At 41.3% G+C, this 115,343-nt stretch carries 88 protein-coding genes, 1 tRNA gene and 1 pseudogene (1 of these 90 only partly in view); 61 read left to right on the top strand and 29 right to left on the bottom strand.

Features of this window, described 5'->3' with window-relative positions:
• The 6 genes from IUZ65_RS10625 to nadA all read left to right on the top strand — a co-directional run.
• Positions 1 to 10 carry the final stretch of an ExbD/TolR family protein gene (locus IUZ65_RS10625; protein ID WP_195703701.1) on the top strand. Its footprint begins 434 nt before the window's first position, so 10 of the gene's 444 nt are visible here — the last part of the coding sequence; the start codon falls outside the window, past its left edge; its stop codon occupies positions 8 to 10.
• Between the two features lie 12 nt (positions 11 to 22).
• On the top strand, positions 23 to 1,078 hold the full coding sequence (gene tolA / locus IUZ65_RS10620; RefSeq protein ID WP_195703700.1) for a cell envelope integrity protein TolA: 1,056 nt from the start codon (positions 23 to 25) through the stop codon (positions 1,076 to 1,078).
• Between the two features lie 73 nt (positions 1,079 to 1,151).
• Complete coding sequence (tolB, locus tag IUZ65_RS10615) at positions 1,152 to 2,450, top strand: Tol-Pal system beta propeller repeat protein TolB (RefSeq protein ID WP_443083738.1); 1,299 nt, start codon at positions 1,152 to 1,154, stop codon at positions 2,448 to 2,450.
• 34 nt (positions 2,451 to 2,484) lie between these two features.
• Positions 2,485 to 3,006, top strand: a complete 522-nt coding sequence (gene pal / locus IUZ65_RS10610) for a peptidoglycan-associated lipoprotein Pal (RefSeq protein ID WP_195703698.1) — start codon at positions 2,485 to 2,487, stop codon at positions 3,004 to 3,006.
• A 15-nt stretch (positions 3,007 to 3,021) separates the two neighbouring features.
• Positions 3,022 to 3,789 (top strand): tol-pal system protein YbgF, encoded by a 768-nt coding sequence (gene ybgF / locus IUZ65_RS10605; protein WP_195703697.1) that lies wholly within the window; start codon positions 3,022 to 3,024, stop codon positions 3,787 to 3,789.
• A 207-nt stretch (positions 3,790 to 3,996) separates the two neighbouring features.
• Complete coding sequence (gene nadA / locus IUZ65_RS10600) at positions 3,997 to 5,043, top strand: quinolinate synthase NadA (protein WP_195703696.1); 1,047 nt, start codon at positions 3,997 to 3,999, stop codon at positions 5,041 to 5,043.
• A 286-nt stretch (positions 5,044 to 5,329) separates the two neighbouring features.
• Here nadA and IUZ65_RS10595 read toward each other — a convergent pair whose 3' ends face one another.
• The gene (locus tag IUZ65_RS10595) at positions 5,330 to 5,899 is read right to left on the bottom strand and encodes a UPF0149 family protein (RefSeq protein ID WP_195703695.1); all 570 of its coding nucleotides are present in this window, start codon (positions 5,897 to 5,899) and stop codon (positions 5,330 to 5,332) included.
• Positions 5,900 to 6,219: 320 nt separating this feature from the next.
• Here IUZ65_RS10595 and IUZ65_RS10590 point away from each other — a divergent pair, with 320 nt between their 5' ends.
• Both IUZ65_RS10590 and IUZ65_RS10585 read left to right on the top strand, forming a co-directional pair.
• The gene (locus tag IUZ65_RS10590) at positions 6,220 to 6,669 is read left to right on the top strand and encodes an L-alanine exporter AlaE (RefSeq protein ID WP_195703694.1); all 450 of its coding nucleotides are present in this window, start codon (positions 6,220 to 6,222) and stop codon (positions 6,667 to 6,669) included.
• A 202-nt stretch (positions 6,670 to 6,871) separates the two neighbouring features.
• On the top strand, positions 6,872 to 7,639 hold the full coding sequence (locus tag IUZ65_RS10585; protein ID WP_195703693.1) for a DeoR/GlpR family transcriptional regulator: 768 nt from the start codon (positions 6,872 to 6,874) through the stop codon (positions 7,637 to 7,639).
• A 134-nt stretch (positions 7,640 to 7,773) separates the two neighbouring features.
• Here the strand turns inward: IUZ65_RS10585 and glpT are convergent, their stop codons facing one another.
• On the bottom strand, positions 7,774 to 9,153 hold the full coding sequence (glpT, locus tag IUZ65_RS10580; RefSeq protein WP_195703692.1) for a glycerol-3-phosphate transporter: 1,380 nt from the start codon (positions 9,151 to 9,153) through the stop codon (positions 7,774 to 7,776).
• A 316-nt stretch (positions 9,154 to 9,469) separates the two neighbouring features.
• Between glpT and glpA the strand changes: the two genes are divergently transcribed.
• Genes glpA through glpC form a run of 3 tightly spaced genes read left to right on the top strand, consistent with a single transcriptional unit; the run spans position 9,470 to position 13,664 of the window.
• Entirely contained in the window at positions 9,470 to 11,116 is a 1,647-nt protein-coding gene (glpA, locus tag IUZ65_RS10575) for an anaerobic glycerol-3-phosphate dehydrogenase subunit A (protein ID WP_195703691.1), read from the top strand.
• The gene (gene glpB, locus IUZ65_RS10570) at positions 11,116 to 12,444 is read left to right on the top strand and encodes a glycerol-3-phosphate dehydrogenase subunit GlpB (RefSeq protein ID WP_195703690.1); all 1,329 of its coding nucleotides are present in this window, start codon (positions 11,116 to 11,118) and stop codon (positions 12,442 to 12,444) included. Before glpA ends, glpB begins: the two co-directional genes overlap by 1 nt.
• The gene (glpC, locus tag IUZ65_RS10565) at positions 12,438 to 13,664 is read left to right on the top strand and encodes an anaerobic glycerol-3-phosphate dehydrogenase subunit GlpC (RefSeq protein WP_195703689.1); all 1,227 of its coding nucleotides are present in this window, start codon (positions 12,438 to 12,440) and stop codon (positions 13,662 to 13,664) included. Before glpB ends, glpC begins: the two co-directional genes overlap by 7 nt.
• 82 nt (positions 13,665 to 13,746) lie before the next feature.
• Here glpC and IUZ65_RS10560 read toward each other — a convergent pair whose 3' ends face one another.
• Entirely contained in the window at positions 13,747 to 13,959 is a 213-nt protein-coding gene (locus tag IUZ65_RS10560) for an acetyltransferase (RefSeq protein ID WP_195703688.1), read from the bottom strand.
• Positions 13,960 to 14,092: 133 nt separating this feature from the next.
• Between IUZ65_RS10560 and IUZ65_RS10555 the strand changes: the two genes are divergently transcribed.
• The gene (locus tag IUZ65_RS10555) at positions 14,093 to 15,151 is read left to right on the top strand and encodes a cysteine synthase A (RefSeq protein ID WP_195703687.1); all 1,059 of its coding nucleotides are present in this window, start codon (positions 14,093 to 14,095) and stop codon (positions 15,149 to 15,151) included.
• Between the two features lie 6 nt (positions 15,152 to 15,157).
• Here IUZ65_RS10555 and IUZ65_RS10550 read toward each other — a convergent pair whose 3' ends face one another.
• The 5 genes from IUZ65_RS10550 to IUZ65_RS10530 form a co-directional block, all read right to left on the bottom strand.
• Positions 15,158 to 15,949: a slipin family protein gene (locus IUZ65_RS10550; RefSeq protein WP_195703686.1), complete on the bottom strand. Its 792-nt coding sequence runs from the start codon at positions 15,947 to 15,949 to the stop codon at positions 15,158 to 15,160.
• Positions 15,946 to 17,304, bottom strand: a complete 1,359-nt coding sequence (locus IUZ65_RS10545; protein ID WP_195703685.1) for an NfeD family protein — start codon at positions 17,302 to 17,304, stop codon at positions 15,946 to 15,948. Before IUZ65_RS10545 ends, IUZ65_RS10550 begins: the two co-directional genes overlap by 4 nt.
• A gap of 92 nt (positions 17,305 to 17,396) precedes the next feature.
• Positions 17,397 to 18,254, bottom strand: a complete 858-nt coding sequence (locus tag IUZ65_RS10540) for a hypothetical protein (protein WP_195703684.1) — start codon at positions 18,252 to 18,254, stop codon at positions 17,397 to 17,399.
• Entirely contained in the window at positions 18,254 to 19,126 is an 873-nt protein-coding gene (locus IUZ65_RS10535; RefSeq protein WP_195703683.1) for an ABC transporter ATP-binding protein, read from the bottom strand. Before IUZ65_RS10535 ends, IUZ65_RS10540 begins: the two co-directional genes overlap by 1 nt.
• The gene (locus tag IUZ65_RS10530) at positions 19,123 to 19,512 is read right to left on the bottom strand and encodes a GntR family transcriptional regulator (protein WP_195705085.1); all 390 of its coding nucleotides are present in this window, start codon (positions 19,510 to 19,512) and stop codon (positions 19,123 to 19,125) included. The genes IUZ65_RS10535 and IUZ65_RS10530 overlap by 4 nt, the downstream gene beginning before the upstream one ends.
• 430 nt (positions 19,513 to 19,942) lie before the next feature.
• On the opposite strand from IUZ65_RS10530, the gene IUZ65_RS10525 reads away from it, so the two are divergent.
• A complete protein-coding gene (locus IUZ65_RS10525) occupies positions 19,943 to 20,104 on the top strand; it encodes a hypothetical protein (RefSeq protein ID WP_195703682.1) in 162 nt (53 codons plus the stop codon).
• Positions 20,105 to 20,646: 542 nt separating this feature from the next.
• Positions 20,647 to 20,808, top strand: coding sequence for a hypothetical protein (locus IUZ65_RS10520; RefSeq protein WP_195703681.1), 162 nt, complete (start codon positions 20,647 to 20,649; stop codon positions 20,806 to 20,808).
• Positions 20,809 to 21,383: 575 nt separating this feature from the next.
• Here the strand turns inward: IUZ65_RS10520 and fbpC are convergent.
• From fbpC to IUZ65_RS10490, 6 genes are all read right to left on the bottom strand, one after another.
• A complete protein-coding gene (gene fbpC, locus IUZ65_RS10515; protein WP_195703680.1) occupies positions 21,384 to 22,442 on the bottom strand; it encodes a ferric ABC transporter ATP-binding protein in 1,059 nt (352 codons plus the stop codon).
• Between the two features lie 18 nt (positions 22,443 to 22,460).
• The gene (locus tag IUZ65_RS10510) at positions 22,461 to 24,560 is read right to left on the bottom strand and encodes an ABC transporter permease (RefSeq protein ID WP_195703679.1); all 2,100 of its coding nucleotides are present in this window, start codon (positions 24,558 to 24,560) and stop codon (positions 22,461 to 22,463) included.
• 116 nt (positions 24,561 to 24,676) lie between these two features.
• Complete coding sequence (locus IUZ65_RS10505; RefSeq protein WP_195703678.1) at positions 24,677 to 25,714, bottom strand: ABC transporter substrate-binding protein; 1,038 nt, start codon at positions 25,712 to 25,714, stop codon at positions 24,677 to 24,679.
• Positions 25,715 to 26,018: 304 nt separating this feature from the next.
• Positions 26,019 to 27,350 carry an MFS transporter family glucose-6-phosphate receptor UhpC gene (uhpC, locus tag IUZ65_RS10500; RefSeq protein WP_195703677.1) on the bottom strand — a complete coding sequence of 444 codons (1,332 nt, stop codon included), beginning with the start codon at positions 27,348 to 27,350 and terminating at the stop codon, positions 26,019 to 26,021.
• A gap of 36 nt (positions 27,351 to 27,386) precedes the next feature.
• Positions 27,387 to 28,970: a signal transduction histidine-protein kinase/phosphatase UhpB gene (gene uhpB, locus IUZ65_RS10495; RefSeq protein ID WP_195703676.1), complete on the bottom strand. Its 1,584-nt coding sequence runs from the start codon at positions 28,968 to 28,970 to the stop codon at positions 27,387 to 27,389.
• Entirely contained in the window at positions 28,967 to 29,596 is a 630-nt protein-coding gene (locus IUZ65_RS10490; RefSeq protein WP_195703675.1) for a response regulator, read from the bottom strand. Before IUZ65_RS10490 ends, uhpB begins: the two co-directional genes overlap by 4 nt.
• Positions 29,597 to 29,927: 331 nt before the next feature.
• Here IUZ65_RS10490 and IUZ65_RS10485 point away from each other — a divergent pair.
• The 3 genes from IUZ65_RS10485 (at position 29,928) to IUZ65_RS10475 (ending at position 32,270) form a co-directional block, all read left to right on the top strand.
• Positions 29,928 to 30,015: transfer RNA gene (locus tag IUZ65_RS10485), tRNA-Ser, on the top strand.
• A 329-nt stretch (positions 30,016 to 30,344) separates the two neighbouring features.
• Entirely contained in the window at positions 30,345 to 31,583 is a 1,239-nt protein-coding gene (locus tag IUZ65_RS10480) for a tyrosine-type recombinase/integrase (RefSeq protein WP_195703674.1), read from the top strand.
• Positions 31,584 to 31,895: 312 nt separating this feature from the next.
• Positions 31,896 to 32,270, top strand: a complete 375-nt coding sequence (locus tag IUZ65_RS10475) for a hypothetical protein (RefSeq protein WP_195703673.1) — start codon at positions 31,896 to 31,898, stop codon at positions 32,268 to 32,270.
• Between the two features lie 135 nt (positions 32,271 to 32,405).
• Here the strand turns inward: IUZ65_RS10475 and IUZ65_RS10470 are convergent, their stop codons facing one another.
• The 4 genes from IUZ65_RS10470 to radC form a co-directional block, all read right to left on the bottom strand.
• The gene (locus IUZ65_RS10470; RefSeq protein ID WP_195703672.1) at positions 32,406 to 33,377 is read right to left on the bottom strand and encodes a hypothetical protein; all 972 of its coding nucleotides are present in this window, start codon (positions 33,375 to 33,377) and stop codon (positions 32,406 to 32,408) included.
• Between the two features lie 888 nt (positions 33,378 to 34,265).
• Positions 34,266 to 34,727, bottom strand: coding sequence for a DUF2787 domain-containing protein (locus IUZ65_RS10465; protein ID WP_229638040.1), 462 nt, complete (start codon positions 34,725 to 34,727; stop codon positions 34,266 to 34,268).
• A 15-nt stretch (positions 34,728 to 34,742) separates the two neighbouring features.
• Entirely contained in the window at positions 34,743 to 35,192 is a 450-nt protein-coding gene (locus IUZ65_RS10460; protein ID WP_195703671.1) for a DUF2787 family protein, read from the bottom strand.
• Positions 35,189 to 35,653, bottom strand: coding sequence for a RadC family protein (gene radC / locus IUZ65_RS10455; RefSeq protein ID WP_195703670.1), 465 nt, complete (start codon positions 35,651 to 35,653; stop codon positions 35,189 to 35,191). Before radC ends, IUZ65_RS10460 begins: the two co-directional genes overlap by 4 nt.
• Positions 35,654 to 35,865: 212 nt before the next feature.
• Here radC and IUZ65_RS10450 point away from each other — a divergent pair, with 212 nt between their 5' ends.
• The 16 genes from IUZ65_RS10450 (at position 35,866) to IUZ65_RS10375 (ending at position 60,573) form a co-directional block, all read left to right on the top strand.
• Complete coding sequence (locus tag IUZ65_RS10450) at positions 35,866 to 36,069, top strand: helix-turn-helix transcriptional regulator (RefSeq protein WP_195703669.1); 204 nt, start codon at positions 35,866 to 35,868, stop codon at positions 36,067 to 36,069.
• 44 nt (positions 36,070 to 36,113) lie between these two features.
• Positions 36,114 to 36,302, top strand: coding sequence for a helix-turn-helix transcriptional regulator (locus IUZ65_RS10445; RefSeq protein ID WP_195703668.1), 189 nt, complete (start codon positions 36,114 to 36,116; stop codon positions 36,300 to 36,302).
• Between the two features lie 88 nt (positions 36,303 to 36,390).
• Positions 36,391 to 36,630: a helix-turn-helix transcriptional regulator gene (locus IUZ65_RS10440; protein WP_195703667.1), complete on the top strand. Its 240-nt coding sequence runs from the start codon at positions 36,391 to 36,393 to the stop codon at positions 36,628 to 36,630.
• Between the two features lie 167 nt (positions 36,631 to 36,797).
• Positions 36,798 to 38,912: an ATP-dependent DNA helicase gene (locus tag IUZ65_RS10435; protein ID WP_195703666.1), complete on the top strand. Its 2,115-nt coding sequence runs from the start codon at positions 36,798 to 36,800 to the stop codon at positions 38,910 to 38,912.
• A gap of 215 nt (positions 38,913 to 39,127) precedes the next feature.
• Positions 39,128 to 40,069, top strand: a complete 942-nt coding sequence (locus IUZ65_RS10430; RefSeq protein WP_195703665.1) for a hypothetical protein — start codon at positions 39,128 to 39,130, stop codon at positions 40,067 to 40,069.
• Positions 40,070 to 40,205: 136 nt separating this feature from the next.
• Complete coding sequence (gene csm6, locus IUZ65_RS10425) at positions 40,206 to 41,321, top strand: CRISPR-associated ring nuclease Csm6 (protein WP_195703664.1); 1,116 nt, start codon at positions 40,206 to 40,208, stop codon at positions 41,319 to 41,321.
• A 157-nt stretch (positions 41,322 to 41,478) separates the two neighbouring features.
• Positions 41,479 to 42,159: a vWA domain-containing protein gene (locus tag IUZ65_RS10420; protein ID WP_195703663.1), complete on the top strand. Its 681-nt coding sequence runs from the start codon at positions 41,479 to 41,481 to the stop codon at positions 42,157 to 42,159.
• 28 nt (positions 42,160 to 42,187) lie between these two features.
• On the top strand, positions 42,188 to 45,187 hold the full coding sequence (locus IUZ65_RS10415; RefSeq protein ID WP_195703662.1) for an ATP-binding protein: 3,000 nt from the start codon (positions 42,188 to 42,190) through the stop codon (positions 45,185 to 45,187).
• Positions 45,187 to 45,858, top strand: coding sequence for a hypothetical protein (locus IUZ65_RS10410; protein ID WP_195703661.1), 672 nt, complete (start codon positions 45,187 to 45,189; stop codon positions 45,856 to 45,858). Before IUZ65_RS10415 ends, IUZ65_RS10410 begins: the two co-directional genes overlap by 1 nt.
• Before the next feature lie 18 nt (positions 45,859 to 45,876).
• On the top strand, positions 45,877 to 46,470 hold the full coding sequence (locus IUZ65_RS10405) for a hypothetical protein (RefSeq protein WP_195703660.1): 594 nt from the start codon (positions 45,877 to 45,879) through the stop codon (positions 46,468 to 46,470).
• A gap of 11 nt (positions 46,471 to 46,481) precedes the next feature.
• Entirely contained in the window at positions 46,482 to 48,041 is a 1,560-nt protein-coding gene (locus tag IUZ65_RS10400; RefSeq protein WP_195703659.1) for a protein kinase domain-containing protein, read from the top strand.
• Positions 48,038 to 51,403, top strand: a complete 3,366-nt coding sequence (locus IUZ65_RS10395) for a DEAD/DEAH box helicase (RefSeq protein WP_195703658.1) — start codon at positions 48,038 to 48,040, stop codon at positions 51,401 to 51,403. Before IUZ65_RS10400 ends, IUZ65_RS10395 begins: the two co-directional genes overlap by 4 nt.
• A 98-nt stretch (positions 51,404 to 51,501) precedes the next feature.
• Complete coding sequence (locus IUZ65_RS10390) at positions 51,502 to 53,535, top strand: hypothetical protein (protein ID WP_195703657.1); 2,034 nt, start codon at positions 51,502 to 51,504, stop codon at positions 53,533 to 53,535.
• On the top strand, positions 53,525 to 56,083 hold the full coding sequence (locus IUZ65_RS10385) for a chromosome partitioning protein ParA (protein WP_195703656.1): 2,559 nt from the start codon (positions 53,525 to 53,527) through the stop codon (positions 56,081 to 56,083). Before IUZ65_RS10390 ends, IUZ65_RS10385 begins: the two co-directional genes overlap by 11 nt.
• Positions 56,076 to 59,855, top strand: coding sequence for a DUF2357 domain-containing protein (locus IUZ65_RS10380; protein ID WP_195703655.1), 3,780 nt, complete (start codon positions 56,076 to 56,078; stop codon positions 59,853 to 59,855). The genes IUZ65_RS10385 and IUZ65_RS10380 overlap by 8 nt, the downstream gene beginning before the upstream one ends.
• Positions 59,812 to 60,573, top strand: coding sequence for a PP2C family serine/threonine-protein phosphatase (locus IUZ65_RS10375; RefSeq protein WP_195703654.1), 762 nt, complete (start codon positions 59,812 to 59,814; stop codon positions 60,571 to 60,573). Before IUZ65_RS10380 ends, IUZ65_RS10375 begins: the two co-directional genes overlap by 44 nt.
• Before the next feature lie 75 nt (positions 60,574 to 60,648).
• On the opposite strand, the gene IUZ65_RS10370 is transcribed toward IUZ65_RS10375, so the two are convergent.
• Positions 60,649 to 61,302, bottom strand: coding sequence for a HEPN domain-containing protein (locus tag IUZ65_RS10370; protein WP_195703653.1), 654 nt, complete (start codon positions 61,300 to 61,302; stop codon positions 60,649 to 60,651).
• 101 nt (positions 61,303 to 61,403) lie between these two features.
• Positions 61,404 to 62,264 carry a helix-turn-helix transcriptional regulator gene (locus tag IUZ65_RS10365; RefSeq protein ID WP_195703652.1) on the bottom strand — a complete coding sequence of 287 codons (861 nt, stop codon included), beginning with the start codon at positions 62,262 to 62,264 and terminating at the stop codon, positions 61,404 to 61,406.
• Positions 62,265 to 62,401: 137 nt separating this feature from the next.
• Between IUZ65_RS10365 and IUZ65_RS10360 the strand changes: the two genes are divergently transcribed.
• From IUZ65_RS10360 to IUZ65_RS10250, 23 genes are all read left to right on the top strand, one after another.
• Positions 62,402 to 64,441, top strand: coding sequence for a hypothetical protein (locus IUZ65_RS10360; RefSeq protein WP_195703651.1), 2,040 nt, complete (start codon positions 62,402 to 62,404; stop codon positions 64,439 to 64,441).
• A complete protein-coding gene (locus tag IUZ65_RS10355) occupies positions 64,434 to 65,270 on the top strand; it encodes an HNH endonuclease (RefSeq protein ID WP_195703650.1) in 837 nt (278 codons plus the stop codon). The genes IUZ65_RS10360 and IUZ65_RS10355 overlap by 8 nt, the downstream gene beginning before the upstream one ends.
• Positions 65,267 to 65,668 carry a (deoxy)nucleoside triphosphate pyrophosphohydrolase gene (locus tag IUZ65_RS10350; protein ID WP_195703649.1) on the top strand — a complete coding sequence of 134 codons (402 nt, stop codon included), beginning with the start codon at positions 65,267 to 65,269 and terminating at the stop codon, positions 65,666 to 65,668. Before IUZ65_RS10355 ends, IUZ65_RS10350 begins: the two co-directional genes overlap by 4 nt.
• A 12-nt stretch (positions 65,669 to 65,680) precedes the next feature.
• On the top strand, positions 65,681 to 67,582 hold the full coding sequence (locus tag IUZ65_RS10345; protein ID WP_195703648.1) for a DNA/RNA helicase domain-containing protein: 1,902 nt from the start codon (positions 65,681 to 65,683) through the stop codon (positions 67,580 to 67,582).
• 47 nt (positions 67,583 to 67,629) lie between these two features.
• On the top strand, positions 67,630 to 68,883 hold the full coding sequence (locus tag IUZ65_RS10340) for a DUF6361 family protein (RefSeq protein ID WP_195703647.1): 1,254 nt from the start codon (positions 67,630 to 67,632) through the stop codon (positions 68,881 to 68,883).
• Entirely contained in the window at positions 68,867 to 70,690 is a 1,824-nt protein-coding gene (locus tag IUZ65_RS10335; protein WP_195703646.1) for a phospholipase D family protein, read from the top strand. The genes IUZ65_RS10340 and IUZ65_RS10335 overlap by 17 nt, the downstream gene beginning before the upstream one ends.
• 41 nt (positions 70,691 to 70,731) lie before the next feature.
• Positions 70,732 to 73,974 (top strand): C-terminal helicase domain-containing protein, encoded by a 3,243-nt coding sequence (locus IUZ65_RS10330; protein ID WP_195703645.1) that lies wholly within the window; start codon positions 70,732 to 70,734, stop codon positions 73,972 to 73,974.
• A gap of 152 nt (positions 73,975 to 74,126) precedes the next feature.
• Entirely contained in the window at positions 74,127 to 74,303 is a 177-nt protein-coding gene (gene mads1 / locus IUZ65_RS10325; protein ID WP_009842282.1) for a methylation-associated defense system helix-turn-helix domain-containing protein MAD1, read from the top strand.
• Positions 74,300 to 75,799: a type I restriction-modification system subunit M gene (locus tag IUZ65_RS10320; RefSeq protein ID WP_195703644.1), complete on the top strand. Its 1,500-nt coding sequence runs from the start codon at positions 74,300 to 74,302 to the stop codon at positions 75,797 to 75,799. The genes mads1 and IUZ65_RS10320 overlap by 4 nt, the downstream gene beginning before the upstream one ends.
• The gene (locus IUZ65_RS10315) at positions 75,796 to 76,674 is read left to right on the top strand and encodes a hypothetical protein (RefSeq protein ID WP_195703643.1); all 879 of its coding nucleotides are present in this window, start codon (positions 75,796 to 75,798) and stop codon (positions 76,672 to 76,674) included. The genes IUZ65_RS10320 and IUZ65_RS10315 overlap by 4 nt, the downstream gene beginning before the upstream one ends.
• Complete coding sequence (locus IUZ65_RS10310) at positions 76,671 to 78,155, top strand: type I restriction-modification system subunit M (protein WP_195703642.1); 1,485 nt, start codon at positions 76,671 to 76,673, stop codon at positions 78,153 to 78,155. The genes IUZ65_RS10315 and IUZ65_RS10310 overlap by 4 nt, the downstream gene beginning before the upstream one ends.
• Complete coding sequence (locus IUZ65_RS10305; RefSeq protein ID WP_195703641.1) at positions 78,148 to 79,290, top strand: restriction endonuclease subunit S; 1,143 nt, start codon at positions 78,148 to 78,150, stop codon at positions 79,288 to 79,290. Before IUZ65_RS10310 ends, IUZ65_RS10305 begins: the two co-directional genes overlap by 8 nt.
• Positions 79,291 to 79,300: 10 nt before the next feature.
• On the top strand, positions 79,301 to 82,363 hold the full coding sequence (locus tag IUZ65_RS10300) for a type I restriction endonuclease subunit R (RefSeq protein ID WP_195703640.1): 3,063 nt from the start codon (positions 79,301 to 79,303) through the stop codon (positions 82,361 to 82,363).
• A gap of 28 nt (positions 82,364 to 82,391) precedes the next feature.
• Entirely contained in the window at positions 82,392 to 84,122 is a 1,731-nt protein-coding gene (locus IUZ65_RS10295) for an AAA family ATPase (protein ID WP_195703639.1), read from the top strand.
• A complete protein-coding gene (locus tag IUZ65_RS10290) occupies positions 84,122 to 86,026 on the top strand; it encodes an N-6 DNA methylase (protein WP_195703638.1) in 1,905 nt (634 codons plus the stop codon). Before IUZ65_RS10295 ends, IUZ65_RS10290 begins: the two co-directional genes overlap by 1 nt.
• Before the next feature lie 837 nt (positions 86,027 to 86,863).
• The gene (locus IUZ65_RS10285; protein ID WP_195703637.1) at positions 86,864 to 88,780 is read left to right on the top strand and encodes a fibronectin type III domain-containing protein; all 1,917 of its coding nucleotides are present in this window, start codon (positions 86,864 to 86,866) and stop codon (positions 88,778 to 88,780) included.
• Positions 88,781 to 89,322: 542 nt separating this feature from the next.
• Positions 89,323 to 90,378, top strand: coding sequence for an ABC transporter ATP-binding protein (locus IUZ65_RS10280; RefSeq protein ID WP_195703636.1), 1,056 nt, complete (start codon positions 89,323 to 89,325; stop codon positions 90,376 to 90,378).
• A 42-nt stretch (positions 90,379 to 90,420) separates the two neighbouring features.
• Positions 90,421 to 91,698 carry an ABC transporter substrate-binding protein gene (locus IUZ65_RS10275; protein ID WP_231363584.1) on the top strand — a complete coding sequence of 426 codons (1,278 nt, stop codon included), beginning with the start codon at positions 90,421 to 90,423 and terminating at the stop codon, positions 91,696 to 91,698.
• 26 nt (positions 91,699 to 91,724) lie between these two features.
• A complete protein-coding gene (locus IUZ65_RS10270; RefSeq protein WP_195703635.1) occupies positions 91,725 to 92,597 on the top strand; it encodes a carbohydrate ABC transporter permease in 873 nt (290 codons plus the stop codon).
• Positions 92,594 to 93,406, top strand: coding sequence for a carbohydrate ABC transporter permease (locus tag IUZ65_RS10265; RefSeq protein WP_195703634.1), 813 nt, complete (start codon positions 92,594 to 92,596; stop codon positions 93,404 to 93,406). Before IUZ65_RS10270 ends, IUZ65_RS10265 begins: the two co-directional genes overlap by 4 nt.
• A 14-nt stretch (positions 93,407 to 93,420) precedes the next feature.
• On the top strand, positions 93,421 to 94,218 hold the full coding sequence (locus tag IUZ65_RS10260; RefSeq protein WP_195703633.1) for a metallophosphoesterase family protein: 798 nt from the start codon (positions 93,421 to 93,423) through the stop codon (positions 94,216 to 94,218).
• Positions 94,219 to 94,476: 258 nt separating this feature from the next.
• The gene (locus IUZ65_RS10255; RefSeq protein ID WP_195703632.1) at positions 94,477 to 95,262 is read left to right on the top strand and encodes a DeoR/GlpR family DNA-binding transcription regulator; all 786 of its coding nucleotides are present in this window, start codon (positions 94,477 to 94,479) and stop codon (positions 95,260 to 95,262) included.
• 838 nt (positions 95,263 to 96,100) lie between these two features.
• Positions 96,101 to 97,117: an AraC family transcriptional regulator gene (locus tag IUZ65_RS10250; RefSeq protein WP_195703631.1), complete on the top strand. Its 1,017-nt coding sequence runs from the start codon at positions 96,101 to 96,103 to the stop codon at positions 97,115 to 97,117.
• Here IUZ65_RS10250 and IUZ65_RS10245 read toward each other — a convergent pair.
• Positions 97,104 to 97,373, bottom strand: a complete 270-nt coding sequence (locus tag IUZ65_RS10245; protein ID WP_195703630.1) for a hypothetical protein — start codon at positions 97,371 to 97,373, stop codon at positions 97,104 to 97,106. The two genes, IUZ65_RS10250 and IUZ65_RS10245, sit on opposite strands and share 14 nt — an antisense overlap.
• A gap of 471 nt (positions 97,374 to 97,844) precedes the next feature.
• On the opposite strand from IUZ65_RS10245, the gene IUZ65_RS10240 reads away from it, so the two are divergent.
• A complete protein-coding gene (locus tag IUZ65_RS10240; protein ID WP_195703629.1) occupies positions 97,845 to 98,381 on the top strand; it encodes an EamA family transporter in 537 nt (178 codons plus the stop codon).
• A gap of 135 nt (positions 98,382 to 98,516) precedes the next feature.
• Positions 98,517 to 99,341, top strand: coding sequence for a DUF2797 domain-containing protein (locus tag IUZ65_RS10235; protein ID WP_195703628.1), 825 nt, complete (start codon positions 98,517 to 98,519; stop codon positions 99,339 to 99,341).
• Positions 99,342 to 99,402: 61 nt separating this feature from the next.
• Here the strand turns inward: IUZ65_RS10235 and IUZ65_RS10230 are convergent.
• The 3 genes and pseudogenes from IUZ65_RS10230 to IUZ65_RS10220 all read right to left on the bottom strand — a co-directional run.
• Positions 99,403 to 100,001: pseudogene (locus IUZ65_RS10230) on the bottom strand (IS3 family transposase); the annotation flags it as partial.
• A 132-nt stretch (positions 100,002 to 100,133) separates the two neighbouring features.
• On the bottom strand, positions 100,134 to 101,288 hold the full coding sequence (fabV, locus tag IUZ65_RS10225; protein ID WP_195703627.1) for an enoyl-ACP reductase FabV: 1,155 nt from the start codon (positions 101,286 to 101,288) through the stop codon (positions 100,134 to 100,136).
• A gap of 155 nt (positions 101,289 to 101,443) precedes the next feature.
• The gene (locus tag IUZ65_RS10220; protein WP_195703626.1) at positions 101,444 to 102,463 is read right to left on the bottom strand and encodes a helix-turn-helix transcriptional regulator; all 1,020 of its coding nucleotides are present in this window, start codon (positions 102,461 to 102,463) and stop codon (positions 101,444 to 101,446) included.
• Positions 102,464 to 102,814: 351 nt separating this feature from the next.
• Between IUZ65_RS10220 and IUZ65_RS10215 the strand changes: the two genes are divergently transcribed.
• Genes IUZ65_RS10215 through fadA form a run of 3 tightly spaced genes read left to right on the top strand, consistent with a single transcriptional unit; the run spans position 102,815 to position 107,478 of the window.
• Positions 102,815 to 104,128 carry an acetyl-CoA hydrolase/transferase family protein gene (locus tag IUZ65_RS10215; protein ID WP_195703625.1) on the top strand — a complete coding sequence of 438 codons (1,314 nt, stop codon included), beginning with the start codon at positions 102,815 to 102,817 and terminating at the stop codon, positions 104,126 to 104,128.
• 27 nt (positions 104,129 to 104,155) lie between these two features.
• Positions 104,156 to 106,300 (top strand): fatty acid oxidation complex subunit alpha FadB, encoded by a 2,145-nt coding sequence (gene fadB, locus IUZ65_RS10210; protein ID WP_195703624.1) that lies wholly within the window; start codon positions 104,156 to 104,158, stop codon positions 106,298 to 106,300.
• Positions 106,301 to 106,314: 14 nt separating this feature from the next.
• Positions 106,315 to 107,478, top strand: coding sequence for an acetyl-CoA C-acyltransferase FadA (gene fadA / locus IUZ65_RS10205; protein WP_195703623.1), 1,164 nt, complete (start codon positions 106,315 to 106,317; stop codon positions 107,476 to 107,478).
• A gap of 514 nt (positions 107,479 to 107,992) precedes the next feature.
• Here the strand turns inward: fadA and IUZ65_RS10200 are convergent.
• The 5 genes from IUZ65_RS10200 to IUZ65_RS10180 form a co-directional block, all read right to left on the bottom strand.
• On the bottom strand, positions 107,993 to 108,505 hold the full coding sequence (locus IUZ65_RS10200; protein WP_195703622.1) for a hypothetical protein: 513 nt from the start codon (positions 108,503 to 108,505) through the stop codon (positions 107,993 to 107,995).
• A gap of 127 nt (positions 108,506 to 108,632) precedes the next feature.
• The gene (locus IUZ65_RS10195; RefSeq protein WP_195703621.1) at positions 108,633 to 109,424 is read right to left on the bottom strand and encodes an enoyl-CoA hydratase/isomerase family protein; all 792 of its coding nucleotides are present in this window, start codon (positions 109,422 to 109,424) and stop codon (positions 108,633 to 108,635) included.
• Positions 109,425 to 109,452: 28 nt separating this feature from the next.
• Positions 109,453 to 111,429 (bottom strand): oxidoreductase, encoded by a 1,977-nt coding sequence (locus IUZ65_RS10190; RefSeq protein WP_195703620.1) that lies wholly within the window; start codon positions 111,427 to 111,429, stop codon positions 109,453 to 109,455.
• A 195-nt stretch (positions 111,430 to 111,624) separates the two neighbouring features.
• Positions 111,625 to 112,911 carry a hypothetical protein gene (locus tag IUZ65_RS10185; RefSeq protein ID WP_195703619.1) on the bottom strand — a complete coding sequence of 429 codons (1,287 nt, stop codon included), beginning with the start codon at positions 112,909 to 112,911 and terminating at the stop codon, positions 111,625 to 111,627.
• Between the two features lie 848 nt (positions 112,912 to 113,759).
• Complete coding sequence (locus IUZ65_RS10180; RefSeq protein WP_195703618.1) at positions 113,760 to 115,220, bottom strand: DUF3360 family protein; 1,461 nt, start codon at positions 115,218 to 115,220, stop codon at positions 113,760 to 113,762.
• Between the last annotated feature and the right edge of the window lie 123 nt (positions 115,221 to 115,343).

The raw sequence follows: 115,343 nt of genomic DNA, 5'->3' as shown, positions 1-115,343 counted from the left end.
CAAGGAATAGCGTTAGCTGTAGATGAAAAATAACAAGAACCTAACATCGGCAATCATTATCTCTATTACCCTGCACCTATTATTGGTGGCAGCGTTGCTTTGGGGGACAGATTTTAATATGTCTAAACCAAGGCCGACAGGGAATCTGATTCATGCGGTCGTTATCGACCCTGCGATGGTACAAAAGCAGGCCAAAGAGATAAGAGAGAAACGTAAATCTGCAGCGAACACAGAACAAGAACGCCTGGATAAACTACGCAAGCAGAGTGAACAGTTAGAAAAAAACCGTAAAGTTGAAGAAGCGAGAATTCGTAAACTCAAAGAAGATAAAGCAAAAGCCGATAAAGCGACCCGCACAGCAGAAAAAAATAGAAAAGTCGCCCAAGAAAAGGTTCGAGTAGAAGAAGAAAAAATTCGAGAGCAAAAACGGTTAACGGCGAACGCAGAAGCTGAGCGTATTAAGAAACAAGAGCAGGTCAAAAAAGTAGAAAAAGAACGCGCAGCGAAAGAGACGGCAATAGCCGCTGCGGAAGTTGAACGGTTAAGCCAAGAAAAAGCCGCGAAGGAAGCCCAAGACAACGCTCGGAAACAAATAGAGCTAGCAGAGAAAGCGGAAAAGCAGCGAGTGGCAAGCGAGAAAGCGGCAGCAGAAGCAAAAGAGAAAGCCAAGAAAGAGCAGGAACGACTAAAACAGTTGGAAAGAGAACGTAAAGAACAAGAAGCGGCTTTGGGTGACATATTTGCTGGCCTAGAAGAAGAGGCCGCTCAAAATAGCTCGGCAAAACAACAATTTGTAGCGTCAGAAACCGAAAGATACGCTGCAATATATACGCAACTTATTCAAAGTAAGCTGCTCGTGGAGGACTCCTACAGGGGAAAGTCTTGTAAAGTTAACTTAAAGCTAATACCTGCAGGTAATAGTGCTATTTTGAGTAGTGTAAAGGTGCTCAGTGGTGATGCGCGTTTATGTGCGGCATCGAAAAGCGCCGTTACGCAAGTAGGCACGTTTCCGTTGCCAGCAGATAAAGATGTGGCAAGTAAACTTCGTGATATTAACTTAACCGTTGCTCCAGAGTAGTAAGAAAAAGGGAAGTGTTTTGATTAAAAAACTTATCACAGGATTACTAATATTAGTTGCAAGTTTGAGCCCTATGGCCAACGCCGCACTGGAATTAGTAATAACAGAAGGTATCGATTCGGCTAGACCCATTGGTATCGTACCTTTTAAGTGGGAAGGCACAACTAAGCTTCCACATGATGTATCAAAAGTGATCGCTTCGGATCTACAACGCAGTGGCAAATTTAGCCCCGTGCCTGTAAATAAAATGCCACAAACACCCTATGAAGACAGCGAAATCAAGTTTGAAGAGTGGACAAACTTGGGTGTCGATTCATTACTAACGGGCTCTATTACTCAGAATGCGGCTGGTGACTATGTAGTGAGATATCAATTAGTCGATGTTATTCGAGGTCAATTGACGAAAGGGCAAAGTAAAACACTTAGTGCCGATGGCGAACTGGTACTTTCTAAAGACCATATTTTATTTAATAAGCGAGCAACGGTACCGGGTGAACGTCTAAGAGAATACGCACACCGTATTTCTGACCTTGTTTATGAGCAGTTAACCGGTGAAAAAGGGGCGTTTGTCACGCGTATTGCTTATGTTGTTATCAATGAAAAAGACCAGTATCAGTATCAACTAAGAATTGCCGATTACGACGGCTTTAACGAACGACTCGTATTGCGCTCTAAGCAGCCGCTTATGTCGCCATCTTGGTCGCCAGATGGACGCCAACTTGCTTACGTTAGTTTTCAAAATAACCAAGCAGAAATATTTTTAATGGACATCTATACGGGCAAAAGGGAAAAACTAACGTCATTCCCACGCCACAATGGCGCTCCAAAATTCTCCCCTGATGGAAAAACGTTATCGATTGTGCTGTCAAAAACTGGCAGCCTTCAAGTCTATACACTTGATCTTGCAACACGGAAGTTACGCCAAATAACGCGGGGTAGATCAAATAATACGGAACCGTTTTGGTATCCTGACGGACAATCGTTAATATTTACATCGGATCGGGGTGGTAAACCTCAGATTTATCGAGTAAATTTGGTAAACGGCACGACTAACCGTTTAACTTGGCAGGGTAGCCAGAACTTGGGTGGGCAGATTACTCCTGATGGAAGATTCTTAATTATGGTGAATCGATCCAATTCAGGTTTTAATATTGCAAAACAAGATCTGGAGACAGGAGCCGTTCAAGTGTTAACTAATACACTCTTGGACGAATCTCCAAGTATTGCCCCAAATGGTAGTATGGTCATTTATAGCTCTATTTATAGAAAGAAAAATGTACTCTCTATGGTTTCTATAGATGGTCGATTTAAAGCTAGGTTACCGGCAACAAATGGGCGTGTTAGAGCTCCCGCCTGGTCACCGTTTTTGTAGCAACGAAGTTTTGACAAACAAAGGAATATAAAAGATGCAACTTAATAAGGTTTTTAAAGGGCTCTTAATTGCGCTACCTATTCTAGCAGTAACAGCTTGTAGCTCAAGCGACGAAGCTGCTGATGCCGCTTCTCAACAAACGAACAACCAAGAGCAGACAACAACTGTTGCTACTCCGGTTGATCAAAATGCTCAACTTTCAGAGCAAGAAATGAAAGAGCAAGCTCTTCGCGAAAACAGCACAGTTTATTTTGCGTTTGATAATGCAACCGTTTCTGGTAATTACGAAGAAATGCTAGCAGCACACGCGGCATTCTTAAGCAAAGACCCTGCAATTAAAGTAACTGTAGAAGGTCACGCTGACGAACGTGGTACTCCGGAGTACAACATCGCTCTTGGTGAATACCGTGCAGAAGCCGTTTCAAAATATCTTCAAGCTCTAGGTGTTCAATCTGACCAAATCTCTATCATGAGCTACGGTGAGGAAAAACCTCTAGTTCTAGGTCAATCTGAAGATGCCTATGCGAAGAACCGTCGTGCGGTTATCGTATACTAATCGAGGATAGACCTCATGTTCAGTAACTTTAAGCGAGTTGTTTCGCTTGCGTTGCTGGCCAGTGCAGCGAACTTTGTGTTCGCTGCACCAGCTCCAGTATCTGATGTAAGCAACGCATCTTCTTCCGTTAGCTCCATGCCTGAAACCGATGTTCAGCGACTTGAACGTTTGTTGAATAATCGATCTCGAGTGCAACTGCAAATGCAGCAGCAAATCGACGATATGGCACGGGAACTTAGCGAAATGAGAGGGATGGTCGAACGAAATAGCTATGATATGAAGCAGATGTTAGAACGTCAGCGAGAATTATTTATCGAGTTGGACCGTTTGAGAAATGATAAACAGCAACCTGTTGATAATGTAACCCCTGCGACTAGTGGCGGTACAGAAGCCAACGGTGGCGTGTATGCTGCCAATGTGAACGAAGAAGCCGCCTATAAAAAAGCTGTTTACCTCGTCCAAGTGGATAAAGATTACACGGGTGCACTAGCGGCATTTGCTAAGTTTCAAAAAGATTTCCCTAATTCGTCTTACGCAGCCAACTCTCATTACTGGGTTGGGCAATTGAATTACGCTCTAAAAAAAGATGTTGATGCAGCAAAAAGTTTTGCTTCTGTCGTCTCTTACGAAAAATCAAACAAGCGTGCGGATTCACTTGTAAAGCTTGGTGATATTGCAGCCCGCAACGGCAAACCCGCGGTAGCCAATAAATATTATCAACAAGCGATTGATGGATACCCAGGTTCAGCCTCCGCTAAGATGGCTAAATCAAAACTTAAATAAAAAAATAGACCATTTGATGGTCTATTTTTTAGATCTCATCTAGACCTCGTATTTTTTCACTAGTATTCCTGTTTACTCTATCGAGTATCTCTATATGACTAATCATTTAGTCGTAGTGGTAATAGCAATTGTTCAACAGTGGTAGAAAATGAGTCCCCATCAGGTGTACAATGATCGGATTCACTGACGTTGCATAGAGCAAAAGCAATGAGCCACATATTAGATCTAATTGAAACCACCGTTTATCCATTTCCACCAAAACCAACGCCATTGACCGATGAGCAAAAGAAAACGCATCTTGAAAGTATAAAACGTCTGCTGAAAGAGAAAGACGCGGTATTAATTGCCCATTATTATACTGACCCAGAGATTCAGGCTCTCGCGGAAGAGACCGGAGGGTTTGTTGGCGATTCTTTAGAGATGGCAAAATTTGGTAATCGCCACTCGGCGAGCACGTTAATTATTGCTGGTGTTCGTTTTATGGGTGAGTCTGCTAAAATACTCACCCCAGAAAAAACCATCTTAATGCCAACCTTAGAAGCAGAATGTTCCTTAGATTTGGGCTGTCCGGCAGATAAATTCACAGAATTTTGCGATGCTCATCCAGATCATACGGTTGTGGTTTACGCCAATACGTCGGCAGCGGTTAAAGCGCGCGCAGATTGGGTTGTTACCTCAAGTATTGCCTTAGAAATCGTCGAACATCTCGATGATGAAGACGCAAAAATCATCTGGGGGCCTGATCGTCATTTAGGATCTTATATTGCCAATAAAACAGGTGCGGAGATGCTTCTGTGGCAAGGAGAATGCGTTGTACATGACGAGTTTTCTGCTAAAGCTCTAAAGGAGATGAAAGCCGTTTATCCAGAAGCTGCTATTTTAGTGCATCCTGAATCTCCAGCATCGGTTGTTGAGTTGGCTGACGCAGTCGGTTCTACCAGTCAACTTATTAAGTCAGCAAAAGAACTACCGAATAAGCAACTCATTGTTGCAACAGATAAAGGTATCTTCTTTAAAATGCAGCAGTTAGTTCCTGAGAAGGAGTTGATGGAAGCCCCAACCGCCGGAGCAGGCGCGACATGTCGAAGTTGTGCTCACTGTCCTTGGATGGCCATGAATGGTTTAGCCGCGATAGAAAGTGCCTTAACGGGGTCGTCAGACAAGCATGAAATCTTTGTAGATGAGCAGATTCGTGTTAAGTCACTCATACCTTTGAATCGCATGCTGGATTTTGCCGAGCAGCTACAAAGCTAATCTAGGGTTGAATACGGATCAGTAGGTATTGCTTTCGCAAAAACTATCGTCATCCCCATGAAAACCTACGTCATCCTCATGAAACCTATCGTCATCCTCATGAAACCAACGTCATCCCCATGAAAATGGGGATCTAATATCACCAAGATTCCCGTTTCCACGGGAATGACGAAGTATTTAGCATTATACGAACGTGGAGAATCGATGTATTTTGTCGACCTTTTGAATAAAAAAAATGTCCGTTTCACGGAAATTTAGGAGCGATGGCAATAATGCTCGGTCTCGGTTATTGCGACTCTGCGAGTTCCACACCGCGCTGAGTCAAGCCACACAGCATGACCGGAATGGCATTATAGATCTCTTCAAATTGCTCTAATCCCTCTACGCCATGTTCTTTTAACGTCTCAATGGCCGTTTCTGGGTCGTAAAGAAGACTTAAAGAGAGTAGCACCCCCCCAAGCAGTGCATTGTCTTCGCTATGCTCAGGCATTAAGGTTTCCCAATCATCTCTGGCGAGTTGCCATCCCTGAAGCGCCCCCTCTGTAAACGCGCGCGCCTCTTCAGAAATAATCTCCTTTTCGTCAAGCGTATAACCCGCTGGCCATTGCCATGTGCCGTCGAGTAGAGCAGGGCGAGTTGTGTTCCAAAGTGCGATCAGCAAATCAGCGTACTGCTCAAATTGGACGCCATCGGTAAATGGCGCGACTTCTTCTCCGCCCCATAGGAATGGAATCCACTCTGTTGGGTCAAGCACATTGGGCGCGGCAGCCATAGCCGTTATGAAACCATAGGTTTGTGCTTCACCGAGGAGTTTGCCTTCAAGTTCAGGTTGTTGAAGTAATTCTTTTAGTGTCACGGTATTTTCTCAGAAAAATTTGATGGGCTATACTAACACAGCTCCGAATCTCTCTTCACCATCCCTACCTGCGTATGGTTATTCTTTGTACCTTATTTTCTTGATTGACTAAAAAAAGCGCGATCTGTATCACGCTAGAGGATCATGCTAATTTTTTTTAAAAAAATAGTACAATATTCAAAACAATATTTTAAAAACAGTATATAAATTCAGTTAAGATCTGTTCTAATAGCACGATAAGCTGGATTGTTAGCCATAAGCCAGTGTTAAGTTAATGTTATTTATTATTTTGGCAGTGTATTGTTTTGTAGAGGAAGAAAATGAAATCACGTGGTCCTTTTTGCCTTAGGAACGTAGCAGCAGACACCTTTGCTATGGTGGTGTTTTGTTTCGTCTCAGGAATGATGATTGAAATTTTTGTGTCTGGAATGTCTTTTGAAACATCGCTGGCTTCGCGTCTGGTGTCGATACCCGTGAATATCGCGATAGCGCTTCCGTATGGTATTTTCCGTGACTGGGTGTTGAAGCAAGGCGCGAGGCTATCGTTGTCCTCTTTTATGAAAAATAGTTCTGATCTCATCGCGTTTGTTGCATTTCAATCTCCTGTCTATGTTGGCATTTTACTTTTCGTTGGTGCTTCGACAGACCAGATTATCACTGCGGTATCCACCAATGCCGTAATATCATGTGGTATGGGGGTTCTTTACGGCTATTTTCTTGATATATGCCGTAAGTGGTTCCGTGTGCCAGGGTATGTATCTCAGGCTTAGGTTCTTCATTCCTAGCATTTGTAGGTGATTACCTCTGCGTTATCAATTTTGAGGTCGAGCCGCTACCTTTAGAGCCTGTGTCTTACATGAATTCCCGACAATTCGCTGCAAAATAGCCTCTAAAAATCAACGGACCCTAGGGTTATTGGTTATTTTTACTTATACTAGCGGACGTTATATTCAATTAAGAAAAGGAACGGACGTGAAAGCAGAACAGCGGCACCAAGAGATTATTCGATTGGTTGAATCGAATGGAGAAGTCAACACAGACGAACTTGTCGAACGGTTTAGTGTTAGCCCTCAAACGATTCGCAGAGATCTGAATGAGCTTGCGGAACTCAATAATCTTCGCCGGACCCACGGTGGCGCGACCAACCTTTCTAGCTCTGAGAACTCCAGCTATAGCAATCGTAAAGTCATGCATCCGCGACAAAAAGAGCTGATAGCGGCAACGATGGCAAAGCACATCCCCAATGGATCAACGTTATTTATTGATATCGGTACGACTCCAGAAGCCTTTGCAAGGGCTTTGACCGTAGGACATAGCGATCTTCGTATTGTGACCAACAATATTAATGTGGCGATGATACTAATGGAACGCCCTGATTTTAAGGTGATTCTTGCCGGTGGTGAGGTGCGGAATATCGATGGTGGCGTAACAGGTGAAGCGACGTTAGATTTTATTTCACAGTTCAGACTTGATTTCGGTGTGCTTGGTATAAGTGGGATCGATAACGATGGGTCGTTGCTCGACTTTGACTATCATGAGGTTCGAGTTAAGAAAGCTATAATAGAAAATAGCCGTCAAACACTATTGGGCGTTGACCATTCCAAATTTGGACGCAATGCCATGGTAAAACTTGGTAATTTGAGTGAGATAGATTTAGTGGTCACTGATCAATTACCACCAGAACCATTAGCTTCACTCCTTGCCGAGAGTGAAACACAAATAGAGGTCGTTACCTTATAGCGGTGCCTCGACTGGGTCCAACCCATCAAACAAATAGAAGGGCCACAATAGTGAACTATTGTGGCCCTTTTAGATCGTAAGTAATGTTTTGTATTGGAACCTAATTACACATCTAATATGTTATCGGACAGACCTTATGCAGACGCTTCTGCGGCTTCCAATTTTTCTTTCTCTTCTTTTTCTTTGTGGAATTTCTTCTCACCAAAGTACGCGTATGCTAAGCAAACGATAGATAAGCCACAAGATACAGTAAGCAAGGTGAAGCCACCATCCCAACCAAAGTGGTCAACGGTATAACCTAGAACCGCATTTGCCGCAACAGCACCACCAAGGTAACCGAATAGACCGGTGAGACCTGCTGCAGTACCCGCCGCCTTTTTAGGCGCAAGTTCAAGTGCGTATAAACCGATCAACATTACCGGGCCATAAATTAGGAAACCGATAGCAACAAGAGCCGCCATGTCGATGCCTGGGTTACCTGGAGGGTTGAACCAGTAAACAAACACTGCAATGGTCACAAGAAGCATGAATAAGATACCTGCCGGAGCACGACGTCCCTTAAACATTTTGTCAGAAATCCAACCACACAAAAGTGTTCCTGGAATACCAGCCCACTCGTACAAGAAGTACGCCCAAGATGATTTATCGACACTAAATCCTTTTGCTTCTGAAAGATAGGTAGGAGCCCAGTCAAGAACACCATAACGGATCATATAAACAAAGGCGTTCGCGATAGCAATAGACCAAAGAAGTTTGTTGTTTAATACATACTTAAAGAAAATTTCTTTTGCCGTCATTTCTTTTTCGTTTGATTCATCGTAGCTATCTGGATAGTCATCCTTAAATTCTTCAATTGGGGGTAAGCCACAAGACTGAGGAGTATCGCGCATGGTAAACCATACAAAGACAGCAACAAGAGAAGCGAAGAAGGCCGGAACATAAAAAGCGGTATGCCAATCGTCGTTAAATAGCCACAAGCCCAATATGAACAAAGGACCAATTAAACCACCACCGACATTGTGGGCTACATTCCATACAGAAACTAAGCTTCCACGTTCTTTGCGAGACCACCAATGCACCATTGTTCGGCCACAAGCTGGCCAACCCATACCCTGAAACCAACCGTTCAAGAATAGGAGAACAAACATTGCGGTAACACTGCTTGTTGCCCATGGCATAAAGCCAAAGCAGAACATAACAGCGGCGGACATGAGCAGGCCGAAACTCAAGAAATACCTCGGGTTGGATCGGTCTGAAACGTTACCCATTAGGAATTTGGACAACCCGTATGCAATGGAAACAGCAGATAATGCCACACCCAATTGTCCACGGGTAAACCCTTGTTCGATCAAAAATGGCATTGCAAGGCTAAAGTTTTTTCGTACAAGGTAGTACCCAGCGTAACCAAAGAAGATACCCATAAACAGCTGCCATCTATATCGGTTATAGCTGGCACCTATCTGGTCGTCAGGTAGACGCTCTATATGTGTTTTAGGTTTAAATATACCAAACATTATTATTTACCTATATTTTGAGTTATTAGACTTAAACGAACGTGAAATGTTCGAACGAGCAGATTATGGACAAATACAAAATAAAAGATGAGAGGTAGATTCACTTTATTTAATTCGCGCTTAAAAATAATAAAACTCTAGATACTAGTTCAATTCTTAGTGTTAAAGACTAGTTTATCTATGATTAAAGTTATTAAAATCGTTACGGAAATATTACAAGGATAATAGTTGCAATGTTCACTCCTCTTTCATTAGAATGTAAACGAAAATAAAAAATGTTCGTTTTAACCATTGTTAACTTAATTTTGAGCGCGTTATGAATTCATATGTTCGATTTGAAACAGAAGTCGTTATCATCGGCGGAGGAGCAACAGGCACGGGCATAATGCGGGACTGTGCTTTACGCGGAATAAATTGCATATTATTAGAGAAAGACGATATCGCATCCGGTACCACAGGTAGAAACCATGGATTACTTCATTCTGGAGCACGATATGCGGTAACAGATCCTCATTCTGCAAAAGAGTGTATCCAGGAAAATCGAATCCTAAAGTCAATCGCCCGACACTGTGTAGAGGATACGAGTGGTCTTTTCATCACCCTCCCAGAAGATGATATTGATTTTCAGCAAACATTCATACGTGCTTGTAGTGAAGCAGGAATAGAAACAGAGCAGTTAACCACCAAAAAAGCGCTTCAGTTGGAGCCGCACGCCAACCCTAAAATGTTGGGCGCAGTAAAAGTGCCAGACGGCACACTTGACCCCTTCCGATTATGTGCCTCCAATGTCTTGGATGCTAAAGAACATGGCGCTCAATTGTTCACTCACACCACGGTGACATCGTTGATTATTGAGGGCGACAGAGTTGTCGGTGTACGCTGCTTTAATTCGCAAAAACATGTTGCGTATGAAGTGTATGCAAACGAAGTCGTCAACGCGGCTGGCATATGGGGGCAGAACATATGCGAATACGCTGATCTTGGGATAAAGATGTTTCCGGCGAAAGGCTCGCTGCTTATCCTGGATTACAGGATTAACAATTTGGTCATTAACCGTTGTCGAAAGCCGTCAGACGCCGATATTTTGGTGCCCGGAGATACTATTTCCTTAATTGGAACAACGTCGGAACGTATTGATTATGACCAAATTGATAACCTTTCAATTAGGCCAGATGAAATAGACAGGCTTTTAGTTGAAGGCACAAAGCTTGCGCCTATCATGCAAAATACCCGTGTGTTAAGAGCTTACGCTGGCGTTCGTCCATTGGTTTCTCTAGACGGTGACGAGTCTGGACGGAATATCAGTCGTGGTATCGTGTTATTAGATCACGCAGAAAAAGACGGCTTAAACGGTTTTACTACCATCACTGGTGGCAAATTAATGACCTATCGCTTAATGGCCGAGCAAGTCACCGATGTCGTGGCGAAAAAATTAGGCAATACTAATGCCTGTATTACGGGGACTCGCCCGCTACCTGGTTCTAATACCACACCAAAACCAATCAAGCGTAGTGCCAGCATTGCAAAACCAGTTTATGAGTCAGCGGTTTATCGTCACGGTGAAAGGGCTCACGCGTTTTTAAAGCCAGACAGTAAAAGCCAAGCCGTAATTTGTGAATGTGAAATGGTCACCGTTAGCGAAGTGGAATATGCAATTAAAGAGCTTGATTGTAAGAATATAGAAGATCTACGCCGTCGCACCCGTTTAGGTATGGGACCATGTCAAGGTGAGCTATGTACCTACCGAGCGGCTGGACTATTTAATGAGTTTGGCGGTCTTAATGGCGTCGATAGTAGTCAACTATTGGTCGATTTTATGGAAGAGCGTTGGAAAGGAACAAAACCAATATTGTGGGGGGACGCATTGCGAGAAGCCGAATTCAGCTACTGGATCTATGAAGGTTTACTCGGCGCATCGGAGTTGACGTCTACTCACAACCCAGTTAAATCGGGAGAGTCATAATGAATTATGATGTCATCGTAATCGGTGGAGGAATGGCAGGGTACACCTCGGCTATTCATTGTTTAGAACAAGGGTTGAAAACCGCGCTGGTGAATAACGGCCGAAGTGCATTGCATTTTTCATCTGGTTCGGTGGATTTACTCTCTGCTACGCCATCGGGCATCCCTGTACGTTTTCCTTATCCAGCAATAGCCAGTTTTCCATCAGAATACCCAGAACACCCTTATGCAAAAATAGGACAAGAACACGTCTCTGGTGCCGTTGATTGGTTTACCGAGATGATGAACCGTGCAGGCGTATTGCTTAACCAAACAGAAAACAATGAAAATCATCAACGTATTACCACGTTGGGAACCTTAAAAAGCACCTTTCTTTCTCAACAATTCGTCGAACAGATTGGTTTTAATCGGTCTCAAAATAGCTTCGATCGAATTGTATTGGTGGCGATTGAGTCGTTTCGTGATTTTCAGACTCAGGTTGTTGCAGACAACCTGCTTTCGACCCCAATGTTTAGTCGCACGCCTATTGTTCAATTACCCGTCGATGTATCGAACCACCTTAAAGGGGAGGTGTCGATAAACAACTATAGGTCGACAGATTTTGCCAAGCTGCTTAACAACGAAGCAAGCTTCAACGATTTCGCTAATCAGATAACGGCAGGCGCGACCGACCGAGATCTCGTTATTATGCCGTCCATATTTGGCGCAATGCAAGGCGTGGAACTATTACAGAAATTGAAAGCGCGCACGGGCCTTACGTTTCATGAAGTAGCGACGATGCCGCCGTCATTAATGGGAATTCGACTAGAAGAAACACTGGAAAGACATTTTGTCAAACTGGGTGGCGTGCAATTAAAAGGAGACAGCGTTGTTCGAGGCGAGTTCTCACAATCAGACCGTGGTTTTCAGTTAGAAAAAGTGTGGACAAGAAACTTACGCGATTACGCACTAACCGCAGAGGCATTTATTTTGGCCAGTGGCAGCTTTTTCAGTAATGGATTACAAGCCCAGCGAAATCGAATAATTGAACCAGTGTTTGGATTGGAAATTTGCAGCACAGGTTCAAGGGCAGACTGGCACAGCGACACCTTTTTCTCACCAAGTTCTCATGAGTTCGTCTCTTTTGGCGTAGAAACCGATCGCCATTTTCGACCTAGAATGACGAACGGTACCGTTGAGAACTTGTATTGTTGTGGGTCAATTTTGGCACATTACAATCCGATATTAGAAGGATCCGGTGGTGGGGTGGCGATTGCCTCAGCACATGCTGTCTCTAATCAAATTATCCACAATCATAACCAAGCTAAACTGGAGGAAGCGACATGTTAGAAGTAGCGAATGACACCAGTTTTGATCAGTGTATTAAATGTACCGTTTGTACGGTGTACTGCCCGGTAGCAAAGGCTAACCCGTTGTTTCCTGGCCCCAAACAAGCCGGGCCCGACGGGGAACGGTTACGACTTAAAGATCCTCAATATTTTGATGACGTACTTAAGTATTGCACCAACTGTAAACGTTGCGAAACTGCCTGTCCTTCAAATGTGCGAATAGGCGATATCATTGCCGTTGCCAGAGGGAAGTATGGAAAACTGTCAGCCAGCCCTAAAACAGTGAGAGATTTTGTTTTAAGTCATACCGACCTATTTGGTTCAATAGCCACCCCTTTTGCTCCTCTTGTTAACGCCGCAACAAGCATGCCCATCGTTAAGAAAGTGATGCACAAAACGGTTGGCGTACATGACCACAAATCACTTCCAAAATATTCTCATGGCACTTTTCGTCGTTGGTATAAAAAGCAGTGCCCTGACCAATCATCATTTAAGCGTGGCGTCAGCTTTTTTCATGGTTGTTATGTCAACTACAATCATCCACAGTTGGGCAAAGATCTGATCACTGTTTTGAATGCGATGGATATTGGGCTTCATCTGCTCGACGATGAAAAATGTTGCGGTGTACCTTTGATTGCCAATGGCTTCCATAAAAAGGCACAGAAGAATGCCCAATTTAACGTTAAGCAGCTAGAAAACTCAGTAGAAACGTATCAACGAGACATTGTTTCTACTTCATCTACCTGCGCATTTACACTTCAAAATGAGTATCCCCATGTATTGGGTGTAAACAATGAACGAGTGGTAGACCGCATACAGTTTATTACGCGCTATTTATTGAAGGAATTTATGAATGGGAATACCCCAAAAATGAATCCTATAAATAAGAAGGTGGTTTATCACACTCCGTGTCACCTCGAACGCAGTGGAAATACAATATTCACGATTGAACTACTTAGGGCGATACCGGGTTTAGAACTGATCGTATTGAACAGTGAATGTTGTGGTTCTGCTGGTACCTATGGGTTTAAAGAAGAAAACTACGAGGCATCTATGGAGATAGGCAGTGGGCTGTTTAACCAGATAGCCACTGCGGATGCCGATCTCGCTATCACTGATTGTGAAACCTGCAAATGGCAGATAGAAGAAAATACGGACTTAGAGTGTATTCACCCGGTGTCGTTAATTGCCCAAGCGATAAAAGATGTATCGCTATCTTGATCTAGAAACGCCAAATTCACTTGCGTCCTATTGGAACGGTGAATAAATACCAAGCCTCTGAATCAGTGGCTTGGTATGATGCTTATTTTGTTGCTCGGTAATTGGGGTCAGTCCAGCAGCGAGGCAGTTCCTCACCAGACATAAATACCAAATCAGACTTTTTAAAAAGTTCGGGGTCTTGCTCTTCCTGACCCGCTTGATACTGACCGACGACATTTTCGTGAAACAAACTCGTCAGATCTTTCGTTTCGACGATATCTATTAAATCGCCGCTGGCTCTTTCCTTCAAAAACATGTCATGCCCTCCTTTGAAAGCTATCACCTTTAAGTATATTACCCAAAGTGAGAATGTGTTCTATTATTATTTACCTTGACTAAATAAACCGTAGATCTACGCTTATAATGAGTAAAATTAAAATGGAACCATTATGTCAATTGCCTCAATAGCAAATAGTGTTAGCGAACTGATTGGTAATACTGATCTTGTCAGAATTAATAGCCTTTCGGATATATCAGGTTGTGAGATTCTTTTAAAATGCGAACAACAGAACCCGGGAGGTTCAATTAAAGACAGAGCCGCGCTGCAATTGGTTAAGGATGCGGTTGAATCGGGGAAGTTAACACCGGGAATGACCATTGTTGAAGGGACGGCGGGCAATACGGGGATTGGTTTAGCACTGGTGGCTAAATCTCTTGGTTACTCTATGTTGGTGGTGATGCCCAAAGGACAGGCACAAGAAAAAGAACGGATGATTAAGTTGTATGGTGCCGATCTGTTGTTGGTTGATCCTTGTCCATTCTCGGATCCAAACCATTTTTATCACACAGCAAAGCGATTAGGCGATAAACATGAGGATTATTGGTGGGCCGATCAGTTTGAGAACCTAAGCAATTACCGAGCGCATTACCTAAATACAGGGCCTGAAATATGGCGTCAAACGGCAGGGAAAATAGATGCGTTAGTGTCTGTGGTTGGAACAGGTGGAACGTTAGCCGGAAATTCTCATTACCTATCTGAACACAACCCAAATTTGAAGACATGGTTAGTCGACCCAGACGGTTCCGGTATCTACTCCTTTCTGAAAGATGGCCAGTATACATCGAAGGGCAGCTCATTCACTGAAGGTATAGGGATCATGAGAACGGTAGAAAACTTTAGACAAGCAAAAATTAACCACGCTATCACCTTACCCGATCAAGACCTTGTCACCATTTCTCGTTTAGTGAGTCAACATGACGGAATTCTATTAGGCAGTAGCTCCGCACTCAATGTCGCCGGCGCGCTCTACGCGGCCGCTAAAATGGGAGCGGGTAAGACAATCGTTACTTTTTGCTGTGACCTTGCCGAACGGTCATATTCAAAGTTATTTAACGAGGATTTTTTAAGTGAAAAGAAAATCGAGTTAAATAACGAGAATTTGCACGAGATATTTACGCGGTATCGCGAGCACGACTTGAATCATATCGTTAATGTCGCACAACCTTAGCGCGTGTTATTTCTTATCTTTATCCGACGAATTGCCTTTCTTAAACAAGCTGTCCATAAGGTCCATTGGCATTGGGAACAATATGGTGGAGTTTTTCTCACTCGCAATCTCGGTTAACGTTTGTAAATAACGTAACAAAATAGCGTTGGGCTCGGCGGCGAGTTTAGTTGCTGCTTCGACCAATTTTTCAGACGCTTCCATTTCGCCAGACGCATGAATCACTTTTGCCCGCCGGGTTCTTTCGGCTTCGGCTTGTCTTGCGATAGCTCGTACCATGGTTTCATTTATATCGACATGCTTAATTTCAACATTCGATACTTTTATTCCCCAGCCATCTGTTCTTGCATCCAGTATGGCTTGGATATCGGTATTGAGCATCTCTCGATTCGCCAACATTTCATCCAGTTCATGCTGACCTAATACCGATCTCAAGGTGGTTTGAGCGAGTTGAGAGGTCGCCTGCAAGAAATCTTCCACGTTGATAATGGCTTTTTGTGGGTCGACGACTCGAAAGTAGAGTACCGCGTTGACCCGGACAGATACGTTGTCCCTGCTGATGACATCTTGACTAGGGACATCCATCACAACGGTTCTTAGATCAACCCGTACAATTTGTTGAATGATCGGGATGACGATAATCAACCCTGGTCCTTTTACCTTTTCAAATCGACCCAGAAAGAAAATAACGCCTCTTTCGTACTCCCGAAGCACATGAAATAAGTTAAAAGCAATGAAAGCAATTAAAACAACAATAACTGCGGGGATTATCAATCCACTACTGAGTAAAGATTCCATCATTTTTTCACCCTCCTTTGATCTTTTGTCACCAACAAAGTCAGACCATCTACGGCATTTATCGTGACTGTGTCACCTTTATGTAGCGGGTTGTCGGATTGGGCGGCCCATCGTTCGCCTCCGAATTGGACAAAGCCGTTACCATCAAAATTATCTTCTATCTCCACCTGGCTTCCAATCATAGATTCTAGGCCACTCACTACTTTTTTAGTTCTAAGTTTCCACAGTCGTTGCAGCACAAACAAGATAAGAATGGCGGTAGTAAATGCAATGCTGAAGATTAATTTTAATGAAATTTTAAGGTGCGGAACGTCACTATCAATAAGGAATATCGAGCCAAGAGTAAAGGCAATAATCCCACCAAAACCTAACAGGCCAAAGCTCGGTATTAACGATTCGGCGATCATCAGAGCGATACCAACCAGCATGAGGCCCATACCAACATAGTTAACCGGCAACATCTGAAATGCATACAGTGCTATCAGCAATGAGATAGCACCAGTAATCCCCGCAATACCAAATCCGGGGCTATAAAACTCTAGTAATATCCCATAAATACCAATGAGCATTAATATATAAGCGACGTTAGGATTAGTGATAGTGGAAAGAAACTGATTTCGCCAGTCCGGTTTTCTCTCTTCTAAAGTCGCTCCGGTCAAGTTCATAGTTTGTTGTTGTTTATTGACTTCTATCGTTTGGCCATCTAACCGTGTGATCAATGACGCCGGGCTATCGGCAATCAGATTTATGACATTAAGTTCAAGCGCTTCTGTCGAGGAAAGCGTGGCGGCTTCTCTGACGGCTTTCTCTGCCCATTCAACGTTTCGGCCTCTTAGCTGCGCTAATGAGCGTATGTAAGCGATTGAATCGTTAAGTACTTTTTTCTCCATCGCCGTTGGTTCACTCGGTTTGTCATCCGTTTCCTTCTTTCCCGTTGGCGCGCCGCCCATCATTACCGGAGTAGCGGCACCAAGTGTCGTTGCAGAAGACATGGCGGCGATATGGCAGGCATAAAGGATATAGGTCCCTGCACTTGCTGCGCGAGCACCAGACGGATAAACAAGACATAAAACAGGAATGTTCGACGAAAGGATTTGTTGGTTGATATCTCTTAAACTCGATACCAGCCCACCGGGGGTATCGATGACAATAATGACAGCAGGATACTGGGATTGATGATTGGCGCGGCGAATTTCACTTGTGACATATTCGCTTACAGCGGGACCGATAGCTCCACTGATTGTTATAACAGGAATTGTCTTTGCCAACACATCATTTGATTCAACAGTGTCAGCAAAAGACAAGTACGTAAACCCCAATAAACAACTCAAGGCTACTCTAATCACCCAACGACACATTTGACTTTTCCACAAAGAGAGTCACTAAAAGTGTAGTTCAACTATGGTTAAGTTGTAAATGTGATGACACAAATAGGGCGATAAGCTCGCGTTTATCGTTGGGAAAAAAGGCCTCTTAAAGACACTTCATTGGTTTTACTCAAAGATAAACTGGCGGCTAATGCCACCGCACCAAGTACGTAATAAATCGTGAGATGTACGACGCCAGCATTCAAAAAGCCAGACAATGGCTCAGGCGTAAATATCATACCAGGCATCGCTAGAATGGCGTTGAAAAACGAGCTGACGCCATAAAATCCAAGAACGTACACGGACAGAAAATTGACCGCGAAACCAACCAAGCCCATTACTAATAACGGTGAACTAACAAGCTGAGATGTCATTAGCGCCATTGTGGCGAGCGGTAAGAGTGCCAATGCGACTAGTGTCATCCGAGCAAGGAAACTTAACCAATTAAAAAGTACATTGAAGATGGATTCTTGGCTGACCAATACGGCCAGTTGATTATCCGTGGCGATATTGAGTAACCACAATAGCAGGTTTGCATTGAGCACCAATACAGAGCAGATAAGCGGGATAACTAATAACCCAAAACCCAGTTTTACGACGTGAGTCATTAGGTGAGAGACAGGCATACTACGCCAAAACATAGCGCTGCCTTCTTGACGCTCTTTTCGCAGAGTTTTTGGTAGATAAAGCGTTGAAAGAAGTACCGAAATAATCCAAACCGAAGAAGCAATACCTAGGTTCAGGTTAGACGAAAAATCAACCAGCATATTGCTTGATTGTCCGCCAAATTGGACCTGATATGAGAGATTACCTTGTAAGTCAGAATTGGTCAGTAGTCCAACAAAAATCAATACAGTACAAATTAAAATAAAGAAAGGGACACGAGTCACCAATTTATGCTCAATTAATTCTTTTTCCAGCATATAGATACTTGAATGCATTACGCTGTCTCCCTTTGTAGAGCAATAAATATGTCGGCAAGGCTAGCACGATGAACGTCACCTAACCCGCTGACTTCTGGTAATCGGTCGCTTTTTAGCAACCACTTAACTGAACCTAATCCGATTTGGTGACTTAAAGGGTTTAGGGTAGAGATTTTATCGCTATGAATGTTGGCTGCATCAAGAATAAAGTAGGCCTCGCTGATGTTATCCATACTGTCTTGGAGCACTTTTTTGCCTTTCTTCAGGACAAGCACATCAGTCAGTAGATGTTCTATTTCTGATACCTCGTGGCTGGCAATAATCAGTGTGCGTTCACCATCGTGAAACCATTCTAAGAGATGACGATAGAAGGTATCTCGGTAAAGAAGATCCAAGCCCAATGTTGGTTCATCCAAGATAAGGACGCTGGTGTTAGTGGCAATAACCACCGCCAGATGCAATTGCACCTTCATCCCTTTAGAGAGACTTTCTATTTTGCTTGATAGCTCAATATTGGTATTCGATAGCGTCAGTTTGGCTTTTTCAATATCAAAACTTGGGTGGACACCGGATGTGTACTTAAGCAGTTGAGCGACACTCATCCAGCCTGGAAGTACATTTACATCAGAGATATAAGACAAGTGTTCCATCAACTTCGCATGTTGGTTGATAGGTTGGCAGTCGTTTATAGTGATCTCACCTTTGTAGCGGTGTGCACCTAATAGGGCATTGATTAGCGTCGATTTTCCTGCGCCATTGTGACCAAGTAACCCCAATACTTGCCCCGCACAAAGCTCGAAACTGATATCGTGCAATGCGTCTTGTTGACCATCGCTTTTTGACTGATGGTAGTTTTTAGAAACGTGTTTAACACTGACTAAAGGTTTCATTTTTCACCTGTTGTATCTTGTTGTAATTTTTGAATACGTTGTAGCTGTTGAACAAACTCGTCGAGCGGCATGTCTATCTGCTGTAATGTTTGTGCAATTAGGGGCATTTGGCGTGTCATAAAATCAGATTTCTGTTTATTCTGTAGCATCTTCAAGGCGCCTTTTGCTACAAACATGCCTTGGCCTCGTTTCTTCTCAACTAAGCCGTCATCAACTAAAAGCTGATAGCCCTTCATAACAGTTAAGTGGTTAATCTTTAGCTCTGCAGCGACTGTCCTCACTGACGGCAGCGGTTGCTCTTCTAGCCAGACCCCTTGCAAAATCTGCTCGGTAATCTGTTCACTTAACTGACGAAAAATAGGCTGATTATCTTGCCAATCGGTCATCATTACCTCTACGTATGATTTTGGTTGGTGCTATATATGTGTATAACACTATACTTCCGAAAAATAATTGCAAGTATTTTGAGGTTTTTATTTGTGAATAATTATTGGGATACTGAAAAACCAGTAATTTATGTACCGGTCAGTACTCGTCGTTCCCGTGAAAACGGGAATCTGCGTATTCGTTATGAATTCAGAGCCAGATATTAGATCCCCATTTTCGTGGAATACTGTTCGGTTAATGCTAAATACTTCGTCATTCCCGTGAAAACGGGAATCTTGGTATTCGTTATGAATTCAGAGCCAGATATTAGATCCCTATTTTCGTGGAATACTGTTCGGTTAATACTAAATACTTCGTCATTCCCGTGAAAACGGGAATCTTGGTGATATTAGATCCCCATTTTCATGGGGATGACGAGCGGGAGTGAGGATGATAAATGGCAGGGAGGATGATGAATCAAAGTGGGGGATTGCGAAAGTGGGGGGTGACAAAGGCAGTAAGGAAACACTCGTTGAGACTAAGGCAAATTTCCGTCATTCCCGTGACAACGGGAATCTGCGTATTCGTTATGAATTCAGAGCCAGATATTAGATCCCCATTTTCGTGGAATACTGTTCGGTTAATGCTAAATACTTCGTTATTCCCGTGAAAACGGGAATCTTGGTGATATTAGATCCCCATTTCCATGGGGATGACGAGCGGGAGTGAGGATGATAAATAGCAGGGAGGGTGATAAATAGCAGTGAGGATGATGAATCAAAGTGGGGGAATGCGAAAGTGGGGGGTGACAAAGGTAGTAAGGAAACACTCGTTGAGACTAAGGCAAATTTCCGTCGTTCCCGTGACAACGGGAATCTGCGTATTCGTTATGAATTCAGAGCCAGATATTAGATCCCCATTTTCGTGGAATACTGTGCGGTTAATGCTAAATACTTCGTCATTCCCGTGACAACGGGAATCTGCGTATTCGTTATGAATTCAGAGCCAGATATTAGATCCCCATTTTCGTGGAATACTGTGCGGTTAATGCTAAATACCTCGTCATTCCCGTGAAAACGGGAATCTTGGTGATATTAGATCCCCATTTCCATGGGGATGACGAGCGGGAGTGAGGGTGATAAATGGGAGTGAGGATGATAAATGGCAGGGAGGATGATGAATCAAAGTGGGGGAATGCGAAAGTGGGGGGTGACAAAGGTAATAAGGAAACACTCGTTGAGACTAAGGCAAATTTCCGTCATTCCCGTGACAACGGGAATCTGCGTATTCGTTATGAATTCAGAGCCAGATATTAGATCCCCATTTTCGTGGAATACTGTTCGGTTAATGCTAAATACTTCGTCATTCCCGTGAAAACGGGAATCTTGGTGATATTAGATCCCCATTTCCATGGGGATGACGAGCGGGAGTGAGGATGATAAATAGCAGGGAGGGTGATAAATAGCAGTGAGGATGATGAATCAAAGTGGGGGAATGCGAAAGTGGGGGGTGACAAAGGTAGTAAGGAAACACTCGTTGAGACTAAGGCAAATTTCCGTCGTTCCCGTGACAACGGGAATCTGCGTATTCGTTATGAATTCAGAGCCAGATATTAGATCCCCATTTTCGTGGAATACTGTGCGGTTAATGCTAAATACTTCGTCATTCCCGTGACAACGGGAATCTGCGTATTCGTTATGAATTCAGAGCCAGATATTAGATCCCTATTTTCGTGGAATACTGTTCGGTTAATGCTAAATACTTCGTCATTCCCGTGAAAACGGGAATCTTGGTGATATTAGATCCCCATTTTCATGGGGATGACGAGCGGGAGGGTATTGACCGCCCACTTTCGTGGGGATGACGAAAGTGGGGAAGTCGCTATCTTAAGTTACTTTGCTTCAGCAGGTAACAAGAAAATGCCTGTTGGATTAATGGTTAAGTAAGCGTGGTCCGAAATCTCAGGGTCAAATTGCGAGGAGTTTAGTTGCAACAATAACTCCTGACCATGCCAGTTAACGGCAACTTCGTACATGGAACCCATATAAACGATGCCTTTAACCTGACACTGTTGGCAAACGTCGCCTTCTCCAGCCAGTAATATAGCCTCTGGTCTAACGCCGATTTGATAGTTCCCTTCAGGAAATCCATCAATAACGTCTTTGTCAGCACCAATTTTATAGCCATTGATATTGAGAAGATCACCGTTGTAAGAACCATCAAAGATATTGGCATCGCCCATAAAGTTCGCCATAAACATAGAAGCAGGTGAACGATACAGTTGATCCGGTGAACCTTCCTGCATGATTTCACCATCGTTCATTACGATAACCGTGTCGGATACCGCGAATGCTTCCGCCTGGTCGTGGGTTACATACAAAGACGTAATGTTAAAACGCTGTTGAAGTTCACGAATGGTTTCACGCATGCTGCGACGTAAGTTGGCATCCAAGTTACTCAAAGGCTCATCAAAAAGAAGCACTTTTGGTTTTAATACCAAAGCACGAGCTAGGGCAACACGTTGCTGCTGACCACCAGAGATCTGGTCGACAAAGCGGCTTCCCATGTCATCTAGACCAACCAGTTTTAAGGCTTCATCAACACGTTGTTTGATTTCCTTGGCTGGCAACCTAATCATTTTCAAACCATAAGCGACGTTCTCGTGAAGAGACATATGCGGAAATAACGCATAGGATTGAAACACCATACAGATATCACGATGCTGGATAGACGTGTTCGTCACGTCCTCACCATCGATAAAGATCTGACCGCTGGTTGGTTTCTCTAGACCAGCAACTAAACGCAATACGGTTGTTTTACCACAACCAGATGGGCCGAGTAGAGTAACCAGAGTGCCTTTTTCGATTTCTAGATCAAGGTTGCCAATTACCGTATTGTCTCCAAAGCGCTTACATACATTTTTTAGCACTACAAAGCTATTTTCTTTCATTTTTAAATTCTCCAAAACTTATTCTTGGTTCTTGGCTTTTGAACGGGAAATTCGGGCTTCGCCCACGAAATAATCAAAGGTCAGTATGATAGACAACATGACAAAGATAAGCAGCGAACCATAGGCAATCGCGATGCCGTATTCACCATCTTCTACGCGGTTCAAGATGTAAGATGTCGCAACGCGTGTTTCAGGTGTAACAAGGAAGATGATGGCACTAACGGTTGTCATGGCTCTTACAAAACTGTAAATCAATGATGATAAGATTGCAGGGCGCAGCAACGGAATCAATATATAGATGATCGTTTTGAATGAGTTGGCGCGTAAGCTTAGTGATGCCTCATCCAGCGATTTATCTAACTGACCCAAACCAGCCACACCAGCACGAATACCCACAGGCACATTTCGCATTACCATGGAGATGACCACAATAGCGGCGGTTCCCGTTAGGTAGATTGGTGCATCGTTAAATGCGAGGATGTAAGAAACACCCGCAACCGTTCCTGGAACTGCAAAACAGAGCATTGTTGCAAATTCAATGACCTTCTTGCCACGGAAATCCTGACGTACAACGATATAAGCGATAAGCAAACCAAAGGTCGCGGTAATCGGCGCCGCAATACCAGCGTATGTCATGGTACTGATTAACGAAGGCCATGCGCCTTCACCAAAGCCCATACCAAATAGATTGATATAGTTGTCTAGTGTTAAGGAGTAATCGATTCCCCAGTTAACGGTAAAGCTACCAAATACGATACTTCCGTAAAGCAGTACATTAAATATCATCCAACCATACAACGTAACCGAGACGAAGGTACGTAGGCTGTTCGGTAGTGGCTGAACGTCACCGCGATAAGATTTACCCGATATCGTTACGTAAGAACGCTTGCCGATCCACATGTACTGAATTACGAATATAGCCAGTGAGAAGATAAGCAGAACAGCACCTAAGGTACTTGCCGAGGCATAATCTAACTGAGCGCCCGCAATATAGAAATAGATCTGCGTCGCGAGTACGTCGAAACTACCGCCAAGTACAAGCGGGTTACTGAAGTCAGCGAGTGACTGTACAAAGATGATCAAAAATGAGTTGGCTAAAGCTGGCTTAAGCAAAGGTAAAACGATGCCGAAGAATGTCTGATAGCGATTAGCACGAAGTGTGTATGAAGCCTCTTCTAAAGATGGATGTAGCGATTTCATTGCACCATCTAAAATCATAAAGGACATTGGCGCGAATGCAAGAACCTGAGCCATCCAAATACCGGTAAAACCATACAACCAATTGGTATTTTGGAAGCCAAACCAGTCCACCATCAATTCGGTGACATAGCCTGAACGGCCAAGCATTAAGGTTACCCCTAAGCCAACAACAAATGGTGGTGTAACGATCGGTAGAATCGAGAATATTCGGGTAATAAAGGCGGATTTTTCTGCTATACGAGTGGAGTAGATAGCGAAAATCAAACCAAAGAAGGTGGCCGTAATACCAACGGAAGAACCTAGGAATAAGGAGTTAAGAATGATTTGAACGATCTGCTTTTGCGACAGAATTTCAATAAATTGCCACGCGACAAAGTTGCCCATGTCGTCTTGAAACATCGGCACAAAGATAGCGATACTCGGGAAGAGAATAAACGCAGAGATCAAGCCAATGATGGAGACTAAAGAGCCGATTACAAAAGAATCGCCCCCCATAAACTCTAAGCGAGCCATGGCGAGTGTCATTACACTGCCTAGTGCAGCAAAAAGGAAGATGGTGGAGTAACCCAAACCGTGTCCGGTGACCGCAGAAGAAGTGATGATAAATAGGATACAAAATAACGAGTAACCAATATCGAACTTATGGCGGGTTAGGTGGTATTTATTTAAAGCGTGTTTAGGGCGAATTAGAAGCACTAAGGGCAGGCTAAACCAAAGCCATGCAATGTTTCTGCTGCTCCATCCCATGGCTTCAAAAAATTCATCTGAAGTAGAGTCGAGTACCCCATAATCAAGCGAAAATGTAGGTAAAAGCACGAAAGCGGCGACGATAGACAATATCCAATAGAAGATGTAGTCACGGTGCGGCTTCTCTTCAAAGTGATTTTTCAAGTCTGACTCTGCTGCTAATTGAGACATGATATTTCCAACCGAAAATTAGTGAATAAGAGACCTAAGGGCTGATATTTTCAGCCCTTATAAATAAAATTTTAGAGAGTTGAGCAACGCGGATGCGCTGCTCATACTAGGACAGCTTATTCGCCCATTTTAACGACGTTTACCCACTTCTTGATTAGGCGTTTACGTGTATCAGATGCGCCATAAGTGTTCATATCGTAGTTGATAAGATCCAGTTTCTTAGGGTCAAGCGCATAAGGAGATTGTTCTGCGTCAACATTCGTTAAGATTTGGAAAGACTTACCTTTTTGCCATGCAAGTTGCTGGCCTTCTTTAGATAGTACCCAGTCGATGAATAATTTGGCGTTCTCTTCGTTACGAGCGCCTTTAATCATACTCACACCACCAATTTCATAACCCGTACCCTCACAAGGAGAGATAAGCTCTAAAGGTGCGCCTTGCGATTGCTCTAGAGAGTAATCGTGAAGGAAGCCGATACCAATAGCGATTTCGCCACGAGCTGAGTTACGAGAAGGTGTTACACCAGATTTGGTATATTGAGAGATGTTTTTGTCTAAGCTTTTGAAGTATTCAAAAGCTTTATCTTCACCCCAAAGCTGGATAAAAGTGGCGAGTGCAGTATAAGCAGTACCAGAACTTTGTGGATCAGCAATCTGAATTTCATCTTTGTATTCTGGTTTAGTCAAATCTTCCCAACAGCGTGGAATCTCTAAACCTTTTTCAGCTAAACGCTTGGTGTTTACACCGAAACCTAAAATACCCATATAAACGGCAGAAGAGTAGTTACCTTTGCGTTTTGCTGGGTCTTTAAATTCTGGAATGATGTTCTCAAGTTCAGCGGATTTATACGGAGTAAGTAGATCCATTTCACCTGCTTGAGATTGAGGATCCAACGTACCGCCGTACCATACGTCTGCTCTTGGGTTTTTACGTTCTGCTTGAATTTTGGCAAGGGTACTACCCGAACCATTTCGAACGAAAGACGTTTTTACATCATGCTTTTCAGAGAATGCTTTGGTTTCGGCTTCACACATTGCGTTTGTCGCACTGCAGTAAATAACCAAACGACCTTCAGCCATAACTTGCGGGGCAGCAAGTGCAGTAGAACCTAAGATACAAGCGGCTAAGAGATGGCGTTTAATATTACCTTTCATCTTTGTTTCCTCTTTTATTGTATTCACTCAGCAACGAAAGCGTTTGCTTTGTTAACCGAGCGTCAGTCACTTCTTTGTGACAACTTTTATTATGTAGAGACCCGAAATAATGAATGGGGCTACATATTATGTAGGTGTACGACTTGTGCCTAGGCGATGATACGTTGCCAAATGCACAACTCTTTTTGGGTACACTGCAATACTAAAAAAAGAACAAACAAATAGAGTGAGACAGGTTTTTAGCCAACTAGGAATTTTTCCTAGTTTTAGGCTGCTTATGTGAGTATTGAGACGGGGTTCACAGTTAAACGCTATTGGTTTCAACGGTTCTCTGTTGTGCCCGTAAGAATGGAATCAACAACATACCGACAGCGGCGGCCGCAAATGTGACCACCGTAAAGAACCCTTCCCACTGAAATTGTTCAATAACGATGGAAAGTGGATACCCCGCCAGCGCGGCACCTAGGTAACCGAACAGACCAACAAAGCCCGTTGCTGTCCCGGCTAGGCTTTTGTGAGAGCACTCGGCGGCGGCCATACCAATCATCATCTGTGGGCCAAAGATAAAGAACCCGATAGAGAACAAGCAACCAGAGAGAACATAGATATTATTGATAGGGGTTAGCCATAACGCGGCAACCGAGATAAAAATGCCTAAGGCGAATATGAGGTTCATCGGTGCACGGTTGCCGTGGAAAAATTTATCGGAGCCCCAACCACCGAGCAATGACCCTAAAAAACCACCGACTTCAAACATGGAAACGGCCGTATTGGCAGTGAGTAAATCAACGTGATGCCGTTCGACCAAATATAAACTGCCCCAGTCATTGACCGCAATTCTGACGATGTAAACCAATAGATAAGAGCTACATAGCAACCAGATGTACTTATTACCCAACACGTAGGTTTTAATAATGGTTTTAAACGGTAGATTTTTTCCTTCTTCTTCCTGTTGCTTTTCTAGTGGGTCATCGCGCCAGTCTCCGACCGTAGGCAAACCGAGGGTGGTGGGTTTGTCTTGCATGCGAAAAGATAGGATTAACCCCACTACAATGGCGATGATTCCGGGCACAATAAACCCATAGCGCCAGCCCCAAGTGATGGCAATAAAACCTATTAAAATTGGCAGCAATGCGCCACTTACGTTGATGCAGGTATTCCACAGAGACCACCAGAACCCCCTTTCGGAGCGGGAGTACCATGTTGTCAGTAGCTTAGCGCATGCGGGCCAGCCCCAGCTTTGGAAAAATGCATTGAGCATCCATAAGATAACCATTACCGTGAGTGATGAACTCAAGCCAAATAAAATATTGATCACACCAGAGGCTATCAAGCCGAAACCCATAAAATAACGAGGATTTGATTGGTCACTGATCATCCCTGACAAGAATTTGGATGTACCGTAGGTGATGTAATAGACAGTGGCAATCATACCGATATCCGAAGGCTCCCAACCTAGATCGGTGAGCATTACGGGCATGCTGAAATTCAAACTCTTACGCGTAAAATAAAAAACACCGTACCCAACATACATGGACAGCATCAAATGCAATCGCCAATACTTGTAAGTAGAATCGATAGTCCGTTTATCTGTTATCAGCGTTGCGGGTTGTTTTTGAGACAACATGCCAAACATGAAGTGAATCCTTGAGTGTTGAAATGGGTAATGAGTTTATGATGTTGGTTCATTCTGTTTCTTTGTGGGTAGATTAACCAATACCCGAGTACCGAGTTCTCCGTCGATAGTTAAGCTTCCGCCAAGCGCGGTGACACGTTCTTGTAGCCCTTTTAAGCCCGTCCCTTTCGTTCGCCAGTTCGCAGGTAAGCCAATGCCGTTATCTCTATATTCCATGCTAAATAGAGAGCCAGGTAAAAAAGTGAGGTTCACTTCTGTCGCTTGAGAGTGTTTGGTTGCGTTGTTAATGAGCTCTTGCACAATGCGATAGATAGTCACGGAGGTGACCTCGTCCAGTTGTTCAGTATCAAACCCAATATTTAATCTAAAATCGACGCTGCGTTCCGAGAACTTCATTTCATTGGCGAGTTGTTGCAGCGCACTTTCTAATCCGAGTTCATCGAGTATGTGTGGTCTCAATTGAGACAGCAAATGACGGGTCGCACTGTGGACCTTAAAAGCCAGATCGTTGATCGCCGTGGCAATCTGTCTTGTGTTGTCTTCTTTCGCCGTTCTATTTGCAAGGGTTGCTTGTATTTGAATCGCAGTAATGTTCTGGCCTATTTCGTCATGCAGCTCACGCGCAACCGACTTGCGAATATCCTCTTCTACATGCACCAATTGGCGAGCAAGCTCTTGTTTTACTGATAACTCATGAGCGAGTTCGTGGATGACCCTTTTGAGTTTCTCGGATAGAAGATATTGGCGACTAATGGCAATACCCAACCCTAAGCCAACGAGTGCCTGAGTGGTCAAAAAAAGCTGCATCTCTTCGTATGTGGCAAATGATCCCATCACTTTTTTCGCCATGGTAAGCAAGATACTGTTCATCACCGCCGCAAGCACGCCACCCTGCCATCCGTATCGGTAAGCCATAAAGATATTTGGCAGTAGAACAATGATTAAGAGCAGCGACGCCATCTGTTGTTTAAAGCTGAGCTCAGCGATAAGGCCGATGCAGAAAAACAGAGACATCCACAAAAAGGCCGACGGCCTTAATGTGACTTCTTTGTGGATAAGAGTGGGGGAAAGCGGAACCCAAACTTTTCGGTTTAAATAGTCGTGCAACAGATAAAAGAACGGCGCAAGAATAATACCACCGGTTAGAGATGCAATGGTGGTGCTGTAAATGAGGTTAAGAGAGAGACCCAGAGGTTTGCTCAGCAGTAGAATTGCGCAGGCCTGTAAAAATGCATTGATGATGATGACAACTAATAAACCAAGCAGTTGCTGCCAATAGGTTTCTAATCGTTTCCACCAGGCTTGAATAGGGCGTATTAGTGCACCACTTATAAAGGGCGCAAGGAGCAATAAAAAGTCGGATTGATTGAGCTCTAATACTTGAACAATTCCAACGGTAATACATAACTCGCTGAATAGAATAACCCACCAATACTTGACAGGCATTATTAACAGTACTGCCAGCCTTAAGCCAACGGGCAGAAAAAGCCCCGCAGTATGGATATCTGTTACCAGATAGCCACTAATACTCCACAAGCAGAACCACGTAACGCTATAGATTACGAAGGTAAATATGCTGGTAAATGTGTGGCTACCAATGTGTTCTATTGAACTCTTCATTCTGGCAAGAGTTTATTTCTAATCGCAAATCGGATTAGGTCAACGTTATTAGAGAGAGAGAGCTTGCTTAGAATGTTCGCACGATGAACATGCACCGTTTTATGGCTTAGGGAAAGATCGAATGCGACCTCTTTGACATCTCTTCCTTGTATAAGGTGTTCAAAGATCTCTTTTTCTCGCTTGGTCAGTTCATTCAGTGCGGAGGATGGAGCACCAGCGTTGCTCAGGTTGAACAGTGCATCAGCACACAGATAGCGATCGCCATTAGAGACGGTACGGATAGCGGTAACCAGTTCCCCTGGTCCGCAACGCTTAGATAGGTAACCTAATGCACCGGCATCAATTGCTTTGCTTACAAACGAGGCGGAGTCATAGATGCTCAGCACAATCGCTTTGAGTTCAGGGTTAATGTGTTTTAAACGGGCAAGCAGAGACAAGCCACTTTCATCAGGCATAGAGATATCAATTACCGCAACATCTAAATGCGCGATTAAAGGTAAGGCAGTAAATGCCTCTTTGGCTGAGCTATATTCGCCAACAACAGTGATGTCCGATTCGACACTCAACAACTGGGTAAAGCCTGATCGCACCATGACATGATCATCAACTAGGGCAACAGATATCATAATTATCATCCTTTTATTATTGCGGATACTCGCAAAAGCAATCAACATGATCAAAATTGATGGCGTGAGGTGTGATGGAGTCGATGATTAATTATAGAACTTGTCGCAATAGGATCATAAATTTCGTCATTGAGGTGTTAGCTTGGAATCATTTAAGTAAATGAATCGGTAATTTTGCTGAATATCCCGAGTTTGGCCTAAATAGAGGTAATTAAAGGTTGTTTTATAGGCAATTGGCGCGATAGGCGCTATTTTTAGTGTTTTTCCTCTTGACCAAACCTCTAAGAATCATTAAATTAGCGCCTCGTTGTTAACGCAGCGACACAAATTCGGTGAGTTGTCCGAGTGGCTGAAGGAGCTCGCCTGGAAAGCGTGTATACGGCAACGTATCGAGAGTTCGAATCTCTCACTCACCGCCACATTGATGAATCAAGACGTCCTAGGACGTCTTTTTTTATGCCTGTAATTTAGTTAAATCAATAAGTTAGCGTCTCATCTCGTGTCATATCGTCTCATAACATCCGGTGATTTGGGGTATGACAGAGTGTATGATTTAATCAAACCCGGATTGGGAGATATACACTAAATCGGGTTGCAACGTCATATATCTGCGCATCAAGAAATTGTCGATACTTTCCCTTTTAAAAACAAATTAACTCAATAAAAACATGCGGTTATAATTGTAAGTGTATAGCGAGAAAACTGCATCTTTTTGAGCCATTTAAATTGTCCTACACGGGGTGAAAATATGTCACATTTACTGCACAAACTAACTGCCAAAGAAGTTAAAGAATCTAAGGGTAAAGAGAAGCCTTATCGTATTAATGATGGTGGTGGACTTTATCTGCAGGTTAAGCCAAACAAACTCAAATACTGGGAGTTTCGATACAAGAATAGAATAACTGGAAAAACCACAATGCTGGGCTTAGGAAGTTTAGATATTCTGACGCTAAAAAATGCTCGTGACAAAGCTCATGATATGCGCGTGCTTATTAATGAGGGAATTGACCCTAAACAAAATCGAATTGATAAAAAAGCTAAACGCAAAGAAGAGTTATCTAATACATTTATGGTTGTGGCGGAGGGTTGGATTAAAACAAAAAATAAGCTAAAGCCAAAAACGGTTCATGACAATTGGCGAAAGCTAGAGCTCTATGCATTTCCAAAATTTGGCGATATACCAGTCGCTAGTTTAACTCCGATGGTTGTTCAGAGCGCGTTACGACCTCTTGCCGTTAATGGCAAGCTGGAAACGGTTAAGCGTACAATCCAACTGGTTAATGAAGTAATGAACTACGCGATTAACAGTGGGTTGTTACAACATAACGTGCTTGCCGGTGTAAGTAAGACATTTGAGTCTCCAGAAGTTAAACACATGGCAGCTTTGAAACCTCATGAAATAACAGAGCTGCTACAGACCGTTGCGACAGCCAACATGCAATTAGCAACGAAATGTCTGATTGAATGGCAGCTACATACAATGACTCGACCAAGTGAAGCTGCGGGCGCGCGCTGGGATGAAATTGATCTAGAGAATAATCTATGGATCATTCCTGAAACACGAATGAAGATGAAGCGTGAGCATCGAATACCGCTAACACCTCAAACTATTGCAATTCTAGATCGGATACGCCCATTTAGTGAAAACCGAGTACATATCTTCCCGTCTATACGTTTTCCTAAGCGTTCTATTGATGCTGAGACTATCAACAAGGCATTGGGCCGTATTGGCTTTAGATCTAGAACGACAGCACATGGGATGCGATCTCTGGCCAGTACTACACTCAATGAAAAAGGATTTGATCCGGATATCATTGAAGCCGCACTGGCTCACCAGGATCGAAATGCAATCCGTGCAGCTTATAACCGAACAGATTACCTGGAACGGAGACGTAAAATGATGGAGTGGTGGAGTAACTATATTTGTGAGGCCGCAGTTGGATCATTGTCGGTGACCGGTAAAGTTCATATGAGGGCTGTGGGGTAATCTATACGAGCTGATCTATTCAATACTTATTGTTCGACGAAGCTGTATTATTGTTCTAAACAATTTTGGGTTCGTTCAGTTTTCGTCTGAACTTTACTACCAACACCTAAAGGTTGGCTTTTGATAGTACGGGCTGATACGGCCGATGTATATGCCTCCAAAAGTGACGAATACGGTCACAGTTTTGCAAGGTTGGAAATTCAATAGTCTTTTAGACTTTTGCCTTGAAGAAACTGTGAAGTGACTATTTTTAATATTGGGTTTATATGGTTATGATTGCTTAACCAATTGGTTAGCATGGAATCAAGAAAAATGATAAAATTATCAGTGGCTAAGAACATCAATGACGGATTGATAATCTCAACTGACGGAGCGATTAAGTTTGAACCAGAGTCATCTTTAACCATAGGTGCTCAAGCCTATTCTGCTGAATATGATAACAGTTTTGGCCCAAGCTTCATTGTTGTTTTTGGTATTGCAAACCAAGCAAAGACTTTGGCTTGTGCTGCTTATGTATGTTCGCGCTACAACATAAACCTTGTCATAGAGGCGGAAAATAATTTCCAAATCCATACTAATACGAGTACTAATGAAATTAACGTGTGCTTTCCTCTCTCAAGGGATCAAGTAATGGAATTACATCAGCGCTATCTGGATGCTTATAAAACACTATCCCAGTGTGGTTGAGTGAGTTGGATTAAATTTGCCAGTTTCCGCAACTTAAGATGGCACGAACGGAGATCCGTAACCTTCCTATGGATGCTAGTTGTTTATTAGGCCATGAAAGTTTACGTAATTACAGGTGGCCATTGATGAACGATGCTACTTCTTAGGCCAACGATCTATACTTGTAACATTTGGTGGCATTGGCTGCATATATGCTCGGTTTTTATCCTCCTCCATGATTAGCCATTCAATGAACTTGTTTTTGCTCACCCCCTTTAACTTAGCTAAATTGCTCAGCTTATCTTTAACATCTTTGTCCATTAGCATGTTATAAGACAATTTGCCTTCGATACTGTCGCGATATTTTTTTTGACTCCAAGCTTTTCGCATGTTTTGGTACATGAGTTTTTTCTGATCTGGGTGATCCGGTTTCCAAGCGTCATACAAACTAAGCCCAGCTAAGTACATTTCATGTGTATTCTCCGGTTTACTTATACCCCAACCAGATGCTGGAGAGTCGTTCATATAGTCAAAAAACCATTCGCTTTGAATTTTATTTTTGGGATCTAACCATTTAAAACGCTCTAGTGCTACACGATTGCTCCATTCGTTTTTCAAATCTAAGATCATGAAAATTTTTAAACTGATATAGTGATTCCATTGTTTGAAAAATTGGTAAATCGTATCGTACCTCTCTTTAGTGGAGTTGAGCTCTGTAGGAAAACCAAGTTTTTGATAAGAATATGGTTCAACGTATGAGTTGCTCCTTTTGCGAATAGGGTTGTTAGTTTCCTTACCAAAGTCAATTTCATACGTCTGTAAATAACGCCAAACCCAGTAAACTAACCTTTCGTCTTCTTTGTTAATCCATAATAGTAGCTCTTTGTTATAGTCTTTATTTTTGTACGCCAAAGAGAGTAATTTCACCAACTCAAGCTTCTGATATTCTGATTTGGTCACTTCGATAGATAGATGTTTATTCAAATTATATAACTTAGCATTCATTTTCTTCGGTGGTTCGATAATCGTAGTTAAACCAATTTCTAGAACGATTTTGTCGTAATAGAAGTTGACTTCATTTGGATCTGAAGAGTTAAAATATGTCTTTTCAATAGATATTTTTACCATAATATGTAGATTATCACGTAGTATATAAAGATACTTTCAGTATGATTTTTATAAGCGTTTTAGTCTATTTATTGATCGTATATATGTGATGTAAGTATGAAGTTTAGCTTAACTTAAACAATACATAACAACTCGATAAATTGAATGATGGAGCTGAAATTTGGGGAAATTATGAGTTGAGTTTTTTAATTTACTGCAGTTTCTGAAACATAAAAATAAAACATCGAAATTAAAATTCTAATTATTTAGACAAAAACAGATTATGACTAATTAATACCAGAGCAGTCTCTTCATGTGAGTAGTTTAAAAGCTCAAAAAATATGGCTTTGGTATTATGAATAAAAATTCATTTGAAATATCTTTGGTAGTCCTTTCTGCATAAGTCTGCAAGATGGAATGAGCTTCTAAAACTCAACGGGGTGAAAATAGTGTTAGGGTTGAGAAACTATCTAGGTACGATGAATTAATTGTTAGTCACAATATGTTGAAGCATCCAATCGATTAAGTATAGAAGCCTAAGTATTTGGTCAGCATCGACGGTCGTGTTTTTTTTACAGAAATTATACCTATATATATGAGAGCGCTAATCGTGAATTAGTGCTTCGGCCTCAGTGAACTTCGGTTTCCTGAGGTCAAGGAAGTCAGAAATCAGAAAAAAAAGTCCTGGGGTGTTTTTATAAAGAGTGGAGTACGAAGTACGACACCCTTATTTTTTCTTTTCCAATCCAATTAAAGAGTCACCAAGACTGTCATATACTCTATGCAGATAAAAAAGAATACGATTAACTCTCTGGTGCACTGAGCACCAGTTATGTTTTTCATACTCTATGGGTAAAGCCCCCTTAAGGGCTTTTTAACGATAATATATATCTGCAGAGTTTTTGGCTGTCAGTTGAAGGTTATCTCTATATCGTCATATACATCCATATCTAGGTAAGCTAGAAAGTTCTCTTGCCACATCTCAAACAGCTCTGTGATACCTGGGCTTTTAATGTCCATCCACCCCATACCTGTGGCAAATACCATTGCGTTACCAATGTCGAAGTCTATATCACGTTCTAGTTCTGGGTACCCCAATCCAAAGTACGCAAAATCGGTGATGTATAAAATAATCCACTGGCTATTGCTACCTTTTATTATTGATATCTCGACGGGATGGTATCCACCCGTTTCAGCACTGTAGCTTTTATCTTTGAAATTGAGGGTAATGGTTGAACTGTTGATGTTTGCTTGATGCCTTACTATCTGGCTCTGTATCGCATTGTGAAGCTTATTAGAAATGGGCAATACACATGGTTGAAATATCATGGACGGAGCTTTCTCCATAGCTTGTATAGTGTTGTGAGTCATAGTTAATTCCTTAGGTTATGCGGGTTGATTATTTATGCTGACGAGGGTGGCACTGAGCTCATTAAACGCTTTATTGTTGATTTGTTTGAGCAGAGCTACTTCCCAGGAATTCCAGAGTTGAGTTACTTTCGGTTGGTGCAGGTCGCACTGGTTATGTATATCCGGCTGAAAGAACCAGCCACGAAGGAAGTTAAAATACAGTTCAACATCAACTTGTGTCGCGTGTTCATCGGGATAGGCAAAGCTGGCAACAAAGACAATAGTCCAATCATTGCTCTGTCTCTCCAATTGGATCTCTACAGGTCTAAAGCCTTTTTTGGTTTGGTAGTACTCTGAGCGTCGAAAGTTGATAGCAATACGCTTAGCATTGGCGGGTATATCGAGTTTGCTGACTATCTGATTTAAACACCGGTATAACTCTATGCTTGGTGTGGTCCTAGGGTGCCGTTTAAGTTTTCTGGTCATATCAGCCCCCTCTCTGCAAAAGAGACGGTGGTCTCACCCACAACTAAATGGTCCAGTACTCTAATATCCACCAGCGCTAAGGCTTCTGTGAGCCTCTCAGTGATCCGTTTGTCACTTGATGAAGGCTCGGATACTCCAGATGGATGATTGTGAGCGAGGATGACTGCTGCAGCGTTTCGCTCCAGTGCTAGCTTGACCACTTCCCTTGGGTAGATACTTGCCGCGTCTATAGTGCCGTAAAACAGATCTTTAACTTCAATGAGACGGTTCTGGTTGTCCAGCAGCATGACAGTGAACACTTCTCTTTCTTGACCCCCAATCTTGTAGGTAAGGAAATCTTTTACTGCTTGCGGGTTGCTATAGGTGTCCCCTCTTAGATATTTGTCCGCGAGTATATCGGCAGCTTTTTCTAGAATGATCTTGGCGCACACTGGTAATGCGTTTTTGTAATCTTCGTGCATTTTTATTTCCTCTAGTATCGGTTATGCACTTCGATGATATGTATGTAGAAAAAATTGGAATCGATAGACAGAGTCACTATTTAGATTTTTTTTAACTGAGTTTCGATTGGTTTGATCGATTACTAGCTCAATAGGACGTTACTGGATCTTATCGGTAAAAAATTACGGCGCGCCTTCTTATGTGAACGATATGACCATAAGGGGTAGTTCAAATGAAAAACAGACTCATCAGAATGGACGAAGTGATATTCCTGACGAGCTTATCGCGACCCACTATTTACCGGTATATGAAGGCTAAGTTATTTCCGCCAAGTATGAACTTAGGTGGTGGTGCTATAGCTTGGCGAGAAAGTGACATAAATGACTGGATGGTTGCTCTTGTTGCAAGCAGAGATAGCCGAGAGGAGCACAAGTAGACAGATATCAAATAAAGATAGTTAAGATACGAAAGAGGAGTTGCATGAAAATACTAAGGTTAAAAGACGTAACAGAGAAAACAGGTCTAAGCCGCTCAACAATTTATTATCTAGTCAGTCAGAAACAGTTTCCGAGCAGTATACCTTTAGGCGCACGGTCAGTTGGTTGGCTTGAGAGCGAAATTAACGAATGGCTTCAAGAAGGTATAGAAATAAGAAGGAGCAGACGATGATACAACAAATGGTGCTGTTCTAAACAAGGTTGCCATTCATGAGCAGTACTACATCAATAACACTCCCCATCTGCACATGGAGAACAACATGAGATTTATTCGGCTATCTGAAGTAAAAACGAAGACGGGCTTAAGCCGTTCAACCATATACGAGTACATCAGTCTAGGCATGTTTCCTAAAAACATAAAGGTAGGACCAAGAGCGGTGGTCTGGGTGGATAGTGAGATTGAATCTTGGTCAAAACAAAGATTCGCTGTACGTCAACAAACTAAACAACCAGAAAGCGTGCTTCAGACTCAGCAACTTCTATTGCAGGTGTTTAAGTAGCTCGCTGACACCTATATCTCGACTACACATTCAATCAATTACATATATCCCATAGGCCATTTATCTTACCTCTAACTATGCATTGCAGATTCGGTATGCGTTGTCGTATCGGAAACGTCATAGCGAGATGTGGGTCTATGGAGAAACTAAAATTATAAGGATCTAAAATGACTGAGAATTTTAATTTTCTTGAACAACAGTACCCACAACTGGCGTATTACGCACAGCAAGCAGAGAAGTATGTTCACGATGACCCTCAATCAGCGCTACTAAAACTCAGCTGCTATTGTGAGGCGTTTGTTGGGGAGATATACAAAGAACTACAGCTGCCTTGTATACGTGGACGAAGTCTATTTGACAAATTGAGTTCGGAACTGTTCATCCAGGTTGTAGGACAAGAGGTTAGTCAAAAGCTGCAAGCAATCCGAATGAAGGGTAACGTCGCTATCTATCACGATGGAGTAACTCCCGAGATGGGTTTGTGGTTAATCAAAGAAGCTTACCTGCTAGGTCAATGGTTATACAAATCTCAAAATGGCGGATTAAACACACCATATCCAAATTTTAAGATACCTGCAAAGCGGATATATACCGAGTCGTGTATTAAGTCTGACGAGGAAATGATGGAACAGCTAGATGTATTTAAAGGTGAATTGGACGAGCTCATCTTTGAAGAAAACGAAGCGCTGTTAGAGATAGCACGTGCCAACTTAGATATGGAACATGAGAAGATTCGGTCATTTCAAGAGCGAGCATTATTGGTTGCTGAATCTATCGATTTCGAGAAACAGGTAACATTGAACAATATGTCACTCCTTGATTCTTTCGCAGAGTATGAATTGACTGATGGTCAGCAAGAAGGAGTAGAGGAACTGGAAGAGTTTCTTTCGAATGATGACAGTCGAGTGTTTCAACTAAAGGGTTATGCAGGGACTGGTAAAACTTTCATTACTAAGGGCGTTACCGATTACTTACGATCTACTGGACGAACTTTTATATTAGCGGCTCCGACTGGAAAAGCTGCCAAGGTAATTTCGACCAAGACTAGATACCCAGCTTACACTCTCCATAAGGCAATTTACGCCTTTAAACAACTATCTGAACGCCAGAGTGAAGATAATGGTGACGAGTCAGAATCTTATAAGATATTTGCGAATGTTGCTGAGAATAAGCTACCCGACGATACTGTGTATATTGTTGATGAAGCATCAATGATCTCTAACGCCTCGATCGGAAATGATAGTTTCTTTCGCTGTGGTTCCAGCAAGCTACTCAATGACTTTATACAATTTGTAGACATCGGCGATGACGACAGTCGAAAAAAAATTATTTTCATCGGTGATAACGCACAATTGCCCCCGGTTGGTATGAGCTACTCTCCTGCATTATCACCGGAATACTTACTGACTGAGTATGGTCTAGAAACTGACGGCTATGAGTTAACAGAGGTTGTTAGGCAAAAGGCAGATAGCAGCGTTATGCAGAACGCGAGTGAGTTGCGTAAGGCGCTAAATAACAACTCAAGTTTTCAGTTTAATTGGGATGCAGATTCGTCAGATATAGAAGAAGTTTGTAATACTGACTTTCTACCGAAGTATTTAGCTTCGTGCAATGGATACATCAACGATAAGTCCATTGTAGTTACAGGTTCCAATCGGGAGGCTCTGGAGTATAACAAGCACATTAGAGAGCGTTTTTTTCCAGGAAAAAGTTGTATCTCTGCAGGTGATAGGGTCATCGCAGTATCCAATAGTGATAGGTATGGTTTTTATATCTCTAATGGTGAGTTTGGTCGAGTGACACGGGTGTTGGGGGGGCCGGAAGTTCGAACCGTTACTGTCTATTCAAAAAGTGAAGAGCGACAAATAGAAGTTGAACTTCGTTTCCGAGGGGTAGAAATAGAATTTAAGGACTTTGATGGAAGGGCTCGTTCTTTCAGCGCAAATATCCTTGAAGGCTTACTGTATTCTGAACGGCCACAACTTACTCCTGATGAGAATAGGGCTCTGTATAAGGATTTTTGTGAGCGACACGCGCATTTGCGATCCAATAGCTCCGGTTTTCATGAAGCACTAAGAGAGGACCCGTATTTTAACGCGCTAAGGGTTAAGTTTGGTTACGCAATCACTTGTCATAAAGCACAAGGTAGCGAATGGGAACACGTATTTGTAAAATTCAAGTCACAGCCTAACATACCATCGAAAGACTACTTACGTTGGCTCTACACCGCAATCACTCGTACAACTAAGCGATTATATTTACTGGATTCATCGTGGAAATAACTGGGTGTTCTCCGAAAATAAGAGTCTGGCATTAGAATGAGCAATAAATCGAATTCGTGGAAGATGTATTCTTACTTTACTTGCGGGTTCTTTTTTGCCTCATGATTATACTAGATAGCATATGAATTAGACTATTTCGTAACCTTACAATCCACCATTAAAAAACAATCCCATTAATATATCTCTTAACAAACAAGATAAAGAAGAGACGTGATATGTGTAAGCAAAATAGTTATAGCAAATACCAAAAGCGAGTCATTAAATTTCTGAATGAACTTTTGGGCACAGAAATACCTTTCTCTTACGAGAAAACTCAAACCAACCATTTAAAAGTGTTGATTAATGGAGTTGGTAAGCCTCTGTTTACGGGCTCTACTCCTTCTGACTGCAAGTCTTTGAATAATTTCATAGCTGAAGTAAAACGTGAACTTCGCTCAGTAACGTCAGAAGTGGTTCAACTGGAAGAGAGCATTCAACCTACTTTACCTACAGTTGTGAAACAGTCGCATGACAAACTTATAAATAGTTGCGTTAAATCTCTTCGCACTCGCATTTCTGTTCTTAAGAGCCAAGAAAAAGCGAAAATTCTAAAGGCTGGGACTGTTGGTGGTTTGAAGGCACTTCGCACTGACACCATCAAACACTCAATAAAGGCTGCTCTTCAGTCTCGTAAACAAGGATGTTATCTGACCCCTAATGAGCTTAAAAAACTAGAAGAAGTAGTTAAGAATCATTTGGATTTCATGATGCCAACAACAGCTTATTACGCCACACTTTTGGAAAGTAGAAATGTTTCAGAGCTAGAGGTAAAGCAGAAAAAAGTAAGTAATCACAATCCTAAGAACAACACAAAAGTTGTAAATTTGAAAGAACCTGCTTCTGAACTTGCTCAGAATGATGATGTATTGATTAATCCCGCTGCAGTATTAGGTTCGCAAGGTAATAACTCTGCCAAGGACTTGATGAGTATGAAACAAAATGATCGGATTTTAGTCTTGCAAACGTTGAGTAAGGAGCAGAGTGACGAGCTGATAAACGATATTTATCAGGCTGTAGAGTGTAACCAGGAACGTGAAATTGAAGCTACAGTAGAAATGATTCGTGAGAAGCAGCTGCCTTTGGATGTGCTTATTAAACGTCTGCAATCAGCTGCTTAGTTGTAGGTTGCTCAAGTATTAGTCAGTGAAGCGTGCAAAAAGTGCGCTTGCTAACGTTTTTTCGTTAAGTGACAAGTTTTATATCGGTATCGGCGTATATTGAGCTGATAACTATAGAATAAAAAGTCTAATTAAAATGAAAAACGTCTTGGTTGCAGTCACGGGGGCTAGTCCGCAAGTGTTAACAGAAACACTGTACGCTTTGCATTCCCAGGGGAAATCATTTCCCGAAAAAGTGTATGTGATTACTACCCTTAACTCCAAACAAACGCTAGTAGATGGGCTATTTAATCAAGGTCACTGGCAAAGGTTAATTGAGGAGTACCAGTTACCAGATATCACTTTTGATGAAGAACACATTTGGTTGATATCTGATAGTAATGGTAATCAGTTAGATGATGCGAAAGGAGAAGAAGATCAGGCTGTAATGGCTGACTTTATAACCCGAAAGATTGCAGAGTTGACAGCAGACTCGGCAATCGCCATTCATGCATCTATTGCTGGTGGGCGTAAGACAATGGCTTTCTACATGGGGTATGCAATGTCCCTTTACGGTAGAGAGCAAGACTCCCTTAGTCATGTATTTGTAAATGATGAGTTTGAGTTCGTTAAAGATTTTTATTTTCCAACCCTAAGAGACAACTGGATTGAAGGTAAAAAGCCTGATTCTAATCTGAATACAAAGGATGCGATCGTAACATTAGCTGAAATTCCGTTCGTTCGCATGCGCAAACAGCTCAATAACGAGTTGCTTACCCAATTTGAAGAAGCATCATTCTCTAAAACTGTAGCTAGAATGAATGCGGCTCATCAGCCTTTAAAGGTCCAAATATCATACAAAGCCAGGACGCTAAGTACGTTAGGTGTTGATATTAAACTCTCTGGTAAACTATTGGCGATGTACTTGTTTATGCTTTCTCAGCCGGATAGAAAGGTAAAAATAAGTACAGCATTTCTGAAAAACAGTGATTACTCAATAGAATACCTAACACATTTTCATCAGCTGAAAGGTGATGTCAGAGTCTATAGCACATTTGGTCTTGAGGATGATGTGGACTGGGAGCAGAAACACTTTGTTCATTTGTTGCCCATGAACACTCAGTTTATTCAACCTGTTCTTAGCCAGCTACACAAGCAATTGGCAAAACAATTGCCAAGTGATGTAGTTGAAAGGCTGAAGGTACATTCTGATGGTGTAAAGGGTGGTAGTACTTATTCTATTGATCCCAGTATCGACTTTTCTATCGAATAATTTACCAATAGCGGCTGTGTACAATATACACAGCCGCTATTGGTGTTTATGTTTCTTTTCATAAGCTTACGATTAACCTGAAACCAGCCATTTCGCTATTCTTAACACATACAAGAATTAGTTAGTTGATTCACAAATTAAAGAAAGGAGTTACAACATGGTTTTTGACCCGAGCAAGTTTGTTGCACCAACAGCGAAGCCAATTCCAGTAGTATTGCTATTGGATGTAAGCGGCAGTATGAGTGGCGACCGCATTGACCAACTAAATTTGGCAGTTCGAGAGATGATTTCTAGCTTTTCTTCTTCAGAAACATCAGAAATTGAAATCCAGCTTTCTGCGATTACATTCGGTGCAGATGTAAAACTGCATACGCAATATACATCAGCAACTGATATTGAGTGGCAGGACCTATCGGTAAGTGGGATGACTCCTATGGGGACTGCACTAAAGATGGCTAAAGCTATGATTGAGGACAAAGACGTAACTCCTTCTCGTGCGTATCGCCCGACTATTGTCCTTGTGTCAGATGGAGGACCAAATGATGAATGGGAGGGTCCATTGAATGAATTTGTCAATAATGGCCGTTCGTCAAAGTGTGATCGAATGGCGGTTGCCATCGGAGAGGGGGCGGACCGCTCTGTTTTAAATCGCTTTATTGAGGGTTGTGAATATCCGCTATTTACTCCGGATAATGCCTCAGATATTAGAAATAGCTTCCGCTATATCACCATGTCAGTTACAGCTCGTAGTAAGTCACAGAACCCGAATAAAGTCGCCAACGTTTCGGCTCAAGCTGTGCAGAAGACGCCTGAATATGAAGATGATGAGCTGTTCTAAAATCTGTTGACAATTAACAGGAAATGATATGAACCAAGATTTGATCACACCAGTACAAACTGCAGAGTTACTGAAAGCATTGGATAATGTTGCTACTCCAGTGAAAGTGGCTAAGAAATTAGTAGTATCCAGCAACTTGGCTGAGAATGAATATCAGTTTTATAAGTTAGATAGCCTTACTCACTTTTCTGAGGAGCCTCGGAGGGAAGCCCTCGAAAATGTCTACAGTAGTATTCGTTTTTCTGGAGCCAGCCTTGTATACCTTTTACATGGTAGTTCTACTGGCGTTGATCTTTATCTTGGTATCGCTCGGAGCCACCAGCACAACGCTCCGGCTTTAAGTGTAAAAAATATAGCGGACTCCATTCTTAAGCCGGTTTTTGAAGGAAACTTTAGAGGTAGCAAACTTCATCAAGTTGAAGAGAAGCATGAGTTACTGAGTAAACTTGAAAGATTTAAGCATGTTGGTGTTTTGCAGGGGGCCGTTGGTAACCAGGAGCAGGGCGAAAACAATTTTTTCCAAGGTATGGACAGGCTCGTTGATGTGATGCTCGGTCAAGAATTTTGCCTTGCTATAACTGCATCAGCGATGACGCATGAGCAACTGCTAGAGCTGGAACAGATCGTTCATCAAGGTTATGCACTATTTGCTCCTCTTTCTAAGATGTCATATCAACAAGGAAAAAATAGTGGAGAAGGTAGGAGTCTTGGTAAGAGTACTACGGCGTCTAAAGGTCGTAACTACTCAAAAAATACCGGTGAAAGTGATTCAGAAACGTCAGGTACAAGTAAGGCTACAAGCTCTGGAGATGTATCGGATACAGGGTCTGAAGGTAAGTCCAAGTCGACTAATAGTGGTGAATCCTGGGGTAGTAATTCATCCGAAAGTAAGGGATTAAATAAAGGTGTATCAGTTAACTCTGGTGAGAGCCAGACAGTTTCAACGGAGATACACAACCGAAAAGCGCAGCAATGGCTGACATATATTGATGAGGTCTTATTACCAAGAATTGACTACGGGCGCAGTCGAGGTGGATTTATCTCAGGGATCTCGTTGTTTGCCACCAGCCACCATTCGCTATTAACCCTAAGTAATACGGCTATGTCAGTTTTTTCAGGTAACTCTGGGAACTGTTACCCTTTACACTTTATGTCGGTTAGTGAATACCCTTCCATTGTTAATGAGCTAAGAAACCTACAAATACCAACAATTGAACTGAATAACCGGCAGAAGGAGCCAAATGGATATCTTTTTCATCACCTAAAGTCCCGTCTGGTTGAAGGAGATAAAGTTATCATGGGAACGTATTGTTCTCCTCGTGAACTGTCCCTTATCGCTGGATTGCCTCAGAAAGAAGTGGCAGGTATAGCTTTAAATGAAGAAGTGAACTTCGGCTTGAACCCACCTCAAGTTGATGAAGGTAACAAACTAGTTTTAGGGGAACTTGTTCAAGACGGCAGAAGTATTCCTAATAATGATGTAAGTCTAAATATTTCAGAGCTCAACAAGCATATGTTTGTTGCCGGTGTTACGGGAAGTGGTAAAACGACAACTTGTCATCATCTACTCAGAGAAGCCAAGCTTCCTTTTTTAGTAATAGAGCCGGCGAAGACTGAATACCGAACATTGATGGATGAGTTTGATGATCTTCTGATTTTTACACCGGGACGAGATGAGCTTGGTGCATTCAGGTTGAATCCACTTGAATTAATGCCTGGTGAATCAATTTCGGCTCGAGTTGATATTCTGAAGGCCAGTTTTGCTGCTTCTTTCGATATGGAGGCGGCCATACCACAAGTTCTAGAAGCTGCAATCTATCGCTGCTACGAAAAAATGGGTTGGAATTTGACTACTTCCCGGCATCCAGAGTTCCCAGACCCTTTTGCTGAAAATGTCTATCCATTCCCAATCATGCAGGACTTGTTGGAAGCTAGTAAGGAAGTTGTTGAAGAGCAAGGCTTTGATGCAAGATTGCGGGATGATTATATAGGCTCCATCAAAGCCCGCTTGCAGGGTTTGTTGGTTGGCTCTAAGAAGCAAATATTCAATACCCTGCGTTCTATCGATTTTGCGGCACTATTAAAACGAAGAGTGGTTATTGAGCTTGAAGAGATCCGCAATGGAGCAGAGAAGTCTCTGATTATGGCTTTTATCATGACCAATATGGTTCAAGCCTTGAAGAATGAGCATAGGGTAAACCCCGACTTTAGGCACTTGACTCTTATTGAGGAAGCTCATCGCTTGCTTGCTCATCCAGATCCTTCAGAAAGCAATAATAAAAAGCAGGCAGTGGAAATGTTTGCTGACATGCTGGCTGAAATCAGAAAGTACGGAGAGGGATTGATAATTGTTGATCAGATACCGAGCAAGCTAACGCCGGAAGTGTTGAAGAGCACAAATACAAAGATAGTTCATAAGTTGTTTGCCCAAGACGATAAGGATGCAATTGGTAACACAATAGCTCTTGAAAAAGATCAGAAGACGTATCTTTCAAGGTTGGATGTAGGGCATTGCGTTGTGTTTAGCCAGGGGTGGCAGAAGGCCGTACAGGTTCAAGTTAAGGTAGACCCGGCGTTGGTAACTCAAGCGGACCTTCCACTAAATGAAGTTGAAAAAGTGATTAGGGAAAGGTTTATCGAGTTCTGCCAATTGCCTACCAGCCGAAGGCTACTGCCAATGTTAAGCCATTCTGGGCTAAGTTCGATTAGTACAAAACAACAGGTTAGCGATTTACTTAAATTCTCTCAGGAGACGGATCTGTTTTTCTGCTGGGAACAATTCTTGGTTGAACAAAGTGACACAAGTAAAGAAAAAGTAGTTCAGTCTATAAAAAAGGCTTTTGAATCTACGATAAACACGGAAATAGTTATTGATCACCTTCTCTATCATGTTTACCCACCTGTTGGTTATAGGTCAGTAAAAGATTGGCGGTTAAGAGTAGACAAGGCGATAAATTGCCTGATCAGTGGAGAGGATATAAAAGTTGGGCGTATGGGCCTAGATAGTTCAGATAGGAGAAAAATGTAATGTTTGGAATTGTGTCTGTGGGTATATCCCTTATTGGTTCAGCTTGTGCTGCTGTTAGCACTGTATGCTCGACTTTAGGTGCTGGTTTAGTGAGTGCAGGAAAAGTCATTATTAATGCAATTCAGGTTGGTTTGCCGATTGCAGAAAAAGTGTTTACAGCTGTAGACCTTGTGGCTAAAGCCTGGGGGATTTTTACAGAGGATCACAAAGAAGATGATTTGTACGACCTGGGTATGCGAGCTGAACAAGCTTCAATGAACGGAGTTAAGTCAGATAACTTTGATTCATATAAGGAGTATATTGATCATCTTCGGAATGATATCGAACTTAAGCCAAACCCTTCTCTTCGTGATGAAGATAAGTTGAAGTACGGCGCTCTTGGTACTGCTGTAGCAATGAAAGGTATTAGTGACAAGTATCAAGTCGAAATCCCGGATTCGTTCTGGTTATCAGGTGTAAATATGAATCTTCAACCTGAACAGTTCAAGCCTCTCTTGGACACATTTGAGTCCGAGAAAGTAGTTCCTAAGCTGGAAGACTTCAATAAAGGAAAACTTCCATTTAGTGAACACGAAAAAATCTATGATGTACTTGAAAGCTACCTTGGAGAATCTATGACAGCTCAAGAAGTTGAGCAGTTTTTTGTTGATGCCAAGAAAAACTCAGCCTAGCTAAGGGATATAAGTTAAGTGAGATTAGAGCAAATCAATAACCATGTTTCGATTCTGAATGTAGTACTTGATGGTTCAGGAAGTATGTCGGTGTTTGGAAAGGGGCCTTTGCAGATCAATCTGGCGCGCTTTGTGCTCCAGTATATTGAACAAAATGCCGCTCAAATTTCTGAGAGCATTGAAGTGAACTTTTTCCTATTTAGAGATGAGGTCAAGCCGTTGGAAAACGGTATCGATAGTAGGCAGTGTTCTATTTCTTTTGAAGGTGGAGCAGAAAGTAAGAGTCTATCTGATTTCTTGAAGGTGTTGCCAAGTAAAAGCAAAGTACTGCTTTTTAGTGACGGTTTCTGCTTGGATGATCAAGTGTCAGAAGCAGCAAATAAGAATGCTATTGACTTCAATTTGGTTGCTGTTGGACCGGATAGCCCTTCCCTTGAAAGGTATACAGGCGAATATTTTAATGTGGTGAAAAGTGAAAACCTACCAGCCCTTTTACAGATCTTACTTTATAAGTCAGAGGGTAATTCTCTACCGCGCAAGATTAGTACTAATTGTGAGATGGAAAAAGATCTGTCTCCTCAAACGCAGAATGACGATGATGATTGGGAGTAGCTGGGAGCGCTATGAAAATAAAAGATACGTTGTTGGAATCTGACTTTCCGTTCGATGTGGATGATGAGCATTTCCATCGTCATGAGCTTACCGGAATATTAACTAGTGGTGGTCAGGGTGTAGTGTGTAAAACTAATGACCCTGAGCTGTTGGTTAAGCTACCGTTGGCTGATGCTGCGACAAGGAAGATGCTGACGGATCCTAATGAAATAGAAAGGCACAAAAGAAAATACCTAGGTTTGAGCTTGTTGCCTATCCCAGAAGATATTCCACTGGCGTTACCAGCAGCGAGCTTGTCAGATACTGCAGGTTACATAATGCCACTTGTCGGGGGGATGGTTGAGTTTGGGGAGCAGTTCTTTCTAAAAAAAGCTCAAGCGAAGGCTATGTACAAAGAGCGGGAAATACCTGACTGGTTATCTAAGTTGTTTGAGCAAGAAGATGAAATTAACAAGGGAAAGGGAAATTACTTCAGTTTAGAAATCATTTATTACCTCAAGAGTGGGGGCCTACGGAGAAGACTAACGGCCTTAACAAAATGCGCGTCGATACTTGCGAGGTTGCACGCACACGGTTTTGTCTATGTGGATCTATCTCCGGGAAACGTCTTCATCTCAGATACTGTTGAGCGCTCAGAGGTATGGATGATCGATGCTGATAACCTTCGTTATGAAGGAACAAAAGGCACCAACTATTTTACCCCTGGATATGGAGCGCCAGAAGTAGTTCAGGAGATAGGTAATGCAAGTCAGTTATCTGACAGCTATGCCTTCGCAGTCATGGTATTTATTCTGTTGTCTATGACCAATCCGTTTGATGGCATTGCTTTGGAGAGAAATGATGACGATGGCGACTGGGCTGATGAAGACGAATGTGGCAGTGACTCGGGTGGTTGTGACTCGGAACTCTCGGCGGATAAGAGAAAGGAGTTGGGTATGCTTCCTTTTGTTGACGATATAAATGACAACAGCAATGAGGCTCCAAATAGGGGGCTTCCTCGGCAGTTAGTTTTGACTGAACAACTGAAAGTTTGCTGTCAGAAAACGTTAGGAGAGGGAAGAACAGAACCGAGAAAAAGAACACATATGTACCTATGGAGCACTGCATTAGCACAGGCTGAGGATGTAACAATCGCCTGCCAAAGCTGTGGTATGACTTATTATGCTCACGAAACAGAGTGCCCGTATTGTCAAGATACATTGCCTAGTTATGTAAAAATGACGGCATATTCAAACCAATCAAAACAAACTGTGGTTTGGGAATGGGCTAAAGAGGTTAGTGAAGATAAAGTATTAATGGTACCACAGCGCCTAGGTCTACCTTTTTCTTTGAAAGATAACGCCAAAAATTTCATAGAGATACAAAAACACAAACAACAATTTGTTTTAAAGTGTTTAGATGAGTCACTATCAGTTCATTGGGCGACTAGCTCTGAAAATGAGGGCGAGTTTAGAAGACTTGCCGGTGATTTAATGTTCACGCCCGAGATTGGAAATGAAGGCTTGTATCTTTACATAGAGAGTGCAAACCCAAGACTAATTCACTTACAACTGCGTGGGGAACGTGCATGAAACTAGAACATTTTAGTAGTATGCCGAGTTTTTTTGATGATGTATGGGTTGTTCCTGAAGACAAAAAAGTATCGATTAAGCCGGGTCTTGCAACACTCACTCTTACTTCTGATGGACAGAGTTTACGTATTGTAACTCGAATGAAGCGTCACGTGGTGCGCCTTCAAGATCAAACATTAATGCCGGACATTATTCATTACTTAAAGCGAAATACAGCTCATCTTGCTCAAGTGTGCCGGGTTGCTAAAAATGGGCATATTCAACTTCAAATTGCTTTTTTTAATGGTGATTTGCTTCACTTTGATGAAGTTGATATTAACCTCGACAGTGATCTACTTGTGAGGGCGAATAAATTAGGTCTTAGGTCGCAGAATTTGAGTGCTCTTGCAAGCTTATTAGAAGAAAAATGTACTCTCAAAGGCAGTATCTACGAAGAGGGAGAATACTATTTTCCTCTCTTAACAGGAGGGGCTTCTGGTGCTATATGGGAAGGTAATGACTTCGAAGAAGAGCAAGAAGTGTTACTTGATGATGGCTTTTCACTACTTGGTGATGACGTGCAGCTTGCTGTAAAGCAGAGTGATACGCTGGGAAGCTTGCAATTGACTGCATCGCGAATATCAAGTGGTTGGAGTCAGAAAGCTCCAGGTGCGATTCGATTGGCAAAGGGACAGCTCAGATTATCGAATGGAGATAAAAAACTGCAAGAACTCTCCAAGCACCAGTTGAAATCTTTGTTGGAAAATGAAAGTCAGCCTAGTTACCTAAAAACATGGGATAAATATGGTGATATTGAAGGGGAATTACTTTTAGAAAGAGCTAGAGCTGTAGGTTACTTACCTATTCCTTCAGAAAAATCTATAGAGGTGGTTTCTGGAGGTGTGAAAATATTTTTTCATGAAAACCTCCCTAGTGGAATAGTAAAAGGTTCTCAACTAGAGATTGTTGATCAAATGCCAGTTTATCTTGATGACCTCGCGATGGACTGGAAAACTTACAGCGAGTTTCTTCTGGAGTCTTCTGAACCCCAATCTCGTAAGAACTCAGATCCAGCTCAGAAGGTTATAGGTCAAGTTGTTGAAGTAAAGGGGAGGGGAGAAAGCTGGATTACTTTAGATCTTGAGCAAAAGCCATTACAAGGTGTTCATGCACTGGTTTTGTCAATAAATGGCGACAAGATTCAGGTAGAAAGACGGATGCAGGCACGGAAACTGATTCTGGAAGGAAATAGTGCAAATCCTCAACTTGGATTATTAATAGAGGAAGAGGGAAAGCCAAGCACAGCTAAGCGACATAATACTATTGCCCCCTTGACCGCCTTTGTTCGGGAAAAAGTGTTTGCTCATCCTCCGACACCTAGTCAGGAAATGGCAATAAAAGTGGCATTAAATACTCCTGATATGGCGTTAGTCCAAGGCCCCCCAGGAACAGGAAAAACTACGGTTATAGCAGCAATAATTGAACGACTTAACCAAGAGTATAGAAAGACTGGAAATTACAAAGGACAAATACTGGTATCTGGTTTTCAGCATGATGCAGTTGAGAACTTATTGGCTCGTTTGAGCATTAATTCACTTCCTTCAGTGAAATTTGGAAAAAAATCGGGGACTGAATTTAGCCCAGATAGAGTGGATCAGAAGATTGAAAGTTGGTGCGATAATATTGCAGATAACCTTCGGAAACAAAATCCACAATTAGTATCCTCCGAGTCCTTAAGAGTGGTTAGAAGTAAGCTGGCGTTGTACCAGGCGTCTCCCACAAATGAAATTGCTCTAAGCTTGTTGAAGCAGCTTCAAGAGATTTCTGATGTTTCATTAGATCATCACTTAAACCAAAGAATCAGTTATATGGTTAAAGAACTAAGTGATACTGAGAATGGAGCTGTCTCTGAAACGATTTCACATGTGCTGGCCTTACGGTGCCATGAGCGATCTTTTAAAGACGATGGTCCCGAAAGAGCAATGGCATTATATCTAGAGATGGAGGACATACTCGGTAGTTCAGAGCTAGCCTTGCTTAGATGCGCTTCGATTTGGAATGAAAGTAAGGATCTAAAGTTCCTTCCCGAACTGAGAACATTAAGAGGTGACCTACTTAAGCGTTATAGCCGTAAGCGAGCCTATCGAGTATCAAAGCCTAGAGAGGATGTACTGTCAGCAGCTAAACAATCAATTGAAACTTTGTCAAAAAACAAACAGTTTTCTGACCGTACAGATAATGCACTAGTAGATTTCCTATATGAGTTGGACCACAACAAGGATGGAATAAAAAGAAGTTTAGCAGAATACAACGCGGTCTTCGGAGCTACAGTTCAGCAGTCTATGGGCCGAGATATTCGAAGCGTAAAGCTAGATAGTGGAGTAGGAACGAAGCGCTTGTCATATGACACAGTGATAATTGATGAAGCTGCACGTTGTAGTCCTAGGGATCTTCTAATACCTCTTTCGCAAGCAGAGAAAAGAATTATTTTGGTTGGTGACCACCGTCAGCTACCGCATATCATTGATGAAGAAATAGCTCGTCAGCTAGAAGAAGGGGAGCAGACAAAAACAGAAGAAAGTATGTTTGAGTATTTGTTTGGTCGTCTCAAAACGCTGGAAAGTGCAGATGGCTATCAGCGAACTGTAACATTAGATGCCCAATTCCGCAGCCATCCGTTATTGGGTGAATTTGCTAGTAAATACTTTTACGAGCCAAGCAATGAAGGTTATCAGTCGCCATTACCTGCCAAGTTATTCGAACAAAGGTTAAAAGGTGTTGAAGATAAAGCTTGCGCTTGGATGTATATACCCAATAGTCACGGTGAAGAGAAGCGAGACAGTTCTCGCAGTAGATATAGGTTATGTGAAGCTGAAGCAATCGCCGAAAAGGTTAATGATTGGCTAACCTCTCAGGAAGGGGAAGGGCTGAGTTTTGGAATTATCAGTTTTTATAAAGCGCAGGTTAATGCTGTATTTAAGGCGTTGAGTAAATATGGCATAACGACAAGAGAGCGAGGAGAGTGGGAAGTGAATGATGAATACCGAACACTTCCTTCTGGTGAAGAAAGGTTAAGAATAGGTACCGTCGATTCGTTTCAGGGGATGGAATTTGATGTTGTGTTTTTGTCTATGGTTCGGACACAAGATCTACGGAAAAATTCAAGTTACTTAAAACAAAATTGTGAGGATAAAAAAGAGCAATCGAGAGTACTTGGTCATTTAATGTCACCAAATCGTTTATGTGTCAGTGTCACCCGACAAAAAAGGTTATTGGTAGTGGTCGGAGATATAAAACTTGCAGACCATCCAATTGCCGGGCATGCGGTGCCGGCTCTGTATGGTTATTGTCAGTTGGTTAAAGAGCAAGGGGTGATATTGTGAGTATAGATGGAGATAATCGCCCAAAAGTTATCAGTTTCAACGAAAAAATTAGTGGGCTACGAGTCGCCAGGCGAAAGAATTTGCTTTGGCCATGCAGAATGTACTCAGTATCAATACAAGCTCCCTTAGATAGTGATTTGAATCCGTTTGAGGTTTTAATACTTAGGTTATGCGCAAATTATATCAATGATGTAGCTTTACTCTCATCGAAGTGTGGCTTTGATGCAGAGTTGGTACAGTTTATTTGTTCACGCCTTGAACAATTTGGGTTCCTTGATGAAAGAAGGAATCTAACAGCAATAGCTATAGAGAAGCTTGAGTCTCTAGATAACGTTAGAGAGGATACTGACTCAGAGTCTCAAACCGTAGCCGCACACATTTATATTGATAGTATTTCTAATACTCTTTTGCCTATAGTTACAAGCAAGCGAGAATACGAGCAGGTGTCTTCCTCTGAGGGTAAAGATGTCTGGACAATTCACCTTGGTACTGCTGGTCAAGGGCATGAAGTGCATGCTACCCGTTTACCAGCAAAAGAACCTATGTTTCAAAGTCCTCCTACATCAAGTCAGGTAAGCAACGTTATCCAACGATACCGGAAAAAAAGGTCAATTAGCCGCTTTCTTTCAGGAGAGCGCATAGATCAAAGGCATTTTTCATTCGATGTGGGATCTATTTCGGTTGAATCAGAATATGAAAATGTTTACTTGCATACTCAACTACTTCTTCAAAAAGGAAGTGATGAGTTTTTGGTTACTGATGGGTTTGGATTGGGATTCAGTCAGCAGTTTAGTGAGGCTATTGTTAGCTTAGATCCCAAATGGCTTAAGCGCTGGAAAAGTAGTGCCCAGGTGACTGAACTAGGTAGTGCGGATGTTGGCAGCACTGATCAAAAGAATCCAGCTTCATCTAGGTATCCAAGGCTCAGCAGATATCTAGATTCGGCGGAGGAAAGTTATCCTGAAGCGATGCTTAACCCTAGTTCAACATTCACTCAAAAAGAGATCGAATCTAAGCAAAATAAGCTGATTAAAAAATTGTACGCTGCTTTGGAGATGAGCTTCGCTATTGTAAATACTGCCTGGCTAGTTCCTGATTGGAAAAGCTATTTTCAACAGGGAACAGACAGGAGTAATGCAGAGCTAATTCATGACTATGTAAGACGTTTAGGCTTTCAGTTTGACAAGCTTACGAAAAAATTTTTGTTTGTTTCTATTGGTAAACTAAAACGAATCGGTATTGAAGAACCAGAGATGCAACCTGAGCTAGTGATGGCAATATTGTCCGCACATATAAATCCTTTGCATCCATTGCGTAAGCTTGGGCGAGAACATCATGATTTGCTACTTATCCTCTCTAAGTTAAAAAATCTTCGAGATCCCCTTCAGCATGGGAAATCCTTTGAGATAAGACAGAAGGAATTAAAGGCAGCCAGGCGGGATACATATAGATTGATTACGGCTTTGCTTCCAGAGTTTTCACATGCATTGCCAAAGGGAATTAGAGCGAGAGATAATTTAACCAAAGCAGAAAGACAGCGTTTTGAAATTTCTGTTCGTTTGGATGATGAGTTCGGTTTACTAGCCATGCAGCGAATGGATGAAGCTACTAAATCGGAGTTGATCCGTAGCGAACTTATATACGCCAAGCTTATGGACTTATCTAAGCAAAGCGAAATGGTGGATATACAGCCATGGGCAACAGCAATATTAGGAATTATTCAAACAAGGATCTTCCAGCGCGTTTCTGATCTGAATACATCTGAGCTGATGGGACGAGAAGTAAAGATGAAAGCTCAAGAGAACGCATCAAAAACAGGCTTTCATTTACTTAAAGGGCAACTTCCAGACGGTATTAAAACAGTGAACCTTAGGAGAGCTGAAGCAGCATGTAGGGGGGTTAACACTACTATTGGTGCGGAAGTACTGGCTTGGTTAGTGTTGGATGGCCATCGTCAACTTAGTTTCATGGCTAAATCGGTGCCGGAATGTCTTGGAAAGATCAGTGAGATGATTAGACATAGAGGCCATGGAAATAGTCCAAGTTATGTCGACGGTGGTGTTCTTATTACCCTAAGACAAGAAATGTATCAAATTATTAAAAAATTTATAGAGATAGACAATGTCAGCTAAGAATATGGATAGGTTTAACATGGTTAAGAGTAAACCAAATACAAAGAAACAGGACTCAAACAGTGATACAGCACAGGAAAAAGAGCAACTACAAACGTTGCACACTGAGCTAGAAGCTAAGGAAAACCGTCTGATCAGTTATGAAAAAGATCTGGAGTCTTTCGATATTGAGCTAAAGAAAAAAGAGCAACTACTGGCAGATGAAACTGTTCGATTGAGGGAAAAAGAGCAAGAGATTTCTTCTCGACAAGTACAAGTAGAGGCGGGCCTTCCTAGACTTGTAGATAAAGAATTGAGTGCAGCAAAAAATTTGCTAGAGAAACAAAGAGAAAGTTTCTCTGAACAATTAAAGAAGTTTGAAAAAGAAAAACTAGAACTTGCGGTCAAAGAGTCGGAATTAAAACGACTGGAAGTAAAGTGTCAATCTGATTTTGCAGCAGAGAGAAAAGAGCTTCAGAACATTTTATTGGAGCTCCGCCAAAAAACTATCAACCAGGTAGATAAAGAATCTGAAGACAGAAAAGAAGAGCTGTTTAGAGAGTTAGAGAAAGAGCAGCAGGTATCAAAGCAGAAATTGCTAAAAGAGTTAGAAAGAACTCGTCTAGATGCAGAAAAACATCTAGCTGAGAGAACAAACGTTATCGACGTGAAAGTGAACAACAATAATGCTAGAGAAGCAGATCTTCAGTCAAGAGAGGAGCAACTTGATTTTCAGCAAAAGCTATTTAAAGAGAAGAATGAAAAGCTGAACGAAGATTATGCGCAGTTTGAGCTGAAAATAGCAAAAGCAGTCCAAGAAAGGCAGGCAGGGTTTGCTTTAGAAGAACAGCGTATGAAAGAGGAATGCGACAGGCTGCGCGCAAGTCTTGATGGCTCTAACAGAGAGCTTAGCCTCTATCTGGAACTTAAACAGAAGCTAAATGGAGAGTCTCCGGAAAAAGTGCTGTTTGAGTTGGCCGCTTATAAAGAAGAGATTATTACCCTTAAAGAAGAGCTGACAAGAAGACCAGAGCAACAGGTTCAGCAGTTGTTTGAGCAAGCGAAGTTAGAAAAGGGACAGCTCGAGTCCAGCCATGAAGCTTTGATATACGAGCGTGACGCTCTCAAGAGACAAATCAAAGATCTTGAAGATAGTAGCTTCGAAGCAGAGATGTGGCAAAGAAAATATGAATCTCTGGAAGTAAGAAGAGACGCTCTAGATAGGGTAAACTCAGAGCTCCATCAGGAACTGGACCGATTAGCTCCTACAGCAGTGAATGAAGTGAGCCGAGAAGTACGTCTCGAACAGATTAACACGCCTGTTGTGAGCCTAAATGAGGAGCAGAAACAGCAGCTGATTGTTTTTGATAAGTCGAAGCTACGAAATGAAATGGACTGGCTTGATGTTATTTATAAGCGTTGTGATGACTACGGAATCAAGTTCAATCGTAGAATTTTATTTGCATTTCATACCGCTTTAAAGGTTGCTGAATGGTCACCAATAACAGTACTTGCCGGGGTTAGTGGTACAGGTAAGTCAGAACTCCCAAGGCTTTATTCTCACTTTGGTGGAATTAGTTTTCTGTCTCTACCTGTGCAGCCAAACTGGGATAGCCAAGAATCAATGCTGGGATACTTTAACTCCATTGACGATCGGTTTGACGCTGAACCAGCACTGAGGTTTTTACTACAAAGTCAAAAGGAATGTAGTAATGAGTATCCAGGCTTGAAATATGGCGTTAACTTGCTCCTACTTGATGAAATGAACCTTGCACACGTCGAGTTATATTTTGCCGAGTTCTTGAGTAAGTTAGAGCAGCGTCGGGGCAAAAAACGGGGAGATACTCCTTGTCTTGATATTAAGCTGGGTGCGAAAGATGGAATATATCAACTGCCACTTGAAAGGAATGTTCTCTGGGCCGGAACAATGAACCAGGACGAGACCACTAAATCTCTATCTGACAAGGTTATTGATCGAGGAATCGCCATCCATTTCCCGAGACCAAAAGAACTTTATAGTCGACAGACTTTGGATGTTTTACCAGAGCCAGAACCATTGCTTCATTACAGAGAGTGGCGTAATTGGGTAAGTATTTCTAGCCAAGAGATCCCTGAGAAACAACTCAAGAAATATAAACTCATGGTAGAGAAAATAAATAGTTGCCTGTCTTCTGTAGGTCTTGCTCTTGGCCATCGTGTTTGGCAATCAATTGAGTTCTATATGGCAAACTACCCAATGGTAAAAAGCCTTATTGATGCAAAGATTGAAGATACAAGCAAGCTGAATAAGTGGCTAAAGATTGCGTTTGAAGATCAACTTGTACAGAAGGTAATGCCGAAACTTAGGGGAGTCGAGACTAGAGGTTACGGAAAGATAAATTGTTTAGATCCTATTAAACAATTGCTGCTAGATAATGATTTTTCAATTGTTGAAGATTTTGAATGCGCATGTCAGTTCGGTCATGGTCAGTTCATGTGGAATAGTGCGGATTATTTGAATAATGACGAAGCATTTTCAGAGCTGGAAGAGCTGCCAATCGAAGAGTTAGAAGGCTCTGCTGATGAGTGAGTTAACTTGCTTCGATTGGAGAGAGTTTGAGGATCTTTACTACGCTTTAGATGACCAGAATATCCGCGGAGATGCAGAACAAATTTTGCGCCTTCGGGATTGGTTTAATGGGCTTTGCACGTTTGACCCTCTTACGAGTCTGCCAGAGTCAAGTAACCTGAGTTTAGTGTTGCAAAACATCGTATTAGAGGGTGGGGAAGAGAAAGAGCTATCGCAACTTAACGATCGATTCTCAAAAATTATCCAACAAGTTGACCTAGCAGTTAACGAGATTCTATTTAACCCTAGGGGAAAGATGGTACGAGAGCATAGCCTCGTGCCAGTTCCTAAAGTGAAGCAAGTAGACAGTAAAAGTATTCAGTGGTTGAGTCGTCAGCCGGGGCGAAACATGAGGGAGAAAATGGTATCTTCTTCAAAAATCCTGGCTGTCGTAAAAAACACATCTTTAGACACGTCAGAAAACCGGCTGTTTAAACAGTTCCTCTTAAGAGTAGAGAGGGTTTTCTTAGCAAGAATAGAGACTCAGAGTTTGGTAGCTGAGCGGCCTCTTTATGAAGAACTGCTGTCGCGTATTCAGTACTGGTTAGTTCAACCAGAAGTAAAAGAAATTGGTTATTGGCGTTCGCTTTCACCAAATAATGTTTTGTTGCAAGATAAGCACTATCGAAAAGTTTGGAGCTCCTGGCAAGAGTTGAGGAAACTGGATGAGACCTTGTTATTGGATCATAAAAACAGCGATCAACAGTTATCTACTTATATCTTCTGGAAGATACTTGCCTATTTGTCACAACACAAGGAGGTTAGGTTAGTCGAACAGCCTACACTATTTCAATATGATCAACTTGAGATTACCACAGTTATATTGATTGAAGGCCGTGTATATCTAAATGATCAGTCACCGCAAAAGCTCACTATTCGGTTAGATAATAATTTAGTGAGGGCTCAACTGGGGAAAAAACGCCTACAGATCAAAATGGCGGCTCGGACTATTGATGTTGTAGACCATTCAGGAACTGCCTTAGCAAGTTACATAAAAGGTTTCAATAAGGTAGATAGATTAGTAGTAGAAATAAACCGGTTACTGATGGGGCATGAGCCAAAGAGTCTGCAACAAAGTACCTTCAATAAATTAGTTGATGATGATTCGGTTACTGTCGAAATAGGTTCACTTAACACTAGGATTAAAACTGCAGGCAAGAAGAGTCATGTTGCTTCGTTGCGTTTCTTTAGACAGTTTTGGCAGCATCAGGATGAAAACTACCCAGTAGACTGCAGTTTATCTTCAGCGTTACAGCTAGGCGATCATGTAGATACTATCACCTGTAAGCAGCTATGGAACGATAACAATGACTCTATGCTGAATGTATCAATTGATAGCTATGTTCACTCTTTAAAAGATTTGATAGGTGCGCGCTCACTTACTTATCTTGTTCCGGATTATTTGAATGAGCTCGGGACCGAGCAACTTCGAAGGAGCTTGAACCTTGCTTTTTCTGATGCGAGACCACTACCAATGAGTATCGCATCACTACTCTTATGGCAAAGAGGAAAATCGTTCGAGAAAGCAGACATTAGAGACGGTGACCTGTTTATTATTGTTGATAGTAGTGCTGATAATCTCTACATGATTCCAGTGGTGGCTAAAATACAGGATAGCTACAAGCAACGCCTACCTGAGATGAAAGGCGTGATTTGGGAAAGACATCCACCACTCAGAATTTCCGGATCATCAAGCATTGAGCTAGTTGAGGAAAGTCTAAATAACGAACTTTTTTCAACCATTGACGGGTTGCTGAGTTTCGATGATATTTTCGAAGCAATCGTTAGGTTATCAATTGTTTCTAGCAATGGAAAGTGGTTGGAATGGCCTAAGTTGCTAAAGGAGAAAATGACTGAAATAGCCAAGAGCAATCAGTTGAATAAAGATGAGTTCGTTGCTGAGTCTAGGCGGCAATCTATCAGTTTTGATCGTGTTCGAATGTTGTCCTTGACAAGGGCTGTGAAGAAACCTCGGTGGTTAGCATCTGAGGCGTGGTTGAATAAATCAGGCTCATTGGTGGATTGTGAAGATGTTATCCGGAATAACATACCTTTTGTTGATAATGGTATCTTTTGGCGAGACCATCTTCCACAGCTTTCAACTCGAACAGTTGTTGATGGTATTGAACGTGATTTCTTTTTTGTAAAAGATGTCCCACCAATCCAACCGGTAAGAGGGGAAGAGGTTTCTATTGAACTGGATGAGAAGTTTGTTCTTTCTGCGGGGCAAAACTATTACGAACTTCCCCTATTTTTAGGTACGAGTAAAGAAAGAACTAAACATGCGATTCGCTTGGAATCTCAGGCTTTCCCACTAACCAAGAATACAGAATGTTTATTGGAACTCTCATATACTTATGGAGCGGATCAACCGTATAAACTCATATTTATACCGAATGAGCAGAAGAACGTTGAGTTTCGTAGAGTTGAGGCTAGGTGGACCACGTCCGGTAAGAAAGCCGAAGTAGCTAGCCCTACCTACCCTCGAATATATGCATGGGAAGACTTTAAAAACTATTCTGATGGTGTGAAGACGGAGCCTCAGGATCTACTAGACTGGTTGGAACGTGAATTTGAAAAAATTGTAGCAATTAGAGATTTTGTGTTTTCTGGTGATAATGGGAAAAGAATAACTATTAATACACGAGGTTCCGATTGGTTTGCAGATAGAAATGGGAGCCGTTGTTGTAAGTTTCAGCACCCAAGGTACGGAGAAATCTTCATTCATCAAAGCAACTACGAAGACTTTGACTCATGCCGGTACGAGATATCACTTGATATAGTCCGAAGTAATAAAGGTAACTGGCAAGCGCGCTCGATCACAGAGGCAGGTTTGCTGCCGAAAGAGTCGAAATATGTATTCAGCAATAGTTATCGTTTCCCAATGTTGACTGTTTGGAATAATGGCAACAACATATCGGATGAATCAGTACCTCAGAAATTTAAGGAGCTAGCACAGCAGGCGGTTGAGGCTGCGACACAGTTGTTATTTAATCGGTTGCAGAGAGAGGGTTTACCTTTCGAAATAGAAAGAGAACTGCAGCAATTTTTGTGTTATCTGCATGGTGATATGCCGATCGAAATGGCCAATAGGCTCCTTGCTGAAATTGACAAAGGGGATATGCTTGGGAGTTTGCCTTACCAATTACCTTATGCGTTGGGTGATGTTCACGCTGATTGGCAGAAATGTCTAATGAAAACTCTGTTGAAATTGGTAAGCAATAGAGGTTTGAAAGCATCAAAAGCCTTAGACATTCTATCTATCGCTGCATGGAGAGAACCAGAGTTTATCTTCGGTTTTGAACAGAAGCAGGTAGAGCGCATATTGGATTCGTTAGTAAATGCATTGCAGTTTGATAACGATACTTTGAAGATTAGTGATAAAGTTACGCCACTTCGCTGGAACTCACTTCTCAGAAAACTAGAACTTTTACTTGCGCTAATACGTTTGAGAGACAGTGATGAGCCAGAGGTCAGTAAAATGTTTTCACTAGAAAGTAAATCCATCAATGCAGTGACTAAAGTAGTAGAAGAGATCAATACTAATCACGGAGCTAAATTAAACAAGCAGTTAGCACAGGCTCGTGCTGTTAAATCACGTGTAAAGTTTGAGCTGAATAAACCTAACACCATGAAAAACACGCCTGATATCTTGTATGCTCTCCGGCTTTATTTAACAGGGGAAACAGGTGCAAACCTCATTACGATATCTGGGGTTGTTGATGATGCTTAGCTACTGGGCCACTGGTGGAGTAAGTGTGATTGGTCCATTACACATCAGAGAGAATATCCCTAATCAAGATTATTGGTTGGGAAAAGAGTACAGTTGGGGCTCGGTTTTAGTTGTTTCTGACGGATTAGGTAGCAAGCCTTATGCGGATGTAGGCTCTAAGGCCGCTTGTGAATCGGTTGTTGAGATAGCCGAAAAATGGGATTTCGATAGGGATTTTGATCAAGAAAGATTTACTCGTCGCATTCATTCTGAGTGGTTAAGGCGCATATTACCGCTAAGAGCAGAAGATTGCAGTGCTACTTGCTTATTTGCTATTCAGGTGGGGGAACGTTGTTTTCTGGGTAAATTAGGTGACGGTATGATTTGCTTGGGAAGTTGGTCAGATGAAGCCTATGTTGAAGTAAACCATGATAATAGTGATGGATTTTCAAACCTTACTTTAGCTTTGTACTCTCAGTACTCATTTGCTGATTGGGAGGTTTCAGTTCATGATTTATCCTTGAATAACTTTGTTTTCATTTGTACCGATGGTATCGCAGATGATCTTTTGAAGGAAAGTGTTAAAGAATTTGCTTGTGGTGTAGCAAAGGCATCAGAACAAAAAATACTTGATGGTGTAGCTCTTGAAGTACCTGATTGGCTTGTTAACTGGCCAGTAAAAGGGCACACGGATGATAAAACATTTGCTTTGATGGTAAGGAAGGTTCTCAAAAAATGAGCTGGTAATAAGCAATTTCGTAAGCTTACGATCTTCCCACCTTACTTTTAAGTGGGAGAGATAATCTAAGTATAATTAGCTGTTTACTAACGGATAAACAGCTTCTCCCCAAATCTTGTCTGCTGAGTCCATCATGATTTCAATAATACTCGGAACCAGTTTTTCTAGAATACCGCAGCAATCTTTGAGCTGCTGCCTATTTGCCGAGCTCAAGTAAGTAGCTCCACCATGGATTAGCTGGTTACGTAAGGTGTATAGGCGAGAAAACAGTATAGATAGGACTTTCGCCGTATCATTTTGACTCAGTGCCTTGTTAGCGGCGACTTTGGCCTTGCTGCGTTCGCTCTTCCAGCTATCTTCAGTAATTCTTCCTGCATGATAATCCCAATATGTCTGGAGGATAAATTCGTTATCCAAGATCACTCGTATAGTGTTGGAGTACTCGTCCCAAACTAAATTGTGTAATTGCTGTCGCTGATCACAAGTGATGAGTTTTTCTAAGAACTTGCCATAAAGGCCTTGCTCGCTGAATTGTTGTCGTTGTTCAAACTCTTGCGCATAAGCAGAGTTGAAAGCGATCCACAGGAAAATAAACTTAGAGTCATCATCGTCACAAAGTTCTGACTTCTGCAGCCAACTTAGTGCTCGGTGAACACGGAGGCTAAGGTTTTGTGGGTAGTCATCTCGTTCAACTCTTTGACGCTGTTTTAATACTTGGTAAGTTTGCATGTTGTCATCCAGAGCAATATTACTATCGTTCTGTTAGTATATAAGCAGTCTGATGCTTATAAATTGATGTGTTATGCAATTTTGGCAAGTAGTAGAGTTAATTAGAATATTAGGTACTGTTTTATCTCCTCAAAATTCATCACAATAATCTGCTGACCTTTAGGGTTCGAATCTAGAACATTGATGTCGATATTATAGGTATCAAGAACATAACGAACCAATGCTGCATTAGTCTGTATTGAAAGGGTACCTCCTTCCATACCGTAGTCATGGGCAACGACAGCGGCTTGAGTTTCGGTCAGCCTTGGATCTGGCATTAACTCAATAGAGAGGGGAGTATTCCACAATTCATCATGCTCTGTCCCCTTGACATTCTTAGCCTCAAGAATCGGAATACCGCGTATGCGGCTTAAAACGAAGTCACGATAGCCACTAGCATGCTCACAGTAGGCCCGAACATGCCATCTAAGTGGCGTACAAACCAATGTATGTGGTGAAATAATCCGCTCGACTTCAATGCCGTCTTTGAGCGATGTGTAGCTTATGTCGACACGTTTTTTCTCTCTGATAGCTTGAACTAACGGACGCAAGACTTGTGGTGATATATTACGAGTAACAGGGCGAACCATAGAAACATTCTCAAAACCCATATCAAGCTCATCAAAAGTCACGGTCATATCTTTACTACGCGCTAAAATGTGGAGGTATTCATCCGCATGACCACCAGTTAGCTTTGGAACAAAGCTGTCACTGGGCTTGTAGCCTTTTAACTGCTTATCATAAACAAGGTTGCCTGGCGCTACATCGGCTAGGTAGGTGTTGATATCTTTAGAAGCTTGCTGCCTACCAATACCAAAGCTTTGAATCAAATGGTTGGTCGTTAGTCTGCCTTCCCACAGCGCAATCACTTCTATCATTCTGTATCGGAATAGTAGATCCCATCTTATTGGCCATTTACTCATTATTTAATTCCTGCCTAGTTATGCGACATGTATGTGTATTCAGTATTTACCTGTAGCTAATGACGTCATATTATTGTTGGGATTGAATTTCGTCAAGAAAGTAACCAGAACGAGTAACGCACTGACGGGTAACCTTTATGAATTACATTAACAGCGAAAACAAAAATGGCTTATGGGAGCTCGAGATTAAAGGAATCGAAGGCCCAATATTGGCAAGTGATTACTTAGGCCTTTATGGCTCTACACCTGACGAAGCTCGTACAGCATCTATTAAGAGGAAAATTGTAGTTCATAGCGCTAAAGGAGGGGATTTCATCCAATGTGGTTATTGTGGTCTTCCCGTTAGGTATCGTGCACGAAGTGCGACTGGTAGAGCTGCTTTTTATCACAAACATATCCCTGAATTGGATGAAGTAGATTGTCCATTTCACAGTGATTACAAAGGTGAGTTTGTACTCTCTGATGCTGAGATGTATGAAACTCAATGGCACTTCCGGACAAAACACTTCATTGCGGGTACGTTGAAGGAATCTGAGAAGATTAAATCTGAATCAATCCAAGTAGAGAAGTTTGTCTTTGCTGAAAAAAGTGGCGCTAATAGATGGCGAAAACCTGATATTTACTTCGAAGACCATAGTGGCAACCGATTTGCGATAGAGTTGATTCAAGGTTGGTTAGACCCTGAGATAATCCATGCGCGAGAGCAATTCTTTTTAGGGGAAGAAATCAATTTAATTTGGTTGTTCAGTGAAGGTCGAAGCGATTCAATTTTTTATTACGTTATGTACGGCACAGCCCTAGAGGCCCATCCTGAAAACTTTGCTGAATTTGAGTTTAAGGTGAATGATATTCAGTGTAATGCATTTATTTTCTCGCAAGAAGCATTGGAAAAGAGCCAAGAAAGTGGTGATTTCTATTTTGAAGCACACTTTCCAGAATTTGATTTCAAGTCAAGTGAGCTGTTTCTAGAGATGAGCTATGGATGTCAAATGGCGACTTTAAGCGACTTAAAATTGTCACCTGAAAGGCTTCCTTATGCTGTAAACACTAAAAGTGCTCTATTGGAAAAGAAGCAAGAACTGTCGGTTGCAATTGAAGATAAGGCTCAACGGGAGTCCCAAGTAGCACTCGAAAGAATCCAAGAAGTGATTGAACAAATTCGTCAGCGTGGTGAGCAAGGTACTCTTTCTGGAGGATCTCTTACACATCTTTCTGATGAGATAATCGACTGTTTTAATTATGTATTACAAGACAATGATGAACGAGAGTCGTTACTCGAACTTACTCATCAAATAATCGCGCGTGAAAGACTTAGGCTGGAAGATAAACAAAAGAAAGCTGCTCGTAGTGATCATGCCAAGGAGCTTCGCGGATTAAGGCATCAACTGGTCTATGTTCGGAGAATACTTAATCAGAGCATTACAGTTCAAGAATTGACAAACCTTAGGTATCACTTAGCTGACGTTGCGAGTGATTACTGGCAAGTGATATCAAGCGAGTTGTCATCCCGTGTTTGGGATCGTTATTTAAACATGCTTTTAGCAAAAATTGGTGAGCAAACCGATTTATTGGCAGGAGAGTTACCGAGACCGAGGGCTTTGTGGAGCATCACTAATGATCTTCTTAGCTATCCGCTTGAGAAACGTATGCAACTGTTTAACGCTCGTAGTCCACTGGCAATCGAGATGTCACAACAGCAATCAGCATACTTAATCTACAAGTCGCCTACAGAAGCCAAAATGTTTGAAGAGAAGCTGAACGAGATTAAGAACAGAACCAAGACACAATTTCTGAATACAAATTGGAAGGCTTTGATGGAAAACTGGAACCCTGATTCTATTTATCAAGATTCAATCGAAAGGGCAGGGTTATTGTTGCGTATTGAAGAGCCTTCAGATCTTGAAGCTAATGAACAAGATTGGGTTGAAGAAGCTTTAAATATGTTTGTTGAGAGACTAGTAGTCTTGATTAATGAGCATTATAAAAAAGCATTCGTAAAAGTTTATGGCCGAGTAGATGCAGATGCGTTGGAAAAATTATTGAACTTTTGGAGCTGGTTAAATGATGGACTTTATATTTACAATCAACCTGAAGCTATAGATAGAGCTCGTCAATTAAGGCAGTATTTATTGCACAATGATACCTCAGCAACAGAGCGGAGATACGACAATGTATGAATATACCTCTCTTACAGCCGGAGCAAAACTCAACAACACTGAGCTATGCGAAGTCTTCGGTTGCAGCCCACAAGCTGGTATGCGTCGCGCACACAAAACCAATACCCTTGTCATAGTCTCCAATCATATCAAATCGATTTATGATGATCGTTGGTCTGATGGTGTACTTCACTACACTGGTATGGGAACTAAGGGCGATCAAAGCCTAACGTTTAAGCAGAATAAAACTCTGGCTGAATCGAGAACTAACGGCGTCGCTGTTCACCTGTTCGAGGTATTTAAGGACCAAGAATATACCTATGTTGGCGAAGTCGTTCTCGACGGTGAACCGTACTCGGAAACGCAAGATGATGAACAAGGTAATCCAAGAAAGGCATATATCTTCCCTTTAAAGCTTGCATCAGGTGAACGTCAGGTCAGAAAACAAGATCGCGACAACGTTGAGAGCGTCCGAGTTCGTAAAGCTAAGAGGCTAACACTTGAAGAGCTCAAGGCTTTGGCAGGAAAAGGTGGAACAACCGCTACGCGCTATCAACAGCAATCCACCAGCTATGAACGAAATGTTTGGGTAGCAGAGTTGGCTAAACGCCTAGCTAAGGGCCAATGCCAACTCTGTTTACAGCCGGCGCCGTTTAAAAATGCTAAAGGCGAGCCTTATCTCGAGACACATCATATCGTTTGGCTTTCCAAAGATGGTGACGATACAGCTGAAAACACAGTCGCATTGTGCCCCAATTGCCACAAGAAAATGCATATCGTAGATGACGCAAAGGATGTTGAGGCTTTAAAATTCCGTAGCAATAAATTATTAGAAGAGCAGAATCAATGAGTAAGAAACACATTGAAGTCGTCGCGGCTGTATTGAGAAATAAAGGTGATTTTCTAGCGGTACAAAGAGCGCCATCGAAGCTAGATTATGTTAGCGAAAAATGGGAGTTCCCAGGAGGTAAAGTAGAAGCAGGCGAAACGCTTGTTACAGCTATTACCAGAGAGTTAGACGAGGAGTTAAGAATTACCGTTAATGACCCCAAGTTTTTGCTAACGATTGAGCATAGCTATCCAGATTTTGATATCACTATGCACTGTTTTGTTATTGAAGTCCTAACACGCGAACTAGAGCTTACAGAACATATAGACTCACGCTGGTTGGCTAAAGATCAGCTTTGGGATGTAGATTGGGCCACGGCTGATGTACCGGCTGTTGAAAAGCTACAGGCTACGTTCTAAAGGATAACGAGGATGGACTTAAAAGCGGGCTGGGAGGGAACCTGGCAACAGTTCCTTGAAACAGACAAAGAATGCTTTATCGAAGCATTGGTGGCTTTCTACAATAGTCTGAAGTGGACGGGAGAACTGGACCCAACTCAGCTTTATGCATGGAAAACAGAATACGATGTAATGAAGGCTACCCTCAATCGCGTTATTGCAGAAACCCAAGCTGAACCAGGAAAGTGCTGGATAGCCTTTGAACAAGAATTGATTGGTGAAGGCGGTAAGCGAGCAGCAGATGTTAATCTGGTTACACCTACTGGTGAGTTATTTGTAGTCGAGTTCAAACACAAACAAGAAGCCTCTGAATACGAAATCCTTCGAGCAAACTCTGATTTGCAAACAATGCGACGCTATCATAGCGAATCTATTGACCTAGTCGGTCATGGTTTTGTTGTACTTACGAAGCCTGGCGCTAAGCAGTTCCAGCACCCTAATGTTGTATGTGACATCACAAACGATGGTTTGGCCCTCCAATTAGCGTCACAGCTTATAACGTCATTAAGCAAACCTGGTTTCTACGATGTACTCCAATGGGCTAATGGGGAGTTTTATCGCCAGCCGAGCATACTGCATGGTACTGCTCAGGTCTTTTTCGACGCTAAAATACCTACGCTTAAAACCTCGGCCGGTGAAAATATTGATCAGGCACGTGCGGCACTGTTAAAGCTCTATCAGCATGCTAGGGATACGCAGCAAAGATATGTTGTTGTCGTTCATGGGCGCCCTGGTGCCGGTAAGACGTTACTGGGTATTAGTTCTGTTGCGGAAATCGCACGCAGCGATAGCGCAAAGCAGAGTGAACCTATTTTTCTTTCTGGAAATGGACCTCTCGTTCAGGTACTACAGCATACGCTAGATTACAGTGGTAAGCAGTCAGGTGGCCGGACTGTAGATAAGGTCATTGATGGTCGAGTGATGATCCAAGACCTATACACCTTCAAAAAGCACATCAAACGTTCTTTGGATTCACGAAAAGAATCCTTTGTTGTGTTTGATGAGGCACAGCGAGCGTGGGATAAAGCAAGCCCAAGAGAAGCACAATCATCATCTGAGTTGATGCTGTTTTGTAACTGGCTTGCTCATCAACCGTTTGGAGTATTAGTACTTTTGGTGGGGGATGGTCAAGCGATCCATCGCAATGAGATGCAGTTAGATCAAATGCTAGTTGACCTAGATGCTGCAATAAGAGCGCAAAACGGCAAAGTAATCCCAATTATGCCATCGCTTCACGCTGGTAAAATGCAGCTCATTACGCCACTTAAGAAAGACGTGTATAACCTTAAAACGCCCATTAGGCAGGCCTATACGGAAAGTTTGGATAAGTGGATTGAAGCAGTTCTATCTAACAATCCGGATCAAGCGCAACAAATCGCTTTAGAAATTCAAGCTGACTACCCACTGCGACTCACTCAAAACAGACAAGCCGCTGAAACTTATGCCTTGGGGTTACAAAAAACCATGCACGAAGGAAACAAGCTGCAAGATGCTTTCAGAGCAGGCTGGTTGATGTCTAGCCAAGGTGGCAAGTTTATTGAGGAAGTCCAGAAAGACAAATATAAGCCAGGTAAACATATTGGCCCTTGGTACGTTGAACCACCAAGCTCTGAAAATTCATGTTGCCAGTTTGATGCGGCTTGTACGGAGTTTAGCTGTCAAGGCTTAGAGTTATCACTTGCTCTGTTTAACTGGGGCAAGGATATGGTCTATCGCAACGGAACGCTGGTGGTTGCAGACCGACGCCAATACGAGCATTACACAGAGGGTAGTTATAGAGTATTGCTCAGTCGTGGGCGTAGTGGTTTGGTCATAAAGTGTGATGACCAGGAAACGTTCGAATACTTGAAACAATGTGGTATGCAGGAACTTTAAGTGACTGTTGCTAGATGAACAAATTAATATAAATATGTGAGTGAGTAGTGAGCCGACAAAAAAGTCTAATTGGCTGGATAGATTTTTCATCTACAGAGCGAGAGCGTGTATCTCAAGTGTTATCCATGTTACAAGAGAAAGGTACACTTGATGAGTTGGGCATAGGACAAATCAGGGATGCCTTTGCCGATCAGCTTTTTCCGGGTTTTTCTACTATCCAAACCCGCGCTAAGTACTTTGTCACTATCCCCTATATCTTTCACGACTACCGTAAATTAGAGCCTAATGAGCGGCCTCTTCTGGCTGAATACATTAGCCAGCAAGAAGATAAACTGGCCAAGTGTTTAGTCGAAAACCATCAACATGAAATGCCCTATGGGATCATTGGAAAAGATAGCCTAGAAAAGGGGGTAGCTCGTAAACCTTCTTCAGTCTATTGGAATGGACTACGCCAGTTATCTATCGCTAAAACGGAACTGTCTTTAAGAGAGTTTGTTAACCAGTACCAAGAGCTAGCAAACAATAAGAGCGAAACCCATATCGATGATGATGGGCAGCATTCTGATATTGCACAACTGATGACGAAACCCGATGGTTATAGTGAGTATTGGTTAAACCAAGTTTCAATAGAGCTCACACGTAAAGAAGCTGAATTCCTTAAAAATAAACTACAGCTATCGAGTAAGGTTGAACATAGTGTCCCCGCTCAGTTATTCAAGCACAACCTTGTTGGTGAAGCTTTGCAAGTGGCTGATATGGTTGTCCATAATGGATGGCAGGCCGAAGCCCTTTATGAAAAGTTAAAAGATTCTTCTATTTCCGATCAAACGAAAACATGTTTTGAAAACGCGCTGGAATTTAGTTTTGTTCTTGAAGGCGCGCATATTAGATACAATATGCTCATAGCCCAACGTGCCAAAAATATCGAACAGATTGAACAGTTGAATGAAGAGTTTGATGTTTGGTTGAGCCAAGCTCATAAACAGCATACGAGCTTTGAACAGCAGAGCATCGATAGTTGGTATGAGTTTGCTTTCGGTCCACATAAAAACGCAAATAATCGCACACGTCAGTTTATCGAAAACTGGTGTAGCTTGATTCGCGAGAATGTCGCTGTAGATAAGTTGGATGTATGTGTGAAGCAGCAAGCGATAGCAAATAAAGGGGCACGGTGTTTGCTGAAAAAAGCCCTTAGTGAAAACCAAAAGTGGGTTGGAATGCGCAAACTAGAATTTCGTTGGCCTTCTGCCAGAGTTATTTTGCAAGATATCCAGGAGGGGCTAAATGTTAGTGCCGGATAAAAATCGTTTAGATTATGGCGAACAGCTTATCGCCCCCGAAGGTTATGAGCTTACTCATGCTATCGCCACGACTTATAGCTTGGATCTAGATACCTTGTTGACAGTGCCAATTGCCATGTGTTTTGGCCATACCTTAGAAGGTTCGGTTGAGCATATGAGAATTGCTTTGTTGGAAGCTTTAGGAATGTTGGGAGATAAACTCACGGTTTTCTACCAACAAGGCAATATTAAGTTGCCAGATAAGTACAACAGCTTATTTGGCTTGTTGGAAAGCAGTCTTATTCCAGTAGTTCCAAATGCAGGAGAATCAAATTCAGCGTTTTCGTCGTTTCACCCGAAGTTGTGGTTGCTTCGGTTCAAAAGCCCAGATGAAAACAAAAATGTGAAATACCGTTTGATAGTGTTGTCACGTAATTTAACGTTTGACCGCAGCTGGGATCTTAGCGCTGTAATTAATGGAGAATCAAGAGGGAAGCGTAAGCCTGCTAATCGTCCGTTGATTGACTTTTTTGATGAGGTTTATCGTGGTTCATCAACGCAATCATTTGGTGATGTGATAGACCCAGAAGAGCTAGTTAGGGTGCTTTGGGGTAATCCAGATAACATCAGTAAACTCGGCTTTATCTCTACTCTTTTTGATGAGAGTAACAAACGACAGACTCCAATCCGTTTAGAGCAATGTAATCAATCTATGCTCGCAGTGTCTCCTTTTATCAGAGGTGGAGGTAAGGTAGGAGCTCTAGATTGGCTTAGCACCTTCGTTCCTGATGGCCAACGTTATTTGTTTAGCCGTAAAGAAGAGCTTGATATGGCGGGCGAGAAAGCGTTGGACGGTTGGCACTGCTATGCACTTAACGAACACCTCATCGATGCAGAAGAAAATGAGGAAATGGACCAGTCCCCATTTGTAGAAAACGACCTCAACTTGCATGCAAAGTTATTAGTTGTCGACGAAACTGATTCCACTTCCAGCTGGCATCTTGGTTCGGCGAATATAACTCAAGCGGCAATGGGAGACGAATCTATTAGCCCGAGAAATAGTGAATTCATGCTTCGTTTAACGGGCTCCAAACATCAAATTGGTGTTCATGCATTGATCGAACAATGGGTTAATGAACATGGTACAGGTTTATTCACAAAGCATGAGTTTAACGAGCTAGATAAAACTGAAGGTGAAGACTCTGATCGAGTACTCCGTCTATTAGAGTTCAGATTAATTAATGCAGATTGGAAGCTCGAAGTTGATTTAAGTGGTGATGACGAATATCAGCTGACCTTTAATGGGGCTCTGCTTGATATCCCGCCGAATTTTGACGTTAAGGTTTCGACATTGAGTGCGTCACAGCCTCGTGCACTAGCTCGCGAGGTTATCTGGGATGGCCTTAAACCCTCCCAAATTAGTGCGCTAATTCACTTCGAAATATTTGAAAATGATTCAGTGGTTAAGAATTTAGTCGTTCAAGCTGAATTAATGTTTAATTGTAAATTGGACCGTGGAAAAGCAATAACCAATGAGTTGCTCGAGAATCGCTCACACTTTATGAGTTATATAGCGATGTTGTTACATATCGACCCAAGTAAGCAAGATTTGATGAACGGTGCTGGTAAGGGAGACGGTGAGGGGGCTGGTGGCGTGTTCTTCACCAAAGACAGTGTGATCTACGAAAAACTGATGCGAGCGGCTGCGTTAAGTCCGGATTTGCTAGAAAGAATTGATCGCTTACAAGCGCAAGTCGATGAAAAGATCATTCCAGATGAATTCAAGACGTTATGGGGCATCTTTTCGTCTTTTGTACCATCCAAGTAGTAGTTAATAAATAGTCGTAAAAATAAGAAGATAACGAAGTAATGACACAAGCGATCCTAGAGCAACTGAACGGTGTATTAGCGGGTCTTAAGGACTTCCAAACGGCAACCGTAGACCAAACTATAAATAAGTATCAAGTAGCAGAACATAGCCACAGAATACTTGTTGCGGATGAGGTGGGGTTAGGAAAAACTATCGTCGCCAAAGGTGTCATAGCTCAATTGCTAAAAAGGCACGTTGAGTCAAATACGACTAAACCGATGCGTGTCATCTATATCTGCTCCAACCTTGCATTGGCAGATGAGAATCGCCAAAAGCTGGCGCTCTTTAATGGTGAAGATGCAAAGCGATGGGTGAAGCCATCGACATTTGGGCGTTTGGTTGAACTAGCTCTAAAGCCGAAAAAGTCTGAAATAAACGATGAGAATGTCATTGAAGTTTGTACGTTGACGCCTTCGACTTCTTTTACATTAACTGCTGGGGCGGGTAATTGCCGGGAAAGAGCGATCTTAGCTGTTCTATTGCCTCAAACGACTAATTTATGTGAAGTTGTGAAACCAATTCGTGAGCTATTCAAAACCAACCAGATTACCAGAGAGGGCCGATGGGAAGATGAATTGAGGTATCTGGATCAGTATTTTGATACAGATCCGTTAGTCGTATCTCAGCTTGAAAGCAGCTTGACCAAGCCTTGTGAATCGACAGTGTTAAGAGAACACTTTTCATCGCTTCAAGATGCAGCGCTCTACCTGGCTAATTGTTGGAACAAAGACTCAGGCGAAACCGATGAAACTAGCCATCTATTTTACCATTTTAGAGTGGAAGCTCGTCGACTGGTGGCGCGCTGTTGCGCTGGAAGCTTGCAAGCAGACTTGTTCATCCTAGACGAGTTCCAACGTTTTCAGTCGCTCACAGACCAAAGCTCAGACTCCGAAGAGTCATTAATTGCTAGGCAGGTATTTGGTGATAAGGGCAAAGCCAAAAAAGCAAAATCCAAAGTACTTTTATTGTCGGCAACGCCTTTTAAAGCGATGACGACAATCAACGATGAGGACGATGAAAGCAGTCATCATGAACAATTGCATAAATTACTCGATTTTCTATCGCACAATGATGTGGATTTTGTTTCTCAATACGAAATGAAGCGTAATCTGCTTCATGGGGATATGTTAACCCTGTCGTCCGGCAATGCAGATTTTGAGTCCATCAGCGATACGAATGCGAGTTCAGTCGAAAAGTTACTGCGAGAGTATATTGCCAGAACTGAGCGGAGCCAAATTAGCAAAGGCTTTGAGCAGCTTATTCATTCCAATGAGCTATGTTGTGGATCAGACTTTAGTGTTGAAGAAGTCCAAGGTTACCGAGCGATCGAAGCGTTAAACGAAGTGCTGCCTAAAGGGCGTGGGGGTGTATCTCTTATCGAGTTTGCTAAGTCAGCACCTTGGGTCATCTCTTTCCTAAATGGTTATGCATTTAAAGAACTGTATCATCGAAATATTAATAACCCTGATGTAAGAAAGCTGCTTGGAAAGTCCCAAAGCAGAGAGCACTCTCACGCTTGGTTATCTCGTAGTAATGTTCAAAACTATAAATTGAGCGTTGAACAAAGTGCCCCGAACGCGAAGATTAAAGCATTAAGTAAAGTTATCTTTGAGCAATCGCCGGAGAACTTACTTTGGTCGCCACCGTGTAAACCTTATTATCAATTTGAAGGTGTATTTAAAGGAAATGAGTCTTTTACTAAGACGTTGCTGTTTTCATCTTGGGCCCTTGTACCTAAAGCATTGAGTTGTCTTTGGTCTTATGAAGCAGAACGTAGAGTATTAAAAGGAAAGGGGAAAAGGCCACAATATTATAGCGGTAAAAATGCATCACCTTTACTTCGATTTGAAGGCAAATCTACTCTAAACGTATGGCATTTACTTTATCCTTGTAAGTCTCTTGCTAAAGTGTCGTATTTAGATGGGAGCCTTGATGAGGCTTTGGCTCAACAAACCATGTTAATTCAGAGCAAATTGGCTTGTTTAAAGCAATATGAAAGTGAAGAAAGGACGAATAGTGATTGGTACTTGCTCGCTCCAATGTTGCTGGATAGGCAAGCTGGTGAGGTTGAGCATTTCGAACAATGGATACAGGTGATTGAGTCTCGCTTGAGCAAAGAAGGCCGTATTAAGCATTTTGCTAAAATTAAGCAGTACTTTGAGGGGAGTGAGTCATTCTCTTTAGGTAAAATGCCTGATGACTTAGCCAAAGCGCTGGCATATTCAAGCTTAGCTAATCCTGCTACCTGCGCAATGAGGACCATTCAAGCTCTATGGTCAGAAGGTATCTCTGAACTCGACTTGGTTAGTTACTCTGTTCAGTTTGCGGAGCTTACAACCAGATTGTTTAATCATGAATACGCTATTCCCATTGTGAAACGTAACATTAAACACACTCTAATATCTGGACAGACGGCTTCACCTGCTTGGTATAAGGTCTTGGTCTATTGCGCGCATGGTAACTATCAATCAATGCTCGATGAATATTGTCACTTACTTGCTACATCAGGCAGTGATCTACATGCAGCAACGAGTAAACTTGAGCATGCGATGGGAATACGAAGCTCATCTGAACAGGTTCATTTCTGGGAAAGTAGGACAAAGGCTAAAGATAAATGTTCATCGTCAATGCGTTGTCATTTTGCGGTTCCGCTCGGTAATCAAAAGCTTAATGATGATAGCGGGTTAAAACGAGTGGTGAGTGTACGTGACGCATTTAACTCTCCATTCCGACCATTTGTGTTGAGTTCTACATCGATAGGCCAAGAAGGGCTTGATTTTCATTGGTATTGCCGTCGAGTTGTTCACTGGAATTTGCCCAATAACCCTATCGATATTGAACAAAGAGAAGGGCGTGTGAATAGGTACAAATCTCTTGTGGTTCGCCAACGTATTGCAGAAAACTACACCCCAGATATAAGAAACAATACGGATGTTTGGGAGCAGTTATTTGAACAAGCAGCCAATGGTGATATGAACAAAGCGAGTGACTTAGAGCCGTACTGGTTTACTCCTAACGGGAAAGCACAAATCGAACGAATTGTACCGACTTACCCAATGAGTAAAGAGGTTGCAAAATATGCAGAAGTGAAAAAAATACTTGTGCTCTATCGCTTAGCATTTGGACAGCCTAGGCAACAGGAGCTTTTAGAGAGTTTCACGGGCTGCGATATAGAAAGTGAAGAATTTAATCGAGTGAAGGACTCTTTGATCATCGACCTTGCCCCTTTGAATGCTATCTAATTAATTCCCACCAGCAAAAGCTGGTGGTGATTGTACTTTTTTAATGCACTCAGTCTCGTATTGAACTTCAGAACATTGCCCATTCCCCAATTTTCCCATATTCTCTCACTATCAATTCTGATTAATTAAACCAACATGAGATAACACTCTGAATGGTAGACCAAATTTTAACCTTGAAAGAGGTGGCCGCTTACCTAAAGTTGGCCGAAAAAACAGCATATAGATTAGCAAGCGAAGGAAAGCTTCCTGGTTTCAAAGTCGGCGGTTCTTGGCGCTTCAAACGCGAAGACCTTGAAGCGTGGATAGAAGAGAATAAGAGCAAGCAATGACATTAATACAACTCAAAGACTTAGAAGCGCACCTTTGGCATGCGGCCCATATAATCACGGGTCCAATCGACGCTTCAGATTACAAGACCTACATATTCCCAATCCTATTTTTTAAGCGTATCTGTGATGTTTACGATGAAGAATTCGAAGAGGCGATGGAGCAAGTGGGTGATGAAGAGCTTGCGAAAGGCGATATGTTTCACCGCATCCAAATTCCAGCTAATTGTCATTGGAAAGATGTGTTTGCAGAAACCAAGGATATCGGCCAAGCCCTAAAAGATTCATTCCGTGGCATTGAGCTAGAAAACCCACAGCTGCATGGCATTTTTGGTGATGCGAGCTGGACCAACAAAGAGCGTCTATCAGACGAACTGCTATCGACACTACTTAACCATTTCAATAAGGTTAAACTTGGCGTATCGAGTGTGCGTAATGATGATATGGGTCGTGCTTACGAATACCTCATCAAGCGCTTTGCTGATAAAGCAAACAAGAAAGCAGGTGAGTTCTATACGCCACGTACCATTGTTCGTCTTATGGTCAATATTCTAGATCCACAAGCCAATGAGAGTGTATATGACCCAGCTTGTGGTACAGGCGGTATGCTGCTTGAAACCATCCACCATGTTAAAGAAAACGGTGGTGACCCACGTCTTCTAAACATCAAAGGACAAGAGAAGAACCTGACTACCGAAGCCATTGCTCGAATGAACTTGTTCCTACACGGACAAGAAGATTTTGAAATCGTTCGTGGTGATACACTTCGTGATCCTAAGTTTCTGAAAAATGATCAACTAGAAAACTTTGACTGTGTAATCGCAAACCCACCATTTAGCTTAAAAGAGTGGGGTTATGACTATTGGACAAGTGATCCTTATGGCCGAGCAAGCTTTGGTCTAGCACCAAAAACCAACGGGGATTTTACTTGGGTTCAACACATGTTTGCTTCATTGAATGATAAAGGGCGCATGGCGGTAGTGTTGCCACATGGTGTACTTTTCCGTGGTGGAGCAGAGGGTAAAATCAGAACCAAGTTGTTAAAAGAGAACCGCATCGTTGCAGTAATCGGTGTAGCTTCAAACCTGTTTTACGGTACGGGTATTCCTGCTTGTATTCTCGTATTGCGTAAAGCAAGACCAGTAGAGCATAAAGACCATGTGCTGATTGTAAATGCGGAAGAGATCTTTACTAAAGGCCGAGCGCAAAACACCTTATCAGAGCCTCAAGCTGATGAGATCTATGACATCTATCAGAACATGCGCACCAAAGGGCCAAAAGCAGACGACATTGAGGGTGTCGCACGTTGGGTGCCACATAGCGAGATTGAAGAGAACGATTTCAATTTGAACATCGCTCGTTATGTACAAAAGCCGCTAGAAGAAGAAACCATTACCGTAGAAGAAGCGTTGAAAGACTTCCAGCAAAAGCTAGTAGCCCTAGAAACGGCTGAACAGGAGCTTGAAGCTTTATTGATCAAGGAAGGTTTTGAAATATGAAGTTAGAAAAATCCTATTCAATTGAGCTGAAACGAAACATTTCTCCTGTAGAAGCAGATCTTAAATATCGTGAAGGTAAAATTACATCCAAGTTCGCATTTGAATGTCCTGATGACAATTGCCATGCAGCGGTAACATGCGCCAATTTGGATAGACCAAAAGAAAAAAGAAAAGTAGAGCCTTACTACAAAGTCGTTGAGGTGCATTCCGAACGATGTTTGATAGGAAAAGATCTTTCTGGGGTTAAGAGAAAGAAATCTAAATATTCCGATTATTCTGATACTGATGAATATATTTCAAATGCAGTTAGGTTGAACTTGCGTCCTCACAGCACGAAGAGACCTGTTGAAAAAGACGGCATATCGGAAGATGAGTTTGTCACTAAAGGACGACCGATACGTGAAAGTGATGGAGAAGAGGGCAAAAGGAAAAAACAAGCTTCGAAAGTACTTTCATCCATGGTTGATTCATTTTTGAACGATGAAAACATCTTAGTGCAATTACCTGAAATTGGTACTATGCCAATTCAAGAGTTGTTCGTTGAAATTGATGGGCAAAAGATAGAAAGCTTTGCTGATGAGTTCAGAATCTACTTTGGCAAAGCATGGTTCAATAAGCATGAAGCTGGCTATTCAGTCGTTTTTGCAAATAGGCTAGAGCATGACGAAAATGTTGTACGCCCTTCATTTTTCATTCCTAATAGTTTGATAGAAGAGACATCTTACCGACTATTTCAAGAGAAAAAGCTAAATGGGTTATTGGATAAAAAGCCAAGGCTAGTTTTTATTGCTAGTGAAACTGGACCTTTCTGCAAGGACAAATACATCAATTTCTGGCTTGAAGGGCTTGAATACTTGGAATATCGCACACAATGAACAAGAACAAACTAGAAGACTTACTTTGGGGCGCTGCAGAGTTCCTGCGTGGCCAAATTGATGCGTCTGATTACAAGCAGTACGTATTCCCATTGCTGTTCTTTAAGCGTCTATCAGATGTATATCTAGAAGAGTATAACGAAGCGCTAGAGCTACACGAAGGTGATGCCGAATACGCTGCGATGTCGATGTACCACCGCTTTGATATTCCAGAAGAAGCAAGCTGGGAGAAAGTTCGCAATACCAGTAAAGACATTGGTGAAGCGATTCAAAATGCTTTGCGTTTGATTGAAGCAAAGAACGAACGACTACATGGTGTATTTGGTGATGCGCAGTGGACCAACAAAGAGCGCTTACCAGACCATTTGCTGTCAGATCTTATTCAGCATTTCAGCAAAATCCCGCTAGGTATTAAGTCTGTTGCTCAAGATGACTTGGGTGAGGCTTACGAGTACCTGATCAAAAAGTTTGCGGATGATTCAGGGCATACTGCTGCCGAGTTTTATACCAACCGTACCGTTGTGCATTTGATGACTCGTATCATGAAGCTTAAGCCTGGCGAGAGTGCGTATGATCCAACTTGTGGTACAGGTGGAATGCTGCTTAATGCGGTGATGGATTTACGCTCTCAAGGTGAAGAGTGGCGCGGTGTTCATTTGTACGGTCAAGAAGTAAACCTGCTAACCTCTGCAATCGCACGTATGAACATGTTCCTGCATGACATTGAAGAGTTTGATGTTATGCGTGGCGATACCTTAGGCGACCCTAAGTTTATCGAGAACGATCAGCTCAAACAGTTCGATGTCATCTTTGCTAACCCGCCGTATTCCATCAAAAAGTGGAACCGTGAAAAGTTCGCGGCTGACCCTTACGGCCGGAATATGTACGGCGTGCCACCGCAAGGCTGTGCGGATTACGGCTTCTATACCCATATCATCAAAAGCTTAAAGCCTGATACTGGTCGTGCAGCCATGCTTTGGCCTCATGGCGTACTGTTCCGTGACTCAGAGCAAGCGATCCGTAAACAGGTGATTGAATCTGACATCATTGAAGCGGTGGTAGGGCTTGGGCCAAATCTGTTCTATAACTCGCCTATGGAATCGTGCGTAGTGGTGCTTAACTGCAATAAGCCTGTTGAGCGTAAAAACAAGATTCTCTTTATCAACGGTGTAGAACATGTAACCCGCGAGCGTGCCCATAGCCGCTTATCTGATGATGATTTAGATGTGCTTTGTGAAGCTTATTTCCAACCAGAGAATCAAAGTGACATTACTGCGTTGGTTGATTTAGACACTATCAGTGAAAACCAATATAACTTATCTATTCCACTTTATGTAAAAGCGAAGGTTAGTGGGGAAGTACATGATATCGAACATGCTATTGAGTCATGGAAAATGAGCCGAGTACAACTTAAGAAGCAAACTAATAAACTATTTAATAGCCTCGCGAAGTTAGGTTACGAGGTAAAGAACGATGATTGATAAGCAAACTGTAAAATTCGGCGATATCTGTAAAGAGGTAAAGCTAACGACTAAAGACCCGATTGGTGATGGTTACGAGCGTTACATTGGCCTTGAACACTTAGATTCTGGTTCGTTAAAGATAAAACGTTGGGGGATGATTGCTGATGATTCACCTAGCTTTACCCGAGTGTTTAAAAAGGGGCATATTCTTTTTGGTAAACGTCGGCCTTATTTAAAGAAAGCTGCTATTGCAGAGTTTGATGGGATTTGTTCCAGTGACATTATTGTTATGGAAGCAAGTGGCGATAAGTTAGTAGAAGGGTTACTGCCTCACCTTGTTCAAAGTGAAAAAATGTGGTCTAAAGCATCAATAACATCTGCAGGCTCGCTTTCTCCTCGAACAAAGTTTAAATCGTTAATTGACTTAGAGTTTCAGTTACCAAATTTAGATGACCAAAATTCATTATTGGCAATTTTTCATAAAATTGAAGAGTCTAATGATTGTTCAACTTATGTTGCTAACAATGCAGAAAGGTTAGAAGATTTAATTCTGTTAGATGCAGTTCGAACTTTGCCCGCTGAACAGATTAAAAAAACTAAGCTTTCTAATATTTGCGAGCAAATAACTGTTGGAATCGTAAATAAGCCGGCTGATCTTTACTGTGAAAATGGTATTCCAGCATTGAGGTCTCAGAACGTCAAGCGTGGGCGCATCTCATTAGATAATCTAGTTTACATAACTCAAGAAGGACATGAAGCTAACAAGAAGTCACAAGTTCATCCTGGTGATGTGGTTGTTGTTAGGACAGGTTACCCAGGTACAGCAAGTGTTATTCCTGAAAGCTTAGAAGTTGCTAACTGTGTTGACATTCTTATTATCAGACCAAATACAACTTTGATAAATCCTGAATATCTAAGTGCGTATATAAACAGTCCTTTAGGAAAAGGCCAGATATTGGAGGGGGCTGGAGGTTTAGCTCAGCAACATTTTAACGTAAAAGCCCTGAAAGAAATGCTCATTGACTTACCTTCTATTGCTATGCAAGAAACAATTGCTAATAGTGTTAATGAAGTTGTCAAATTAGCTTCTAAGAATGAAGAAAATGCTGCGAAAAGAAAGAAGATGGTAGATGCGCTAAAGAGTAGCATCTAAGGAGCTTAAAATGTTTAACGAACAAACCGTCACAGAAAATGGAATCATTGACCGCTTAAAAGGCTTAAGCGGAGTAAAGTGGAATTATTGCCATGGTGAAAGCTTACCTAAGCAAACTCACGATATCTTTGTCGATACTTGGCTTAAAGAGGCGCTTTGTTCGTTAAACCCTGATATTGGCAACTATCCTGATTATGCTGATGAGGTGATCTACAAACTTCGTGGCTTGATGCTGGAAGCCAAGCACACAGGTTTAGTCAAAGCCAATGAGAATTTTCATGAATGGTTGATGGCAGAGAAAAGCCTACCGTTTGGTGAGAACGGCGACCATATCACTATCAAGTTGATTGATTTTGATACGCCTGAAAACAACCACTTTGTTGTTGCGCAGCAGGTTCACTTTATTGCCGCAACAGAGGTGTTTTTCGATATCGTTCTGTATGTGAACGGTATCCCACTGATGGTTGGGGAAGTAAAATCAGCGACTCGTCCAAGTGTCACCTGGCAAGATGGCGCAGCCGATTTTATGGGCGGCCAAAAGCACTATTGGAAAAATGTTGAACCTTTCTTTGTACCAAACCTTCTGTGTTTTGCTTCTGAAGGTCGAACCTTTGCTTATGGTGCAATTAATGCGCGAGTGAAGGACTGGGGGCCATGGCATAAAACCGATCAGCGAGATGAGATTCCAGCTAGCTTAGCTACCGTACTTGATAGCTGTGAAGGATTGCTGAATCCAGAAACCTTGCTGCAAATGCTAGAGTCTTTTGCGCTGTTTTCAACGGTGAAGACAGGTAAAGACACGCCTCCTAAACGCATTAAAATTCTGCCTCGTTATCCTCAATTTGAAGCAGCAAAGCAAATTGTTGAGCGTGTAAAAAATGGCTATCCGAAAAAAGGACTTATCTGGCACTTCCAAGGATCAGGTAAGTCTTTGCTTATGCTTTATGCAGCTCGCATGCTCCGTGCTGATAACAAGTTAAAAAATCCAACCGTGTTGATTGTGGTAGATCGCCGAGATCTCGATAGCCAAATCAATGAAACTTTTGGTGGGGCGGATGTTAAAAACCTTATCAAAGTACAAAGCTGTAAAAAGCTTGGTGAGCATATAGAACAAGATAGTCGCGGCATTTTGATCACTACGGTCTTCAAGTTTAAAGATGTTGAAATCGATGAGAGCAATGAAAACGGCCTAAACAGTCGTGACAACATTATCGTGCTGGTGGATGAAGCGCACCGCACTCAAGAGGGTTCTCTCGGCGACAAAATGCGCTGGGCGCTACCTCATGCTCACTTCTATGGATTAACCGGTACGCCGATCTCTGGTATCGATCGCAATACCTTCAAACTCTTTGGTGCCGAAGAGGATGAAGGGCGCTATATGAACCGCTACAGCTATAAGCAGTCCATTCGAGATAAAGCGACCAATGCAGTGAAGTTTGAGCCTCGTTTGGCTGAGCTTCGTGTGGATCGTGCCGCTATCGATGAAGCCTTTGAGCAAATGGTCAAAGATAACGACCTGGATGATGATGAGAAAATGGCATTGTCTAAACGTGCAGGTCGCTTAGCGATTATGTTGAAGGCGCCAAAACGCATGGCCGCAGTAAGCGAAGATATTGCCAACCACTTTGTAAGCCATGTAAAGCCAAAGCAGATGAAAGGCATGGTTGTGGTCTATGACCGAGACGCTTGTGTTCAGATGTATTACTTACTTGGTAAGAAGCTTGGCTTTGATGCGGTTGAAGTAGTCATGAACGTCGACCAAGCACCGATCAAAGACGACGATGAGAGTAAAAAGGGTAAGGTCAATAAAGACTGGCGTAAGTGGAAGCAAGAACTTGAGCTACCTATCATCGAGTCAGACTTTGAACGCTGGCAAGAGATTGATGGTAACGACCAAAAGCAGAAGAGCTTGATTGAGGATTACAAAGATCCAAAACAACCACTTCAATTGTTGATTGTGACCGCAAAACTGTTGACGGGATTTGATGCGCCTATCTGTTATTGCATGTACTTAGATAAGCCATTACGTGACCATACCTTGTTGCAGGCAATGTGTCGTACTAACCGTTTATACGAGACGGACAATGTTAGCAAGCAAATGGGCCTCATCATTGATTACCTTGGCGTATTTGAGAACCTGCGCACCGCGCTCGCTTACGATCCTGAAGAGATCGACGGCGTGGTGGAGGGCATTGAGGCCTTTAAAGAGCTACTGCCAGCTCAGTTAGATAAGTGCTTAAGCTTCTTCCCTAATGTCGACAGAACTATCGACGGCTTTGAGGGCATCATGACAGCACAAGCCTGCTTACCGACTAACGAAAAGCGCGATGAGTTTGCTGCCTCTTTTGGTGTGTTAGCTAAGTTGTGGTCGGCGATTAACCCAGATGCTTTCCTTACGCCTTACAGAGCTGATTATAAGTGGTTGGTTCAAATCTATGAATCAGTTCGTCCAGTAGGTCAGACAGGCTCTCTTGTTTGGGCCGCGCTAGGTCCAGAAACAATTAAAATGATCCATGAGCATACTGACATTAATCGCATTCGCGATGATATCGATGAGTTAATCATGGATGAACATGCGATCTTCACCCTGACTGATAAAGAGCAAGAGAAGAGAGCAAGTCAGCTTGAAATTGATTTAATGGGCCGTTTACGTGGTAGTGGAAATCCTAAGTTTGTAGCTTTGGGGGAGCGCCTAGAGAAGCTTCGTCAGGACTATGAAGCAGGTGTAATCAAAGCGATCGACTGGCTTAAAGGGCTGCTTGATACAGCCAAAGATACGGTACAAGCGGAGCGTGAAACGGGCGACTCTCCTGTAACTCAAGAAGATAACAAACAAGCACTGACCAAGCTGTTCCTCGAGACACGCCCCGAAAGCACACCAAAGCTTATTGGTGATGTTGTAGAGCAGATAGACAAGATAGTAAAAGCCAAACGCTTTAAAGGCTGGCAGAGCTCGAACAGTGGCCCAAGAGAGATTCAAAAGGCATTGTTACTGACACTTGCCCAGTTTGGTTTAGGAAAAGACAAAGAGCTGTTCGCCAAGGCGTACGGTTATATTGAAGAGCACTACTAATAATAAAAGCTAGGTAGGAATAAAAAAGATGGACCTTCTATTACCAGAGAATAACCTGTGTACTCGAGAACAACACATAAATTTCCAGAAAGTATCTGCATTAATTGGAGAGAATGGTGCTGGCAAATCTTCAATCCTTCAATCTATTTTTCACAAACGATTGGAGAATGGTGATTTTTATGGAAAGAAAGTTGTTTGTTTTTCATCTGGACAAAATGAGAAGTTCTCCAGGCACTTTTCAGACCATTTAGCTAACGAGAGACAAGCGAATAGAGGTTTAACATTAGGCTGTTGCTATTACGATAAGTCTTGGTCTAGCCTTTTAATCTTTCTAGCATCAATGGGTGGTAATGGGCGTGTTAGAGGGTTTTTAGCTAACAAGGACTATATTGAGCAATCTGATGGAGACGTAGATGATATTTCAAGTAAATTGGTTGCTTCTATTAAGATAGAACAGCCTTATATCAATCGAATTAATGATGCGTTAAGAGCTGAGGAAGAAGGTATAGAAGGTACTTTTAGAACATCTCCTTATCATAGGACATTAGAAAGCTTTGTCAGCACAATCGTGGATGAACTTTACGACTTTGATGTCCTATTAACGGAACAAGAGGTTGTTATTAATTATGAGAATTTTTTTCTTCCATCCTTTCAAGAGCAAGACGGTGCCTTTTTTGATGAAAAAGTAACATTTTTTACTCAGGCTGCTGATAATAACTATTTTTTCAATCGCTCATCAATGAGCCTAATCTTTAAAGATGGACTCACTTTGAATGATCTTAGTGATGGGGAGTATCAAATACTGTTCTTATACTCCTTGATAGACTTGTTCGATAGTGAGAATACACTGTTTTTACTAGATGAAGTAGATTCTCATTTACACTATAAAAATATTGAAAATTTATGGGAGGCTTTGCATTCAATTGAAGGATCCGCGATTACAACTACTCATCTACTGGATTCGATCACTTCACCTAAGAATAGATTTGAAAATCTAAAGATAGTTGAAGAAGGTTTGATTAAGGAAGAAGGAAAGGTCAAAGCTGTAATCGAAAGGCTATCAAATTTATCTAGAATGAAATCTGTTCAGTTTGATATATGTAGTAAATTGAAGAACATAGTTTTAATGGATGATTATAATGATTGGACAATATTTTTAGCATTGGCTGACCGAAAAGGATTAGATATATCCCAACTTTCTAGCTTTTATGTAATAAAACAAGAGTCTAGTTGTGGTGGTGGCAACGAAGAACTAGGTAAGAAAAAATTTGATTGGATCGAATCGTTATTGGCTTCAGAATCCAACCGAGTAACAGAAAATATATTTTTAATTTGTGACAAAGATGAAGCACTGATTGATTTTAATGATAATGGTGTGTCTGTAGTCGGAAAGAGAAGTCGAGATGCAATAAAAAAAGCAAAAGGTAATAATAAGCAACTAAGGCTTCATTTTTTAGCTTGGAGAAGAAGAGAGATCAAAACTTACTTGCTTTCGTATACAGCACTTTCAGATAGTGGCCTCATTGGTGAAGTTAATAATGGTAGAGTTCCTGCAGATTACCATCTACGTGCTGGTAACCCAGGAGACAATGATGCGATTAGAGCTTTAGACGTTAAAGAATATATCTCAGGGTTGATTGATACCGCAGGGGTTGGTCTAGATGAAAGCAAACTTATATCTTATGTAGCCAAAATTCCGGAAACAGAGATAAGTATCGATATAGAAAATATGTATAATTTTTTAGTGAGCAATTTGTAATGAGTGAAATAAAACGTTTGTTTGATAAGTTGTTCTTACTCCTAAAAAGAGAAAGAGAAATAAAAAATACAGCTCTAGCAATTGAGTTTATGTCGGTTTTTATTTTTTTGCGTTATCTTCAGGTAAATGTATTGCGAGAAAATAGACATATAGAAATTTATACTAGCAATAAAAAAGATTTTATATTAGATTGCCACAATGTAGTTCGTAATAGTAGATTTGATTGCCATTTGTTAAGAAACAATCCTAGTGTTGAGGAGTTACTCCTTAACTCTTTAGATAGCTTTATACTAAAGGTAGATAATAATCAGGTTTTTTATTTACTTTCAGAATTCTTAAATAATATTAATAATGATTTTGATCTTAAATTATTAGGGGGCGTATATAGCGGATTGATTGAGAAGATGGTGTTAGAGTCCTCTCAATCTGGAGAGTTTTATACACCTAAAGTTATTTCTGAAGTAGTTGTCTCTTACCTGAAACCAAATTGTAGTGATGATATTTATGATCCTGCTTGTGGTACGTCAGGCTTCTTAGTTGAAGCTAATAAATATATTAAGGTAAATGATGTATACAATTCTTGTTCATATACTCTTAATGGTAATGATATATCATTTTTTGCTTTTATTGTTTCGAGCGTTAACCTGATAATAAACAGTGGTATAAAATCTAATATTAGACTTACTGACTCATTAAAAATATCAGAAAGTAAATATAACAGTAATTCTAATGAATTCTATAATATTGTATTGACTAATCCACCGTTTGGTAAAAACAATAAAGATTGCTTTAATGGATTTGAACCAGAACAGTTTGTTGATTATAAATTTTTAAGGCATGTAATGCATTCACTTAGAGTTGATGGTAGGGCTGCAGTCATACTACCTGAAAGATTTATTTACGACACTAGTGCTCAGTCAAAACATCTAAAGTCAGAATTGTTCAATCAATTCAATGTAGAGTGCATTTTATCATTGCCATCGGGGGTAATGCTTCCATACACTGGTGTTAAATTATTTATAATTTTCTTCTCTCGCACTAGATCTAACGGGAATGTTTGGCTCTATAAATTAAATAAAACAGAAAAATTAACTAAGAATAAAAAGTTACAAATAAGTGATTTTGATGATTTTTTTAAAAAAGAGAAAGTAAAAGAAGAATCAGAAAACTCATGGTTAATATCGATTGATGAAATAGGCTCTGACTACAATGTACTAGAAAGAGCGACAGCGAATACGAATTTTAATGATTTTGATTCTTTTTTTGAATCTTTATCTGGTATTGATAGTATTGGTAGCGAAATTTCAGATAAAATAAATTCCATTAGCAATAAGATTAGAAGTATTCAATTTAGTATCTCTAATGCTAACAAAACTTATAAGTACACCAAGGTTAAGGTCGGGGAGTTAGTTACATCACTTAAAACTGTGCCGCTAGCTGCAGGTAAACTCATAGATGAAGGTCGCTATGAAGTTTATGGCGGAAATGGCGTGATCGGCTATTATGACGATTTCATCCATTCGGGTGAGTTTATCATTGTAGGGCGTGTAGGGGGGTTGTGTGGGAATGTACATTATGTTGAAGGAGATATTTGGGTTACCAATAATTCGATAGTACTTAAATGCATCGACCTAGATCGAGTTTATCCTCCTTATTTAGCAAGGTTACTTTCGAATAAAGATCTAAGGGGGTTAGCATCAGGGACGGCACAACCTCACCTTACTGTTACTAAAGTTAAGAATATTGATGTAAAACTACCGCCACTTAAAGTGCAGGTAGAGCTTGAAGAATGGCTATCTCAGTTAGACAAAGAACTTACATTACAAAATGAATTAGTGAAGCAACTTAGTAGTAGAGGAGAGTCTTTGATAAATGGGTTGAATTCTCATCTTCTTCAAATTTAAGTTTACTAAATTAAATTTTCTGGGGTTTGATATGATTATTAAATAGCATTTAGATAAACTTGACCTATCTCACAAAAACACCATGTATGACAAAGTGTATATTCCCGAAAGTCGACTTGCCATAACTCGTTAATTTTCAAATGGATATAGTGTTTGGTAGGCTCCCTCACTCACCGCCACATCAAAAACCCTAGCAGAAATGCTGGGGTTTTCTCGTTTTAGGTCAGTAAGTTAAGGTGTATAAAGTGAGCCTAAGAAGGTTCTCTTTGTCGCTTATTTACTTGTAAAACTTAGCGTGCTTTCTAGTTCGGTTCTTTGAATTTTATTGACGTTATGCTTCCTTTCCAAAGTGGGTAAACAACCCCTCCCGCCGCTCGAGATATAGTAAAACTGTGCGTATCATTACCCCCTGCTTTTAAGTGCCTGTCCTCGTAAAATCTCGCCCGTAAAACCGTCGTTAAATCCATAAAGTCTCGTAAAACACGTGGGTTCTAGACAGGATTGGAATCGGTAAAAAGTAGAATTTTTTAAAAGGTTCTGTCCGTGCGAGCGGCTAGATTTGCTCCTATTCGCACTTGTTTTCGGCTTTTAATGAGCGACTGTGAGCGATTGTGAATGCTTATGATTGACTTTGGGTTGGTTATGTCTTAACGTTAATTACGAGTTGACAGCTCAACAAAAGATAAAATTTATTGTTCAATCAACTGATACATAATTTTTAATTGTGCTGAAAAACCTTGTACAAGCCCAACGTTCTACTTGGGTGTACAGCGTTAAAAGTTTACTTAATCGTTATGCCACACGAAATTTTATTGACTATTAATTTCTGGAGAGAAAATGAAAATCATATGTCCGATGTCTCGCCCTTTGGGGCTAATTTGCTTAATTGCTGGAGTTTCTGCTTGTACAGCCGTTGAAACCCCTTCTAAGGTTCCTGTAAAGGTCAACCCTGATCACGCACTTCTAACTGACCCTTTTTTGCAATTGCCAACTGATAATTCTGTTAATGTTGTATGGTTTAGTAATTTTAAAGGTAGTGAACATATATTGACCTATGGTGACAAATCTACTTCTGACGTGACCACTACTCAGCTTAAACGCATGATGGAAGACGAATCTTCAAAGCAATTTGGTAAAACCTACGACAAGCTTTCTTATCGCTCTGTTTATCGTCATGAAGCAACAGCGGTAGATCTGACGCAAGGTACTCGCATAGATTATTCCATTTCTAGTACGGATGGCGACGGCTTTGAATTTACGAGTGGCACGTACACATTGGCACCTGCACCAGCTAAAGGTGAAGCATTAACAATATTGCTTACTTCCGATTTGCAATCGAAAAAGAACGTAGTAGCGAACTACCAAAAGGTCGTTGAAACTGTGGGTACTCCTGATGCCGTGTTATTCGCAGGTGATTTTGTGAACGTGGCTGATCGTGCATCTGAGTGGTTTGATCAAGCTAAAGATAATGCCCCAGGTTTTTTCCCTGCTTTACAAGGCCACTATCAAAAATATTTACCAGGCTCACCATATAACGGCGGTGAAATTCTGCAACACGCTCCTTTATTCGGCACCATAGGGAACCACGAAGTAATGGGGCGATACTTACCTGACGAAAAGGGATACAGCCTGAATGGTAGTTTCACGGATCCACAGCCAGAATGGTATGCAGAGACTGTTTACGAGCAAGTAAAAGCAGACGTAAACCCAGATGATGATGCTGATATAAAATCTCAATGGATTGCTGATCATTCCAATAACCAGCAGAGCTTTTTAGATATTTTCTCGTTTCCAAATGATGGGCCAGGTGGTGAAGAGTACTTCTCAGCCAAATTTGGAGACGTCTTTATTATCTCAATGAACGTATCACGTATATGGCGCTCATGGGATGTTTCGGGAGAAAGTAAATCTAAATTCGTTGAGGGTTTAAGTACTTTACAAGACCCATCTAAGTGGGGCTTTGGGGAGTTCATATTTGAGCGTTTTGATAAAGATTCGGAGCAATATTCGTGGCTTAAATCTGTAATGCAAAGCGATGAATATAAGCAGGCAAAATACAAAGTTGTTATGGCACACCAAGGTGTGTTTGGGTTAGGTGATAACACGGTTCCTGTATTATCAGAACCAGTTATGCAACTAGTGAAAAAAGGCGCAAATGGTGCAGAAGAAATTACTGAGCTTACTTTCCCACTAAGCCCAGACACTTGGAAAAACACCGTACAACCAATGTTAGACAGTGTCAGCGAAGTGCGTTATCAATACCCGCTAGATCAAGATGTTTGGTTGAACGATATAGAGCCGCTGTTGCTTAAAAATAATGTTGATCTAGTTCATATCGGTCACTCTCACTTATGGAATAGAGCGCAAGTGGATGATATGCATTATTTAGAAAGTTCAAACGTAGGGAATTCTTATGGTGCGTATTACGTAGATGAAAGCGGTGAATACACTGACGATGTACGGAATAGAACTGCTAATTTTTGGGATGATGTAAATTCTGAAAGTCCACGTTGGTCGGCCAAAAACTACCCAGCAAATGGCGATCCGCAAGGGCGAGTAATGAGCTTCCCAAGTGAATTTAGTCCGATGAGTATTGAAAACAAAGACTATCCCAAGTTGCCATTTGTCACTAGTAACACATTATCCGTGTTCTCGATTCTGGACACAGGCACTGGTACAGTGAAAAGTTACGTACTCGACCCCACAGAGCTTGATTCAGAAGTAAAACTATTTGACGAGTTCTCAATCAAATAGGTATCCTCTCTAAATATCACAACGGGCTATGGCTATCTTTCAAGGCTATTGCCCGTTTTTAATGGCCCAATCATCCGGGTTGTTTCAATACCCATAATAAGTGTAGAACCTTTCTAACTATCCAATAAATGAAGTCCAATCCTGATCATCTACGAGCTTGTTTAATTACTAATTTTAAATGCAATCAACTGTGGTCAATCATCACGTCGTATGGCTATTTTAATAAACTGGCATGTTTATTCTTGGAGCGAATTCATAGTGTAACCGCGAGGCACCGGTTGACTATAATGGATTACCTATTCTAGCAACTATGCGTTTACTTTATCTCGTGGCAACTTTATCACAAGCTACATAATTTTCGCATACCAGCTTTTTTCTCATGACATCATAGGATTCGAAAATGTCCAAATAGTTGTTGATTGTTGATTGTTGATTGTTGATTGTTTGTGTTCACTTGTGGTTGCTCGTGATTGACCAAAAGTGGCTTATGTTTTATGGTTAATTATTGAGGAGTTTCTCAATAAAATTGGAGCAGCATTTTAATGTCGAGTACAGGAGTGAGGTTACAAGTTTCAGGTCTTAAAAAAGATCAAGGAGAATTCAATGTTCTGAACGATATTAATTTTGACATTGAAGCGGGCACTTTCTTGACTCTACTTGGCCCCTCTGGTTGTGGAAAAAGTACCACTTTAAGATTACTCGCGGGGTTAGATCAACCAACGTCGGGCAAGATTCTGATTGATGGGAAAGACGTCACAGGCTTAGAACCATCGGAACGCGGTGTTGGAATGGTATTTCAAAATTACGCTCTTTTTCCCCATATGAGTGTTCGTAAAAATATTCTATATGGCATGAATATACGTAAGGAACCTGCCAAGTTACAGAATAAGAATCTTGCCCGTGTTAGCGAATTAATGGGGTTAGACTCACTTTTAAATAGGTTGCCTAGTCAGTTATCAGGCGGGCAGCAACAACGGGTTGCACTTGCACGTGTATTGGTAGCAAATCGCAAACTTGTTTTGATGGACGAGCCGCTTTCTAACTTAGACGCTAAATTACGGGTTGAAATTCGTAGCGAAATACTAGAGTTAAATAAGGAGCTTGGCCTCACAATGGTATACGTGACACACGATCAAAGTGAAGCATTATCGATGTCAGATAAGATTTTGTTAATGGATGGGGGAGAAGTATCTCAATTTGGAACGCCATTCGAAATGTATAATGCCCCTCAGAATGATTTTGTAGCCAGTTTTATTGGTACACCGCCAATGAACCTGATTGAAGCAGACAAAATTAGCCGGGTGCATTTGGGTTCAAAGCAACCATATGCGAGTAATTTACAAGTTGGAATCAGACCAGAAGACATACTAATAAAGAAGGAAGAAGGCCAAAGTAAGATTAAGGGTTTAATTAAGAGTGTTGAATATGAAGGGGTAAACTCATTGGTCATTGTTGATATAGGTGATGGGAAGAGAACCATTGTCTCAGTTCCAAAATTGAGTAATGTCAAAGTAGGATCAGAAGTTAATTTGGAATTCAATGAGGATGCTTTACATTTTTTCTCGAAAAACACGGGTAAAAGATTCATCAGAGTATAAGGGACTAAATAAATTCAAATGGATTATAAAAGAGGATGAATAGTGCACAATTGTAAGCAAGTATTGACCTATTTAATGACGACATTCATGACAACTGCATCTGCATCTGCAACTGATCTGGAATTTTTTTTTCCAGTAGGTGTAAATGCACCAGCGGTCCAAACAATCAATGAGTTGGTTGATGATTGGGTAGCGAAAAATCCGCAACATTTAGTAAAAGCAGTTTATACTGGTAACTATCGTGAAACCACTTCAAAAGCGTTGACCGCCGCAAAAGCGGGCTCTCCACCGCATGTCGCCATTTTACTTGCTTCGGATATTTTTACTCTTATTGAAGAGGAAGCTATTATCCCCATTTCTGATATGGCAAATAGTGAATTAGACAAGGAATGGCTAGAGGGCTTTTATAAAGGGTTTATGAAAGATGCGATGTTTGAAGGTAAAACATACAGCGTGCCATTCCAACGTTCTACACCTGTACTCTATTATAATAAATCTGCATTTAAAAAAGCAGGTCTAGACGCCAATACGCCACCTAAAAATTGGACGGAAATGATAGATATGGGCAAAAAGCTCACCATTAAAGACGATAACGGTCACGTTATTCAGTGGGGGACTCGTATTCCGACACTTGGTGGCGGTGGCGCTTGGCTTTTCGGTGCGTTAGTGATCTCCAATGGTAGCCATTTGTCATCTGATAATGGTATTGATGTCCATATAGATACACCTGAAGCAGTTGGTGCTTTAGAGTTTATACTAGAGCTTGCTGAACAAGAGGTTATGGCTAAGGGCGGCATTTCATGGGGAGACACACCTAAAGCATTTATTGAAGGCAATACGGCCACAATGTGGACCTCAACTGGTAATCTAAAATTCGTTAGTGATAATGCTGATTTTGATTGGGGTGTTGGTTTTATGCCAGGAGGTAGAGGACCTGGCGCTTCGGTTGGCGGCGGAAATTTCTATATTTTTGATGGGATATCCGATGAAGAAAAAGCAGCGTCATTGGATTTTATAAAATTCATGACCTCTCCTGAAAGTGCTGCAAAATGGTCTATTGCTACTGGGTATATTGCGCCACGTGCAGACACTTGGAAAACGAAGACAATGACTGACTATTCTTTAACGTTTCCGCATGCTTTAGTGGCACGTGATCAATTGGTCGTTGCTGGCCGTGAATTCTCCTCATTCCAACGTAGTAAAGTAATTTCGTTTCTAATTGATGCAATTGAAACGTCAGTTGGCGGTCAAAAAACACCTGCAGAGGCTTTGGCAAATGCCCAGAAACTAGCAGATGCTGTTTTGAAAGACTATAAGTAAGCGAAACGTTAATCAAAGGAGAAATTATGAAAAGCCTAAAGCTTTCTCTAGCGTTTATTTTTTTGCTGTTGCCATGTTCTTTATTGGTTGTATTTACTTATTATCCGGCAATTAATTCTCTTATTCATTCTTTTTGGAATGCTGGTACAAGTCGCAGGCCTTCAAAATTTATTGGTTTGGAAAATTATCAAACACTGTTGGCCGATGATGTATTGATGCATATATTATGGAACAATGCGGTCTATGCATTGGTCACTATTCCAGTGTCGATAGCGCTTTCAATTGGAATGGCATTAATAGTGAATTCCAAGATTAAAGGTACTAGTTTAATGCGCCTTTCCTTCTTCTTACCTACGATGCTACCGATGATTGCTGTTGCTAATATTTGGATGTTTTTTTACGCGCCAGGCATCGGATTAATATCACAAGTTATGCAATATTTTGGCTTCGCGTCAATTAATTTCTTAGGTGATACCAATACTTCTTTATGGTCAATTATCGTAGTGGCAATTTGGAAAGAATCAGGTTTTTTTATGATTTTCTACCTTGCCTCTCTGCAAGCAATCCCTACCAATTTAAAAGAGGCCGCAAGGGTTGAAGGTGCGAGTGCAATAAGAATATTTTTTGATGTGGTGATGCCTCTGTTAAAGTCCACTACGGTTTTTGTTGCTGTCAATGCGTTGATTAACTCATTCAGACTTATAGACCACATAATGGTAATGACTGATGGAGGGCCAAGTAATAGTAGTGCATTATTCTTATTTTATATCTATAAGGTGACGTTTGAATATCGTGATTTCGCTTATGGGTCAACACTCACTGTATTTATGGTGGTTTTTCTTGGCATGATGGCATTTATATTATTCAAAATCTTAGACAAAAAGGCACATTATCAATGAAAAATACAGTTAATAGAATAGCGTATTTAACATTGGCGATCAGTCTGTCCTTTGTTTGGGTTTTTCCATTTATATATTCGCTTTGGGCTGCATTTCATGAAGAGAAATACTCAGGAAACATTACTTGGAATGCCCCCCTTACCTTAGAAAATTTTATAACCGCTTGGGGATCGGCTTCATTTTTCCAGTATTTTGTTAATACAATAATTTTAACGATGATTATTTTGGTCGCCAACTTAATCTTATGTACATTGGTTGCTTATGCGTTTGTTAGGTATAAATTTCCAGGCGCTGGTCTGTTATTTTCATTTATTATGGTACAACTGCTAATTACACCGGACATTTTGATCGTCGAAAATTACAGTACTCTCGCAAAGATGGGCCTGACCGACACCATTTTTGGTATCAGTTTGCCCTACCTTACATCAGCATTTGGAATATTTTTATTACGGCAAACGTTTAAAACTGTGCCTATATCATTAGATGAGGCTGCTCAAGTAGAGGGCGCAAGCACATGGCGGGTATTGTTGGATGTTTATGTGCCGTTAGCTAAACCGACGTATTTAGCTTATGCGTTGGTGTCAATAAGCTTTCAGTGGAATAATTTTCTTTGGCCTCTGATTGTAACCAATTCCCCAGAGGTGAGGCCTGTAACTGTCGGTCTCAGTGTCTTTTCGACCGTTGAAAGTGGTGTGGAATGGGCACTAGTCAATGCTGCCACTTTGATTACTACAGCGCCCTTGATAATTTTGTTCCTAATTTTTCAACGTCAATTTGTTGTTAACTTTATGCGTGCTGGCATTAAATAACTATAGGATAAACGATGCGATTTGTTCATATTTCAGACTTACATTTCTGCTTAAATATCAGCGATTTTCCCATTTTGAGAAAAAACTTGATTGTTGCGTTAAAAATGCTTGTGGAAGACATTAAAAGTATTGAGGAACATTTAGATTTTGTTGCCATCACAGGTGATTTGACTCAAATTGGAGATTTGAGTTCTTATAAGCAATTAAAAGACTTATTAGATGTACTAAGTATCCCAGTATATGTAGTGCCTGGAAATCATGATGACCCCATGGCGTTGGGAGAAGTTTTTAAATACAACGATACACAACATATTAATGGCTTTTCAGATTATCACATAGACATTAATGGCGTTCGATTATTAGGAATAAACTCTCAAATTTTAGGGGAGGATGTCGGTAAATTATCGGAATTACAGCTTGCATGGATAAAAGGAAAACTAGAAAGTAGAAAGTTTTCTCGACATATAATACTTATGCACCATCCCCCGTTTGTAACTGGCTTTTCTGGTTATGACGAAACAATACAGTTATCTGGGCGCATTGCTTTTGGTGATGTTATAGAGAAGACATCTTCGAAAATAATTATATTATCGGGTCATATCCATAAGCCATTTCAGGCAGTGTGGCGAGGAGCTAATTGTTATATAGCGGGTGCTCCATGCTTTCAATTAGGTAATGCTGTGCCGTTTGGTACAGGCCAACAAGAGATAATGAATGAACCTTACGCCTATTATATTCATTCAATAGATGACGATGATAGCCATGTGGTTAGCACGCGTTATGTAAATTTTGATTATCGAAATTACGGATAGGCTAAGACGATGGTTGATATCATGGAAGAGGCCTGTTCTATAACATCGTATTTATTGAAACCATATTTGTAACATTTGGTTAAATTCAAAGGTATTATGAAAGATGAACAATCTCTGTGTTGTTAGATCGAGTATCCAACATTGTGACTAGACAGCGCTGTAATAAATAGCAGTGATTATAAATCTAAGTTTATAGTAACGAGTCATCAATAAATTTCATTGGATTCGGAATGGAAATGGTAAATATCAGGATAAATAATGTCAAATGACTATCACTTTGCTGCGGCAAGACAGAAAAAAATAATTAATCTTATTGATGAAAATCAATCAGTTAAACTTAGTGAATTACGGGTCCTATTTGGTGTCTCTGAAGCAACCATACGACGAGATTTAGTGGCACTAGAAGGTAAAAAGACGTTGACTCGGACATATGGTGGTGCTGTCGCTAACTTAATGGTTTCGGAGGATTCTTCAAACGAAGATAGATCCATAACTAATGTAGAAGAAAAACTAAAAATAAGTAAAGCAGCTTGCACTTTGATTTCTGAGGGACAAACGGTATTTATCGATTCTGGTACTACAGCTATACAACTGGCTTCCGTGATACCAAAAAATATGAATTGTATCTATGTCACCAATTGCCGGGGCGTTGCAAATGAGTTATTTCGACGTGGTATTATGTCATTTTATTTAATCGGTGGCTCATATTTGGCAATAAATGATTCTTTTGTAGGAACTTTAGCGGTTGATGTGATCCGATCTTTGTCTTTTGATATTTCTTTTTTGTGTACCTCTGGGGTCGATGTGCATCGTCAACAAATTAGTTTGCGTAGTGATGTTTATCGTCAGAGTCAACGTGAAGTTATTGCGGTCTCACAACAAAATTATGTATTGGCCGACCATAGCAAATTCAATGCGAAAGCATTTTTCAGTTCTGCAACATTTGACCAAATTGATGGTGTCATAACCAGTAATCTCATAAGTAATGAAATGAGAGATAAACTCGCTAAGTTTCCGATGAAAGTTATTTATGCCGGAGGGTAGGACAAAATAAAGCGGTTATATTTAGCTTATAGTTTTGTATCTGAGTCCGTTGTAATTAGGTAAAGTCGATTAGGAAAAATCTCTATACAGGCAACTAGAAGTGTACGTTTTCATTCCATTTTACTACAGACTGTCAGTTATTCTTTTTGAGCCAAGTTGGACTTTTAGGATAGGTGAGGTACACACACGCTCACATTACTGTTCGACGGTAATTAAAGTCATTCTGATTCACCTTTAATCCTTGGCTTCTCAGCTAAAAATTGTAGATGATGTTGGTCTTTGCGTTTAGCAAAGACCAACGTTCAATGGCCCTAGACACGGTTAGTAAATCGAACTTATCTTTATTGATAGGTACGTCTAAAAGATAGTGGTTGTTGGCGACAGAGTTGAGGGAGATATTGATACTACAGTTAGCGCTAAGCGCACTGATACGAAATTTTAGGTGAAAGTTCTAATATTATAAGCTATTTGTTGTGGCGTTTGTGTAATGCAAGTTGGTAGTTATGTGTCATTAAATATGTGTCCTCGCAAACGGCTAAGCGGCATTTTTCATGACGTATTGAGCGTGTTTGTGAGTGCTTGTGATTGACTTTGGGTGGGTTATGTTTTAACGTTAATTATGACTAAACAATAAACAAACTCATTGTCCAAACAACAATGAACTGATTCATAATTATCTTCAAAAAAACTTGTATACACCTAATGTTTCATTTGGGTGCACAGCGTTAAAGTTTACTTAATTGTTATGCGACTCGTAATTACTTATCGCTAATGTATTTGGTTTTCATATATGAAGGAATAATAATGAGTTAGAGGCATTTTATCGAAGGCTTTTATTATGAAACAAATAATGTTTGACGGTAAGGTGTCAGTTGCATCTGCTATCAACCTTGTAGATGAATGTGATAATTTTTGCTCTGCTAAAGAGCGAGAGAGATGTCCATGTGATGACTTATACACTCTCGATGTCGAAGCATACATATCAGAATCTATTATCATTGATATTTGGAACAGACTCGATAAATTGCATCCTGATCGCGATATTGGTTTAACGTTAGGCAAAAGAGTAAACCCTCGAGCAAAGGGTATTCTAACTAGCTGGGCAAGTCAGGCTTGTAGCGTTGGTGAGTCTTTAAATATTTTTATTAATAATATATCGCTAATGAATGCATCGGAATACTGGGATCTAAAAATAGAAGGTCGACTCTGTTACTTAACGTACGCCATAACCAAAACGAAGGATTATCCGGTCATGGCTATTGAAAGGAGTATAAGCGAACTCTTATGCTGGGTTCGCAGCCTATCGAGACATCCATTTATACTAGAAAGTGCGACGTTTTCTTTCGATAAGCCTAAAAATATAGAGAAATATGAAGAACTTTTTGGTGTTAGTTTGAGTTTTGGAAGCTCAAGTAATAGTCTGGTGTTCCCCTTAGAATTACTGGACTTACCGATTGAGAGCGGTAGTGTTTTGCTAAAGGGGATCATGGAACATAAGGCATTAGAGACAATTGATAGGCTATCTGGGCAAGCGACATATGAAGTTCAAGTGAAGAAAATACTAGAAGAATCGTTTGACTCTGGAGAAGGTGTCCCAAGTGCCGTACAGGTGGCCAGTAAAATGTATGTCAGTAGGCAAACATTATTCCGGAGGTTGCAATCGGAAGGGACTAATTATACCGGTATAGTAAACCTATTTCGCAAGTACCGAGTAAAAAAATTGCTAAACTCCACAGGCTTAAGTATATCAGAAGTAAGCTATCGTCTCGGTTTCAAAGATGTCAGCAGCTTTTACAAAGCCTACAGAAGATGGTTTGGTAATACTCCGGTGCGACACTCTATTAACGTGAACTGAATTTTCCCATATTTAAACTTCCGAGGTTAAGTTGCATCACGGCGATTAGTGCGTTTTTAGTGAAATCTAAAAAAAATCTAAAAGAAAAATTTAAAAGGACAGGCACCATAAAAGGCACTAACTGAGTACAGGCTGTCAGCCAGTCTTTCTGGGGCAGATTAAGCTTTTCTAGGATAGGTGGTGATTGGTTATTTATGCTTGCCTTACCAACTCTCAGGGTTTTTCCTGACCAGTCCACCAATTCTATGTAGCTCATCAATCTAACCGGTGCCTGTTTAATAAAGTGCCTGTCCTTACAGGATAACTGTGATACTGAAATCATGCAGCTCGTCTCAGAGTCGATACATGATGCAGTAAAACATGTTGGCGAAAATCCTTTAGGTAAAAGTAAGTCATTGAAAATGCGAGGTATGATGGGTGTTTTTGACGTATCGAGAGTTCGAATTCCTCACTCACCGCTACATCAAAAACCCTAGCAGAAATGCTGGGGTTTTGTCATTTTAGGTCAGTAAGTTAAGGTGTACAAAGTGAGCCTAAAGAGGCTCTCCTTGTTAAATTGTCTCCAATTTATTACTTTAATATCAATGGCTTTTGCGATGTTTTAAATAAAAAATGTGACATATTGTTATGTCAGTATTATATGACGATAAAAAGGTTATAATCCACCAATAATCACGTGACCAATCGCTATTAGTCAATAGCTCATAACACTTTCTAAGTAGGTATAATGTCAAGTTTATTTGGGGTAATAATTTTTGCGACTATTGGCGCATTGGGCAATGCGATGTTCGCTGCGGGGCAAAAAAAAGTAGTCATTGAAGAGGGGCCATTGTCATATATGGTTTTAACCTCACTTATTTGTGTGATATTAGCCGTGGTTATAGCGCCATTTATCGGTAGTAGCCGATATGACGTAGTCTTTAAAGAAAACTGGCAGTGGGTGATCATTGGTGGGATAGGACTCTTTTTTACATACCTTGGCTTTTACCTTCTGTACTCTCGTTATGGCACTTCTAGTTACGTGGTGTATGCCGTTTTATCTATATTAACCACATCGTTGATTGTAGGGTTGTTCTTATTCAAAGAGACATTTAATTCTTACCATTGGGCTGCGTTTGCTTTTGCTCTATTAACCGTGGTTCTTTTTTCGTTAGGTAATAAACAGAAATCTGATGCAGAAGCGTTGCAGGCTCAAGTGACGGAAGCTAACGTTGTTCAAGTCATTTGTAGTGAAGAGCCGTGTAAGATTTCTGAAAACGGGTAATAAAGAACTTTCTCGAGATAAAGGTATGTAAAGCCAAAGCAATAGAATAATGTGATTAGATAATCCTATGAGCAATGCTTCTTTGCTACAATTCAATCAATGAATATTCTTAATGACAAAAGTAGTAGGTAGGACATGTCTATTTTAGCGAAAGGAACCTTGAGTAAAATGCGCGCCAATCTGGGAGACGCGGTGTTTTACCGTTTACCTGTTGGAGACTCAGAGGTTGATCTCAATCCATACATAGGTCAAGCGATAACGCTTACTCACACAGGTAATATTTTCTGCAGTTCATGCGGTAAAAAGACGAAAAAAAGCTACTCGCAAGGCCACTGTTTTGTGTGCATGAGGAAGCTGGCTAGTTGCGACATGTGCATTATGAAACCTGAAACATGCCATTACGATCAAGGTACATGCCGTGAGCCACAATGGGGTGAAGAGAACTGCATGATTGACCATTATGTGTACTTGTCTAATACCTCTAGTTTAAAGGTCGGTATTACGCGTCACAACCAAATTCCGACAAGATGGATTGATCAAGGGGCCACCCAAGGTCTACCTATTTTCAAAGTAAAAACTCGTTATATATCGGGATTGATCGAGATTGAACTTGCGAAACATATCTCAGACAAAACCAATTGGCGGACTTTATTAAAGCAAGACGGTGATGCAATGGATTTATCTGACAAATTTGCAGAACTTCTTCCCTTGGTAACCGACAAAGTAGAGGAAATTAAGCAGCAGTTTGGAGCGGATGCGATACAGGTGTTAACCGAGTTGACGACCGAGATACATTATCCAGTGACTGCTCATCCAACCAAGATTACTTCACATAACTTTGATAAAAACCCCGAAGTGAAAGGTATATTGCAAGGCATTAAAGGCCAGTATCTAATTTTTGATACTGGCGTGATTAACATTCGTAAGTTTACTTCTTATGAGATTGAAGTGAGCGCTTAGCTAGGAATATAGAATTCGAATCGTTAACCCGAATTCTATCCGTGTGACACTATTATCGAGATCAAAATAAGTGATCTGCTCCAGCAGGACTGGACAATGAATTAAGCGACATTTTTTGTTCAAAGTTAATTGGGTTTAAATACCTAAGAGCACTGTGTCTTCTAGTTCGATTATAATCAACCTCAATGTATTCGAAGACCGCTTGACGCATAGTAACTCTTGTCATGATAGGTTCATATTGGATCGCTTCAATTTTCATCGAATGGAAGAAACTCTCTACACAAGCATTGTCCCAACAATTTTCTTTTCTACTCATACTTTGCCCCAAAATTATAAGCAGTTATGAGGTCACGATAATCTTTAGATCAGTACTGGCTTCCTCTGTCACTATGGATAATTACATCCTCAGGGAAGCCACTACGGAACAGAGCCATCGACAAGGCATCACAAACAAGAGTTGCTGTCCGTTGTGTATTTAAATTTTCGTGTCGCTTTCGCCACCAGGCTCTGTCGTTTCATGTTGGCAGCGATAGTTTTGACATTATGTTTATTACCCTTCTCAGCTAACTCAACCTGAATTCGCCTTGCACCATCTCTACCTTTGCTACTGTCGAAAGCTTCCTTTACTTTTTCATCCAATACCTGTCGTTCTTGTATACGCAAACATGTCCTTATTGGTCGAAGTTCTCTTTAAGTAAAATAGCTATCTATTGTTTTCAGTGATTAATTACATTCTCGTTATTAGGTTCAAGCTTTGCTTTACAAGGGGGCGAATGCCCCCTAATTTGGCCATTAATTTTTGTTAACGCCAAAACCGTTGATACACATAAATTCTTTAATAAAGCCTTCGTAGTCTCCAACGTTTGGTGAAGTGAAGTTTTCAGGAGTGATATGAGTCATCATGGTTTTGACTTGATCTTGAACTTCAGGATTAAGCTCACGGTTATCTGGACGTAGCAGTCGTTGATCATCGGTTAGCGCACCATCTGGATGGTAAAGGAAATCCGTCATCAACCGATGCATATGTTCTGCACATGTCTCGTATTCGCCCCGTTGCTTGAGTAGCTTAGCCAAGGCAAGCATGTAGGATGATAATCCCGGAATAAACACCGCCGCTTTTGATACCGTGGACTTACACGTTGCCGCATAGGCTTCACCACCTAGAGCGGTTAATGCATCATTCAACTGATCCGCAGTGGTGTGCAGGTGCTGTTTTGCTCGACCTAACGTGCCACCAAAATAGACAGGGTAAGTGATATCAGAACCGATATAAGAATAGGCGACGGTCTTCACCCCTTTTGCTAATACACCGGCTTGACTAAGTTCGCTGATCCACTCTTGCCAGTCTTCACCACCCATCACTTTGACGGTATCTTCTATTTCTTGCTCTGAGGCTACGGGTAGAGTGACCCCTATCATAGCTTGATGTTCAATGTTGATGAAGTTACCAGTGAAGGGTTCGCCAATGGCTTTTAAGGAAGATTTCCACATACCGCTGCCGTCAGGTTTTGGCCGAACGCCCGCTGCCAAACTATAAATAATGCAATCGACCTCACCACCAAATTTGGTCTTAATGTAGTCAATTACATTTTGTTTGGTGTCGGCGGAAAAAGCATCAGCAATAAAGTCTTTAGCTATTAATCCATGTTCAGAGGCGGCTTGTTCAAAAGCAACGTTGTTGTGCCAACCAGCGGTGCCAGTTTGTTCGTCTGATGGTGGACGTTCATAAGAGAGCCCAATAGTGTCTGCATTTGAGCCAAAAGCCAGTGAAATACGACTCGCAAGGCCGAGCCCGGAAGAAGCACCTAATACCAGTACTTTCTTAGGGCCATTAGCAATAGATGGCAACTTCTTTACTTGCGAAATCTGATTAAGAACCTCTTGTTTACATCCGTCAGGATGACAGTTCTTCGCTACAACACCTTTAATTATTGGTTTGATATCCATATTGTTTTCTCATGTAAGTTAAGGATTAATTGTTAGTTAATGTCCGCACTCTAAAATATTTACAACCACAAAGTTGAGAACCAAGTCGCTAGCAAAATGGGTTGGCGTATCTGGTCAATGAGATGGCTTTTTTTGAGAGAATGAGTGAAACGATATTATGGGTGATTGTCGATTTGAGTCGGGCAATATCCTGTCCAGCGTTTGAATGCCCGAGAAAAGCTGCTGAGTTCAGAGAAGCCGAGATGATAGGCAATGGTGGTGATTGGGGTATTGGGTTCTCGTAACAACTGTAAAGCCATTTCAAGTCGATAATTTTCTAATGTGGCTTTAAAAGTGGTGCCAACTTTAGTCAGTTTTCGGTTAAGTGTCCTAGGGCTAACGTACAGTTGTGAGGCAACATTGTGAATGGTCATATGCTGCAAGGTTTCTGCTTGTTCAAAAATGATATGCAATTGCAAGATAACATCGGATTTACTGAGCTGGATAGTTCGCCTTTTGACGATTGCAAGGTTGGCCTGATAAGTCTCGGGAGAGCTATGTATTAACGGTGCATTGAGGTCTTCTCGTTTAAACACCAAGCGTCGATGAGAGCTAGTAGATACAATTTTAGTGTCAAACCGATGTTCGAGTGCCGCTCTTATTTCTGAATCGCAATTTGGAATAGCACTATGGTATGTCGAGCGGGGTAGCCGTTGGCCTGTGGTTTTCCTGATTATAGTCAGCAAGACACTGACTGTGGTGATCATGCCAATGGTGGTTACTCTGGTGGATTCATTGGAATTATTATTAATCAGCCATATCTCGGTTATGCCCTCGAGTTCTACTACCTTTAATCGGATTTGTGGAGCAACAAAAATGAAGTACCTCGCCGCATCACAAATCAGTTGATGTACGTTTGGAGCTGACCACAACATCAATGAATAACAGCCAAAAGAGAAGGGTGTGATGTAGTTGGCCGCATCAGCAGAGAAAAGGGGATTATGGGAGGTTTTGATCGCATATTGATGTATTGAACGCAAGTTACGAATATCATATTCACCGAAATGATTGGCAGAAAGCTGAAACTCATCCAACAAGTGGCTTGTTTCAATATTATGTGCTTGCAGTGTTTGCATTATGATTTTGAGCCAACCGGAATGAATGCTATGCCTGTCTTCTATTTCGTTAGTATGCATGGGTACCTGCTCGCTTCATTAGTTCGCTGCAATAATTATATCGATAGTCTTTTCATTATTTTCCATATTATTACTAGCGATTATACGTTTATTTGTACCTTCAACGGATGACGATATTGTATTTTTTAGGCAGAGTCGAGATTAATGGATATTGGCTGATTAGAGCAATTTAGTGACGTAGTTGGTCAACAGATAAAGAATGCCTTTGGGGTAATGTAATTGGGAAAATTGAACATGCTTTATCAGCAATTGTTTAAAGCTTACTTTTTTATCCTAATTATCAACAGCTTAATTATCCTGGTTATTTATGGGAGCTGTTAAGCTGTTGGCATTCTTAAGAGGCGAAATTCTATGTCATGGCAAAATTCTTATAACGATAAACTGATCTCTAACGAAAAAGCCGCCAGTATGATTCAATCTGGTGACAAAATTTGGGGCGGAGGGTTTCTATCTGTTCCCGTTCTATTTTTTCAGGAATTGAATAAAGTAGCGCTCGAGTTGAAAAATACCACGCTTTACTCTGGTTTATTTACCTACCCTTATGAGTTTTTAAAGCCCGAATATATTGGCCATCTTGATTATAAAAGTCTGTTTATGGGGCCATTAGAAAAGAAATTTCAGCAAAAGGGTAATGCGCAAATCATTCCCTATCATCTATCCAATGTTGATGAAGTATTATTAAAGCAGAACTTCAATGTGATGGTTATAGAAACGACGCCGCCAAACGAAGAAGGTTATATGAGCTTGGGCGCTTGTGGTGGCATGGGCAATCGTTTCATTATGCAAAACGTAGACACGATGCAACTGATTATCACAGTTTGCAATGATCAACAGCCTTTCGTGGGAAATCCTGAAAACCTTATTCATGTCTCTGAAGTCAATTATCTCACCGAAGGGCATCACTCTATCGCCACATCAAAACCAGATAAGCCGAGTGAAGTCGAGACAAAGATTGCCAACCACATCAAACCGTTAATCAAAGATGGTTCCACTATTCAGATTGGTATTGGCACATTATCGGATGCTGTAGGTGTTGGTTTAAAAGACCATCAGAACTTGGGCATTCATACCGAAATGTTCACCGAATCTATGATGGAGCTGTGTAAAGCTGGCGTAGTGAACGGTAGCAAGAAAAACTATCAACCTAATAGAGTAGTCACTGCCTTTTCCGCGGGATCACAAGAGTTAATGGATTTTCTCCATAACGGCGATAATGTTGAGATTGGTGATGTCACTGTGGTCAATAAGCCAGTAGAAATTGCTAAGAACGATAATCTCATTTCTATCAATACGTGCATTATGGTGGACTTGACTGGTCAAGTGGCTTCGGAAGGTGTTGGGCATACCCAGATCTCCGGTTCTGGTGGTCAGGTGGACTTTGTTCGTGGCGCGCGTATGTCTAAGGGCGGTTTGTCTATTATTGCTTTGGCTTCTACCTACCAAGCTCCAACAGGTATGGAATCCACCATTAAATTGGCATTACCAGAAGGCACACCCGTTACCACGCCTCGTAATGATGTGCAGTTGATTGCGACCGAATACGGTATTGCTGACCTTCGCGGTTTAAGTACGGTCGAGCGAGCAGAAGCAATGATAAACATCGCGCACCCAGAACTTCGTCAAGAGCTGCGTGATACCGCAAAACAAATTGGTCGAATTCGATAAGTCCATTTAACGTACAAGGAAATCATTATGTATCAAGGTGAATTTTTTCAAGTTGTAGAACGTAATCAGTTCGCAGAACTGGTGTTTGATATGCGTTCTAGCGAATTTAATGTATTAACCAAAGAAGCGTTATTGGAACTGTCTGATGCCATAACCGTTATTGAAAAAAGTGCGGCGAAAGGCCTGATTATTCGTTCTGCGAAGTCAACATTTAGTGTTGGAGCGAATATAAAAGCATTCCAAGAACTCTTTTTGGGCGGTCAAGAGGTTATGAGCGACTATATATCATGGGCACAAGGAATTTATAGTCGCCTAGAAGAATTGAATATACCTAAAGTTGCTATCGTCAACGGTGTGGCAGCTGGTGGAGCGGTTGAACTATCACTCTTGGCAGAATATCGACTGGTAACAACCGATGTAAAAATGGGCTTGCCTGAAGTGAAGTTAGGCGTTTTACCAGGGTGGGGGGGGTTGACTCGTTTACCTCGAATATGTGGCTTGGATACCTCGCTAGAGTGGTTTACCACAGGTAAAAACTTCCGTGCGGACAAGCTAATTAAGCAAGGTGTGGCCGATGGTGTTGTTGATCCAAAAGAGAACGATCCTATTGCGAAAGCGGAACAAGTACTCATTTCTTGTATTGAAGGTCAGTTCGATTGGCAAGCACGCCGTAAAGAGAAACAGCAACCACTTAAGCTTGACAAGTATGAACTCAACATGTCAATTAATGTTGCTAAAGGCATGGTTGCTAGAGCAGCGGGGAAACATTATCCAACCGCAATGATCATCCTTGAGACTCTTGAAAAAGCGGCATATTGTGAACGCGACGCTGCATTAGCGTTAGAAATCGAAGGTGTGAATCGTTGTGTGGATACGGGCGTAGCAGATGCGCTTGTTAATGTTGCCGTTGCCGATTTAGTCGTAAATTCAGTGAGTAAAAAATGGGCGAAGAAAGAACAAGCGCATAAAGAAATCGGTGTCATTGGTGCTGGTATCATGGGTGGGGGTATTGCCTATGTAACTGCAGATAAGGGTATGGACGTGGTGATGAAAGATATCAACAAGTCTGGGTTGGTTCTTGGGTTAAATGAAGCGAATAAATTGCTGACCAAACAGGTTAGCAAAGGGCGTAAAAAGCCAGAAGAGATGGGGCAAGTGCTCAATCGTATTATGCCTACCTTGCACAATAATGCTTTAGAAAACAGCGATATAATTATCGAAGCGGTGGTCGAAAACCCGAAAGTGAAACAAGTGGTCCTTGGCGAGTTAGAGAAAGTCGCACCAAACGCTATCTTAGCCTCCAACACTTCTACCCTAATGATTAGCGGTCTAGCCAGCAAGTTAAAAAGGCCTGAAAATTTCTGTGGTATTCACTTCTTTAATCCGGTGCATATGATGCCACTGGTTGAGGTAATCCGTGGGGAGAAAACCAGTGAAAGCACCATTGCTAAAGCGGTCAAATATGTGGCGCAACTGGGCAAGAAACCGATTGTTATCAATGATTGTGCTGGTTTCCTCGTTAACCGTTGTCTAGCGCCTTATTTCTTAGCACTAAATAAACTGCTGCTCGATGGTGGTGATTTGGCGGTCATTGATAAAGTGATGAAAAAAGACTTTGGTTGGCCCATGGGGCCTGCGAATTTGCTAGATGTTATTGGGCTTGATACCGCTGCACATTGTATCGATGTTATGGATGACGCTTTCCCTGGAAGAATGACTAAGCCAGAAGTGAATACCATCAGCATTTTGGCGGGCAAGAACTGTTTTGGGCAGAAAAATGGTCAAGGCTATCACCAATATAAGCCTGATCGCCGTGGCAAAATGCGCCTCTCTCCATGTGCTGAGACAGAGCAAATGTTGTTGGAGTTGCGTGGTGAACCTGCCGCACTGCATGGTGATACCATCATGATGAGGATGATGTTGCCGATGATGTTTGAAGCGATCCGTTGCCTAGACGAAGGGATCATTTCTTCACCGGAAGAAGGCGACATTGCCATGATTTATGGAACGGGCTTCCCTCCATTCCGTGGTGGACTGTTCTATTACATGGATAAAATGGGCCTCGCTAAAGTACTTGAAATTACCAAAGAATATGAACATTTGGGAGAGCTGTATCAGGCACCTGAAGGCTTGGTGTCAAGAGTTCAAAACAACCAAACCTTTTACGCTTAATCGGAGAAATGAAGATGAAAAATGTAGTTATTGTTGATGCAATTCGTACACCGATGGGGCGCTCTAAGAATGGTGTGTTTCGTTATACTCGTGCCGACAAACTGTCTGCTGTATTGATGTCGGAAATGTTTAACCGCCAACCCAATGTTAAGCCTGAAATGGTCGATGACGTCATCTGGGGTTGTGTCCAACAAACCGAAGAACAATGCATGAATGTGGCACGAAACTCGGCTTTACTTGCTGGCCTACCAGTTGAAGTTACCGCCACTACAGTGAACCGTTTATGTGGTTCATCTATGGATGCGCTTCATATGGCCTGCAACAGCATTAAAGCGGGTAGTGCGGAGGTTGTGTTGGTAGGTGGCGTTGAGCATATGGGGCATATTCCAATGACTCATGGCGTGGATCTTAACCCTGAAAATAATAAACAGATTGCACAAGCGTCAGCCATGATGGGCTTAACCGCTGAGATGTTAGGCAAAATGTATGACATTCCAAGAGAAGAGCAAGATATGTTAGGTGCTCGTTCTCACCGCTTAGCCCAGCAGGCTTCTATAGAAGGACGCTTTGATAATGAGATTGTCCCCATTTCAGGGCATGATGAGCATGGCGTTCCCATTCTGGTAAGTTATGACGAAGTGATTCGCCCTGAAACAACGGAAGAATCACTGGCTCAACTTAGGCCTGTGTTTGACCCTGTTTCAGGTACCGTCACAGCTGGAACTTCATCAGCTCTGTCTGATGGCGCATCTTGTTTGTTAGTGATGAGTGAAGAAAAAGCCACTGAATTAGGCGTAACGCCAAGAGCTCGTATTGTAGCTACCACCACGGCAGGAGTTGCCCCTGCAATTATGGGTTTTGGCCCTGTTCCTGCCAGCAAAAAAGCGTTGGAGCAAGCGGGTTTATCCATCAATAATATTGATTATGCCGAAGTGAATGAAGCGTTTGCCGCACAATCCATACCTTGCTTGAAAGAGCTTGGCTTGTGGGAAAGTCGCGATGAAAAGGTCAACTTGCACGGTGGTGCTATCTCATTAGGTCATCCTTTAGGCTGTTCTGGTGCTCGTATTGTGGGTACCTTGATTAACGTGATGGAGCAGCGAAAAGGGCGCTACGGCTTAGCTACCATGTGTATTGGCATGGGACAAGGTATTGCCACGATTATCGAAATTGTTTAACACGGGCCTTTTTTAGGGTGCATGTTTCTTTTATTGATATCTAAATAATATGAGTGCCGCTTATTATGTAAGCGGCATTTTTTTAATAAAATTAATCCTTCAAATGAAATTGCTATGTTTTGATTTGAATCAATTCCGTCACTACAAGAATGATCTTCACCTCCTGCACAGTTACGTTATCGGCGGAGCGCAATGCCAAGGTAGAACCAACATATACAGAGTTCATTAATTCAAATTGACAACAGAATATGGTAACAATTTGCGTATTTGAAAAATGAGGTTTTCAATGAAATATATAGTCATTGAGTTGAGATATATTCTGTAGTGCTAATAATCGTGTAATCAGTTAAGAATTGCGCTACAAGGCGAATATCAGCCGATAGGCTGAGGATGGTGCGAGAGGGGATTTGGTTTGTACTCTTTAGTAGACTTGTTTTAACAAAATATTGAAAAAAGAACTTACTCCGAAAGCAGAGTAAGTCCAGGTCGACCTTATCTTTGCAACGACAGCTTATTACTTCTGAGTAGTCCTAGTTAAAACCTTGATAACGGCTACAAGCCCAACAATAAGCAAGGCTCCTCCAAGCAACATGGTTGCAGTCCATCCAAAAATTTGATCTTTAATGACAATTCCATTTTGGAAACTAATTAGGCACATAAGTGCATAGGTAAATGTAGTGGGATTAAGATAGGTATGAGCCACTGGTTTTGTTCCAATAATTATAAACAACACCACTCCTAAATAAAGATTAAATGCTACGATAAAAGGTAGAAAGTTGCTTAAAAAATCTAGACATATGGGTATGGTAAATCCAATAATTAATCCAGATGTTGCGCCTATGAATATCTCTTTTAGTCGTTCCATTTTTAATTCGTAAGCAAAGAAGAATATACAAATAAAAAATGCAGGCCATGTATCGTGAATTTTGAAAATATCGACAAAAATAATATTACAAATAACTAGCCATACTACAAATAAACTGGCTAAGATAAGATATCCTTTTGTTATTTTAGTGTGTTCGGACATATTCTATTTCCTCTATATTGCGTAGGTGAATAAGCCAATAATGAAACTTGTCATTACTGCTATTTTATTCGAATTTATTACTATTTAAACTACCAGGAGTGTTTCATGTTTTTATGTCTTAGTGAGGTTATTCGCCTATAAATTTAGGTGCTCTTTTTTCTATAAAAGATTGAACGCCTTCTTTAAAATCCTCAGTCATTGAGGATTCTTTCATATACTTAGCTTCGATGGCCAAATACTCTTCAAAGTCGTTTCCAAAGTTGATTTTATTAATTAAATCTTTTTGCTTAGCGTAAGCAAAAAGTGGTCCATTCGCTAATCTAAGCGCAAATTTATTAACTGTATCAGAGAAGTCCTCACGTTTAACAACTTTATTAACGAGCCCAAGGTTCTTTGCTTCATCAGCACTTAATGTTTTTCCCAACATCATTATCTCGGTTGTTCTGGCACTTCCCACCATTTTATTCAAAAGGTATAAGTTTCCAGAATCTCCGCATAGTGCGAGATTAATAAACGCTTCTACTATTTTCTCAGTATCTGGAATAATTCTAAAGTCACACGCTAATGCCACACTACAGCCAGCACCAGCAACAACGCCATTCAATGCTGCGATACAAGGTTTAAGTGTTGTTCTAATTTTCATTATCATCTTACCAATATTTTCAATCCCTTCTGTTGGTAGCGTTTTACCTTTAGCAAGTAGACCAGCAAAATGTCTTATATCGCCACCTGAAGAAAAACTTTTATCGGTTCCTGTAATAACGATAACTTTTACATTATTATCTTTATCGAGTACATCTAAGGAATCAATAACTTCGTCAATAACTTGTATGGTTATTGCATTCATTGTTTTTGGATTATCAAGTGTAATAATGCCTATATTACCGTTAATCATTAGTTTTGTTTCTTTAAGTTCCATTATAATATCCTTTACTATTAAATACCGTTTATATATTTAAAGCGGCACGATATGCATCAATCGTGGCATTCTCTATATTGCCGGGTTTCTTCGCATCACCTATAATGTCGTAGCTGTAGTTATTTTGCTCTAAGAATTCGATGAGTTGTTTGCCGTTAGATTTATAACCCATGGCAAGGACGATATTATTCACTGGTTGAGTAATAGTGTCCTCTTCATTTGTGTAGGTAAGTCCATGTGAACTTATTGACTGAACTTTGGTTCTTGTCAGTATTTTTACGCCCAATTGTTTTAATTCACCTAACATGAAAAGCCTTAGTGCTCCTAAATCTGTGCCAGCCTTTCCTTGCATTTCTACAACGGTAATATCCATGGATTTATAAATTTCGCGTTGTAACTCTTTAGGTACATAATGTTCTAAGAAATTAAAGGTTTCTAATGTATTTGCTAAGCCACTTTCAGCTAGATAATGCGCAGTCTCTAACCCGACAACACCGCCACCAATAATACAGGTTTTTCCCTTTCTCAATTTTGTGAGTAATTGTGGGTCGCCATGTAAAACATCATCTGCTAAATAGACATTATCTTCATTTATGCCCTCAATAGAGGGGACTACAGGCAAACTTCCTGTGGCTACAAATGTTTTATCTGGAGCAAAGTCTTTGATAAACCCTGGGTCAACAGTTGTATTGACGACTATTTTTACACCAAGCTGCTTAATTTCATAATGCATGGTATTAATGTTTTCTAAAATAGCGTCTTTGCGTGGTGGAGCTCCTGCTATATGTAAAAGCCCTCCTACCTCGCTATCTTCAGTACATATCGTCACATCGTGCCCTAACTTTGCAGAATGCTTCGCGACTTCCATTCCTGCTGGGCCTGCACCGATAACTAGTACCTTTTGTTTATCTACTTTTGGACGTTCAATTCCCTCACGTCCATTTTCAGGATTCCATATACAAGACGCATTTTTCAATTGAAATACCCGTTCAATACAGGCTTTATTGCAACCGATACATCTTCTATATGGGGTATTAGTTTTTACTTTATTTGCGAACTGAGGGTCGCTCAAAAATGCTCTTGCACAACCAACAAAGTCGCCAAGTCCTTTTTGTAAAATCTCTTCTGCTATTTCTCCATTGTTAATTCTGTTACAAACAATAACGGGGATATCAACTACATTTTTTATTGCACCAGCAAAGAAAGAATAACCGCCTTCTGGTACTTGAGACGAAATTTGAGGTACACGTGATTCATGCCATCCTCCTGTAACGTTTACCGCATTGATCAATCCATTTTCAAGAGAACTGACGAACGTTTGCATCTCTTTAATGCCATAACCGCCCAGCATATCACTGCCTGATATTCTTAATATTACTGGATAATCTTTCCCTACTGACTCTCGTACTTTTTTTATGACTTCCGTTGGGAATTTCATCCTATTTTTTAGAGTCTTACCATATTCATCGGTTCTCAAATTCGTTAACGGTGATAAAAACTCTGACAATAAATAACCTGCACTGCAATTAATCTCTATCCCATCTATTCCTGCTTCTTTACATCTTGTCGCTGCGCTTCCAAAATCGTTTATAGTTCTATTGATATCTTCAATAGTCATTACTTTGGGAACACTCTTAAAGATAGGCGATGGCACAGATGAGGGAGCAACGGGCGCTTTGGTCCTGTCTTTCATCAAACCGACTTGACCGTTTCTCCCTGCATGAAATAATTGCACAATGACTTTAGAACCATTTTCATGAATGCCGTTGGATAACTTATTAAAGTTATCCATGATTGATTCGTCAATCAATGGCATATTAATCATGGTGCCTTCTTCGTTCACGCCAGCGATGGTGATTATTGCGGCTGCACCTCCTTTCGCTCTGGCTTTGAAAAATTCAATTTCTTTATCAAAGCTATAGCCTAAGTGCATCCCTGTCATTATTATTCTGTTTTTTAACTCCAGTTTATTAATAGTAAACGGTGTAAATAATTTTCTGTTCATCTTTGTTTCCTTTATTTACAGCTGCAATCGATTAATAGTAAATGCAGACTTGCGCATATCTAAAGAAATTGAAAATTTTAAATTATAGGAACTTTCTGCTAAAAATTAAAAAGATATAATTTATTTTCAATTATAAGAAAAATAGATCTTTCTTAAATATCGATAAAATGTTTAATTAGTAGAAGTTCTAATCTATTATCCAAAGCCAACCCTAAGAGTCGTTAGTAATGAAGTGTCTTTTAAGTCTCCATCTGCATGACCAGTACGAATTTCAATACTGTTTCCCTGGCTAAACTCATACAACGCTTTAATATCGTAAAAAGTACTTTCAGTTTGATTATTTGGTTCGCCATAATAATCAACGTCTAAATGGCCAATAGCAAACGTTAGCTTGAGTTTTTCATTTGGATTCCAATTTGCTCTTAAGCCATATAGTAATCCGTCTTCACCGCGACCATCAACGTTACCATATCCGCCGAAGTGAAAGGTTCTTGCCGGGTTTATTTCGTTGTTTGGATCGTTATTTATCAATAACGAATAACTATCCCAACCATTGCCAATTAAACCACCGTCGGTAAATGCGGCTACTTGCGCTTGCAATTGAAACTCTGGGAGAAATTGGTAGCCACCTTCTAAGAAGGCGGCTATATTATCATTGCCCCAAAAATAGACCGCGTCCTTGTCGCTGTTTGAATCGGAAAAAATTATATTTGCAGCCCCTTTAAATGAGAAATTCCCCATAGTCTTTGCAAAGTTTGGTAAGAAGAGATGGACGTCATCCATGCGATAAGGATTGGAACTTTCGCTAGGTGAAGCGTTGCTACCATCAAAATATGCCCATTGCATTCCCCAGTCTAAATCTTGATAGTTACCCACCGTACCAATGGCATACACGTTGAGGTCATCTCGAAAATTTGGCGCATTAACGTGTTCTGAATGCTCTTTAGCAAAACGTAAATCATAATAGCCAAACAACATCATGTGACCACCATCAAGAGTGATGTTATTCATAGCAATAATTCGGTCACGGCGGTCATCTTCTATGCTGAAACCATAACTCCAACTTGCCTCTTGGCGACCTGCACGAAATAACCATGAATCAATGCCTTGATATTCAAGAAAGGCGACATCTAATGAAAGCGAATCACTATTTGTGCCGTCATTAACGCTAGAGCCTGCTCCATTTGAGTAGCGGCGGTCGCCAGCCCAATCGTAATAACCTAGTAATCGAGTGTACATTGCCCAATCAGAAGTATTAAACATATTCATGCTTAAACGAACTCGTGATTGTGCACCCTTTTCAGACACACCTTCACCGATACTGCTTGCGTTATTGTTAACGGAGTAACCCTTAATAAATGCATCAGCATTTAATTCGAGTTTCCCTGCTTCTCCCATATCAAAAATTGCAGCATTAGTATTTGTAGAAAGTCCAGCAGTGCATGATAGTATGGCTGCACATAGACATTTTTTTGAAATCATAAAATTTCTCCTATAAATGTTGGAAGCTATATTTTCATGAGCCAATTTACTATTTAATTGCAGGTTGTTTATTGTTTCAATAAGACAGCTATTTGACATTTCGTGTCATGGGGTGTTATTTGTGATGTATTCTAAATTACTACTTTCGGTTGTTAAGTTGACGAGCAAATATAATTATGAGTTGTCATATTATTAAAATAGAAGGAGGGTGTGTTGTGAATTTCTTCTTTTAAATTGGAACGATTATGAGTCTCAGGTATGACTGTATTATTGATCAAATCGTTTTTTGTAAAGTATTCGGTTTATACGGATAGGGTATATGTGAGTATTTGGTATGCAGTGTCAATAAGGTAAAAAAAAGCCAAATAAACAGCAGTAAACAGGGGCTAGTCATAACATTAGATCACGGCTCCGCACCGTCTTTTATAAATCGCCCTAATGTACGAAGCAATTAAGTTCATTATTGATGAAAAAATAAAAGGAAAATAAAAGGCAGAAAATAAAAGGGACATACACTCAAAGAAGAGCAAAACATACAGAATTTCAAATTTAAATAATCATATTTGGTTCTATACATGAATGCTTAAATTGAGACCTTTTCAAGAAGGTTACCGGGTTATATCGCGATATATACGTGTTTGTTTGTCGCTTTTACGTTGCAATGGCATCTCATACAAACCAAGGTTGTAGAGTGCACGATTTTTCGACTAATTCGTCATAAAATCATCCTATTTCTAGGTCTTTATGGTGTGTGTCCGTGATAGGTGATAGGTGATAGGTGATAGGTGATAGGTGTTGAAGGTAAAATAGGGCACTAAAATCTATTAGTGCCCGTTATTAATAAACGATTAGTTACCAATTATTGGCGGAATACCAGGCAGTTGTCCAACGAGAGCAAGAGAACCAACACAGATAATAAAGGCCACTCCAGGAATTACATACTTGTCTTTAAATGAAAGTGATTTAGCACGTTCGTGGTCACCAATAAGTCCCATGTTGTCTAGTAGCATGGTCATTGCCCATCCAAATACTGGGTTAACAAAAGCACATGAGAATATACAGATACCGGCACTAAGTGAATCTTTATGCTTGTGAATCATCTGCATGCCAGCTTCAAGTAAAGGCAAGAAAACACCGACGATCAAAGCAATACGAAGAACCGGTTCCCACATTGCTAGGTCCATTGGATAACCGATTACAGCCGCAAGAATACACATAATACCCGTTAACATTGCACCACCCGGTATCGGACGCTTAGCAATAGCGGCAGGGATCATGTACGTGCCCCAAGATGATGCTAAGTTACCACCACCTAATAATGTACCCACACCTTGACGAATCGACGCTACCATCATGGTGTCATCAACATCCATCAATACGCCTTTCGCTTCTTTAGGATAGTTAAGCTCTTGGAAAACACGATGGCCAAGATAATCCGGAGACCACATTGCAACGGCTAGTAGTGCGAAAGGGGTTACCGCGATAAAGTGTTCAAGGTTTGGCCAACCTAATTTCCAACCTGTGTTTTCACCCCACCAGTAGAACGGGCTGAAATGAGGAAGCCCTGGTTCTGTGGTAAAGGCAAATTCAGCGCCCATTGCGTAAGCAACAATACCGGCAAGTAATGAACACAAAGGAATGGCTAACCAACGTTTGTTCACTTTTGCTAAGTAGGCGTAAACCAAAACGGTAACACCAATAACGGCAAATGAGATGTAACCTTGATCGTTACTTGCCGCCCAAGCTTCGGTTTTGTTGATCTGACCGATCAATCCTACCGCACCTAAGTAGATAAGTAGCCCTCCACGTACTCCCACTCCCGTGAGAGTCATGAGTTTTGACCCCCCTTTGGTATAAGCTAAGATCAAGCCAAATAAGCACACCATTATGCCTAATGCTAGCGGGTGCCCACCCGCGGCGGCAATCAATGGTATGAGAGGAATCATTGGCCCATGCGTGCCAGCTAGGTTCGCGTTAGGGTTTAAAATAGCGGAGAATAAAATAACAAATAGAGCACCCGCAATGAGCAATTCATAACGAACGTTTTCGGCGACAAATTCAGGAGATAGGCCAAACTGCGCAGCAAATACAGCAACCATGGCGGTTACCATCACAACTTTGCCTATTGTTGCGGCGAGTGCTGGCACAAAGTCTTCGATTTCAATACTGTAATCTCGAGAAGGTAAATGAATCCCCCAACGTTTGAAGTTCATGATCTTAAGATCATGATTTAGAAAATCTTCGCGACTTTCAAAGTCTTGCGCTTTACGGCGCATATCTTTGTAAAAAGTCTTATTTTTTTTTGACATTTAGTCATTCCTTGTAGGATTTCGAGCTTTGCCATATCCAGCCACGTTCCACTTACGCGTGGTATACTGGTCTTCAACCAGTACGAGACGACATCCCAGACGCTACCATGCATCTCTATTTTT

Origin of the sequence: Vibrio sp. VB16, from assembly GCF_015594925.2 — a bacterium.
GTDB lineage: Bacteria > Pseudomonadota > Gammaproteobacteria > Enterobacterales > Vibrionaceae > Vibrio.
The sequence above is the reverse complement of the archived record's forward strand: the minus strand, read 5'-3'. Positions and strand labels throughout refer to the sequence as shown.

Bases quoted from the DNA above. Each gene is read 5' to 3' on its own strand.
- IUZ65_RS10510 (WP_195703679.1), bottom strand. From the start codon at position 24,560: ATGTCTCAATTAGCAGCAGAGTCAGACTTGAAAAATCACTTTGAAGAG.
- pal (WP_195703698.1), top strand. From the start codon at position 2,485: ATGCAACTTAATAAGGTTTTTAAAGGGCTCTTAATTGCGCTACCTATT.
- IUZ65_RS10360 (WP_195703651.1), top strand. From the start codon at position 62,402: ATGAATTACATTAACAGCGAAAACAAAAATGGCTTATGGGAGCTCGAG.
- IUZ65_RS10465 (WP_229638040.1), bottom strand. From the start codon at position 34,727: ATGACTCACAACACTATACAAGCTATGGAGAAAGCTCCGTCCATGATA.
- IUZ65_RS10400 (WP_195703659.1), top strand. From the start codon at position 46,482: ATGAAAATAAAAGATACGTTGTTGGAATCTGACTTTCCGTTCGATGTG.
- IUZ65_RS10215 (WP_195703625.1), top strand. From the start codon at position 102,815: ATGTCATGGCAAAATTCTTATAACGATAAACTGATCTCTAACGAAAAA.
- IUZ65_RS10255 (WP_195703632.1), top strand. From the start codon at position 94,477: ATGTCAAATGACTATCACTTTGCTGCGGCAAGACAGAAAAAAATAATT.
- IUZ65_RS10260 (WP_195703633.1), top strand. From the start codon at position 93,421: ATGCGATTTGTTCATATTTCAGACTTACATTTCTGCTTAAATATCAGC.
- glpT (WP_195703692.1), bottom strand. From the start codon at position 9,153: ATGTTTGGTATATTTAAACCTAAAACACATATAGAGCGTCTACCTGAC.
- IUZ65_RS10520 (WP_195703681.1), top strand. From the start codon at position 20,647: ATGATAAATGGCAGGGAGGATGATGAATCAAAGTGGGGGAATGCGAAA.
- glpA (WP_195703691.1), top strand. From the start codon at position 9,470: ATGAATTCATATGTTCGATTTGAAACAGAAGTCGTTATCATCGGCGGA.
- glpC (WP_195703689.1), top strand. From the start codon at position 12,438: ATGTTAGAAGTAGCGAATGACACCAGTTTTGATCAGTGTATTAAATGT.
- IUZ65_RS10280 (WP_195703636.1), top strand. From the start codon at position 89,323: ATGTCGAGTACAGGAGTGAGGTTACAAGTTTCAGGTCTTAAAAAAGAT.
- IUZ65_RS10445 (WP_195703668.1), top strand. From the start codon at position 36,114: ATGAAAATACTAAGGTTAAAAGACGTAACAGAGAAAACAGGTCTAAGC.
- IUZ65_RS10300 (WP_195703640.1), top strand. From the start codon at position 79,301: ATGTTTAACGAACAAACCGTCACAGAAAATGGAATCATTGACCGCTTA.
- radC (WP_195703670.1), bottom strand. From the start codon at position 35,653: ATGCACGAAGATTACAAAAACGCATTACCAGTGTGCGCCAAGATCATT.
- fadA (WP_195703623.1), top strand. From the start codon at position 106,315: ATGAAAAATGTAGTTATTGTTGATGCAATTCGTACACCGATGGGGCGC.
- IUZ65_RS10240 (WP_195703629.1), top strand. From the start codon at position 97,845: ATGTCAAGTTTATTTGGGGTAATAATTTTTGCGACTATTGGCGCATTG.
- IUZ65_RS10395 (WP_195703658.1), top strand. From the start codon at position 48,038: ATGAAACTAGAACATTTTAGTAGTATGCCGAGTTTTTTTGATGATGTA.
- IUZ65_RS10330 (WP_195703645.1), top strand. From the start codon at position 70,732: ATGACACAAGCGATCCTAGAGCAACTGAACGGTGTATTAGCGGGTCTT.
- IUZ65_RS10540 (WP_195703684.1), bottom strand. From the start codon at position 18,254: ATGCATTCAAGTATCTATATGCTGGAAAAAGAATTAATTGAGCATAAA.
- IUZ65_RS10380 (WP_195703655.1), top strand. From the start codon at position 56,076: ATGAGTGAGTTAACTTGCTTCGATTGGAGAGAGTTTGAGGATCTTTAC.
- uhpB (WP_195703676.1), bottom strand. From the start codon at position 28,970: ATGAAGAGTTCAATAGAACACATTGGTAGCCACACATTTACCAGCATA.
- IUZ65_RS10220 (WP_195703626.1), bottom strand. From the start codon at position 102,463: ATGCATACTAACGAAATAGAAGACAGGCATAGCATTCATTCCGGTTGG.
- nadA (WP_195703696.1), top strand. From the start codon at position 3,997: ATGAGCCACATATTAGATCTAATTGAAACCACCGTTTATCCATTTCCA.
- IUZ65_RS10530 (WP_195705085.1), bottom strand. From the start codon at position 19,512: ATGACCGATTGGCAAGATAATCAGCCTATTTTTCGTCAGTTAAGTGAA.
- IUZ65_RS10460 (WP_195703671.1), bottom strand. From the start codon at position 35,192: ATGACCAGAAAACTTAAACGGCACCCTAGGACCACACCAAGCATAGAG.
- IUZ65_RS10305 (WP_195703641.1), top strand. From the start codon at position 78,148: ATGATTGATAAGCAAACTGTAAAATTCGGCGATATCTGTAAAGAGGTA.
- IUZ65_RS10435 (WP_195703666.1), top strand. From the start codon at position 36,798: ATGACTGAGAATTTTAATTTTCTTGAACAACAGTACCCACAACTGGCG.
- uhpC (WP_195703677.1), bottom strand. From the start codon at position 27,350: ATGTTTGGCATGTTGTCTCAAAAACAACCCGCAACGCTGATAACAGAT.
- IUZ65_RS10235 (WP_195703628.1), top strand. From the start codon at position 98,517: ATGTCTATTTTAGCGAAAGGAACCTTGAGTAAAATGCGCGCCAATCTG.
- tolB (WP_443083738.1), top strand. From the start codon at position 1,152: ATGGCCAACGCCGCACTGGAATTAGTAATAACAGAAGGTATCGATTCG.
- IUZ65_RS10560 (WP_195703688.1), bottom strand. From the start codon at position 13,959: ATGTTTTTGAAGGAAAGAGCCAGCGGCGATTTAATAGATATCGTCGAA.
- IUZ65_RS10420 (WP_195703663.1), top strand. From the start codon at position 41,479: ATGGTTTTTGACCCGAGCAAGTTTGTTGCACCAACAGCGAAGCCAATT.
- IUZ65_RS10440 (WP_195703667.1), top strand. From the start codon at position 36,391: ATGAGATTTATTCGGCTATCTGAAGTAAAAACGAAGACGGGCTTAAGC.
- IUZ65_RS10355 (WP_195703650.1), top strand. From the start codon at position 64,434: ATGTATGAATATACCTCTCTTACAGCCGGAGCAAAACTCAACAACACT.
- IUZ65_RS10290 (WP_195703638.1), top strand. From the start codon at position 84,122: ATGAGTGAAATAAAACGTTTGTTTGATAAGTTGTTCTTACTCCTAAAA.
- IUZ65_RS10550 (WP_195703686.1), bottom strand. From the start codon at position 15,949: ATGATGGAATCTTTACTCAGTAGTGGATTGATAATCCCCGCAGTTATT.
- IUZ65_RS10430 (WP_195703665.1), top strand. From the start codon at position 39,128: ATGTGTAAGCAAAATAGTTATAGCAAATACCAAAAGCGAGTCATTAAA.
- mads1 (WP_009842282.1), top strand. From the start codon at position 74,127: ATGGTAGACCAAATTTTAACCTTGAAAGAGGTGGCCGCTTACCTAAAG.
- IUZ65_RS10295 (WP_195703639.1), top strand. From the start codon at position 82,392: ATGGACCTTCTATTACCAGAGAATAACCTGTGTACTCGAGAACAACAC.
- IUZ65_RS10535 (WP_195703683.1), bottom strand. From the start codon at position 19,126: ATGAAACCTTTAGTCAGTGTTAAACACGTTTCTAAAAACTACCATCAG.
- IUZ65_RS10490 (WP_195703675.1), bottom strand. From the start codon at position 29,596: ATGATATCTGTTGCCCTAGTTGATGATCATGTCATGGTGCGATCAGGC.
- IUZ65_RS10470 (WP_195703672.1), bottom strand. From the start codon at position 33,377: ATGGTAAAAATATCTATTGAAAAGACATATTTTAACTCTTCAGATCCA.
- fbpC (WP_195703680.1), bottom strand. From the start codon at position 22,442: ATGAAAGAAAATAGCTTTGTAGTGCTAAAAAATGTATGTAAGCGCTTT.
- IUZ65_RS10410 (WP_195703661.1), top strand. From the start codon at position 45,187: ATGTTTGGAATTGTGTCTGTGGGTATATCCCTTATTGGTTCAGCTTGT.
- IUZ65_RS10350 (WP_195703649.1), top strand. From the start codon at position 65,267: ATGAGTAAGAAACACATTGAAGTCGTCGCGGCTGTATTGAGAAATAAA.
- IUZ65_RS10505 (WP_195703678.1), bottom strand. From the start codon at position 25,714: ATGAAAGGTAATATTAAACGCCATCTCTTAGCCGCTTGTATCTTAGGT.
- glpB (WP_195703690.1), top strand. From the start codon at position 11,116: ATGAATTATGATGTCATCGTAATCGGTGGAGGAATGGCAGGGTACACC.
- IUZ65_RS10415 (WP_195703662.1), top strand. From the start codon at position 42,188: ATGAACCAAGATTTGATCACACCAGTACAAACTGCAGAGTTACTGAAA.
- IUZ65_RS10310 (WP_195703642.1), top strand. From the start codon at position 76,671: ATGAACAAGAACAAACTAGAAGACTTACTTTGGGGCGCTGCAGAGTTC.
- fabV (WP_195703627.1), bottom strand. From the start codon at position 101,288: ATGGATATCAAACCAATAATTAAAGGTGTTGTAGCGAAGAACTGTCAT.
- fadB (WP_195703624.1), top strand. From the start codon at position 104,156: ATGTATCAAGGTGAATTTTTTCAAGTTGTAGAACGTAATCAGTTCGCA.
- IUZ65_RS10245 (WP_195703630.1), bottom strand. From the start codon at position 97,373: ATGAGCTACATAGAATTGGTGGACTGGTCAGGAAAAACCCTGAGAGTT.
- IUZ65_RS10390 (WP_195703657.1), top strand. From the start codon at position 51,502: ATGTACTCAGTATCAATACAAGCTCCCTTAGATAGTGATTTGAATCCG.
- tolA (WP_195703700.1), top strand. From the start codon at position 23: ATGAAAAATAACAAGAACCTAACATCGGCAATCATTATCTCTATTACC.
- IUZ65_RS10250 (WP_195703631.1), top strand. From the start codon at position 96,101: ATGAAACAAATAATGTTTGACGGTAAGGTGTCAGTTGCATCTGCTATC.
- IUZ65_RS10265 (WP_195703634.1), top strand. From the start codon at position 92,594: ATGAAAAATACAGTTAATAGAATAGCGTATTTAACATTGGCGATCAGT.
- IUZ65_RS10200 (WP_195703622.1), bottom strand. From the start codon at position 108,505: ATGTCCGAACACACTAAAATAACAAAAGGATATCTTATCTTAGCCAGT.
- ybgF (WP_195703697.1), top strand. From the start codon at position 3,022: ATGTTCAGTAACTTTAAGCGAGTTGTTTCGCTTGCGTTGCTGGCCAGT.
- IUZ65_RS10335 (WP_195703646.1), top strand. From the start codon at position 68,867: ATGTTAGTGCCGGATAAAAATCGTTTAGATTATGGCGAACAGCTTATC.
- IUZ65_RS10480 (WP_195703674.1), top strand. From the start codon at position 30,345: ATGTCACATTTACTGCACAAACTAACTGCCAAAGAAGTTAAAGAATCT.
- IUZ65_RS10285 (WP_195703637.1), top strand. From the start codon at position 86,864: ATGAAAATCATATGTCCGATGTCTCGCCCTTTGGGGCTAATTTGCTTA.
- IUZ65_RS10195 (WP_195703621.1), bottom strand. From the start codon at position 109,424: ATGGAACTTAAAGAAACAAAACTAATGATTAACGGTAATATAGGCATT.
- IUZ65_RS10185 (WP_195703619.1), bottom strand. From the start codon at position 112,911: ATGATTTCAAAAAAATGTCTATGTGCAGCCATACTATCATGCACTGCT.
- IUZ65_RS10590 (WP_195703694.1), top strand. From the start codon at position 6,220: ATGAAATCACGTGGTCCTTTTTGCCTTAGGAACGTAGCAGCAGACACC.
- IUZ65_RS10180 (WP_195703618.1), bottom strand. From the start codon at position 115,220: ATGTCAAAAAAAAATAAGACTTTTTACAAAGATATGCGCCGTAAAGCG.
- csm6 (WP_195703664.1), top strand. From the start codon at position 40,206: ATGAAAAACGTCTTGGTTGCAGTCACGGGGGCTAGTCCGCAAGTGTTA.
- IUZ65_RS10475 (WP_195703673.1), top strand. From the start codon at position 31,896: ATGATAAAATTATCAGTGGCTAAGAACATCAATGACGGATTGATAATC.
- IUZ65_RS10315 (WP_195703643.1), top strand. From the start codon at position 75,796: ATGAAGTTAGAAAAATCCTATTCAATTGAGCTGAAACGAAACATTTCT.
- IUZ65_RS10190 (WP_195703620.1), bottom strand. From the start codon at position 111,429: ATGAACAGAAAATTATTTACACCGTTTACTATTAATAAACTGGAGTTA.
- IUZ65_RS10545 (WP_195703685.1), bottom strand. From the start codon at position 17,304: ATGTGTCGTTGGGTGATTAGAGTAGCCTTGAGTTGTTTATTGGGGTTT.
- IUZ65_RS10385 (WP_195703656.1), top strand. From the start codon at position 53,525: ATGTCAGCTAAGAATATGGATAGGTTTAACATGGTTAAGAGTAAACCA.
- IUZ65_RS10370 (WP_195703653.1), bottom strand. From the start codon at position 61,302: ATGCAAACTTACCAAGTATTAAAACAGCGTCAAAGAGTTGAACGAGAT.
- IUZ65_RS10345 (WP_195703648.1), top strand. From the start codon at position 65,681: ATGGACTTAAAAGCGGGCTGGGAGGGAACCTGGCAACAGTTCCTTGAA.
- IUZ65_RS10555 (WP_195703687.1), top strand. From the start codon at position 14,093: ATGTCAATTGCCTCAATAGCAAATAGTGTTAGCGAACTGATTGGTAAT.
- IUZ65_RS10525 (WP_195703682.1), top strand. From the start codon at position 19,943: ATGATAAATGGCAGGGAGGATGATGAATCAAAGTGGGGGATTGCGAAA.
- IUZ65_RS10320 (WP_195703644.1), top strand. From the start codon at position 74,300: ATGACATTAATACAACTCAAAGACTTAGAAGCGCACCTTTGGCATGCG.
- IUZ65_RS10365 (WP_195703652.1), bottom strand. From the start codon at position 62,264: ATGAGTAAATGGCCAATAAGATGGGATCTACTATTCCGATACAGAATG.
- IUZ65_RS10450 (WP_195703669.1), top strand. From the start codon at position 35,866: ATGAAAAACAGACTCATCAGAATGGACGAAGTGATATTCCTGACGAGC.
- IUZ65_RS10270 (WP_195703635.1), top strand. From the start codon at position 91,725: ATGAAAAGCCTAAAGCTTTCTCTAGCGTTTATTTTTTTGCTGTTGCCA.